This is a genomic window from Parafrankia colletiae (assembly GCF_001854655.1).
In the GTDB taxonomy this organism is placed as follows: domain Bacteria; phylum Actinomycetota; class Actinomycetes; order Frankiales; family Frankiaceae; genus Parafrankia; species Parafrankia colletiae.
Window position 1 is genome coordinate 115,343 of the sequence record NZ_MBLM01000163.1, and the last position, 115,343, is coordinate 230,685.

The window sequence follows — 115,343 nt, forward strand, 5'->3', positions numbered from 1 at the left end:
GGGCGACGGCACCGGAACTGTCCGCGGAGAAGGCCTTGTGGATGTCCGCGAGGACCTTCTCCATCGGGCCGCCACCGGACGGCACTACAGGCGGCAGGCCTGGATGCCGGAGACCAGGATGCCCCGGGCGCCCAGATCCCACAGGTCGTCCATGGTGCGGTTGACGTCGGCCTTCAGCACCATCGCGCGGACGGCGACCCAGCCCTCGCGCTGCAGCGGCGAGATCGTCGGCGACTCGTAGCCGGGCGTGACGTCGCAGGCCTTCTCCAGGACGGAGGAGGGCACGTCGTAGTCCATCATCACGTAGCGCCGGGCAACGAGAACACCCTGGACGCGGCGCAGCAGCCGCTCGTGCCCGGCCGACAGCTCGGCGCCCCGCTTCGCGATCATGATTGCCTCGGAGCGCAGGACCGACTCGCCGACGAGCTCGAGCCCGGCCGCGCGCAGCGTCCGCCCCGTCTCGACGACGTCGGCCACCGCGTCCGCGACGCCGAGCCGCACGGCGGTCTCCACCGCACCGTCCAGCGTGACGATCTGTGCCGAGAGGCCGCGACCGGCGAGGTCGGTGCGGACCAGACCGGGGAAGGACGTGGCGATGCGCAGGCCGTCGAGCTCCTTGACGTCGCTGCGCGACCCCGCCGGTGCGGCGTAGTGGAACGTGGACTGGCCGAACCCCAGCTGGACCAGCTCCTGCGCCGAGGTGTTGCTGTCGACCAGAAGGTCGCGGCCGGTGATCCCCAGGTCCAGACGACCGGTGCCGACGTACACGGCGATGTCACGCGGGCGGAGGAAGAAGAACTCGATGTCGTTCTCAAGATCCGCCACCACCAGCTCGGCGGACTCCCGCCGCGCCAGGTAACCGGCGTCGCACAGCAGCTGGCTGGACGGAGCCGCAAGCCCGCCCTTGTTCGGAACCGCGATACGCAGCATCATCACCACTCGCCAACGGTGCACATGGCACACGCGGCACCCGTGGCCGCGGAAAAACCGGACGTTCTCACAGGTGGGAGTATACGTCGTCCAGGGAAAGGCCCAGCGAAATCATCATCAGCTGGCTCCAGTACAGAAGCTGCGAGAGTTCCTCGGCGGCCCGGTCACGACCCTCGTGCTCGGCCGCCATCCAGGCCTCGGCGGCCTCCTCGACGAGCTTCTTGCCCAGATGATGCACGCCCTGGTCCAACGCGGCGACCGTACCCGAGCCGGGCGACCTGTCCTGCCATTTACGAGACAGCTCTACAAAGAGTTCGTCAAATGTTTTTCTTTCCCGGCCCTCGCCTCCCTCGGCGAGCGACGAGGCGGTAACGGACGCGACCCGATCGAACCGCTCCGGCCGCCCTTCVCCGCCGGTCACCGGCGGACGAGACGCATCGGACGCGTCGGAGAAGGCCATGTCCGCATGCTACCCGCAGCGGCCCGGCCCACAGCCCCCGCTGATCACCGTTGCGCATGGGGCGACCGGAGGACGACACCCCCTGGGCCTCCTGGGCGATGGTGTCCCATCCCCACCAATGGTTCACTCATTACTTGTGTCCCGGCCTGCGCTCGTCGCCACCGACCTGGACGGAACCCTGATCCGTAGTGACGGCACCGTCTCGGACCGAACCAGGGACGCCTTGCGCCGTGTTGAAGGCGCCGGCGCCACCGTCGTGTTCGTCACCGGCCGTCCCACCCGCGTCATGGCCGACATCGTGCGCCAGACGGCGGCGTCCGGCCTGGCCATCTGCGCCAACGGGGCGCTCGTCTACGACCTCGACACCTGCGTGCCGGTGCGGGAGACGATCCTGGAGTCCGCGGCCGCGGTGAAACTCGCGGGCGCGATCCGGGAAATGGTCCCAGGGGTCGCCTTTGCGGTGGAAAGCGGCATGCGGTTCGGGCGCGAACCCGATTTCAGCACCATGTGGCCCGATCCGGAGGAGATGGTCGCCAGCTTCCGCGAGCTCCTCGAATGCCTGCCCACGGCGAAGCTCCTGGTCCGCCGCGGCGGCGCGTCGATGGTCGACGTCTACGACACGATCGTCGAACTCGCCGGGACGGAGGCGGCGGTGACGATGTCGAGCGCCGACCTGATCGAGATCGCCGGGCCGGGAGTGTCGAAGGCGGTGGCTCTGGCCAGGCTCGCGGAGGACCTCGGAATCCGGCCGGCGCAGGTCGTCGCGTTCGGGGACATGCCGAACGACCTGCCCATGTTCGCGTGGGCCGGACATGCGGTGGCGGTCTCGAACGCCCACCCGGACGTCCTCGCCGCCGCCCACGAGATCACCTCGTCGAATGACGAGGACGGCGTCGCGCTCGTCCTGGAGCGCCTCTTCCCCTGACACTCCCCTGACGCGCTCATCGGGGCCGGGCGAGGTCCGCATACAGGATCTTGTACTCGGCGAGGATCGGTTCCAGGTCGGACTCGGAGTTCGCCACGAAGTAGTCGTGTACCCGACGATAGAAGTCCACCGTGCGTCGCTCACGCACCATCGTCGCCTCGACCGACTCGAGCAGGACCATCCGGTCGTCCAGCAGGGTGAAACCATGGGCCGGCGGAAATCGCAGCTCGACCGTCCGCGGCACCACCCGCACCATGACATTGTCGAGCTCTGCGACCTTCTCGATACGGTCGATCTGCGCCAGCATGTACGCCGGCAGCGCAAAACGATTACTCAGTACGGACTCCATGATGACGAAGTCAAATGTCCGCTGGGGTTCGTACAGCCGTTCCTGTCGCTGCGCCCGCAGCGACACCGTGGCCGCGGTGCGGGTGTTCCACTCCTCCTCGCTGGYGTCTTCCGCATGCTGGATCGCGAGATAACCGCTCACGAGGCGGCGGGTGTACTCACTGATCTGTAAGAGACCGGGCACGGCCACCGGCTCGTAGCTGCGCAGCTCCCTCGCCCGCCCCTCCTCGGCGAAGTAGTCGAGCTGACCGACTGCGCCGGTCCGGCGCCTCCCGCCCCGTCGGCCGACGGACGCCTGCAGCCGCTCCGCGTCCGTGACCAGCTCGCGATACGCGCTTTCGGACATGCCCAACGCCCTGGCGATGCGTTCGACGTCCGCCGGGGTCGGCGTGAGCTGGCCGCGCTCCAGCTTGGAGATCTTCGCCTGGCTCATATCGACCTTGGCGCCGAGGGCCTCCCCGGTCAGCCCGCGTTCCCGCCGCAGGGTACCCAGGGCCTGGCCGATGCTGACCGCCGACGGGCCATCCTCACGGACGTCCTCGTCGTGACCATGTGACAGGCCGGGCACGTTGTCCATCGCTGATACCTCGGTACGGTCCGTGCATCGARTCAGCTACCGGCCGGGTGGGCGAGGCCGTCGGTGGCCGCACCCCCTGTTGACAGGCGGCTAACCGTCGGCAGGCAGCTTCCGCATGGCGGCAACGAGCAGCTGAAGGGGAATCCGCACCAGAGTCTCACCTTCCGGCACCTCGCCGGCTCCGCGCTGATCCGGGACTATGTAACCCTGCACAACCAGGTCGGTACCCTCGGTGGTGTATACCGTCGGGCATCCCGACCCGTGGCAGGCCATGCCGACCAACGGGGTGAGCTCCATTGCTCCGTGACTCCTGACTGTCAGCTCGATGAACCGCCGGCCGCCACGGATGTTAGCCCGAATCAGGGGCATTATGCGGGCAGCCAGCCGAATTACTCGGGACTAGGGCCCGTAGGCGACCGAATATAGTCGCGGCATCAGGCGCCCGACAGCAGGGCAGGCCGCGACACGACGACAATGAAACACGTTCCGTGATCGCGGCAGGATCATTTTGTAACGAACACCAGGAACCAGGTCAGGACGACGAGGCGACCAAACCCGCCGGGAGGGTCGCACCGCGACTCCCGCACGATCTCCGCTCGCCGCCTCAGCCACGAGATCCACCATCGCTCTCGACACAGGCAACGGGCCGCGGAAATGTGATGTATGACACATTTTGCGAACACGGCGGGTTCGCGCGAAGGGTCTGCCCGGTCACAGCGCGTCGAGGTGGCGCACCGCCTCCAGCAAAAGCTCCCGCGGGATCACGACGAGGGCCTCCCCCGGCGAGAGACGGGCGGCGGCCGGCGGCCGGTCCACGTGATCACCCTGAACCACGATCGAACCCGAGTCGCTCAGGAAGACGGCCGGGCATCCATTGGTGTTGCAGCTGACGGTCAGGGGCGTCAGGCGCATCGCGGTGACCTCTTTTCTGTTTTCCCGACCACCGGCCGGTCVCAGACAGGCGCCACCGGGCTCCAGCGAACAGCAGCGCCGTTCTCGCGTGGGGGAGTCAGGGCGAGTAGACCATAAAGTCACCCGCGCCGCCCCCGAATACAGATATGCAAAAGATTCACCGATTACGATGAATCAAATGCGCCAAACAAAAGATGTCATACACAAAGAGTGATCATACGACATCCGAGCGTAGTCGAATATCGACTTTAGACGTGATCCGGCAAAGATCAAGGATTATTCGCCCAAAAGACCTTGTGATTCAGGTCGGCAGGAGTGAYGATTCGCAGACCCCTGGCGAAACTACCAGGGCGTTCCACAGATCCTCCCGCACCCTAGGAGGTGCATCGGATGACGGACACGGGGGCGCGGCAGTCCGCGAGACGACGCTGCATGGAGCCGCGGGGGGCGTCCCGCGCACCGACCTCTCCACCCATGCCGGGTCGCATCGGACCGGGTCACGCAAAGCCCCCAGAGGATGACATAGCGGGCTACCCGCTGGCGCTGGTCCACCAGGTCACATCCCTCGACAAACCGTGCGGGGGAGAACAGGAATGAACGTGCTCGCCTTCAACGGGCCGCACCCCGTCCTCTCGGTCGGAGTAGCGGTTCTCCTCGGTGTGGCGCTCACCGTGCTCACCGCCCGACTCCGGAAGTTCCGCGCCGCCTTCCTCTTCGTTGTGGTCACCCTGCTCCTTGCCGGCGCGGCCGGCGTCGGAGAGCTCGCCGCCCGCGAACCCGTCGGGGCAGCGACGGGCGGCAGCGCCGCCCCGCTGGGCGTCCCGCCGGAGCATCTCGCCGAGCGGGCTCCGGGCGATGATCTCGACGGTGGCTCTCTCGTGCTGACGGTGCTGGGCGTGGTACTCGTTCTGCTCGGCACCGCGGTCTGGGCGCTGTGGGCCCGCCGGTACGAACGGCGGAGCGCCGGGCCGGCCGCGGGCGGCGGCGGCACCCGGACCCGACCGGACCCGACCGCCGCGCGCTGGACCCACACACCACTGCCCACGCCGCGCCGCCAGGTCGATGACCAGCCCACGATCATCACGGTTCTCGACGACGTGGCGACCTATGCCGGGCCGGCCGACGACGACGGCTGGCCGGACGCGTTCGACCCGCAGGAAGGCCGGGAGGGCGAGGCGCTCGTCGTCCTCCCCCACGGTTCCCGACGGTCCTGGGACGAGCCGATTCTCGAGAACCTGAACGCGCGCATCGGCCGGGTCACGCGCCTCTACCTGAGCGCCGTCAGGCATCGGCCCGGACGTCCCGCCAAGGTCGACATGCTGGCGCCGGACACCCGTCACTTCGTTTGCGCACTAACAAACATGTTGGATCTCTTCGGCGGGCGGGAGCCGGCCACGCGCATGGAGACCCTGGTGGCAGCCGTCCGCGAGGCCGAAGACCGGTGGGCGGTCGTGGGGGTCCGGGCCGACCGGCCAGCGTCCAGCCAGCCGGCATCGCGCGCCGCTGCCGACGACACCGGCACCGACCGCGACGCCGGCAGTGGTAGCGGCACCGCGGACCAGGACCGGGAGCGCCCCCGCGCGCCAGTGGCGAAACACCGCGTGCGGATCCCGCCGCGGCCACCGGTTCCTCCGTCTCCCGACCTGGGCGACGACGGCCCGCATCCCCGCCCGGCCCGCCGCCAGCCCGGCGAGCACCCGCCCGGCCGGCCTCGCCTGCGGAGCTGATCCGGCGACGCGCCACCGTGCGTGGATGCACGCCGCGGCGCGGTTGATCCGCGGGCAGGCGAGGATAGGGACATGGCGACTTCCGTTCCCGGTCATCCGGCCGCACCGCCCCTGCCGCCGCACGACATCGACGAGGAGTTCCGCGCGCTTCCCACCGCGACTCTCACGGACGCCGCACTGCAGACCGCACGCGACCTCGGTGCCAGCCACGCCGACATTCGCGTCGAGCGGCTCAAGGAGTCCGGGCTGTCCTTCCGCGACGCCGGGCTGGAGAGCCGCTCTGACGGCGTCACCGCGGGCTTCGCCGTCCGGGTCGTGCACGGCGGGACCTGGGGGTTCGCTGCCGGGGTCGACCTGACGGCGGACGAGGCCGTCCGGGTGGCCCGTGAGGCGGTGGCCATGGCGAAGGTGGCCGCGCCGCTCAACTCCGAGCCGGTGGAACTGGCCGGCGAACCCGTTCACACCGGCGCCACCTGGGTCTCCGCCTATGCCGCGGACCCGTTCATGATCGACCCGCGGGAGCAGGTCGATCGGGTCGGCGGCCTGTGCCGGACGCTGTACGCAGCCCAGGACGTCGACCACGTGGACGGTCGGTTCGAGGCCGTCATGGAGAACAAGTACTACGCCGATCTCGCCGGCACCGACACCAGCCAGCAGCGGGTCCGGGTGCTCTGCCAGATCGAGGCGACGCGGGTCGACCCGGCGGGCGGCTTCGAGACGATGCGCACCATCGCCCCGCCGGTCGGCCGCGGCTGGGAGTGGATGGTCGGCGGACCCGCCGCGGGCTGCTGGGACTGGGAGTCCGAGATCGACCTGATCCCGTCGTTGCTGGCCGAGAAGGCGAAGGCGTCCTCGGTCGAGCCGGGCCGCTACGACCTGGTCATCGACCCGTCGAACCTGTGGCTGACGATCCACGAGTCCGTCGGGCACGCCACCGAGCTCGACCGCGCGCTCGGCTACGAGGCCGCGTACGCCGGGACGTCCTTCGCCACCCTCGACCAGCTCGGCTCGCTGCGCTACGGCTCCCCGGCCATGACGGTGACCGGCGACCGGACCGCCCCCCACGGCCTCGCCACCATCGGCTACGACGACGAGGGGGTACGGACCGGCCAGTGGGACATCGTCCGGAACGGGGTCCTCGTCGGCTACCAGCTCGACCGGCGGATGGCCGCCCAGAACGCGGCCGTGCTCGGGGTGGACCGGTCGAACGGCTGCGCGTTCGCGGACTCCCCCGGCCATGTGCCGATCCAGCGGATGGCGAACGTATCGCTGCTGCCCGCGCCCGGCGGCCCGTCCACCGAGGAGCTGATCAGTCGGGTGGACCACGGGATCTACGTCGTCGGTGACCGGAGCTGGTCGATCGACATGCAGCGGTACAACTTCCAGTTCACCGGGCAGCGCTTCTACGAGATCCGCAAGGGACAGCTCGTCGGCCAGCTCCGCKACCTGGCCTACCAGGCGACCACCACCGACTTCTGGGGCTCGCTGGAGGCTGTCGGCGGCCCGCAGACCTACGTGCTGGGCGGGGCGTTCAACTGCGGCAAGGGCCAGCCCGGCCAGGTCGCCGCGGTCAGCCACGGCTGTCCCTCGGCCCTGTTCCGCAGTGTCAACATCCTGAACACCCGCCGTGAGGGCGGGCGATGAGCGGAGGTTTCCCGGTGACGAGGACGGCTCGCGGGATCCGGGCTTCGCACGAGATCGTCGAGCGGGCGCTGGAGCTCTCCCGCGCGGACGGGGCGGTCGTCATCGCCAGCGAGACGAGCACGGTCAACCTGCGGTGGGCCAACAACACCCTCACCACGAACGGCGCCGCGCGCGACCGCTCGGTGACGGTGATCAGCATCGTCGGGCGTTCCTTCGGCGTGCGCACCACCTCCACCGTGGACGGGCCGGGCGCCGCCCGGGTGGCTGGTGACACCGGTGGCTCCGGTGGCTCCGGTGGGCCCGCGGCCGGTGACGCGGGTGCGGCCGGTGACCTGGCCGGGCTGGAGGCGCTGGTCCGGGCCTCGGAGGCCGCCGCCCGCGAATCGGACGACGCCGAGGACTACAGCGACCTGCTCCCCCCGACTGCCGCGGCCCTGGCCTCCAGGTCCTTCACCGACCCCGCCGAGCGGACCAGCAGCGCGGTGTTCACGGCGTTCGCGCGTGACCTGGCCAAGATCTTCGAGTCGGCGCGGGCGGAGAACCGCCGCCTGTTCGGCTTCGCCGAGCACGACCTCACCACCACCTGGCTCGGCACCTCGACCGGGCTGCGCCTGCGGCACAGCCAGCCCACCGGCTCGGTGGAGTGGAACGCCAAGAGCAGCGCTCCCGGCGGCTCCGTGTGGCACGGCCAGTCCACCCACGACTTCACCGACGTGGACGTCGCCGCGACCGACGCGCAGCTGCGGGCCCGGCTCGCCTGGTGCAACCGGTCCCTGGACCTTCCGGCCGGCCGGTACGAGACGCTGCTGCCACCGTCCGCCGTCGCGGATCTCATGGTCAACCTGTACTGGTCGGCCGCCGGGCGGGACGCGGCCGAGGGGCGCACCGTGTTCAGCCGGGCCGGCGGCGGGACGCGGGTGGGCGAGTCGATCGGCCCGGCCGGCCTGCGGTTGTGGAGCGACCCGGGCGCCGCGGATCTGGCCACCACGCCGTTCGTCACCGCCACCGGTGCCTCCGCCACCTCGAGCGTCTTCGACAACGGCCTGCCGTTGGGGCCGACCGACTGGATCCTTGACGGACGTCTCAACGCACTGGTGCAGACCCGTGCGTCCGCCCGCACCACCGGCCCGAGCGCCGACGGCAGCGCCAGCCCAGGCGGGGCGGGCGGGAGCGCGGCGGTGACTCCGTTCGTCAACAACCTGCTGCTCGACGGCGGCGGTACCGCCAGCCTCGAGGACATGATCGCCTCGACCGGACGCGGCCTGCTCCTGACCTGCCTGTGGTACATCCGCGAGGTGGACCCGGAGGTGCTCCTGCTCACCGGCCTCACCCGGGACGGCGTCTTCCTGGTCGAGAACGGCGAGGTCGTCGGCGCGGTGAACAACTTCCGGTTCAACGAGTCCCCGGTCGACCTGCTGGGGCGCGCGGCGCAGATCAGTGCCACCGAACGGACGCTGCCCCGCGAGTGGGCCGACTGGTTCACCCTGGCCCGCATGCCCGCGCTGCGGATCCCGGACTTCAACATGAGCTCGGTGAGCCCGGCGAGCTGAACCGGGTGTCGCGGGCCGGTCGCCGCCGGCCCGCGACACCCGCCCCGGGGCTGGGACGCCTGGCCGGAGGCGCGCCCGGCTACCTGCCTACAGGTAGGTGCCGCCGAAGGGCTCTCCGCTGTTCGCCGGCTGCTGCCCGCTCGGGAGCGCGCGGCGGCGCATCTCCTCGAGCTGTGCGCGTGCCGCCATCTGCTGCGCGAACAGTGCGGTCTGCAGCCCGTGGAAAAGCCCCTCGAGCCAGCCGACCAGCTGCGCCTGCGCGATCCGCAGTTCCCCGTCGGACGGGGTGGCGTTCTCGTCGAACGGCAGCGAGAGCCGGGCGAGCTCCTCGCGCAGCTCCGGCGCGAGCCCGTCCGAGAGCTCGATGATCGAACTCTGATGGATCTGGCGGAGCCGGTTGCGGCTGGCATCGTCGAGCGGTGCTGCCCGCACCTCGTCCAACAACTGCTTGATCATGGTGCCGATGCGCATCACCTTGTCGGGCTGGGACACCATGTCAGCGAAGGGGTTCTTGACCTCTCCCGAGCTCTCGGCGTCCGCGCCGGCTTCCGTGGCGGGTGCGATCGGTGCACCGACCGCGCCGCGAACCTCCTGCAGCGCGCCGTCCGGGCCGACAACGACGATGCGGGGTTTCGGTTGGTCTGTCATGCCGTCCATCCTGCCCTTCTGATCGCACGAGTCCACCGGCGTGGCCTGGCCGTCGCACGGCGCCGGGGCGGACACCAGCTCAGCCGCCGACCTCCAGGATGACCTTGCCCACGTGGCCGAGGCCTTCCACCAGCCGGTGAGCCTCGACGACATTCGAGATGGGCAGGACACAGTCGATCACCGGCTGGATGCGCCCCTGCGCAACGGCCGGCCAGAACTTCTCACGGACACCCGCCACGATCCGCGCCTTCTGCTCCGCCGGGCGGGCCCGCAGGGAAAGCGCRTGCACGCTGGCCCGCTTGGGCAGCAGCGCCGACAGGTTCAGGGTGCCCTTGGTTCCGCCCTGCAGCCCGATCACGACGAGGCGGCCGTCCGCGGCGAGCAGCGAGACGTTGCGCTCCAGGTAGGACGCCCCCATGTTGTCCAGGATGACGTCCGCCCCGTGTCCGTCAGTGGCCTCCCGGACACGGTCGACGAAGTCCTCGTCACGATAGGAGACCGTGATGTCGGCGCCCAGCTCCCGGCAGCGTGCCAGCTTCTCCGGGCTGCMCGCGGTCGTCGCGATCACAGCGGCGGGTCGCAGCGCCCGCACGGCCTGGATCGCGAACGTCCCGATGCCGGACGCGCCGCCGTGGACCAGGAAGACCTCGCCGTCCGCCAGAGCGGCCCGCTCGAAGACCGTCGAGTACACGGTGCAGGCCACCTCCGGAAGGCCGGCGGCGTGCAGAAGGCTCACTCCCCCGGGCACGGGGAGCAGCTGCCCGGCCGGCACGGTGACCTGGCTCGCATACCCGCCGCCGGCGAGCAGGGCGCACACCTCGTCGCCCGGGGCGTACTCCGTGACGCCGCTGCCCACCGCACGGACCCGACCCGAGCACTCCAGGCCGATGGTGTCGCTGACGCCCGGCGGTGGCGGGTAGAAGCCCTGGCGCTGCAGCAGATCGGCACGGTTCACCGCAGTGGCCACGACGTCGAGTGTGACCTCGCCGGGACCGGGCGCCGGCAGGTCCGGCACCTCCGCCCAGCTCATGACGTCAGGGCCACCGGGCGCGCTCACCGTCACCGCATGCACGAGTGCCACTGTACGGCGAGCCCGGCCCCGCACTCCGTCGGGCGCGGGCACCCGGCCACGCTCCGTCAGACGGGTTCGGGCTCCGTCAGACGGGTTCGGGTTCCGGCTCAGGGCGTTCGGGCGCCGGCGGCGTGAACGGCGACGGCTCGTGCGGCGCCGGGGGCAGATCAGGGCTGTCGGGAAGCAGCGGGCCGGGATCATCGGGGATCGGTGCGTCCGGATCGAGGGGGGGCGGATCGGAGCGGCGCGGGGACGCACCCGCCGCGGACGTGGCTGCCTCGGACGGTGCCCCTGGGGCAGGCCCCGGAGCGGCGGGGGCCGCGCCGGCCAACGCCGCGGGGGCCGCCGGCCTCGTGGCGGGCCGCGCCTGACCCGACGCCGGTCCCCGCGTCGGGTCAGGCGACGTTGCTTCAGTCAGTGGGGGCATAGGACTCGCCTACCCCGGATCCCCGGGCGGGGAACATCGCCGCGGTTGGCCGGCTGCCGGGCCGCCGCTTCCGTGCCACGCCGCACGCGCGGCGCCGGCCGGCGCCGCCGTGCCTCAGCCCCGCCGTGCCTCAGCGCCGTGCCTCAGCCCCGCCGTGCACCTGACGCCGAGCCCCTGGGCGTCCGGGCCGTCATGCTTGGGTCCGATTGTCCGGGAACCAGACAGCGGCTTCAGATCGATGCGATTTAGTCCCGTTGTACCCCTTTCGCAATACTTCTGACACGGAGTACCGTCCAGTGTGCGGTGATGCGACGCCCGTTGACCCGGCCTCGGCCGTGTCTGTCGGGGAGCGCGTTTCCGCCGCCGGACCACCGTGACACACGAGATCACCGAAACCAGCCGGGGGAGTGTGCCGGGTGAGCGTGGACAGCGGCACCAAAATTGATGCCCATCCCGCCCGACTGGGAACAGGCAGTCCTTACTCCTCGCTTCTGGATCCGGACTCCTCGTTTCTGGATCCGGTGTTGGAGGACCAACTGGCGCAGGGCCGGCCCATGGCAGAAGACCGAGGAGCCGCCGAGTTCCAGGACTTCTTCGCCAGCCACCATCGGGAACTTGCCCGGTTCGCCTACCTGCTGACCGGCGACCACGACGTCGCCGACGACCTGACCGCCGACGCGTTGACGGCCGCGTGGTCCCGATGGGACAGGGTCAGCGCGGCGGACAGTCCTATCGCCTATGTACGGCGCATCGTCGCGAATCTCGCGACCAGCAGGCTGCGTCGGGTGATCCGGGAGCGGCGCGGCATGACCATGCTCGGCATGCTCGCCGACAGCTCCGGGCACGCGACCGACGGCGGCGACCTGACCGCCGCCGTCGACCTGCGGGCCGCGTTGATGGCGCTGCCCGTGCGGAAGCGGGCCTGCGTGGTCCTGCGCTATGCCTTCGACCTGTCCGAGGCGGAGACCGCCCGGGTCCTGGGCATCTCCACCGGCACCGTCAAGAGCCAGACGTCCAAGGCGGTGGTCGAGCTCGAGCGCCTGCTCGGCACCTGTCCGGACCTGGTTCCGCCCGACATTCCGGCGGGGGCGACCCGCCGACGGGAACAGGCCGCGCCGCCAGCCCACAAACCGGGCACACGCCGCGCCGTCGCTTCACGTTCACGACGGCGTCCCGCCGGAGCGGGTGACCCCGCGGCCGCTACCCGGTCCGCGCTGCACCGGCTTCGGGACGGCGAGGCACACGGCCGGCTCCGTGGCAGTGAGAGCTGAGGGCACTCGGGCAGCTGTCTGCCCGCGACCGCGCCGCTCCCGGCCAGGTCGCCGGCATCGGCGCTGGGAGGTCGGCGCATGAGTGGGCGGGCACGGCCACGCAGGGACGCCCGAAGCTCCCAGAAGTCGCATAATGGGCCTGCCATGATCCGGAGTCGTTGGAGCAGACGCTCACCAGGCCGCGGGGCGGCGGGAGACGATCACCGCGGCACGCCGCCATCCGCCGACGATTTCACCGGCCCGCTGCGGGCGCTGCTGGCCGAGGAACAGGCGAATCACACTCCGGACACGGAACGGATCCGTGCCCGCCTGCTGGCCGCCGGCGTCCCCACCACGCCGGTCGGCGGCCTCGCGCCCCGTTCCGTCCCCGCCACGAGCCGTTCAGGGATCGCTGTCCCTGTCGACACAGCGCCGGATGACGTCACCCGTGGCCGTCGCGCCCTACGGAGACGGCGCCCCACCGGCCGCCGCCCCCAGCGCGCGCGCGTGCCACTGCTCGTCGGTGCCAGCACCGCCGCCCTGGCTGCGCTGCTCCTGCTCAACGGCATGCTCAGCGGTGGCGGCACTGACCTCGGCACCGTGACGGCGGCCTCGCATCCGGCAACCGCGCGGGGCCCGGAGCCGCCGGACAGCTCCCTCCGCCCGGACGGCGCGGAGCCAGCGCCGGACCAGGCCGACGGCTCGTCGTCCCCGTCGCAGAGCCCGCCCGGCCCGACAGCGGGCGGAAGCACCGCCGACAGTCCGCCGCCTCCCGGCACCCACGCCGGCCCCGGGCCGTCCGGAGCACCCGGCAGCGGTGGGCCGACTCCCCAGGACGGGCCGCCCGCCGGCTCGGGCCCAGATGCCGGCCCAGATGCCGGACCAGATGCCGGACCAGATGCCGGACCGGAGCGCGGTGACGGGTCAGGTTCGGGCAGGGGCGAGCCCGGCGGTCACGGCTGGGCACGCGACCAGGACGGGCGCGGATCCGGCAACGAGGCCGAGGATGGCCCCCGCGGCAGGCGATACGGCGACCGCGGCGGCCAGGGCCCGGCCGCCGTCAGCCCGGACCGCGGCGACGGGCGGCACGAACCCGGCCCCAGCAGTGCCTCGGCCCGGCCGTTCGGGCGCACCGACCAGATCAACCTGCCGACCGCCGGCTGCCTCGACTGGGTCCTCTTCGACGAGGGCGGGGTGCAGACCCGCGCGGCGGCACCCCGGGCACGGATCGGGACGTCCCGCATCTCAGCCGGCGCCGGAGCCGGCGGCTTCTCGAACCCCTTCTCCTGGACAGGCGGTCAACCCGTCGCCTCGGGCTCCAGGGACAACGACCGCCTCATCACGTCACGTGTCGGCCTGGAGGTGGACCGGACGTCCGAGCCTCGCCACCTCGACATCTACCTGGGCTCGGCGGCCGGGAGTGTCACCGTGGTCGTCGGCGAGGGGCGGGACGCCGCGTTCCACCGGGTGGCACTGAGCGGTCGACACGGCGCCGCCGATGCCGTGGTGTCCGTGCAGCTCCCCCGGGCAGACGGCCCGACGTCCGTCACGATCGTCGGCAGCGAACCGCTCACCCTCGCCGCAGCCGTCCTTTACTGAGACCGGGCCACGGCGCCAACCACGCCACCGCGTCCACCACCCCGCGGCGCCGGTCACCCCACCGTCCCCGCACCGCACCGCACCGCACCGCACCGCACCGCACCGCACCGCACCGCACCGCACCGCACCGCACCGCACCGAAACCATCAGGAACACCATTCCGGACGATCAATCAACTCCCGAACGACAACGACAAAAAAACTCGGGATTGGCGGCAACCTGGACGGGGTGCCGGGCGACTGGACATATGAACGCACCGCCGTACACCGCGCCAGGTTGCGGTGGTCGTTCCGGCCCGCCCGACCCCGCTAACCCCCCCCAGCCGGGCGGGCGGGCCGAACCAAGCACCGCAGCCCCGCCGGGCTCACGCCCGCACCGGGTGGCGAGATCGCACACCTCACACTTCCACCGGCAACGGTGTCCTTCTGTGTGCCGTCGCGACGCCCCACAGCCGGTGGGAGGGCTGCCCTCCCCGTTCACGGACCCTCCCACCCCTTTCTGCCAGCCCCCGGAAACGCGCGCTGCCGGCACTTCGACGTCCGAACGGCGCCGCCGCGGGATCATGGATGTCCACCACGTCCGGATCGCCGGCCTACCCCCTCACGCAACCCGCCAGGTACCGTCAGCTCCGTGCGCAGGATCCTGTTCCGCCCATCGTGGCTCGCCCGCCATGCCCTCGCGCTCGGCCTGGTGCTGCTCTTCATGCGCATGGGCATCTGGCAGTGGACCAAGGGCGAATCCGAACACGGCAGCCTGCAGAACCTCTTCTACGGGGTCGAGTGGCCGATCTTCGCGGCGTTCGTCGTCTACTGGTGGTGGCGGATGGTCTCCGAGGATCTCCGCCCGCGCGATCCCGACGACACCGGGCCCCAGTGGGGCCAGGGCGGGCGCATCGCGCCGGAGGCCCCCGTCATGATCAGCGTTCCGGACGACGCGCCGGAAACCGACGAGGACCGCGAGCTCGCGGCCTACAACCGGTATCTCGCCTCGCTCTACGAGCGCGACGCCGCGGCCTCGGGCAACGACCCCGGGAACGACAGCCGGAACGACACCAAGGGGGCCCACCGGTGACGGCATCCTCCAGCGCCGCCGCGAGCTCCAGGTCGGCACCCGCAGCCGTCCGCGCCTCTCTGCTGCGCTACCGGATCATCGCCTACGTGGTCGGCGTCGTGCTGATCGCGCTGGTGGTCGTGGGCATGCCGCTCAAGTACCTGGCGGACGAGCCGTCCGTGGTGTCGACGATCGGCCCGTTCCACGGCCTGCTCTACATGATCTATCTGGCGGCGACGTTCGACCTGGCGACCCGCTGCGGCTTCCCGCCCAAGCGCACCATCCTGGTCATGCTCGCCGGAACGATCCCCTTTCTGTCCTTCGTCGCGGAGCGGAAGGTGGCGGCGATCGTGCGCGCCAGCCTGGGCACGGCTCCCACCGCCCCCGGTACGGGCCAGGGGCGACCCGGGCACTAGACGCGCCGGGGTCACCGTCGTGGTGCTGGAACCGCTGCGCGCCGGTGGGCCCACCCGGTGGCCGCCTTCCCGGCCTCGCGCCGGGATCAGCTCCGCGGGCCGCTGAACTCCGCGGCGGGCGGCCGGCGCAGCCTGGTGGCAACTGTGACGGGCAGCGTCTCGCCGGCCGCGAGCCGGCGTGGGCGGCCGGTTCCCAGGGGGCCCGCCGCGAGCACCTGGGCCTGCTCCACGCCGAAGGCGAAGTATCTGCCGTCGGACCAGATCACCAGGTCGTCGGCGCGTCGTCCACCTCGGCTGACGATCAGCCGCCGCCGGGCCGGTTCCCAGACGATCGCCAGCAGGTGCTCGCCCAGCGTGCCGAGCGCACGGTGCCCGGCGGCCCGGTAGGCCCGCAGGAGCGCGGCTGCGGCCCGCGCGTTGCGGTCTTCTGCCCCGTCCTCCGCCCGCGCCCGCCAGGCGTCCTCGACGGCACCGAGCTGGCCCATGTCCCGGACCTGGCCGGCGTCGTCTGCGACGTCGTGCGGGTGGTCAGGACGGATGTCGTTGCCCGGATGGATGTCGTTGCCCGGATGGCTCGACGGCACCGGGCGCCGTGACTGCACGGGGCGCAGCGCCGTCACCGATCCCGCCCCCAGCCGCCCCGCCTCGGACCGGCGCGCGGAACCGACTGCCTCGATCGGGCCGGTGACACGGACGACTCCGGCCGGCTGACCCGTCCCGCGTGGCCGGACCGGTCGGTCGAGCCGGCCCACGTGGAGCGGATGACCCGTGCGGGTGCCTGCGTGGCCGTCGCCGGCCCGACTGACGGAGACCACCCGCCCACCTGTGCCGTGGTCGGCGATCACGATGACCAGCCCGGACGGCTCCACCAGCACGGGAGGCATCGGCTCGGTCGCGTCGTTGGCAGCCGCCACGACACCGAACGACCCGTCAAGGTGCACCTGGCGCGCCGCGGGCAGCCCGATCGAGGACGCCGCGAGCATCCCGGTCAGCTCGGAGCGGCGGACATCCGCCCCGTCCAGCCGCAGCAGCCCGCACACGGTCATGCCGTCCTCCCGCCCCGAGCCCGCTGTCACGGAACGCACGAGCGCGTTCCCGCGCCGGACCGTAGCAGCTTGCGCACCCGATCACCGAGTGGTTGCGCTCAATGAGCGCAACGACCTCCGGGCACGGATCAGCGGCGTCCGCTCACGAGCGGCCGGGAGCCCTCGCTCAGGCGACGTTCCACTCTTCGCGCGCGGCTCCAGCTGGCGGCTCGGCCTGCACCTCCGCACCGTCCTGGGTACGCCGGCGCTGGTCGGGAATGCGCTTCGCCTTCCTGGGCGCGATCTCGGGTGCGGCCGGGCACTCGGCCAGATGGTCGTCGAAGCCCACCACGGTCGGCCAGACCTGGTGGCAGGCGCGGCAGTGAGCCGCGTCCAGCCCGGACCAGCGACAGTCGCAGCCGCCACAGCTCACCACGACCGGAAGGTCCCGGAACCGCGCAGGCTGACGCGAGGATTCGACAGGCAGTGGAAGAGCTTGCTGCGTGGACGGACCCGACCGGGCCGGYAGCGTCACCGAAACGGCACGTGGGGCGGTATTCGGYGCGAGCGGGGTCGGGATCGCGCGCCGACCGGCAGAGCGGCGGGGAGGCACCCGGCCATCCTGTCGTACACCGGCACAAGCGTCACGCAACCGGGCGTCGACTCTTCAGAGTTCTTCCTGGTTCCGCCCTTCCATAGCCCTTCCAGGTGGTCCGGCGACCCGCCTACCTGGTCTCTCACGGGCAGAAAGCCCTGCGCGGGGCCGCGCACCGGCCTGCGCGCGATGGCCACCTCCCGGCAGGCTCCGGCCTGATCGGGCGAACCCTGCCGGTCACGGGACCAGCCCCGGYCGCGCCGCGCCGACTCTCCCGCAGGCCACTCCCCCGCCCCACAGCCTGCGCCGTCTGTGGTTCGGGCATCCGAACGCGCGCTCACCGTGCTCACCGCGCTCACCAGCAGGACGACGGTCCAGGGCCTCAGGCCAACCGAACCCATTCAGGCAGTATCACCTGCCAGCCACGCACATCCGGCGCCCGCCATGAAAGGCGGGGATTCACGAAGGCGATGCCCGCCAGTTCGGATTTCCTGCGGAGAAGTACTGAAAACTCGAAACGCGGTTGAGGGAAAATGCGTTTCGGGCCCACATCGAACCAAAGACGGCGACCGGGCTTCCATGGTGACAGAGCCACAGATGCCATGAGGACAGGTGCCGGCGACCACCTGCCGGACCCGGGCCGGCGCCGCAGCCAGCTGGGCCCACCCCCAGGCCGCCCGGGGGCCAGAGCGGCCAGGGCGGCCGGGCCGGTCGCGACGGATCCGTGAGCCCCGGCGGCGCGCGCCGAGTCCGCTCGGACACCCGAGGTTCGAACCGGAGCGTGCTCGATCCCTCGCAATCCGCAGCAGTAAAGTCGGCGAAGCACCATAATTCAGTCAGACTGTCTGATCCGTGCGCTGGCAGCGCCCCCCCGGGCCCTCAGGGCCGGCAGATCCGCAGGCCTGACCTGCAGGCCCTGACCCCGGGACGTGTAGACGCCGAGCCGGGCCCAGGCGACGAAGCGCCAGAAGTCCCCGACGACGACCGAGAGGGCGGGACGTGACCGACATGCAGCCGAGGATCCGCTGGGACAGGCTGGTTGACCGGGTGGGTTCGACTGACCTGCGGACGGACGTCCCGCACTCCGCCCGGATGTACGACTTCTTCCTTGGCGGCAAGGACAACTTCCCACCCGACCGGGAAGCCGCCGAGCAGGCACTCAAGGCCTTTCCGGCCCTGCGGGTCGCCGCCCAGCAGAACCGGGCGTTCGTCCACCGCGCCACCCGGTTCCTCGTCGGCGAGGTGGGCCTGCGCCAGTTCCTGGACATCGGCACCGGGATCCCCACCTCGCCCAATCTGCACGAGGTGGCCCAGAGCATCGCCGCCGACACACGCGTGGTCTACGCGGACAACGACCCGATCGTTCTCGCCCACGCCCGCGCGCTGCTCGCCAGCAACCCCCAGGGCCGCACCGCCTACCTGGACGCCGACCTGCGCGAACCTGAGCGGATCCTCGGTTCGGCCGAGGTGCGGGGCACTCTGGACCTGGGCCGCCCGATCGCGCTGTCGCTGATCGCGATCCTGCATTTCTTCCCCGACCCGGCGGAGGTCGCCGATCTCCTGCGCCGCTACCTCGCCGCGATGCCCTCCGGCAGCTACCTCRCCCTCACCCACGCCACGGCGGACGCCGCCCCGCAGGAGGCCGGACGGCTCGTCGAGATCTACCGGCAGCGGGGCATTCCGCTCACGACGCGGACCCGGGCCGAGGTCGAAGGTTTCTTCGACGGACTGGAACTCGTCGAGCCGGGGGTACAGATCGTCCACCGCTGGCGTGCGGACGTCGCCCCGGACGGGCCCACAGACGCTCAGGTCAGCTGGTACGGGGGCATCGCCCGAATTCCGTGACCGCCCCCAGGCGGGCAGGTCCCTCACACCCCGCAGGAACGGGGGACGGCCGGTATGGGGCCGCTGGCCCAGCCCAGGCCAGGCCAGGTCAGCAGCCACATCCGGCCGGTCACACCCCCCGACTGGGGCGTTTGGACGCCCCGCCCGCCGGACCCGAGGTCAGAAGCTGCCGCCGCTGGGCCGCCGGTCGTCCGTGCCGCTCGGCCACGCGTCGGCCGCGGCACCCGTGGATGACGACGGCGAGCCCAGCCCGGCGGGGCCACCGGCATCCGGCCGCGGCACGTCACCGCGCCACGCTCCGGTCTCCTGACCGCGGTGCTCGATGAAGGACTTGAACCGCTTCAGGTCCCCCTTCACCCGGCGCTCGTCCGCGCCCACGACGGCACCCGCCTTCTCGGCGAGACCCGCCGGCTCCCAGTCCATCTGGACCGTCACCCGGGTCTGGTCGTCCGCCAGGCGGTGGAATGTGACCGCACCCGAGTGCTGGGGGCCCTCGGTGCTCTTCCAGGCGACCCGCTCGTCCGGGTGCTGCTCGGTGATGGTCGCGTCGAACTCCCGCTCGGCGCCGGCCACCCGGACCTTCCAGTGCGTGTGCGTGTCGTCGAACTGCTGGACCGACTCCACGCCCTCCATGAAGTTCGGGAAGGACTCGAACTGCGTCCACTGGTTATAGGCGGCCCGGATCGGAACAGCTACGTCGATCGACTCCTGCACCGTGCTCGTCATGGCATCTCCCATCGGTTCCGGGGTCGGACCTGACCCGTCATCCCCGATGGCCCGGCACTAAACACACACTGCCGCAACGGGCTTCGAGCGTCCGCCACCATCGTCGAAGCGGATCGTGCCGAGGCGAAGCGCCGGCCGCCCGGCCGGCCACGGAACCGCCGACAGTGTGGCGATCATGGAAATGTCGACGCCCGGCGCCTGCCGCAGATGATCATCAGCTTTGGGGTCCTCGGAGGCCGGACTCTCGCCCGCCAGGACCCACCTCATTCGCGCCGACGGTTCCAACGTTCTTTGTGGACCCGCGGACCAGCCCCCCGGGGCAGCCCCGAAAAGCACGAAGCCCTGAACCCAGGATCGCAGGTTCAGTGCTATGTCGATGTCCTGAGACATCACAAAGCGGAGGGCGTGGGATTCGAACCCACGAAGAGGATCACTCCCCTTAGCGGTTTTCAAGACCGCCGCCATCGGCCACTAGGCGAGCCCTCCTGACCTGCGGTTACTTCGTCAGGCTACGTCCGGCTCGCCGGAGTCTGCCCGCCATGTGCCCGCCGGGTGCGCATCCAGGATCTCACAGCCCGCTCCGGCGCTGTCCGTGACGTCACCCGTGGGCCCTGGATCGGCCGGCGGGCGGTAGCCCGTCAGTGCGTCCGTGGTCCGATCGTCGCCGAACCGTCCCGCTCGTCCACACAGTTCGCGTACACCCCGCAACAGGACGTCGACGCTGCGCCTGGCCCGGCGGGCGACCTCCGTCGCCGGAACGCCGGCATTCAGCCACAGCGACACGGCCGCGTGCTGCAGGTCCGTACTGCCGCCGCGCGAGCGGGGTGTCGCCTGAGTCGGTCTTGCACCGTCGGCCGTACAGGCACTGGCCGAAAGAGATGGTTCAGGCCAGAGCCGCAGCGGTGCCCGAGCCGCCGTCCGAGACAGCGACGGCGCCTGTCTCGGACGGTTGTCTCAGAGGCTTTTGTGGTACCGGACCAGGGGCAGTGCCGTGAAGCCGGCGCTTTCGTAGGTAGCTCGCGCGGGTGCATGGCCCGGGTCGCCTCCGGTGGCGACCACGGCAACGCCGCACCCGGATCTTCGGATGTGATCAACGGCTTGCGTCATCAAGGCATTCCCGATGCCCTTCCGTTGATGACGCGGGTCGACGCCGATTATCTCAATCTCACCACTGCTCGACTCCAGATCAATGATGACAGCGACGAAACCGACGGGGTGTCCGTCGACGTCCGCGACCCAGACTCTGGCCTTACCCCCCAGACAGACCCCGCGCACAAACTCGGCATGAGACATGAGCCAGTCCGGATAAACCTGGAGAAATACGGCACGTCCGAGTACCTGCTCGACCGACGCGAACACCGGGCCCCATGCATCCACCGAGAACGCAACCACCTCGTCCACGTCTGCGGTGATCAGCGGCCGTATCACCAGATCCACAGACTCGGTCTGCCTGGCGCGGTGGTTCAGTCAATCGATTTTCCTTGTCCTATAACGTCACGCAAGCCGAACCTTCGATGGTTGACGGCGAAACGGCGCCCAGGCCCGACCCCCGGCCGGCTGCGCGCACCATCGATGATCGCTCAGTCCGTGGGTCGACCAGGTCGCGGGTCCAGCGCTGACGGCCGGGCTGACGGCCCAGTTGACAGCCACAGCAGCGGACGGCCACGGACGCTGGCGGACATCAGCGGATGGTGCGCACCAGGTCAGTTCCCGAGGCCAGGAGGGCCACACGCCGGCGGGGCCGGTGGCGATTGGATTGCCGCTGTGCGGCGGAGGGCACGCCGAGATGGTGACCAGAAGCGACGTCCCGCACAACACGAACCGGTCGGACGCCGCGGCGTCCGACGGCGACGGCCGGACTGTCCCGGAGGTCGACGACGCGACCGCGGTTGCCACCGGCAAGCTGAGCGAGGCTCTGGAGTGGGTGGAACGGGCCCGCGGTGCGCTGTACTCGTTCCATCATCTTTCCGGGCGTGCCGACATCATTCTGGGCGAGGCACTCGACGCACTGCGTGAGGCCGGCCACGAGCGTGTTGCCGCCGAGGTCCGGAAGGAGCTGCACGGGCGCAATGTCCTGGACGGCAGGTGGACCTTCCAGATCGTCGAGGAATACGACGCGCTGTACTACCGGCCCTTCGTGACGGCGGAGGAGCGGGTGCGCGGTCAGCTCGTCGGCGGGCACCGGCATGTTCACGAGGCTCGGATGAAGGCGGACGAGCGCACCGGGGCCGGCCGTGACTGCTGGGGGTCCGGCGCCTGACCCCCTGTGGGTCCCGGGCCGCCGGAGGACCACAGGCCGTCCACGTCATCGCCGGCGGGCCGTTCGAGTGCGAGCGCGGCGGCCGTCATCATCGGCTCGATGCCCCGCAGGATGTCGATGTAGGCCGCGCGGGCGGCGAGCGCGATGCCGGCGATCGTCTCCGGCCTCGGGCCGGTCCCGGGGCCCGTGCTCCCGGACCTCGCGGCCCCGGGCCCCGTGTCGGTGCCACCCGCGTCAGTGCTTCGCAGCAGGGCCAGACCCGCCGGGCCGCCCCTGCCCGGGGTCAGGTCGGGGGCCGGTGGTCGGCCGGCGGTGCCGAGGGCGTCCGCGAAACGGCGGTACCAGAAGCACAGGCCTTCGATGTCCTGGGAGAGGGCGGCGCGGGCTGCCGGGAAGGCAGCACCGAACGCGGTGCTCCTGTCGATCTCCGGCAGGTCGGCGGGCCAGGGGACGTCCCCCTGTCGCAGCAGCTGGGCCGTGCGGCGAATGCGCTGGGCGCCGGCGACGATCATCATCAGGGCGTCGATGTCGAACCGCTCCGGCGGGTCCTCGACGAGGAAGTGCCGCACGGCGTCGTCGAGGAGACGCCCGGCGCGGACGGCGCTGCGGGCGACGCGGGCCGCCTCGTCCGGCGTCCGGCCGGGTTGCCGCTGTTCGTGGGGCAGGTTGGAGGCGGCGAGCACGAGGGAATGCACGGCGCTCAGGTACGCGGCCTGGGCCCGGGTCCGCAGGACGGCGACCGCGCCACGGGGCCACAGCAGCGCACCGGCCGCAACGCTGACGGCGAACCCGATGATCACATCCTCGATCCGGACGATCCCGATCCGCCATCCCTCCGGCTCCACGATGTTGAACAGCAGGATCACCGTGACCGTGAAGCCGGCCTGCCCGAGCGCGAAGGCGCCCAGCCGACGCGCGTAGCTCCCGAGGAAGACAGCAGGCGGGAGCAACGCCCACAGGCCTGCGGTCGTGTCGCCGGCGACGATGACGACAAGGCCGCCCGCCGCAATGCCGATCACGGTGCCCGCCAGCGCCCGCAGGGCGGCCGAGGTGGTCGCCATCGCGTTGGTGCGCAGCACGGACAGGGTCCCCAGGACCACCCAGAACGCGTGGTCGACACCGATCACCTGGGCGATGACCACCGCGAGCGCGATCCCCAGGGCCTTTCGCACACTGTTGCGGAACCACACCGAACGGGTGCTGGCGTAGCCGACGGCGAGATCGGTCGCCACGCTTCCTCGCTCCCGGGCCCAGCTCCGCAGCCGGGCCAGCTCCGTCGCGGGCAGGCTGCCAGGCACCCGGCCTGGACGGCGGCTGGGAGCGGTGGCCTTCAGAACGTTCAGGGCCAGGTCACGGGTGCCCCGAGCCAGCCGGCGAAGGCGGAACGCCTCCGCGGCTGCGAGCGCCGGGGGGCTGTGCCCACGCACGCCGGCCGCAGCGGACGCCCCCGGCTCGCCGGGATGGTCGGCGCAGGGAGCCCGCGCCGGGGACGCGGGGACGTCCTGGCTCCTGAGGTATCGCAGGAGTGCCACGCGCATGGCCCGTTCGGACCGTTCCAGCCGGGCCATCCCGAGGCGGTCGTCGGTCTGGCGGGCGTCACCGGGCCGGGGCCCGTCCCGGGATCTGTGCCGGAGTCCGTGCCGGTGGTACCGCGAGGGCTCGATCCTGGTCGCGACCGCGCGCAGCGTCGCCGCGACCGCGTCGTGGACCTCGGCGGCCTCGGCGGGAAAGCAGGTCCGAGCGGTCCGGTCCCGCTCGGGCCAGGGCAACGCGAACGGGAGCAGCCAGTTGAGGTCGATGAAGACGTAGCCGAGTGCCGCGGCCCGTCCGCCTAGCCCGGTCGGGCGGTGGGCCGTCGCGGCGAACTCCCGCCGCAGCCGCAGCAGTTCCGTCCAGACCCGCGCCGTCTCGTCAGCGTCGGTGTCCGCGCCGGCGTGCTCCCGGCTGGCGGCAGGCTCCCGGCTGGCGGCAGGCTCCCGGCTGGCGGCGGGCGGCCAGGTCACACCGTCGGCGAGGGCCCGGGAGGCGGCGGCGATGTTGGCACGCAGCCGGTCGGGTGGGCGGCGCGGCCACAGCACCAGCACGGCGACGATCGACCCTGCGGCGCCGAGCCCCCACCCGGCCAGGCGTTCCGGGATCGCCGTGAGCGGGCCGGGCGTCATCACTGACAGCACGAACGCGAGCAGAGCGGAGCGGCCCGCAACCGCGACATAGGGGTTGAGAACACCGGCGAACATGACGACGAAGGAAACAACCGCCGAGGCAACGGCCGCCAGCACCAGTGCCTGCGAGCAGAGTGTGCCCAGCACGATCAGCAGCGCACCGCTCGCCGTGAGCATCAGGTAGGCGCGCAACCGTTCCCGCCCGGTGCCTTCGAAGTCGACGAACTCGAGCAGCGCGATGACACCGAACCAGGCGAAAAGGCACATCCGCACGTTGCCGACGAGCCCGATGGCACCCACCAGGACGACGGGCGCCACGATCGCGACCCGGGCCGCCGAAGTGAGGCAGAAGTGCCCGGGGTCACGGGAACCGAGCCGCCGCAACCACCGCCACTGTCGCCGTCGCATCGAGGTAGGCGCTACCCGGCTGGGAGCTCACGATGCGCGCCCCGCCGGTTCGCTCGCCCCGGACGAATGGTCCGGCCCCACCRGGGCGAGCGTTCGGGCGCGTGGATCAGACCTGGGTGCGGCGGCCGCCGCTCAGGCGTCCCGGCGCTTCGCGGCGACGAGACCGGCCGCCAGCAGAACCAGGCAGACCACCGCGAAGTAGACCAACGATCCCCAGGGGCCGAAGGGCAGCCCTTCGATGACGGGCGGGCCGTCGCTGACCTCCGACTGGCCCGCGACGATGAAGTTGTTACCGACGATGAAGGGCAGCCAGTCCTGGATGTGATCCCCGATCCGGGGGATGACGGGCAGCAGGCTCTCGGCGAGGAACAGGTACACCAGCATGATCACGACTGCGCCGGCCGTGTGCCTGATCAGCAGGGCCAGGCCGATCGCGAAGACCGCGGCGAGCAGGTAGATCAGCCCGACACCGAAGACGTTGCGGTACTCCTGGCTGGTGTCCAGCGCGAGCGGAGCGTCCGGCTGGATCACCTTCGCGAGAGCCCAGGACGCGATCGCGGTGATCTCCCCGACGATGCCGGCGAGCCCGGCGACGACCACGGTCTTCGCCAGCAGCGCGGGGGTGCGGCCGGGGACGGCGAGGAACGTCGACCGGATAGTCCCGAACCGGTACTCGGTGGTGACGGCCAGCGCCGCCATCACCATCATCACGACCAGCCCGAAGTTGTAGGCGAACTGGGTGGTCGCCGGCGTGAGGCTGTCCAGGTCGTCCGATGTGGTCGCCGCACTGAAGATGGCGGTGAGGCCGACGGTCAGCGCCACCGCGATGATCATGCACCACCACGGCGAGCGGGTGGAGAAGAGCTTGATCCGCTCGACAGTCAGCAGCGTCATGGCTTACCCGCCCTCCGGGCCTCGGCCCCGGGCTGCGGGGCAGGTGGGGCGGGTGCCCCGGCCGGGCCTCCGGAAGCCCCAGGGGTGACTGGACCCGGCGGCACCGGGCCGGTGCCGGAACCGGGCGGTGGCACGGCACCCGGCGGCGGGAAGGCCGCCGATGGCCCGCCCGGACCACCCGGACCGCCTGGCACGCCGGGCGCAGGACCGGCCGCGGTGTGGCCGCCGGCCTGGTACTCGACGTCCCCACCGGTCATCTGGATGAAAGCCTGTTCCAGGGAGCCGCGGGACTCGGTGAGCTCGTGCAGCACCAGGCCGACCGTGCCCGCCAGCTCGCCGACCTGCTCCGTGGAGGTGCCCCGGACGATCAGCGCCGCCGGGGAGTCCTCGGTGGCCGGAGCCTCCTGAACTGCCAGGCCCTGCCCGGTCAGCACGCCGTAGAGACGGGCCAGCTCAGGCCCGCGCACTCGCACCGAGGAGTCGGAGGCCGACTCGATGAAGCTCTTGGTGCTGGTCTGGGCGATGAGCCGACCGCGGCCGATGACGATGAGTTCCTGCGCCGTCAGCGCCATCTCGGAAAGCAGATGACTGGAAACGAACACCGTGCGGCCCTCGTGCGCCAGCCGATGCATGAACTGGCGGATCCAGAGAATGCCCTCCGGGTCGAGACCGTTCACGGGCTCGTCAAAGAGAAGGACTCCGGGGTCGCCCAGCAGCGCGACCGCGATGCCCAGGCGCTGGGCCATACCGAGCGAATAGCCCCCGGCCCGGCGTCCGGCGACGCCGGTGAGGCCGACGATCTCCAGCACCTCGTCGACCCGCTTCGCCGGAATGCGGTTGGACGCCGCCATCCAGCGCAGGTGCGACCGCGCCGAGCGATTTGGGTGCACCCATTTCGCCTCCAGCAGCGCGCCCACCTCACGCAGCGGCTCCTTGAGATCCGCGTAGCGGCGGCCGCCGATGCGGACGTCGCCGGCCGAGGGGTGGTCGAGCCCGAGAATCATCCGCATTGTCGTCGACTTCCCGGCGCCGTTGGGGCCGAGAAAACCGGTCACCTTGCCGGGCTGAACACTGAATGTCAGGGCGTTGACCGCTGTGGTCCGCCCGTAGCGCTTCGTCAGCCCGCGTGCCTCGATCATCACGCTCCTCTCATGATCCGAGTCGGGCTCCGGCGGCCCCGTCTGCCCGCCGCCGCTGACCAGATGGTTGCATCGCCAGCCGACACTTCCGGAGCATGGGGGTCACCGAAAGACATGTGGCCTGTCGGGAGCCCGACAGGCCACATGTTTCCGGTCGCCGCCTGAACAAATCCCGTCCAGTACACACGGGACGGAACTCGTTGGCCATCGGGCTGTCCCCCGAGGCCAGGGTACGGTCAGCCGGAATATCGCTCGGACGCGCCGAGGCGCCCACTGGCATGATCTGGCCGGCGGCCGGGCACGGGGCCCGGGCCCGCAGGCGGCTGAGCTCGGTTCGGAGAGGAGCGGGGCCCGGCGCAGGCGCCGAGCCGCACCGCCTCAGCCAGCTGCCCCGGAAGGCGCCCCCGCCACGGCGGCCGGCCTCAGGTCGAGGCCCGTGGCCAGCGCGCGCCACTGCTCGCGCGGCAGGTCCCTGCCCCCGGTGAGGAGCTGCACGGCCACGTGGTTGGCGCCGGCGGCGCGGTGCTCGTCGAGCCGTGCCCGGACGGTGTCCATGTCGCCCCACGCGACCAGCGCGTCGACCAGGCGATCGCTGCCGCCCGCCGCGAGGTCAGCGTCGGTGAAGCCGAGCCGGCGCAGGTTGTTCGTGTAGTGCGGCAGGTCGAGGTACGGCGAGAGAGCGGCCCGGGCGATCCCACGGGCACGGTCGGAGTCCGCCTCGAGGACGACCTTCTGCTCGGGAGCGAGAAAGGCGCCCGGCCCGAGGATCTCCCGGGCGCGCCCGGTGTGCTCCGGAGTGACGAGGTAGGGGTGCGCACCGGCGGAACGCCGTGCGGCCAGCCCGAGCATGCGCGGCCCGAGGGCGGCCAGCACCCGGGCGGACTGCGGGATACCGACCGCGTCGAGCGCATCCAGGTAGGAGACGACGGCGTTCAGCGGATTGCGGTAGCGCCGACCGGTCATGGCCTCGACCGTGCGCGCGTGCCCCGCGCCGATGCCGAGCAGCAGGCGCCCGGGGTGCGCCTTCTCGAGCATGCCGTAGGTGTCTGCCAACAGGTCGACCGGCTCGGTCCAGATGTTGAGGATCCCGGTGCCGACGCACAGGTGCTCGGTGGCTTCCAGCACCGCTGCCGGCAGCTCGAGGTCTGCCGTGGCGCCGCCCAGCCAGACCATGCCGTAGCCCAGCTCCGCGAGCTCCTGAGCGGTGTCGCGGCGCTCAGCCGTGCCGTGTGGCCACTGCCCGGCGGACATCCAGAGCCCGGTCCTGGCGACATTCATGGTCACTCGTGATCCCTTCTCGCTGGTCACATCGTCGTCATCGACGCCGCGATCCGATCGGGTCGTCCTTACCCGATGCCGCGCTCCTCCTCACGTCTCGGTGTGGTCCTGCTGGATGTGCCATCGGCGTCGAGCGATGGACATCGGGGACATCTGTTCCGTTGATGTGACGAGTCGGCTGGCACCCGGATCGCCGCCGCCGGAGTTCGGGGGACCGGAACGGGTGCCTCCGGAAACCGGCGGGGGGTCGCCCGGGAGCCGGTGTAGCGCCACAGCAGCGGCTCGGRTGAGATGGGCCCTGTGACGACCATAGCCAGCAGAGGGGACAATCGTCACCGTCAGCACGGACCGAGTGACCCCCGCGCGACGGTCGACCGGCCGGTGCCGGGTGGCAGCCACCCAGGTAGCGGCGTTGGCGCGGCCCGCCCGGGTGCCGTTCCGCACGTACCCCGACGACCGGCCCGAACGGGCCGGTCAGGCATCTCACCGATCACCGCGAGGCCCCTGGACATCCCGCGCCTGTAACGGAGCCCGTCGCGTGCCAGAGCGTGCAGGGGTGCGCCAGGGCCCCTCGGGCGCTCCGCTCCCGCCGGCTGTCAACAGGGCGTCCACAGACGGCCGGTGAGCGGCACGTGGCCTGATCGTCGGGCGCATGCCTTTCCACCAGGCGTTTCGCGGTACGACGAGCCTGCGGTCACCCGCGGAACCGGTGTGGACGTCCACAGCTCTCCACACGCTTTCCACAAGTTATCCACAGGCTGTGGTGAACTCGGATGGCGGGGCCGGCAAATTCGGCGATACGGGACGTCCGCGCGCCACCGGAGGGGCCCGGCGGTGCGCGGAAGGGGTACTCGGCCCCCCCCCCCGGCGGATGCGGGGGGCCACGTCCTCAGGCGGGGATCTGCAGGTCGGGAACGGCGATGGTCTGCGACGCGGCGGCCTCCGGGCGAAGGTCGTCGAGGTCCAGCGGATGCGCGGGCGGCCCGGCCACGACCACCCGGGAGGTCACCGTGAGGTCCGGGCCCACATGGAGCAGTTCGCCACTGGCCATGAGACGCCAGCGCGGGTCCTCGTCCATGCGCTCGCTCTCCACCACCACCGCCGGCCGGGTCGTCAGGTCGAGCGAGCGGACCCGGATCTCGCTGAACGGGCTGGCGTGGTCGAGGTGGCGCTGGTTGCGCCCGCCCGGTGCCCGCTGGAGCACGTGTAGCCCGTTCGTGTCCGGGTATCGCAACGCCCACAGGTCGTGTCGGGTCGCCAGCACCATGTTGATCGAGTAGAGCGGGAGGTGTTCGGCGATCCAGTTCGCGGCGGCGGCGATGCCCTCGCCGACGTCACCGTCCCGGGCTGCGATCTCCCTCGTGATCAGGGCGAAGTACCGCTCCGAGTCGGTGTCGCCCGCCACGCCCGCGCGGGCCTGACCGAGTTCGGCGTCCAGTTTGTCCAGGCCCTCGATCACGCCGTTGTGCGCGAAGATCCGCCCGTCCTGCAGGAACGGATGGGTGTTGCGGTCGTCCACCCGCCCCGTCGAGGCGTGCCGGACATGCGCGACGAACGTCGAGGAGACCACCTGCTGGCCTTCACGCGCGAACGCGGTGTCGGCGCGGGAGTGAATCGCCTGCCGAGCCACCCGCGGAGTGCCGTCCGCCTCGAAAGCGCCGAAGCCGGCACCGTCCGGCGGACGACGGGTCTGCGCCCGCGGGTTGTCCGGCGCGTCGAGCAGCCAGAAGGTCGCCTCGATCCGCTCGGGGCCGCTGCTCATGGCGAACAGATGGCACATACAAGACCTCCCCGCGCCCCGGTGCGTACCGCGAGCGCTGATCAACCGGCCACATGGCCACAGCCACCAGAATCCGCTGGCGCACAGGAACCTACGGGCCGGGAAGCCCGCCCGCCCGAAATCCGGCACGCCGCCCGGAACCTGCCCAGGATCGCGCCTGTCACGCCGGGACCGAGCACCCTGCCGACCACCAGCGGGCCACCCCGTACCCGCACCCCGGCCCCCGGGTTCCGCCCGACCGGCAGCCGATCGGACCCGTGCCGAGTCCACGGGCGGGTCAGCCACCCCGCCACAGGGCCCTCAGCCAGCCAGTATCCGCCTGCTCCGCCCGCGCCCCCGGACGCGCGCAGGACGCGGGCCGGACGCGGGCCGGACGCGCCGGGTTTGCGCCGTGCCGGCGGAGAACCCTTGCGGACAGAATCCGTCCGCCAACCCGGGCACACTGATGGGCATGCTGGAGACCTCCGCCCGGCTGCTCCGGTTACTCTCGCTGCTGCAGACCCAGCGCGACTGGTCGGGCCCCGACCTCGCCGAGCGCCTCGGCGTCACCCCCCGCACCGTCCGGCGAGACGTCGAGAAGCTGCGCGGCCTGGGCTATCCGGTGCATGCCGCCTCCGGCGTCGCCGGCGGGTACCGCCTCGGCGCGGGTGCACGGCTCCCTCCCCTGCTCCTCGACGATGACGAGGCGGTCGCCGTGGCTGTGAGCCTGCGCACGGCCACAGCCGGCTCGGTCGAAGGCATCGCGGAGTCGTCCGTCCGTGCTCTGAGCAAGTTGGAGCAGGTGCTGCCGGCCAGACTGCGGCACCGGGTACAGGCCCTGCACTCCGTCACCGTGCCTCTGCACGGCACCAACCCCTCGGCGGTCGACCCGGAGGTGCTGATGGCCGTCGCCACCGCCTGCCGCGAGCACCAGGTTCTGCGGTTCGACTACCGTGACCACGACGGCGCGCGGACGTCCCGCCGCACCGAGCCGCACACCCTCGTCCACACCGGCTGGCGCTGGTATCTCGTCGCCTGGGACCTCACCCGCGACGACTGGCGCAACTTCCGGCTCGACCGGATCTCACCGAAGACCCCGACAGGCCCGGCCTTCCCGCCGCGGGAGCCACCGACGGACGACATCAGGGCCTACGCCTCGTGGTCCGTGTCGACCGCGGGCTACCGCTTCCAGGCGCAGGTGCGCTTCCACGCGGCCGCCGAGGTGATCGCCCGCTCCACCACACCCTCCGCCATGACCGTCGAACCGGTGGACGACGAGACCTGCCTGGTCCGGACCGGCTCCAACTCGCTGGACTCGCTGGCCCTCTACCTGTCCCTCCTCGGCGTGGACTTCGAGGTGCTCGAGCCGCCGGAACTGGTCGAACACGTCCGGGTACTGGCCGGCCGGCTGGACCGGGCCAGCCGGCCGCGGGCCCTTCCCGACCAGCCAATATGATGGAAAACGGACATCGGCGATCCGTACGCCGGTCATCCCGTACAGCCATGATCGGTTCCCACCGTGACGATCGTGACGATCGTGGCGGCGCGCAGGCGGCGCCCGGAGGGCACGATGAGCAGCACGCTACCCACGACGGCCGGTCCGGACCGGCGACCACCGCTCCCTGACCCGCTGTCGTCCGGCTGGCCCGCGGGGTCCGCGCCGGGCCACGGCACCCCCGCAGCCGGAGCCGTCACCACCGCACCCTGGGACGCGATCTTCACTCCGCTCGCCACCACCGACCCATACGAGATCAGCGGCTACCCGATCCAGGCACGCATCGGTGAGGGCGGCATGGGCGCCGTCTACCTCTCGCGCACTCCCGGTGGACGTCCGCTGGCGGTCAAGGTCGTGCGCCCGGAGTTCGCCACCGACCCCGACTTCCGCGCGCGTTTCGCCAAGGAGGTCGCGATCGCGCAGCGGGTTCAGGGCCCGTACACGGTGCCGGTCATCGACGCGGACGCCGCTGCCGCGCGCCCGTGGATCGCGACCGCCTACGTACCCGCCCCATCCCTCGCGATCGCCGTGGCCCGCACCGGTGCGCTGCCTGCACCGAGCGTCCTGCTGCTCATCGCCGGCATCGCCGAAGCGCTCGAGTCCATCCACCGTGCCGGTGTCGTCCACCGCGATCTGAAGCCCGGGAACGTCATCCTCGCCCCGGACGGCCCACGCGTCATCGACTTCGGGGTCGCCCGCGCCATCGACGCCGCCACCGCCGCGATGACCCAGACCGGGGCCCGCCTGGGCACCCCGRCCTTCATGGCGCCCGAGCAGGTCCAGGGCCGGCAGCTGGACCAGCCGGGCGATGTGTTCGCGCTCGGCGCCACCGCCTACTTCGCCCTCACCGGACGTCCCCCGTTCGGAGTGGACGCGGCGGTGTTCCACCGCATCGAGCACCAGCAGCCCGACTGGGACGGCTGCCCGGACGATCTGCGCGACATCCTGGCGCGGTGCATGGCGAAGGACCCAGACGCGCGCCCGACCCCCGCCGAGCTGATCACACTCTGCGGCTCCACCAGCCCCGTCGGACGTCTCACCGCCGGCACCGGCCAGCACCCCGACAGCGGCTGGCTGCCACCCACCGTCGCCGCGGAGATCACTCGCTACCGGCTCGCACCGGTACCAGCCTCCCATCCCCCGAACGGGGGACCGCCGGAACCGCCGACCTATGTTCCTGGCGCGGCGTCCGTGGGCCCGGCGGGGCCGACAGACGCCCCGCGCGGCGGCCCACACGGCCCACCCGGCTCACCCCCCGGGTCGTACCGCGGCCACGGCGGCACCCGCCGGCCATCGTTCCTCGGCGCCGTGGGCGCGGTCGCCTTCATCGTGGTGTGCGCACTCGCCGCGATCCTGCTCACCCGCTCCGGCGCTCCGTCCCCGTCAGCCCCCATGGAAGCCTCGGCCGGCGCACCCGGCCCGGCCCCGGCGACGGCGTTGCCAGGGCCCGTGGACCCGAATGGCGGCGGAACCGGCGCCGGCGCGGCTGCACCCGGACCCGCGTTCCCCGGCACCGCCCCGGGTCAGGTCGCCCTACCGCTGCCAGGCCCGGGGTCCGTCAACGCGCCAGGCAGTGGAGCCGGCACGGCGCAGAACCAGCCCGGCGCAGCACCGCCCGCCACCCCCGCACCAGCCTCGCGGACGCCCTCCCCCGCCCCGCGTACCAGCGCCGCGGCGCCGAACCCGGCCGCGACGCCAAGCGCCGCGGCGACCAGCTGCCCGGCCAGCCCGAGCCACACCTACAACGGCGACGGCTACGGCGTCCTCGTCGAGGACACCGCGCTGCGCACCGGGCCGTACGCCGCCTGCGGTACCGTCTCGAAGCTCGCCAAGGGGCTGAAGGTCTGGCTGCACTGCAGTGTGGTCAACAAGCACGACAACGTGTGGTGGTGGGCCCGGCTGGACGGCACGTCCACCGCCGGCTGGATCTACAGTGGCAGCCTCAGGCTGAGCTACGTCGATGACAGCGGCGACGGCCGGATCCGCACCTACAGCTGCAACGGCAGGTACGTCGACCACTGACCCGGACCCGTGGCATGAGACGGCGCATCTCGGGCAGGTGAGCGGACGAGATCGCCAGCCGGTAAGGAGCAGCGCCCATGATCCAGCCGCCCGCCTTCCACAACGCGATCAGTGCCATCAGCTACCCGATGGCCATCGTGACAACCGCTGTGGACGGCGAGCGCAGCGGCTGCCTCATCGGCTTCCATACCCAGTGCAGCATCAATCCGCCGCGCTACCTGGTGTGCATCTCGCACAGCAACCACACCTTCGGCCTGGCCCGGCGGGCCACCCACCTGGCCCTGCACCTGCTGGATGCCTCCGACCGGGCCCTCGCGGAACTGTTCGGCGAGAGAACCGGCGACGACTTCGACAAGTTCGCCCACTGCGCCTGGTCACCGGGACCGTTCGGAATGCCGATCCTCGCGGCCCCACCCGCCTGGTTCGCCGGCCCCGTCGTGACAATGACGGACGTCGGCGACCATTCCGCGTTCGTCATCAGCCCCACCGGCAGCGAGTACGACGGACATCTCAACCAGCTGAGCTTCCAGGAAATCCGCGACATGGTCCCAGGACATCCAGCCTGAACCATTGCCAGCCACCCGCCCGACGCCCAGGCCCGCCCCCGCCACAGCGAGACACATCGGACACCGAAGCCCGACCAGCACCCACCCCACGGGGACCACACCCCAAAAAACCCATAAACCCCGCGCCCCGAACGCCGCGGGGGGCTCGGCCCCCCGGCCAACATGGCGAAACGACCTTGGTCAGACCCCGTCTGACACACTTCACCCCGAGTTGAGCGGGCGACGGGAATCGAACCCGCGTTGCAAGCTTGGGAAGCTCGTGTTCTGCCTCTGAACTACGCCCGCGTGGTGCAACCGCATCCTACTGGACGTCGACGTCGGGGGGCTGCCCGGCACCCCAGAATTTTCGTCAGGACTGGCCGTGCGGGCACCTGACCTGGTCACGCGCCCGGGTGCGGGTCGGTGGCGCGTTGGGTGGCGGCGTGGGTGGCTTCGGCCCGGGTGGTCTCGGCATGGCTGGTGTTCGCGTGCGACAGGTGGGGCAGGTCGGGACGGCCGATCGAGATGCCGTTCGCCTGGTGCAGGAAGCGCAGGGGCTCGCGGCCGGCGGGCTGACGGGGCCGTTCCCGCGCGGGGAGCGGGGGGATGTCCAGTTTGCACGGCTCGTCGGGCCCGATCCGGACCTGTTCGCCGTGGTGCAGGATGGAGATCGCGTCACCTTCGACCACGGTGTAGGTGGCGGAGGAGTCCAGGACCTCGACGTGCAGCCGGCGGGAGCGGACCCGCAGCCGGAACGCGAGACGGGTGAGGCCTTCGGGGAGCCGGGGGGTGAACGAGAGCAGCCGGCCGTTGTCCCGCAGCCCGCCGAAGCCTTCGACGAGTGCGATCCAGCTGCCGGCGAGGGAGGCGACGTGGAGGCCGTCGCCCGTGTTGTGCTCGATGTCCTTCAGGTCCATGAAGGCGGCTTCCCGCAGGTAGTCGTGTGCGAGCGCCATGTGCCCGCATTCGGCGGCCATCACGGCCTGGCAGCAGGCCGACAGCGAGGAGTCCCGGACGGTGAGTCCTTCGTAGTAGGCGAAGTTGCGGGCCTTCTGCTCGGCGGTGAAGGCGTCGCCGCGACGCTGCATCGCGAGTACCAGGTCAGCCTGTTTGACGACCTGCTTGCGGTACAGGTCGAAATAGGGATAGTTCAGCAGCAGGGGGTACTGCTCCGGCCTGGTGTTCTCGAAATCCCACACCTGGTGCTCGGTGAAGCCCTCTGACTGCGGATGGACGCCGAGGCGTTCGTCGTAGGGAATGAACATGTCATCGGCGGCGTCCCGCCAGTTCGCGGCGGTCTCCGCGTCGACTCCGAAGGCCCGCGCGCGGTCGGGGTGGCGTCGCACGGCGTCGGCCGCCCCGATGAGGTTCCGCTGGGCCATCAGGTTCGTGTAGACGTTGTTGTCGGCGAGCGCGGAGTACTCGTCGGGCCCGGTGACCCCATCGATGCGAAAGCGCCCGGAGAGGTCGTGATGGCCGATGGAGCGCCAAAGTCTCGCCGTCTCGATCAGGATCTCCAGCCCGAACTCGAGCTCGAACTGCTCGTCCTCGGTGGCCCACAGATATCTGATGACGGCGTCGGCGATATCTGCGTTGACGTGGTAGGCGGCGGTTCCCGCAGGCCAGTATCCGGAGCATTCCTCGCCGTGGATGGTCCGCCAGGGGAAGGCGGCGCCGTCCAGGTTGAGCAGCTGTGCGCGTTCGCGGGCGAGGGGAAGAATGGAGTGCCGCCAGCGCAGCGCGTCGGCGGCGGCCGCGGGGGCGGTGTAGGTGAGGACCGGCAGGACGTAGCTCTCGGTATCCCAGAAGGCGTGGCCGTCGTAGCCCGGGCCGGTGAGGCCCTTCGCCGGGATGGCCCTGCGTTCGGCCCGCGCGCCGGCCTGCAGAACATGGAAGAGCGCGAAGCGGGCGGCCTGCTGCACCTCGGCATCGCCGTCGACCTCGACGTCCGCGCCGCGCCAGAACTCCGCCAGGTAGTCCCGCTGTTCGGCGACGAGCCCTTCCCAGCCGGTCTGGCGGGCGGCGACCAGAGCGGCGACGGCCTGGTCGCGCAGCGCGGGCAGCGAACGCTGCTCGGACCAGCCATAGGCGAGAAACTTGACCATGCGCAGTTTCTCGCCGGGTGCCAGGACGGCGGTGGCGGTGACCTGCCCGGCGTCGGGCTCGCTTTCCGAGCTGATGCCGAGCGAGCGTGGGCCGTCGAAGATGTGGTCCATCGCGGCGGCTACCCGGATATCGCTGTGCCGCGTGCGGTGGACCAGTTCGACCATGGCGTCGCGGGCCCGGTGCCGTTCGGAGACGAGCGGCGATTCGAGCACGGCGGCGGCGCGCGGATCACCCCGGCGGGCGGGGAGCTGCTCGTTGGCGACGAGCTCGGACTGCATCACGACCCGGGCGGAGGCGTCGACCGGTTCGATCTCGTACAGGATCGCCGCGGCGGAGCGCTGGGAGAAGGACACCAGCCGCTGGCTGTGAATTCTGATCCGCTGGCCGGCCGGAGAGACCCAGTCGACATCCCGGCACACCACCCCGGCCCGGAAGTCGACGGTTCTGGTGTGCGCGAGCAGGTCCCCGTAGCGGACGTCGAACGGCTCGTCGTCCACCAACAGCCGAATGATCTTTCCGTTCGTCACGTTGATCACGGTCTGCCCGGACTCGGGATAGCCGTAACCCGCCTCCGCGTACGGAAGCGGGCGCAGTTCGTGGACGGAGTTGAGGTAGGTACCGGGAAGCCCGTGCGGGTCGCCTTCGTCCAGGTTCCCGCGCAGACCCACATGCCCGTTCGAGAGCGCGAACAGGGATTCGGAGCGGGACAGGGCGTCGATGTCGAGACCGTGTTCGGTCAGTGACCAGGCCTCGATGGGGTAGMCCGGCCTGCCGATCACACGGCCCTCCCGGCCGTCACCGTTCCGGAGGGCCCCGACGGGCTGGAGAGCTGCCCGCCGAGCAGCTCCGCGAGATCCGTGACCACGATGTCGGCCCCGTTGTGCCGCAGGGCCTCCGCGTGGCCGATCCGGTCGACGCCGACCACACAGCCGAAGCCGCCGGCCCGGCCTGCCTGCACGCCCGCCACAGCATCCTCGAAGACCGCGGCGGCGGAGGCCGGGACGTCCAGCGCCGCCGCCCCGGCCAGGAAGGTGTCAGGGGCGGGCTTGCCCGCGAGGCCCTGCTCCAGGGCGGTCTGGCCGTCGACGCGGACCGGCAGGAAGTGCTCGATCCCGGCAGCCCGCAGCACCTGGGCGCAGTTCGCGCTGGACGACACCACCGCCCGCGGAACGCCGGCGCGGTCCAGTTCCTCCAGGTACCGCACCGACCCGGCGAACACCTCGACGCCGTCCTCGTCGATCTTCCTCTGGAGCAGGATGTTCTTCCTGGTCGCGAGCGCGTTGACAGTCATCGCGGACGGCGGGTCGCCCGGCGCGCCGACCGGGATGTGGATCCCGCGCGAGTCCAGGAACGTGCGGACGCCGTCGGCCCGCGGCCGACCGTCGACCTGCTCGGGATAGTCGGTGTCGATGTCGAACGGGACGAACGGGTCACCGGAGCGGCTGGCCCAGTTCTCCAGGAAGTCGTCGAACATCTCCTTCCAGGCGGCGGCGTGCACGGCCGCGGTGCGCGTCAGGACACCGTCGAGATCGAACAGGCATGCCCTGATGTGATCCGGTAGCCCCAGCATCAGTCCCCATCCTGGATCGTCCTGCGCCGCCGAGGCCGTCACGCCACCGAGGCGTTCACGCCACCRCCGAGAAGAGCGTTCCGGGGTGGCGACCTCGCGCGGGTTTCGAGCCTCTCCTACCCAAAGGACCGGCGCTCGCACACACAGGAGTCCGATGGCGGCCCGGCTACCGCACGTTTCGCCTGGGTGGTCAGGCTCTGCGGTAGCGTCCGTGGCGTGCTGTTGTCAGACCGGGATATCCGAGCCGAGATCACGACGGGCCGCGTCCGGCTGGATCCCTACGACGAGCGTCTGATCCAGCCGTCCAGCGTCGACCTGCGGCTGGACCGCGCGTTCCGGGTCTTCCAGAACCACCGCTACAGCCACATCGACCCCGCCATCGAGCAGGAGGACCTCACCGAGCTCGTGGCACCCGACGGGGACGAGCCGTTCGTCCTGCACCCCGGCGAGTTCGTGCTCGGGTCGACGTTGGAGGTCATCACCCTGCCCGACGATCTCGCCGGGCGCCTCGAAGGGAAGTCGAGCCTGGGCCGGCTCGGCCTCCTGACCCACTCGACGGCGGGCTTCATCGACCCGGGCTTCTCCGGGCACGTCACGCTGGAGCTGTCCAACGTGGCGACACTACCGATCAAGCTCTGGCCCGGAATGAAGATCGGCCAGCTGTGCCTGTTCCGGCTGTCGACGCCGGCCGAGCATCCTTACGGCTCGGCGATCTACGGTTCTCGCTACCAGGGTCAGCGCGGGCCCACACCGTCCCGGGCCTACCGCGACTTCACCCGGACGACGGTTCCCGAGCTCTCCGACACGGCCCGCGCCACCTGACCCAGCCGGCGGAAACCGGCAGCTGGCAGGCCCGGCCACCGGACAGGCGCCAGCGCCGGCATCAGCGCCAGCACCGGGCGGGCACCGCCGGCCGGCCCGGCACTCCACACGCGGACGGGGCACGGCCAGCGGCCGTGCCCCGTCCGTTCCGTCCAGTCCGGTCCGGAGTTCAGACCCTCCGGTCCCGGTTCACACTCCGTCCGCCGGGGACCCGGCGATCGCCGGCGTCCCCTCCGCCGCGGGCGGCGCGACCAGCGACCGGGCGAGCAGCTGCGAGACGTCGAGCACCTCGACGCTCTCCTTGGCCTCGCCCGCGAGCTTCTTCTCGGTGACGGCGTCGGAGAGCATCACGATGCAGAACGGGCAGGCCGTCGAGACCACATCGGGGTCGAGGCCGAGGGCCTCCTCCATGCGGTCGACGTTGACCCGCTTGCCGATCTTCTCCTCCATCCACATCCGCGCGCCGCCGGCGCCGCAGCAGAAGCCGCGGTCCTTGCAGCGGTGCATCTCCTGCCCGCGGATGCCCGGGATGGCCTCGAGGATCTCCCGCGGCGGGGTGTAGACCTTGTTGTGCCGACCGAGGAAGCACGGGTCGTGGTAGGTCACCGAGGAGTCGATCGGGGTGATCGGGACGAGCTTGCGCTCCTCCACCAGCTTGCCGAGCAGCTGCGTGTGGTGGACGACCTCATAGGTGCCGCCGAGTGCCGAGTACTCCCGCGCGAGGCTGTTGAAGCAGTGCGGGCAGGTCGCGACGATCTTCTTGACGCCGGTCTCGTTCAGCAGCTCGATGTTGGCCTTGGCCATCTCCTGGTAGAGGTACTCGTTACCGAGGCGGCGGGCCGGGTCGCCGGTGCAGGACTCCTGGCTGCCGAGAACGGCGAACTCGACGCCGGCGGTGTGCAGCAGCTCGGCGAACGAGCGGGCGACCTTCTTGGCCCGGTCCTCGATGGCGCCGGCGCAGCCGACCCAGTAGAGGTACTCGACCTCGTCCGGGATCTGCTCGCCCTCGTCGAGGATGCGGACCTCGAACGGCAGGCCCTCGGTCCACTCGGTACGCGACCGCGGCGAGACACCCCACGGGTTGCCGTTGTTCTCCAGGTTGCGCAGCATGACGCCGGCCTCGGACGGGAACGCCGACTCGATCATCACCTGGTAGCGGCGCATGTCGACGATGTGGTCGACATGCTCGATGTCCACCGGGCACTGCTCCACGCAGGCCCCGCAGTTGGTGCACGACCACAGGACGTCGGGGTCGATGACCCCGCCCTCCTCCTCCGTCCCGACGAGCGGCCGGTCGGCCTGGGGCTGACCGGGCTCGGGCACCCGGCCGAAGCCGGACTCGGGCACGTGGTGCACCGCGTGCTTGGAGGACGCGTCCTCGGAGACGCCGGTGACCGCCTTCGACGCCTCCTCACCCTCCTCGGCGCCCTTGGCTCCGAGGAGGTAGGGGGCCTTCGCGAAGAGGTGGTCCCGCAGGTCCATGATCAGAAGCTTGGGCGACAGCGGCTTGCCGGTGTTCCAGGCCGGGCACTGGCTCTGGCACCGCCCGCACTCGGTGCAGGTGGCGAAGTCGAGCATGGCCTTCCAGGAGAAGTCCTCGACCTTGCCGACGCCGACGATGGGCTCTTCCTCCTCCATCAGCTTCTCGATGTCCGGAGTCGTGCCCAGCGGGCCCAGGGCGACCGGCTCACGCTTGAGGATCACGTTGAGCGGAGCGAGGCCGATGTGCAGGTGCTTGGAGTAGACCACCAGCACCAGGAAGCCCATGATGATCGCGATGTTCACCAGCAGGAAGATCGTCTCGATGATCTCGTTGGTGTGCTCCGAGAAGACATCGAGCGGGAGGCTGACCAGCCAGGAGGCGAAGGCCCACTTGGTGTCGCCCTGCGGGTGGGTACCGGCGTTGAACTGCGCACCACGCATGATCAACAAGGTCACGATGACCAGCGTGATCATCCCGAGGATGACCCACGCCGGGCCGATGTGGGAGCCGTAGAAGCGGGACTTGCGCTCCAGCCGGGCCGGCGCGTTGCGCAACCGGATGATCGTGAAGGTGAGCAGGCCGGCGAGGACCGCCACGGCGAAGAAGTCCTCAAGGAACCCGATGATCGCCCAGTCCCCGAACAGCGGGATGTGGAAGTCATGGTCGAACAGGGCGCCGTAGGCCTCGACGATCGTGAGCCCGAGGATGGTGAATCCCCAGAAGGTGAAGAAGTGAGCCAGGCCGGGCACCGACCACTTGAGCAGCTTGYGCTGGCCGCCGACCTCGCTGATCTCCGTCCAGATCCTGGTCGGCAGATCGTCGAGACGCCCCTCGGCAGGCTGGCCGGATCTGATCAGTCTGGTCAGCCAGAAGACGCGGCGGCCGGCCACCGCGAGAGCGATCAGCGTGATCGCTCCACCGATCGCGATTCTCACAGGTCCTCCATCAGTCCGTGCTATCCCGTGCTGCGCTTCTCTCGTGCTGTCCGGCGGTTCGGCCAGCCTTCCCGTACTCGCGGGTAACTTACCGGCCCGGGCAGACATACACCAACGGCCACCGCCGTAGAGCGCTCCGCGACCAGCTCACCCTGCACAGCTGTCGCTCACCCTGCACGGCTGGCGCCGGACGCACCCTGAAGAGCAAGCCTTGCCGCGACGGTGTTAGCGGCGACTAGCGGAGTGACCAGAGACACGTCCGGATCACCTGACGCACTCCACCACACCATGCGCGCACCCGCCGCGGCGCTTCCCGACATGCCCCGGAACCGGTGACCGGGCCCGCTCGACGTCGCCACACGCGACCCCTTCGCCTGCCCGGCGCCCGCCTCGACGCCTCCGTCGCCTCCGTCGCCTCCGACCCTGCCACGCCGTGGTCCGAGCGTCGCGAGATCGGGCACCAATTGGGCCGATCTTGCCCCGCGCACTACGGAGCCTGCTACTTTGAGTGGTAGACAACCATCGGAATCACAACTTTCCGCACTGTCTGCACCCGTCCAGCACTGTCYACTCCCGTCCCACCCGTTCCCGTCCGGCCGCACGACGAACCTCCGCCGGGACCACCGAACGACCACGTGGGACGTCCACGTCGACCCGGCCGGTCGACCTGGCCGTAGCGCCAACCCGACGATCCGAGCAGGAGGGCGTGGATGGCGGTTCGGCCGACGGCCCGGTGGCTCGCGCAGCAACGACGTGCCGACGATCTGGGCCCGCCTGTCGTGGATCATCCCGAGTGTCGATGTCAACTCTTGTGATGATCCCGGGTGTCGCTCACCATGGGTGCGTGCCCAGTCCGGGCCGTCGCAGCCCTCCGCTGTGCGGGTCCGGGCACGCGGCGCGGCCGGCCGGCGACAGCGCCGCCACCGGAACGGCCGGTGCGTTCCTGGGGACGGGCCCCGACGACGTTGACGACCCTGCGATCCATGGTGGGCACGATGGCGACTAGCACCAGGCCTGCGACGAGCCGGGCCGGGCGGCCGGGCTTCTCTCAGCACACTGAGTATCTCCGGGCACGCGAGCACCAGGCAATGGTGCGGCGGGACCGCATCTCCCGCGAGGTTCCCCGTGCCGCCATCCGCGCCGCTGTCGTCGGCCTGGGCCTCGGCCTGGTCATCGGCTTCGGGCTGGGGATGCCGGGCCTCGGGATCACCGTCTTCGTGGCCCTGCTCGTGATCTGGCCGGGCGGTGTGGCCGTGGGCGCCTTCGGGGCGTCGCCGGATGTCGAGACGCTGCGCGAGGCGGCCGAGGCCGAACGCAAGACGGCCCGGGCGATCGCCCGGCTGCGCCGACACGGGTACTCCATCATGCACGACCGGGCCGTCCCCTACTCGCAGGTCACGATCGGGCACCTGCTGGTCGGGCCCGGCGGGGTCATGATCCTCGGCAGCGACACCAACAAGGGCGTCGTCCGCTACAGCAAGGGCGGCGCCGTCGTGGACGGCGAATCCCTCAAGCCCGTGATCGACAAGGCCGCCTGGCTCGGCGGCGAGGTTCGCAACCAGGTTCGTGCCGCCCTGCCCGCGCTGACGATCCCGACCTTCCCGATCCTCGTCATGGTCGAGGCCAGCGTCCTGTGGAAGGACGGCGCGGTCGACGGGGTGACCGTCATCAACGTCAAGGACGTGGTCAACTACGTCCGGAACCGGCCGGGCCGCCTCAACCCCGGCCAGGTCCAGCAGGTCATCTCCGCCGCACAGCGGCTCTTTCCGCCGTTCTCCTCGAACCGCCTCGCCGAGCACGTCGTGGTCGACCGGGACCAGTGGCTCACGCTCATGGACGCCCTGCGCAGCATCCGGGAGAGCGGCGGCGACGCATCCGGCATGCTCGAGCGGTTGGCGCAGATCGAAGCCGATCTCGCCCGGCAGGCCGACCTCATCGACCGTGCCGGCCTGCCGACCTCCCGCTCCGCCGACATCGCCGGAGCCGCGCCTGCCGGGGCCGGCGCGGGTGTCGCCCACGACCTCGTCGACCTTGCCGACACAGCCGCGCCGGGTATCGGCGCGCCGGCCCAGGGAGCGCCTGGGAGCCGGCCGGCCGGCGGTCTTCGCGGCCGCATCCTGGCCTCGGTGCGCCCCGAGCGGGGCGGGAGCTCGATCGGGGCGACCGGCGGCCGGCCCTACCCCGAGAAGCGCCTGACCGGCGGCGACCAGCAGGCCCCCCGCCCCGAGGGCGACGGCAGCGGCCCCATGGAGCCAGGTTCCGGCCGGTAGCTTTCACCGGCCCCCCGGGATCATCCTGCGGTGCGCCGGGCGGGCACCGGCAGGACAGCGTCTTCTGGGCGTCGCCCCCGACGCGTGTCCGACTCCGCCGGGCGCCTGGACCTCTGGTGCCCGGCTCCGGCAACAGCGCGGCGAGTCCGCGAGTCCGCGAGTCCGCGAGTCCGCGAGTCCGCGAGGATGATCGCTTGCCGTTCCGGGTCGCCTACACCGAACCGGTTTCGGCGGCCGGCCACGCCCGCCCAGTTCCTTCAGGCGACATCCACATCACGTAAAGTGACAGATTGGGCGACTGGCGAAGGCAGCCTGCCAGACAGAGAACATTTGAGTGGACAAGACTCAGGTTCGACGGGCTATCCTGGGTTCGTTCATCCTGAGCGGACCATACTCAAGTCAATTCCGGGCGCTCGACTCCGGGTGCCCGGTCCGGGCGCCAGAGGCGTGCGGCCGAGCACGGCCATCGGGCACAGGGAGTCGAGCGCACCTCGGAGCCTCGGCACCGGGCCCGGTCGACGGGCTCATACCAACCAGGGAGCGTCCCGCCGGTCTCCACCAGGCGGGCCTGCATGATCGAGAGGCATACAGACATGGCACGAGCGGTCGGTATCGACCTCGGCACCACGAACTCCGTCGTGAGCGTGCTAGAGGGTGGAGAGCCCACGGTGATCGCCAACGCCGAGGGTTCCCGGACGACTCCGTCTGTCGTCGCCTTCGCGAAGAACGGCGAGGTGCTCGTCGGCGAGGTCGCCAAGCGGCAGGCCGTGACGAACGTGGAGCGGACCATCCGGTCGGTGAAGCGCCACATGGGCACCGACTGGAAGATGAAGGTGGACTCGAAGGAGTTCACCCCCCAGGAGATCAGCGCCCGCATCCTGCAGAAGCTCAAGCGGGACGCGGAGGCGTACCTGGGCGAGTCGGTGTCCGACGCGGTCATCACCGTCCCCGCCTACTTCGACGACGCCCAGCGCCAGGCGACGACCGAGGCCGGCACCATCGCCGGCCTGAACGTCCTGCGTATCGTCAACGAGCCGACCGCCGCCGCCCTGGCCTACGGACTGGACAAGGGCGAGAAGGAGCAGACCATCCTGGTCTTCGACCTCGGTGGCGGCACGTTCGACGTGTCCCTGCTGGAGATCGGCGACGGCGTGGTCGAGGTCAAGTCGACCTCCGGTGACACCAAGCTCGGCGGTGACGACTGGGACCAGCGGATCACCGACCACCTGATCAAGACCTTCAACGGCCAGCACGGCGTCGACCTCGGCAAGGACAAGATGGCGCTGCAGCGCCTGCGCGAGGCGGCGGAGAAGGCCAAGATCGAGCTGTCGCAGTCGTCCCAGACGTCGATCAACCTGCCGTACATCACCGCGTCCGCCGAGGGCCCGCTGCACCTGGACGTCTCGCTGACCCGCGCGGAGCTCCAGCGGATGACGCAGGACCTCATCGACCGCTGCAAGGGCCCGTTCCAGCAGGCGGTCAAGGACGCCGGCGTCAAGATCAGCGATGTCGACCACGTGGTGCTCGTCGGTGGCTCCACCCGGATGCCCGCAGTCGTGGATCTCGTCCGTGACCTGACCGGCGGCAAGGAGCCGAACAAGGGCGTCAACCCCGACGAGGTCGTCGCCGTCGGCGCGTCCCTGCAGGCCGGTGTCCTCAAGGGCGAGGTCAAGGACGTCCTGCTGCTCGACGTCACTCCGCTGTCCCTGGGCATCGAGACCAAGGGCGGCATCATGACCAAGCTGATCGAGCGGAACACGACGATCCCGACGAAGCGTTCGGAGATCTTCACCACCGCCGAGGACAGCCAGCCCTCCGTGCAGATCCAGGTCTTCCAGGGCGAGCGCGAGATGGCGGCCTACAACAAGAAGCTCGGCATGTTCGAGCTGACCGGTCTGCCGCCGGCTCCCCGCGGCATGCCGCAGATCGAGGTCACCTTCGACATCGACGCCAACGGCATCGTCCACGTCTCCGCCAAGGACCTGGGCACCGGCAAGGAGCAGTCGATGACGATCACCGGCGGCTCGGCGCTGCCGAAGGACGACATCAACCGCATGGTGCAGGATGCCGAGCAGTACGCCGAGGAGGACCGCACGCGTCGCGAGGAGGCCGAGACCCGCAACCGGGCCGAGTCGCTCGTGTACTCGACGGAGCGCTTCCTCGCCGAGAACGGTGACAAGATCGACGCCACCGTGAAGTCGGACGTCGAGGAGAAGCTGGGCACGCTGCGGGGCGCGGTCGGTGGCACCGACACCGCCGCCATCCGCGAGGCCGCGGACGAGCTCACCAAGGCCAGCCAGGCCATGGGCGAGTCGATGTACGCGCAGGCCGCGAGTGCCCCGGGCGCCCCGGGCGGTGCCCCTGGCGCGTCCTCGACCGATGACGATGTGGTGGACGCCGAGATCGTCGACGAGGAGGACAAGAAGTGACGTCCCCCCACGACGAGCACCGACTGGACGACAGTCGGGCCGGCGGGGACGCCGGCCCGGAGGAGCCCATCGTCAGGGACCGGAGGCGCATCGATCCGGAGACCGGGCAGGTCCGCGCCGGTGCCGAGCCGAGCCCGGCCGGATCGGGCTCCGGCCCGGCCGGGTCGGGCCCAGCCGGGTCGGAGCCGGCCGGTGGCGAGACCGACTCCGAGCTCGTCGCGTCGCTGCGGCGTCAGCTCGGTGAGCGGACCGCCGACCTGCAGCGGCTGAAGGCGGAGTTCGACAACTACCGGCGCCGGGCGGCCCGGGAACGGGACGCCGCGGGCGACCAGGCCGTCTCCAAACTGCTCACCGGACTGCTGGGCGTTCTGGACGACATCGGCCGCGCGCGGGACCACGGCGACCTCGAAGGGCCGTTCAAGGCGATCGCCGAGTCCCTCGAGGCGGCGCTGGAGTCGACCGGCCTGGAGCGGTTCGGCACGCCGGGCGAGCTGTTCGACCCGCACCTGCACCACGCGCTGCTGCACTCGTACCGGTCGGACGTCAGCGAGACGACCTGCGTGGAGATCTTCCGCTCGGGTTACCGGCGCGGCAACGCGGTGCTGCGGGCCGCGCAGGTCGCGGTCGCGGAGCCCACTGAGGACGGCGGCGACGGGCCGGACATCGGGCTCGATGGGACCACATCGGGCACTCTTGGTGATACCGGGCACGTCGGGGCACACCCGGACGAGGGTCAGCCGGCCGGCGGCGCGTCTCCCGGAAGGGAGAACACTCCCCTCCCGGACGACACCGGCAGCGTTCCAGGGCCGGACCGCGGGGGCCCGACCGTCAGCGCCGACTGAAGAGATGGCCAACTGAACCATGCCGATGGACCGCTCGCGTGCCGCCCGCCCGGTGTTCCGCACCGGCCGGGCCGGCCCGTCCCGATCTGACCGGCGGCCGGGTGGCTCTGTCCGCCCGGATGCTTCCGATACCCGCGTGCCGGGTTCGTTCATGACGGAAGGAGGGGCGCCGTGAGTGTTCGCGACATGGTTGAGAAGGACTACTACGCCGCTCTCGGCGTCCCCAAGGACGCGTCCGCGGCCGACATCAAGAAGGCGTACCGCCGGCTCGCGCGGGAGCTGCATCCTGACAAGAACCCCGGGGATCTCAAGGCGGAGGCACGGTTCAAGGAGGTCTCCGAGGCCTACGACGTGCTCTCCGACGAAACCCGGCGGCGCGAGTACGACGAGGCCCGCGCGCTGTTCGCCTCGGGCGCGTATCCGGGTGCCGGCGGCGGGCGCGGTGGCATGGGCGGCTTCGGCCAGCCGGGCGGCTACGGCCCGACGTCGGGTATCAACCTCGACGACCTGCTCAACGGCAGCGGCGGGGCCGGCTTCGGCGGGATCTTCGACAACCTCTTCCAGCGGTCGTCGCCCGGCCGCGCGCCCCGTCGCGGCACCGACATCGCGGCGGAGGTGACGATCCCGTTCGAGAAGTCGCTGACCGGGCTCGAGGCGACGGTGCGGCTGCCGGGCGCCGCCACCTGCACCACCTGCGGCGGCACCGCCGCGCGGCCCGGAACCTCGCCGCGGACCTGCCCGGTCTGCCGTGGACTCGGCGTGATCTCCCGATCCCAGGGCGGTTTCGCGTTGTCCGAGCCCTGCCGGGACTGCCTGGGCAAGGGCAGCCTCATCGACCATCCCTGCGCCGACTGCCACGGCACCGGCCGCCGGGAGCGCGAGCAGCGCATCCGCATCCCCGCGGGCGTCAGCGACGGGCAGCGGCTGCGGGTCCGCGGACGCGGCTCGCCCGGGGAGCGCGGCGGCGCCGCCGGTGACCTCGAGGTCACCGTGCACGTCCAGAGCCACCCCGTCTTCGGACGGGAAGGCCACAACCTGACCATCAGCCTGCCGGTGACCATCACGGAGGCGGCTCTCGGTGCCTCCGTGAAGGTGCCGACGATCGACGGCACCCCGCTGACGGTCAAGGTCCCGGCCGGCACCTCGAGCGGCCGCCGCCTGCGCGCCCGGGGGCGCGGTGTCCCGCGCCCCGGCGGGGAGAGCGGCGATCTCATCGTCACGCTCGAGGTCACGGTGCCCAAACCGTCGGAGCTCTCGCCGAAGGCGCGCACCGCGCTCCAGGAGTTCGCGCGGGCGCATCCCGAGGACCCCCGTGAAGCCCTGATAGCCCAGATGGAGGGACGGGCATGAACGCGCGCCCGAACCGTACGTCCGATCCGCCCCAGACTCCGGGCCGCGCCGGGAGTCGCTCCCGGCCGGGAACCGGCGGGCTGGCCGGCGGCCAGCCCACTCCAGCCGGCACACCAGCCTCCTCCCATCCCACGCACGAACCGGCGCCCGGCTACTACCAGCCCCCGGGCCCCGCGGCCGGACCCGCTCACGACGATGACGCGCCGGTCTACGTGATCTCCATCGCGGCGCAGCTCGCCGGCATGCACCCGCAGACACTGCGGTCCTATGACCGGCTCGGGCTGGTGACCCCCGGCCGCACCGCCGGCCGTGGACGCCGCTACTCGGCGCGTGACGTGGCACTGCTCCGCGAGGTCCAGCGCCTCTCCCAGGAGGAGGGCGTCAACCTGGAGGGCATCCGGCAGATCCTGCGCCTCGGTGCCCAGGTCGTCGCGCTGCAGGCCCAGGTCCGCCAGCTCGCCGAGGAGCTGGCCACCGCCCGCGCCGAGGCCGACCGTCGCGTCGCCGAGGCACATGCCAGCCACCGCCGTGATCTCGTCCCCATCGAGCGCGGCGCGGTCGTGGTCTGGCGGCCCGGTCACCGCCGCTGACGCCGGGTCCGGCCGGGCGCGGGCCCCGCACCTGTCCGCGCCCACCTCCCTCGCTCCCCTGCCCGACCCCGCCCGCCTCGCCCACTCGTTCACCTCGCCCGCCTCGCCCGCCTCGTCTACTCGCCCACCTCGCCCGCCGCCGGCGGGCCGCCCGGCGGACGCGAGCCCGAGAAGTCCGACAAGTTGAGCGGGAATGACTCAGGTATGCTGAGTGTCGTTACCGGAGGAGGCGGTGCCGTCCGGCGCCGTCCGACACAGAACCCATCATGCGGAGCCGACAGCTTCGGCACCGCCTGACACCGGATCGCTCCGAGACACTGGGATCGCCATGAACGCTGACCGTCTCACCGCCCGCTCGCAGGAGGCGCTGTCCTCCGCGATCAGCCGCGCCACCGGCGACGGATCTCCGCTCGTCGACCCTCTGCACCTGCTGGCCGCTCTGCTGGAAGCACACGACGGGGTCGGCGCGGCCCTGCTCGACGCGGTGGGCGCCGAGGCGCAGTCGGTGCGCTCACGCGCGGAGGCGGCGGTCGGCAGGCTTCCCCGTGCGGCCGGCGCGAACGTCGCCCCACCCCAGCTGTCCCGCCAGCTCGTCGCCGTCCTCAACAACGCCGAGCGGCAGGCGGGGCGGCTCGGCGACGAGTACATCTCGGTCGAGCACCTCGTCGTGGCCCTCGCCGAAGAGGGCGGCGAGGCGGCCCGCATCCTCGCCGAGGCAGGGGCGACCCCGGACGCGCTGCGCGGCGCGTTCGAGCGGGTCCGCGGTGGCGCCCGCCGGGTGACCAGCCGTGATCCCGAGGGGGCCTACCGGGCGCTGGAGAAGTACTCCGTCGATCTCACCGCCCGCGCCCGCGAGGGCAAGCTCGACCCGGTCATCGGGCGTGACACCGAGATCCGCCGGGTCGTGCAGGTGCTGTCCCGCCGCACGAAGAACAACCCGGTCCTCATCGGCGAGCCCGGTGTCGGCAAGACCGCCATCGTCGAGGGCCTCGCGCTGCGCGTCGCCGCCGGCGACGTGCCGGAGTCGCTGCGCGGCCGGCGGATCGTCTCGCTCGACCTCGGTTCCATGGTCGCCGGCTCGAAGCTGCGCGGAGAGTTCGAGGAGCGGCTGACCTCGGTGCTCACCGAGATCCGCGAGGCCGAGGGCCAGATCATCACGTTCATCGACGAGCTGCACACCGTGGTGGGCGCCGGCGCGGCCGAGGGCGCGATGGATGCGGGCAACATGCTCAAGCCGATGCTGGCCCGCGGCGAGCTCCGCATGATCGGCGCGACGACGCTCGACGAGTACCGCAGCCGGATCGAGAAGGACCCGGCGCTGGAGCGCCGCTTCCAGCCGGTCATGGTCGGCGAGCCGTCGGTGGAGGACACCATCGGCATCCTGCGCGGTCTCAAGGAGCGTTACGAGGTCCACCACGGGGTTCGGATCACCGACTCGGCGCTGGTCGCCGCGGCCACCCTCTCCGACCGGTACGTGACAGCCCGCTTCCTGCCCGACAAGGCGATCGACCTGGTCGACGAGGCCGCCTCCCGGCTGCGGATGGAGATCGACAGCCGGCCCGTCGCCGTCGATGAGCTGGAGCGCGCGGTCCGCCGGCTCGAGATCGAGGACATGGCGCTGTCCAAGGAGAACGACGACGCCTCCCGGCAGCGGCGCGAACGCCTGCAGCGGGAGCTGGCGGAGAAGCGCGAGGAGCTTGCCGCGCTGACAGCCCGCTGGCAGCGGGAGAAGAACTCCATCTCCGAGGTCCAGAAGATCAAGGAAGAGCTGGAGAACGCCCGGCGCGCGGCCGAGATGGCGGAGCGCGACCTCGACCTGGCCAAGGCCGGGGAGCTGCGTTACGGCACGATCCCGACGCTGGAGAAGCGCCTCGCCGAGGCCACCGGCGCGCTCGCCGGCTCCGACTCGCCCGGCGGCGCGATGCTCAGCGAGGAGGTCGGCCCCGACGACGTCGCGGAGGTCGTCGCGTCCTGGACGGGCATTCCCGCCGGCCGCATGCTCGAGGGGGAGACCGCCAAGCTCCTGCGGATGGAGGAGGAGCTGCACCGCCGGGTCATCGGTCAGGACGACGCCGTGCGCACCGTGTCGGACGCGGTCCGCCGCGCGCGGGCCGGCATCGCCGATCCGGACCGGCCGACCGGGTCGTTCCTGTTCCTCGGGCCGACCGGCGTCGGCAAGACCGAGCTGGCCAAGGCACTGGCCGACTTCCTGTTCGACGACGAGCGTGCGGTCGTGCGGATCGACATGAGCGAGTACGCGGAGAAGCACTCGGTCGCACGGTTGATCGGCGCTCCGCCCGGCTACATCGGCTTCGAGTCCGGCGGCCAGCTCACCGAGGCGATCCGGCGGCGCCCCTACAACGTGATCCTGCTCGACGAGGTCGAGAAGGCCCATCCGGATGTCTTCGACGTGCTGCTCGCCGTCCTCGATGACGGGCGGCTGACCGACGGCCAGGGCCGCACGGTGGACTTCCGCAACACGATCCTGATCCTCACGTCGAACCTCGGGTCGTCCTACATCGCCGACCCGACGCTCCCGCCGCAGGTCCGGCACGACTCGGTCATGGTCGCGGTGCGCGACGCCTTCAAGCCGGAGTTCCTGAACCGGCTGGACGACGTCCTCGTCTTCGAACAGCTCGGGCGGGAGGACCTGACCCGCATCGTCGACATCCAGATCGACCGGCTGCGCGGGCGTCTCGCGGATCGCCGCATCGCGCTCGAGGTGACCGACGCCGCGAAGGGCTGGCTGGCTGACGCGGGCTACGACCCGGTGTACGGAGCGCGGCCGCTGCGCCGGCTGGTCCAGACCTCGATCGGCGACCAGCTCGCCCGCAAGCTGCTCGCCGGGGAGATCCGGGACGGTGACGAGGTCGTCGTCGACGTTGACCAGCAGCGGTCCGGGCTGGCCGTGGCGGCCCCCGTCCGCGCGCAGGCCATCTGACCGCCCCGAACCGGTCATACAGTCGGCGCATGGTGCGGACGGGTCCGGTTCTGTCAGTCTCCGCCGAGGTCGAGGCCGCCCTGGCCGCCGGCGGGCCGGTGGTCGCGCTCGAGTCGACGCTGATCGCGCACGGCCTGCCGCGCCCCCGCAACCGCGGGTTCGCGGCGGAGTTGGAGGGGATGCTGCGCTCCCGCGGCGTCACCCCCGCCACTGTCGCCGTGATCGAGGGAGTTCCCACGGTCGGGCTGGACGAGGCCGGGCTCGCCCGCATCGCCGACGATCCCGCGGTGGCCAAGGCGTCCGTCCGCGACCTGCCCGCCGCCGTCGCGCTGGGCCGCACCTGCGCCACGACGGTCGCGGCCACCTCCGTCCTGGCAGCCCGCGCCGGCATCCGGGTGTTCGCGACCGGTGGCCTCGGCGGGGTGCACCGCGGCGCCGCCGAGACCTTCGACGAGTCCGCCGACCTGCCGACGCTGGCCACCACGCCGATGACCGTTGTCAGCGCGGGGGTCAAGTCCATCCTGGATGTCGACGCGACCCTCGAGCGCCTGGAGACGCTCGGGGTCACCCTGCTCGGCTGGCGGACCGCCGACTTCCCCGGTTTCTATCTCCCGACCACCGGCCGCCGGCTGGACTGGACGGTCCGGGATGCCCGGGAGGTGGCGGACGCCATGGCGACCCGGGACGGTCTCGGCCTGACGTCCGCGATCGTCGTCGCGAACCCGGTGCCGGCCGGGCAGGCCCTCGACCCGGCCGTGCACGACGAGGTGCTACGGACCGCGCTGCGCCGCGCCGACGAGCAGGGCCTGCGCGGCAAGGCCGTCACACCGTTTCTGCTGGCGACCTTCCACACCGAGACGGGTGGCGCGAGCCTCGAGGTCAACCTGGCCGTCGTACGCAACAACGCGGCGGTGGCGGCGGAGATCGCGACCGCGTGGGCGGCCCGCTGAGACGTCCGCACGCCGTCCGCCGTCATGCGCTGTCATCCGCCGGTCACTGGATCTGCAACTTGCCGGAGATCTGGTCCGCGATCCGCTGCAGGTGCTCCTGCGACGGCAGGTTGTCGACGTTGGAGTAGTTCACCGAGACCTCGACGCGCCCCTTGACGAAGAACAGGTTGTCCAGGACCAGGCCGACGGTCTCCCCGCCTGCCGTCACTCCCATGCTGATCCGCAGCAGGCCCTGGGCTCCGGCCGGTGGCGGGGGCGTCTCCGCGGCGACGATCTCGACCGTGGTGCCGCTGCTCGCGCTGGCGTCGAACTCGGCCTGCAGCGCCTGACCGAAGCACTCCCCGAACCGGGGGTTGGTCAGAATCTGCAGGTCAGCCGCGGCCTTCTCCGGAGAGACGATCTGGGCTGAGGAGGAGATCGAGATCAGGCTGTCGGCGTCGTTGGTGAAGTCGGGGCCGTCGGCGGAATCCTGGTCCTCGTCATCCAGCTGCTCGGCTGGCACTCCGAGGCAGCGGGCCACCTCGACCATGGAGATGTCGTCCGAGTTGGACTGCGGGTCCGCGGGGGACGCGGTGAACCCGGCGGTGATCGGGCCCTCGGTGAGCACGTAGTCCTCGGCGTTCAACGTGGCCTCGGTCGGCGACGGCGAGGGAGCGGGCGGGGACGCGGCCGAGGTCGGTGCACCCGCCCGGCCGCCGGCGGTCGAGGTGGCCCCGCCACTCTGGCAGGACGCTACGGCCAGGGTCGCCGCTGCGAGCACCAGCCCGCACCGCCCCGCGACCCGGCGCCCCCGTCGCGACGGCGCGCCGGTRCCGCCCCGGCCGGATTCCGCCGTGACCTGCCGGACCGCGTCCCGCTCGTCCACAGTTCCACCCCCAGATAATGGCGGCACGATTCTCCGCGCCGCATCGGAAAGCATTCGCCATGGCAGCGTTCCGCCACCATCGGATCCTCGTCCACAATGCCGGAAGAATGCGACGAGCACCCGCCCGATCCGATGTCTTTGTTGGGACAGCAACCGAGGGGCCGGAGCGCTCGGTACCGCCCTTGACAGGACTGATACCTTCCACCGCACTCGGCATGTCGGGCGCACGCCGCTATCGTCCCGATACGGATCGTCATGCCAGGTGTCTATTCGCTGCCCGCCGCGTGAGATCAGCCGGCGCGGCGCGCGCGTGACGCTCCGAGCTGGCAGCATCGGCGTAGAGCCGGCAGGTGGATGAGGGAGGGCGCAGCATGGACCAGCCGCGCCTCGGCGGTGCCGCGGAGCCAGCCGGTGCCGCGGAGCCAGCCGGTGCGGCGCCGCCCGCCGGATCAGGGCACGCCCCGGGCCCGGGGCACCCGGTACGGCGGTCGCGTTCAGYGCGCCTCGTGCCCTGCCTGATCGTCCTGTGCTGGTTGGCGGTCGGCGTGGCGGTCAGCCCGCTCGCCTTCCAGCTCACGGACGCCCAGACGAACGACGCCTCGGCCTTCCTACCGGAGGATGCCGAGTCGACCCGCCTGCTGGAGGCGCAGCGGACCCTGCCCGGCGGCGACGCCGTGCCCGCGGTGATCATCCTGGCGCGGGCGGACGGTCTCACTCCGGACGACCTGAAGGTCGCCGAGGCACTGCGGGCCGATCTCGGCGAGTTCGCGGCGAACACCATTCCGCCCGCGGTGCCCTCGGGTGACGGCAAGGCCGTGGTGCTCACGGTTCCGCTGCCGCAGTCGACGGACGCCGAACAGTTCACCGATGATATCGCTCGTATACGGAACATCAGCGACAACGCGGCCGCGACCGAACCGGGACTCGATTCCGCCGTCACGGGTCCGGCTGGCCTGGTGGCCGACACCTACGATGTTTTCGCGGAAATCGAGAACGCGCTGCTGATCACGACCGCATCCATTGTGGCCGTGATTCTGCTGCTGGTTTACCGCAGCCCTTTCCTCTGGATTGTGCCACTGCTCTCGGTCGGCATCGCGGACCAGGCCGCTGCCGGCCTGATCTACCTGCTCGCCCGGCACGCCGATCTCACGGTCAACGGCCAGAGCGCGGGCATGCTGCGGGTCCTCGTCTTCGGTGCCGGAACCGACTACGCGCTCCTGCTCATCGCCCGTTACCAGGAGGAGCTCACCAGGTACGCCGAGCCCGCCGCGGCCATGCGGGTCGCACTGCGCCGGGCCGGACCGGCGATCCTGGCCTCCGCCGGCACAGTGATCATCGGAATGCTGTGCCTGCTGCTCGGTGAGCTGAACTCGCACCGCGGGCTCGGCCCGGTCTGCGCGATCGGCATCGTCGTCGCGCTGGTAACGATGCTCACGCTGCTTCCGGCCGCGATGGTGATCGGCGGTCGGCGGCTGTTCTGGCCGTTCGTGCCGCGGCTGGGCCACTACGAGCAGGCGGAGGAGACCGGCAGCGGCACCTGGGCCCGCGCCGGCGCCGCCATCGCGCGCTACCCGCGGGTCATCTGGGTCACCACGACGGTCGCGCTGGGCGCGCTGGTGCTCGGCATGCTCGTCCTGCCCGGCGTCCTGCGCCAGGACGAGGCCTTCCGTGACCAGGTGGAATCGGTCGAGGGTCAGCATCTCGCCGAGCAGAGCTTCCCACCGGGCGTCACGGCTCCGACGTTCGTCGTCACGAACGCCACGCAGGCCGACGCGGTGGCCGCCACCGTGCGCGCCGTCCCGGGTGTGGCCGCGGCGGCGGAGAGCGGCCGGACGGCCGACCTGGTCCAGTTCCTGGTGATCCTGGAGGCACCGCCGGACAGCTCGGACTCCTTCCGTACGGTCGAAGCTCTCCGTGACGCGGTCCACGCGGTTCCCGGCGCCGGAGCGCTCGTCGGCGGTAACACCGCCGTGAACCTCGACGTTCGCGACGCCGCGGTACGCGACCGCGAGGTGATCATTCCCGTGGTGCTCGTCGTGGTGCTGCTGATTCTCGCGCTGCTACTGCGCGCGATCGTGGCGCCGCTACTCCTCATGGCCACCGTCGTGCTGTCGTTCTTCGCGGCGCTGGGCGCGAGCGCACTGATCTACCGCTTCGTCTTCGGCTTCCCCGGCGTCGATCCGGCGCTGCCGCTCGTCGGGTTCATCTTCCTGGTGGCGCTCGGCGTCGACTACAACATCTTCCTGATGACACGCGTCCGCGAGGAGGCGGGCCGGATCGGGCACGGCGCCGGTGTGCAGCGCGGGCTTGCGGTGACCGGCGGCGTGATCACCTCGGCCGGGGTGGTACTGGCCGCCACCTTCGCGGTGCTGCTCATCTTCCCCCTCGTCCAGCTCGCCGAGGTCGGGTTCCTGGTGGCCTTCGGGGTACTCCTGGACACCTTGGTCGTCCGCTCGATCCTGGTGCCGGCGCTCGCGCTGGACGTCGGACCGGCCGTGTGGTGGCCCAGCCATCCCACAGCCTCGGCGGACCGGGCGCTGGCGCTGCGGGCAGCCCAGGCGGCGCCGGCCAGGCCCGTCCCGCTCGATGACGCTGCCGCGGCAGCCGAACTCGACCAGCCCGGAATTGCGCCGTCCGGCGCCTTCGCCGACTTCGGCACCGACACCATCGAACACGCCTACGAGATGTCCCGCCTGCAGATGCTTGACGAGGAGCAGGCCAACGGCCCCGAGGCCGCGGAAACCGCGCGCACCACCGAACCACCCGATACCGCCGATACCGCCGATACGTCCGGCAGCCGAAAGCAGGACGCCTCCCCCGCCGGTTCGGCAGGGGACCCGCGCACAGATCCGTCGCGCTGATCGGCCGCGGCTGATCAGCCGCGATGCTCCGCGCACCGCCGAAACCTTCGGGGAATCCCGGCTTAAGCACTTATGGTTGCCAGATGGGCCCTGCGCCGCTCGACCTACCGGACACGGTGTCGATGCCGGACCTGTGGCGCGTCCCGCCGCAGGCCTGGCGGGGGCTGTCCCCGCAGCTGCGGCGGCTGCGGCGGCTGTTGCTCGCGGCCGGCGCGCTGCCCGCGGCCGCGCTTGCCGCGCTTGTCGGCAGCACCTTCCTGGGCCCACCCGGGCTGCTCGTCGCGTTCGCACCGCTCGGCGCCGCGGTCTGGGCCTGGCACGCGATCGGCCGGGCGTGGGATGCCTGGCGGTACGCCGAACGCGACGACGACCTGCTGGTTCAGCACGGCGTCCTGGTTCGCCGACTCGCCGTGGTCCCCTACGGCCGGATGCAGCTGGTCGACGTCACAGCCGGACCGTTGGCGCGGCGCTTCGGCGTCGCGCAGGTGCGCCTGCACACCGCCGCCGCCACCACCGACGTGGTCATTCCAGGCCTCGCACCGGACGAGGCGGCCCGGCTGCGGGACGCACTGGCCGAGCGCGGCCGTGACCGGGCGGTCGGGCTTTGACCTCGGCGGGCTCGGAGCCGGCTGACGAGTATCACCATCTCCATCCGCTGACGCCCCTGCTGCGGGGTTGGCTGCTGGTGGGGGCCGTCGCCGCCAGCGTGCTCAGGAACTTCGTCGAGGAGATCTCCGCCCGCGGCGTCCTGATCACTCTGCTTCTTCTGCTGCCCACCGCGTCCGCCTACGGCTACTGTGCCTGGCGGTTCACCCGTTACCGTGTCAACGCCGAGAGCATCCGGCTGGAGACCGGCCTGCTGTTCAAACGTTTCCGGGACGTCCGCCTCGACCGCATCCAGGCGGTCGAGATCGCGCAGCCGCTGCTGGCCCGGGCCGCCGGGCTCGCGGTCCTCCGCCTGGACCTCGGCGGCGCGCACGACGGGGACGAGGAGTCAGGCACCAGCCTCAGCTACCTCTCACTGGAGCGTGCACGGACCCTGCGGGCGGAGCTGCTCGCCCGCGCCGCGGGTGTCGCGCCCGACATCGGCGAGGCACCCGAGCGGCCGCTCACCGTGGTGCCGCCGGGCCGCCTCGCCGCCTCGATCGCACTGTCCCCCGCGCCGTGGCTGGCGCTCGCCGCAGCCTTCGTTCTCATCACCCCGGCCCTGCTCACCGGGACGTTCGCCGGCTTCGTCGCGGTGACACCGGCGCTGGTCGGAGTCTGGCGTACGTCGTTCCGCCGGTTCGCCAGCGGCTACCACTTCACCGTGTCGGAGTCGCCGGACGGCCTACGAGTCCGCGGCGGGCTGCTGAACCGCGCCCATCACACCGTCCCGCACGGCCGGGTACAGGCGATCCGCCTGCGTTCGTCCCCGCTGTGGCGGTGGCCCGGCTGGGTCGAGGTACAGATCAACGTCGCCGGGGAGGCGCGGAGCATGCTGCTGCCCGTAGCGCCGCGCGCGCAGGCTGTCGCGCTGATAGAGCGCCTGCTTCCGAAGGTCGATCTTGGCGCGGTGGCGATGCTGCCGCCACCCGGCCGGGCCCGGCTGCTGGCTCCGCTGCGCTGGCATCACATCCGCTGCGGCGCTGACGACCAGGTCTTCGTCACCCAGTCCGGCCGCCTGTGGCAACGGACCGAGATCGTCCCGCACCTCAAGGTGCAGAGCATCCAGGTCGTCCAGCAGCCGCTCCACCGCGTGTTGCGGCTCGCGGACGTCCACCTGGACTGCACAGGTGGGCCGGTACGGATCCGGGCGGGGCTGCGGGACGTCCAGGAGGCCTACCGGATCGCCGCCGGGCAGGCGGAGCGCTCCCGGCTCGGCCCCCACGCCACCCTGACCGCGCGGACCGACCGGTCGGACGATCCGCCGCCCGCCCAGACGGAGTACGACTCACCACTCGCCGCGGTCTGCGCCCCGGAGTACGGGCCGGCGGGCTAGTGCCGGTCACGGCACTGGCGCCGGTCACGGCACTGGCGCCGGTCACGGCACTGGCGCCGGTCACGGCGCCAGCCCCATCCGCAGGTCAGCCGAAGGTGGGGAACTCCGGGCCGAAGACGGCGCCCCAGAGGCTCACGGCCTCCTCGTGGTTCCCGGCGCGTTCGGCCGCCACCGCCCGCTCCGCGTAGATCCGCGCCTGCCGGACGCCCGCCCCCAGGTCCTGGAGGTCGTCCGGGCGCAGGTAGCTGGACAGGTCGCCGCGGATGTCCGACGGATCGCCGACGGCGAGACCCACCTCGTCCATGTAGCGGAACACCTCGGCGACGCCCTGGCGGGTGTTGAGCCCGCGGCCGGCGAGCACCTGCCCGGCGAGCGCCTCGATGTGGAAGGAGCGCAGGTGGCTTCCGCAGACCCGGTTCCACGCCTTCAGCAGCCGCACCGCGGAGATCACCCGGGGACCGAGGTCCATGGTCCAGCTGGCGTGCCGCTCGGGCCTGGTGGGCAGCCAGCCCCCGATCCGGTCCGGGATGACGTAGCCGGCGCGCGGATGGTCGAAGGCGGGCACGAGGTGGACGTCCGGAGCGGCGTCGTACACGATGCGCAGAGCCTGACCGCGGGTGCCGATCGTCTGCACCCGGTCACCGCCGATGGCGTTGCGGACGCAGACGAGCAGGTCCCGGGAATCCCACCGGAAGCGCTTCCACGCGCTGTTCGCGGCGCTGAAGACCACGAAGATGTCCACCTCGTCGAGCGGGCGGATCATCGTGTCGCGCCCGGCCGAGCCGATGGTGGCGACGCCGACCAGCGGCAGCGCGCAGCGCGGCGGGAAGATCGACCGCAGCGCCCGCTCGGCCTCGGCCCGCCGGCCGTCGATCACCGCGCGGTCGTCCTCGCTGAGCCGGACCAGATCGTCCAGCTTGGCGAAGGCGCGCGCCGTGGTGCCGACGAGCAGCGGGCCGGTCACCGGACCGGTCACCGGATTGATCGGCGACGCACCGGTGACGGCCGGGCCCGGCGGCGGCGCGGCCGCCTGCTCGTCGACGGGGAAGAGGGTGTTGGGCTTCCCGGGCGCCGAGCCGGCCGGCCGCCGCCAGTGCGGCGGAATGATCAGATGGTCGTAGGTGACCTCGCTCGACAGAGTTCCAGCGGGAACTCCTTGACGGGCATCCACGCTCATCGTGCCGACCTCCCAGGGACGCGGGTGACGCAATCGTGCGGGTACCCCTGCCAGACCACGACGTGCCCCCCACGACGTCGTTGATGCCGTTGGCCGGAGTCGGCGGGCCGACTACCGGTTGCGACATCGACTCCTATGGTGCCCCAGGACGTCACGTTCTGAACAGGGGGCTGTTGTATCGGCGTGTCCGGCCGGGCCCTGGCGTCCACAAAACCACAGAGAAACCCTGTCGGATTCCCGACACCCCGAGCCCAGGAGGGTTCTCAGGGATACCACCCCTGGGGGGTGAGACGGAAGCGTTGACCAGCTCTTATGGCACGTTTGGGGGATACGGGCGCCCACCCGCCCGCACCGACCCGCCGCGCCAGCCCTGGCAACCCACCCGGCAAGGGGCCCGCGACCGAGGAGGCCGGTCCGCCCGCGCCATCGCCAAAGCTTACGTTGCGTTACGGATCACCGGGAGAACAACCCTGCCACGACAGGGCCACCCCGAACGGTCAGGCGGGCGGACGGATCCACAGCCGACGGCGTTCGGTGAGCAGGACGCCGGTCGGTACGAAGGCGGTCGACTGCGCGAGCCGCTTTCCCACCACATCCCCAACTCGGACCCGTGTGCCGACGATCGCCCCACGCGATTCCAGCCAGCCCGCCAGGGCACGAACGGCCTCGCTGGCATAGCCGTCACGCCGATAGGTGTGGCTCACCCGCACCCCGATCGCGGCCCGGGCGCCGTGGGCGTCCGCCGCCAACAGCCCCAGAGCCGCGCCGTCCGTGTTGCGCAGCACCCAGGTCAGGATGCCCCGGCCCGCGCCCACCCGGCGACGCAGCTCTCTGCGCACGCCGGTGGGATCGATGGCGGCGGAGTCCGACGGCCCGGCCGCGGCGGAGTCGAGCGCGCCGCCGAACAGCTCGCCCGCGGCCATCCGGACCGGCTGGCCGCGACCGGCCGCGACCATGGCCTGCGCCAGCTCCTCGGCGACGAAACCGGAGTTCCAGACAGTCAGGGGAAGTGCGCGCATCCGCGCCGTCGTGAGGGTGGGACCCTCACCCACGACGCGTGGGTTCCGTGACGCCGAGCAGCCCACGGTCGCGCAGCCAGGCGCCAGTGCGGCGCATGCCCTCGTCGAGATCCACCCGGGCCTGCCATCCGACGAGCTCGGTGATCCGCCGGCCGGAGACGGCACTGGCCCTGGTCAGATCCTGGATCGTCAGCGGGCCGAGATCCACCCGGATCCGCGGGTCCACATGGGAGGCCAACGCCGCGCCGAGGCCCCGCAGCACACCGGGGCGGCGGGCTGGAGACGCGGGCCGGCGGCTCGGCAGGCGGTCCACCGCATCGACGACCTCGCACAGCCGGGCGGGGACGGATCTCGGCGGCCTGACCTCGGCCAGCGCGGCGTAGCGGCCGAAGAACTCGGCGGCTGTCGAGGAGCCCGGGCCCGTCACATGCAGCACCTGGCCGGCCACGACGTCGGTGGGCGCGGCGGCGACAGCGGTCACCGCTGCCACCACGTCATCGACGTGGACGGGACTGAGCTGGCCGCGCCCGCCGTCGACGAGGACGAAGCGGCCGGCGCGCATGAGCAGCACAGGCCACAGCGTCCAACGCCCGGCGCGCGGGCCATAGGCGTCCGCGATCCGCAGCACTGTGACCGGCGCGCCGTGGGCCGCCGCCGCGCTGGCGGTCTGTTCTGCGGCCGCGATCGCGTCGGCGCGGGGCTCGCCGGTCAGGCCGATCGGCGCGGACTCGTCCGCCAGCGGCGGTGCGTCGTCGCCGAGCGCGCTCACGCAGGACAGGTGGATGACCCGCCGGACACCGGCGCGCTGCGCGGCGTCCAGCACCGTCGCGGTACCGCCGAGCAGCACCCTGCGCATCTGGGCGGCGGTGACCCTGCTCGGCGGTGTCGGACGCCCCGCCCGGACCGGGGTCAGTTCGCCCACGCCGCCCATACCGACCGCTGCGGTGTGGATGAGCAGGTCAGCGCCGTCGAGGGCCTTCTCCCAGTCGCCGGAGGTGGTGACATCGGCCAGGGTGATTCCGGGGCCGCGCCGGACGTCGAGTGCGACGACCTCGTCGCCGCGCCGGCGGAGCTCATGCGCCACAGCGCCGCCGAGGAATCCGGCCGCGCCGGTGACCACCGACCGAGCCAATAGCCCTCCCACCCGCTGCCCGACCACCCGGCTGGTCCGCGCTCCGCGCGCGCCGGTGGCCGGGACCCGACACACCAGTCCGTTCCGGACCAGACAATACGTGATCTACTGGTACCCACCCGGCCGGAGCGGGAGTACCAGGCAGCGGCCGTGGTCCGGTGCCGCGGCGCCGGAGCGGCTACGGCGTGCCGAAGTCCTGTACCCAGTAGGTGCCGTAGTCGCCACCGCTCGCCCGCCCTACCCCCACCTGAGTGAGCTCGCAGTTCAGGATGTTAGCGCGGTGCCCCGGGCTGGCCATCCAGTCCGCCACCACGGATGCCGGGGCCCGCTGCCCGGCCGCGAGATTCTCGGCGGCTACCGAGAAGGAGTACCCGGCCGCGGCGATCCGGTCAAACGGCGACCGACCGTTCCGTGCCGTGTGATCGAAGTAGTTGCCGGCAGCCATGTCCTCGCTGTGGGCCTGTGCGGCTGCACTCAGCCGGACGTCGATCGCCAGCGGCGGGCAGCCGGCCGCGGCGCGCTGGGCGTTGGTCCGCTCGACCAGCTCCGCGATGAGCGCCGTGTGCTCCTGCCCGGTCCCGCCGGCAGACTCGACAGGACGTTCGGCGGACGGCGCGGACGGCGCGGACGGCGCGGGAGCCACCGGAGCCGGCTCGGCCGGGGCGGTTTCCGGACGCGACGTGACTGCGCCGGTATCGGTCTCCGCCGCGCTGGCGCCGTTCACCGGTGCCGGTGCCGCTTCCGGAACCGGGGCTGGCGCCGGTCGCGGGTCCACCGGCGGCGCGCTGGTCGGCCCTGGACGATCCTGGTCTGGACCGTCTGCCTCGGGACCGTCTACCTCGGGACCGCCCGGATCGGGACCACCTGGATCTGGATCCGCGCCAGGTGATGCGGCGCCGTCCGGATCCGAGTGCGGAGCGCTGGGGCCGGAACCGCCCGGCTCCGCATCGGAGCCGCCCGGTTCGGGCGGTACTGCTGCAGGTCGGGCCGCGTCGGCGGGGGCTGCCTCGGAGGGGACAGTCAGCCCAGGTGCGGCTTCGGGTCGGATCGGCCCGGTACCGACCGCTCCGGAGGGCGCCGGCGCCGGGGCCGGGGCCGGGCGGCCGCCGAGCTCGGCGGGTTCCGCGGAACCACGCGCCCGCGGCGGTGTGGTTGTTGACGGCGGCGGGCCGGCCGCGGCATGCGCGTCAGCTCCGGGTGGGTTGGCGATCGGTACCCGCACGGCCCGCGGCGCGTCGGGGACGGCGGGGGCGGCCCGCCGGTTCCTGGAAGCCGGTGTGGGGCTCAGGTTCCCGCCGGCGGCGGAACCGCCCGGCCGTGGGCCGGCCTCCGGTGGGAACGGCCCGCCCGTTCCCACGAGGACCGGCGGGGACTCCAGAAAGGCCACGCTTCGAGCGGGGCCACCGACGCCGGCCGCGGCCACCAGCCCCAGCAGCGCCACCGTCATGACCGCGCATCCGCCGGCAGCGCGGCGCTGCCGGGCACGGCTGGACCAGCGGACCGCACGGAACGGCCGTAACCGTCGCGAAGGTCGGGACGAGCCGGGCGCCCGGGGACGCTCAGGAGATGCTGACCGCATTCCGCCTTCTGTGTGATCGGCAGCCTGGCCGCTCGCCCGCCTGGTGGGCTCGGCGATCAGTAACCGTACGGATCGCCGCCGCCAGGACGAGCGACACCCACCCAGCAGAAAAGCCACCCGGACCCACCATGTCAACCGGCACTCGTTCCGCCTGTGCCCTCGGCGCCCCGCAGCCGCGCCACCCGGCGCCGGAGCAGTTCGCCGGCCACGCCGGCCAGGACGGAGACCACGATGACCACGATTCCGATCCACAACGCCGCGTCGCGCAGGCCCGGCACGGAAGACGCCGCGTAGCCGAGCAGGACGAGGCCGGTGCCCCACACCAGCGCCCCGGTGACCACGGCCACCCCGAAGCGGTGCCGGGGCATCGACACAGCGCCTGCCAGCACCGGGGCGAAGGTCCGGGCCCAGGGGACGAAGCGCGCGGCGACGAGGGTGGCGGCACCGAAGCGGCGGTAGAAGTTCTCGGTCCGGGCCAGCGCGGTGGTGTGCCGGCGCTCCAGGTAGGGCCGACCGAGCCGATGGCCTGTGATGTATCCCACAATGGCGCCGAGGGTGGCGGCCACCGGTACACCGATCGCGATCACGACGATCGACACGTTCGCGGCCGGGTCGGCCGCCAGCAGACCTGCTGCGAACAGCACGGTGTCACCGGGAAGCCAGAAGCCGACCAGGACCCCGCTCTCGACGAATATCACCGCGAAGAGGATTGCGTACAGGGTCATCCCAGACAGGCTCTCGATGTCCACAGACCCCAGTCTGCCGGCCGGCGGCGACCCCGAGCCGACATCCGAGCAGCATCCGGCGATGTCGCGTGGAACCACACCCGTCCGAGCCGGGTGACGACATACCCTTCGGCCAACACCTGCCGTCGGCACGCGTCGGGCGCGACCGGTCTCCGGGTATCCGGGGCCCGGTGGCGGGTTCGGCGGCGCGTCCGGTGTCACGGCCCACGGTGGCTTCGCGTCACCTGGCGGCCGGGCGCCCCTACACCTTTCGAGGAGCTCCACCGATGCCCATCGCCAGCCCAGACGTCTACGCCGAGATGCTCAGCCGGGCGAAGTCGAACGCCTATGCCTACCCCGCCATCAACGTGACATCCTCACAGACCCTCAATGCCGCGCTGCGGGGCTTCGCCGAAGCCGGCAGTGACGGAATCGTCCAGGTATCGACCGGCGGCGCCGAATTCCTCTCGGGAACCACCATCAAAAACATGGTGCTCGGGRCCGAGGCTCTCGCCGAGTACGCGCATCATGTCGCCAAGGCGTACCCCGTGAACATCGCTCTGCACACGGATCACTGCCCTGCGGACAAGCTGGACACTTATATCCGCCCACTCATCGCCATCTCTCGGGAACGCGTGTCGCAGGGACGCGACCCGCTGTTTCAGTCCCACATGTGGGACGGCTCCGCGGTGGAGCTGGAGGAAAATCTCAAAATTGCGGACGAGCTGCTCGCCGACTGTCGCGCCGCGCGTATCGTCCTCGAGGTCGAAATCGGTGTCGTGGGTGGCGAGGAGGACGGCGTCGTCGGCGCGATCGACGAGAAGCTCTACACCACCCCCGGTGACATGTTCCGCACCGCGGAGGTGCTCGGCACCGGGGAGAAGGGAAGCTACATGCTGGCCGCGACGTTCGGCAACGTCCACGGCGTGTACAAGCCCGGAAACGTCAAGCTCCGCCCCTCGATCCTCCGGGAGGGCCAGGAACACGTTGCGGGGAAGCTCGGACTCGCGGCCGACGCCAAGCCGTTCAACCTCGTCTTCCACGGCGGAAGCGGATCAGATCTCTCGGAGATCCGCGAGACGCTCGACTACGGCGTCATCAAGATGAACGTGGACACAGACACCCAGTACGCCTTCACCCGGCCCATTGCGGACCACATGTTCCGTAACTACGACGGCGTCCTGAAGGTGGACGGCGAGGTCGGGGTCAAGAAGGCCTACGACCCGCGCACCTACGGGAAGGCCGCCGAGGCCGCGATGGCCGCCCGCGTGGCCCAGGCCTGTGAGGACCTCCGCTCGACCGGCCGCTCGATCGGGGTCTGACCCGCAGACCGGACGAGGGTCCGCTTTCGTTCTCCCGGGGGCGCTCGTGTCCCCCGGGAGTATCCCTCCCGCGGTGGCGCATCTCTGGCGCACTGCACGACGCCCCACCTCTCCACCTCTCCACCTCTTCCTCTTCACCTCTTCACTGCGCATCGGCGCTCCCGGTGATGTGGGCAGCCGGGCGGTCCGCCGCCCGGGCCGGTCACCCGAGCAGTGTGACGACACATCCGCACGGCTGATGCCGTGCGCCGATGACCATCCTCACCGCCCGGTCCGCCGGGGTGGAGGAGCGGACAGGCGGTCCGCCGGCGGCATCCCAGGAAAGATCGTGCGCCGCTCCGGCGCACCACTCCCCCGCATAACCGCCCGGGGCACCATCAAGGGCACAGTGGCCCGCCCGTCCGTGCGCCTGATGCCGGCGGAGCGTCGTCCGGCCGGACCGGCCTCAAGTAGGCCGGACCAGCACTGAGACAGCGGCCGCGGTCGGTAGGCCGGGTGCCTGCGCCCCCCCCCCCCCGCGAACGGGCCGTGGCCGCGCTGTGTCCTCTTCTCCAGAAGTAGCCCCGCCGTGTCCGAGCTCCCGTGCGGTCGTACCGCAGGTCCCATCCGTCCCATTACGACCCTCCGAGATCAAAGAGACACAGAGAGGCACCAACCGGGTTGAGGGCGTGTGGTTTCACAGGACCACACAGAGGCCCAACAAGATCCATAAGGCCGGAGTGGGAGTGTCACTCGGCGCGCCCCGTGGACACCCAGCACTCCGGACATCGCGACGGAAGATACACTTGAGTTAACACATAGTTACAGTTGCGTATCTCACACCACGCGACACGCGAGGCACCATCAGCACGAAGATATGGATTCTTWGACTCGCTGCTGACAGCGCGATGCCGGCCGGATAGCGTCGGCGCATATTCCGGTCGATTGACCACAGCACAGGCATTGCCCGCGATCTTTCGCGAGCGTGATCAGCAGTCTCTAATCGCCCGCCCCGGAGCGTCAGCCAAGTTAATGAGCGCGCCTGCGCGCGCGATACCAGGGGCCTCAGCTGATCTCAAGGAGGCTCGCCGCAGTGTGCTCTTCTTCACGTAGGACATTCAATGCTTGTCGTCGGGCCGGACAGCGTGGTTATGGTCTTCGCCGTGCCCGGAGACAGGCCGGGCACCCGACGGGTGGCACGCCGAATCCCTGCCCCCAACCGCCGGAAACAGAAACCCGATGGCAGGAGCGGGGGAACCAAATCCCGGGCGCCGATGTCAGGCGTCCTTGGGGTGAAGCCGCGAAGCTGACGACACCGATGAAGAAAATTCTTCCTCGCTGCCGAAGGCACAGGATTTCCGGAGTTCCTGGCACGCGGCCGGGCTTGTTCCCTGCCCGAACCCGACAGCTCACCTCGCAGGCGTGGGGAAGGAAAACTCACGCATGTCCGACGCACGTACCAGTGGCCGACAACGCCGCAGCAGTACCCGCAGCCGGGCCCGCACTTTCGTCCCCGTAACCGCTCTTGTAGCGGCGGTCGGAGGCACAATCGCCATCAGCCAACCCGCGAGCGCCGCGACGACCTGGGAAGGACTGCGGCAATGCGAGTCCGGCGGCAACTACACGACGAACACCGGTAACGGCTACTATGGCGCTTACCAGTTCTCCCCCAGCACCTGGAGCAGCCTGGGCTACTCGGGGCTCCCACACACGGCTCCGCCCGCCGTGCAGGACRAGGCAGCACTGAAGCTCGCGCTTCGCTCCGGGTTCGGCCAGTGGCCGGTCTGCGGCAGCGGAATGAGCGGCAGCCAGCTCCTTCCCGGCTCGTCGTCGTCAGGCGCGGGCAGCCAGGCCTCCCGCGTGGCGGAGCGCACCTCCCTGGTCGCACAGCCCGCCACCGCGGGTGTTCCGGCTCTGGGGCGGAACTACGCCCCGTCCGTTCACAACCAGGTCAGCGACGAGGTCAGGACCTGGCAGAGCAAAATGAACTCGCTCGGATACCCGCTCACGGTTGACGGTTGTTACGGGCCTCTGTCCGCGGCCGCGGCGCGCGACTTCCAGGCAGCACGTGGCCTCATCGCTGACGGGATCCTCGGTCCCCAGACCTGGGCGGCCACCTTCGGCTGACGCCCCCCGTCCCACGCAGCGGACCGTCCGGTCACCTGCCCGCGCCCGCCTACCGGCGAACACCGGCGCGCTGGATGACTGCCGCCGGACACGTTGCGCCATTCCGCGAAGGCCTCCAGTTCTCCCCGCCAGGCTCTGCCAACCGACCGGGGAACCAGGTTGGACGACGCGCATCCCGTGCGAGCACAGATCACCTCCGGGCCCGGCGCCTTCCCTGCCGGCCTGCCTCAGGCCGAGCCCACGCGCCGACTTCCCCGCCCCGGTCCGGACAGACCCTGTTCCGGGCAGCCCGAGAGCCCTGGATGCAACCGCACTCGCACCTGCCAATCGCGGCCGCCCCGTCACCACGCGGCCGCTGACCGGTCTCCCCTGATGTGCGACGGACCGACCGCCCGGCGTTGACCCCGCCGCAGGCGGCGGAACGCGACGCGGACCGCCCCAACGATCCGCGTGTCGCAGCACCGGGCGGCTCCCGCCACAACAAGATCATTACGGTGGCGGGGGCCTTACCACCATCTCGGGCCGTGGGTGCCGGTCACAACGATGCGGCGGTTCCCCCCGCGGTCCTTCTCCACGACCGCCGCCGCCCCGCCCGTCGCCGCGCCGAGCCACGCCAACAGCACCGGTCCTGGCCAGACCGCCGCCGCCACACGCCGGTGACCCCGGCGGGCGAGCGTGGCTCGGCGCGATCCCCCGGCAGTCCCGCCCCGTGCCCCCGGGCGCTCACACCTCCTTCACGATCACCCCGGCACCAGCCCGCCGCTGTCCCGACCAGCCCGACGAGCTCACGCCCAGCTCGACGGGTTCGCACCCAGYTCGACGGGACATCCACAACGACCGCATCCGGCCGGTTCGGGCCGGACGGGACCCGCCGCGCAGCGCCCGTCGCGGTAGCGGTAACGTCGTCGGGATCAGGCGTGATGACCGCCTCATCCTTCTGTAGGGGATAACAACCCCTTCGGGTGGCTCTCATGTGGTCCTTCCTGATACCTCACAACCACCCGGATTTGCGCCGCCCAGGTAGATCTCGCTACAGTTCCGCCCACTCGCCTCCCCCGGGGCGAGGTCGCGTGGACGGACGCCGAGTCCTGCCCCCGTCCACCCGGCCGGAACGAGAGCGGACGACACAAGGGCAGGAGCGGGGGACCCACATCCGGACGTGCACCACTCGTCCTAGGGGTTAAGCCACCGCCACAGGTACTAGAGCCGGAACGCACCTGTCCGAGGAGACGGGCTCCGGGCACCCTGGGCGGCGACCGGGCAGCTTCCAGCCCGAACCCGACAGCTCACCCCGCAGGCGACGGGAAGGACACCTGATGCGGTCGCACGATCGTGATCCCGTCCGTTCGAACGGCCGCGGCGGCAGACACCGCGCCGTGCAGCCACCCTCGGCGGCCACTCGCGCGCTGCGGACCACCGGAGCCGTCACGGCACTGGTCGGCACCGGGCTTGCCGTCACCGCGGCCCCGGCCGGGGCGGCCACCGCCGAGGACTTCAGCCGGCTGCGCCAGTGCGAGTCAAGTGGCAACTACGCCATCAACACGGGCAACGGCTTCTACGGGGCCTACCAGTTCGACCAGCGCACCTGGTCGGGGCTCGGCTACCCCGGCCGGCCGGATCAGGCACCGCCCGCGATGCAGGACGAGGCGGCCTACAAGCTCTACAACAGCCGTGGCTGGTCGCCATGGCCAGGCTGCACCAGCAAGCTCGGCCTCACCCGCAACGGCCCGGSACCGGCGTCCTCGGGTGGCGGGGGCGATGTCATCGCCCAGGCGCTGACACCTGTCGAGCCGCCCATGACCCTTGACCGCGCACGGTCCGAGGTCGGCAGCAGCTTCGGCGGCGAGGCGCTCAACGTCGGTATGGGCGACGAGGTCCGCGCCGACGCCTTCGTGTGGCAGGCGGAGATGCGCGAGCGCAGGTTCGTCCTGACCGTCGACGGCAAGTTCGGCCCGGAGTCGCAGGGCATCGCCGCCCTGTACTCGTACCTGACGAGAGTCAGCGACGGCCAGGCCGGTGTGGTCGGGCAGAACCTCTGGGGCGCGACAGTCAACGGCTGACCGGCGACGGGCCCGCCATGGCGGGCCCTCCCCCGGGCCTCATGCCTGTCTGGCAGGTCGCGATATGCCTGTCTGGCACGAGGCCCTCCCGCTTCGTCCCCAGAACTGACCAGAACTGATCCAGCGCGGCTCCGCCGGGCCGCACCGCCCGGCGACGGTGACGGGCGGGCGTCCGGCAGGATGGTGCCCATGACGACACCGCCCGCAAACCCGAACCTGTTGTCGGGCCCGCCGCCCACGCTGCTGCCGTCGGACGCGACGGTGGCCGAGGCGGTCGCCTCGGGTGCCGCCGCGGAGACCATCGCCGCCCGCTTTCCCGCTGCGAGCATCGGCTGGGCGCTCCTCGCCGAGGAGGCGATCCGGGACGGTCGGCCGGTGGCGGCGTACGCCTACGCGCGAACCGGCTATCACCGGGGCCTCGACCAGCTGCGGCGCTCCGGTTGGAAGGGGCATGGGCCCGTCCCGTGGTCTCATGAGCCGAACCGTGGGTTCCTGCGCGCGCTCGCCGCGCTGTCCCGCGCCGCCGCGGAGATCGACGAGACGGACGAGGCCGCCCGGTGCCGGCAGTTCCTCGGTGACAGCGACCCGGCAGCTGTGCGTGAACTCGGCCTCGCATAGTCACCGGCGAGGCACCTGACGTGGTCGGCTGGCCCGGCTCTCTTCCGGACGGGCCCCGACGGGCCGATATCCCTAGTAACCTCGCCCGGTGCCCGCTCTAGTCCTCATCGGCGCCCAGTGGGGTGACGAGGGAAAAGGAAAGGCGACCGACCTGCTGGGCGGCGCCGTCGACTACGTCGTCCGCTACCAGGGCGGCAACAACGCCGGCCACACCGTCGTGATCGGTACGGAGAGCTACGCTCTGCACCTGATCCCGTCCGGTGTGCTCCGCACGGACTGCGTGCCCGTGATCGGGAACGGTGTCGTCATCGACCCCGGCGTGCTGCTCGCCGAGATGGACGGGCTACAGGCCCGGGGGGTCGATGTCACCCGGCTTCTGATCAGCGCCGACGCGCATCTGATCATGCCGCATCATCGCGCGCTGGACCGGGTCACCGAGCGGTACCTGGGCAAGGCACGGATCGGCACGACCGGCCGCGGCATCGGACCGGCCTACGGCGACAAGGTGGCCCGTACCGGCATCCGTGTCCAGGATCTACTCGACCCGGGCATCTTCCGACAGAAGCTGGAACTCGCGCTGCGGGAGAAGAACCAGGTCCTGACGAAGGTCTACAACCGGCGCCGGATCGAGGTCGACGATGTCGTCGAGGAGTACGCCGCCTACGCGCGGCGGCTGACTCCGCACATCGCCGACACCGGTCTGCTGCTCGACACCGCCCTGCGCGACGGCAAGGTCGTCCTGCTCGAAGGCTCCCAGGGCACTCTCCTGGACGTTGACCATGGCACGTATCCCTTCGTGACCTCCTCGAACCCGACGGCCGGCTACGCAGCGACCGGCGCGGGGATCGGCCCGACCCGCATCAGCCGGGTCGTCGGGATCATCAAGGCCTACACCACGCGGGTGGGGTCCGGCCCGTTCCCGACCGAACTGGACGACAAGGTCGGCGAGGAGCTGCGCCGCATCGGCGGTGAGTTCGGGGTGACCACCGGGCGCGCCCGCCGCACCGGCTGGTTCGATGCGGTGATCGCCCGGTACGCGGTGCGGGTCAACGGCCTCACCGACCTCTTCCTCACCAAGCTCGACGTGCTCTCGGGCTTCGACACCGTGCCGGTCTGCGTCGGCTATGAGATCAACGGCCGGCGCACCAACGAGATGCCGATGACCCAGACGGACTTCCACCACGCGAAGCCGATCTACGAAGAACTGCCCGGCTGGCACGAGGACATCTCGCAGGTCACCGACTTCGACGATCTTCCGGAGGCCGCGCGGGCCTACGTGTCGACGATCGAGGAGATGGCGGGCGCCCCGGTGTCGGCCGTCGGCGTCGGCCCGGGCCGCACGCAGACCCTGGTGATCAACGAGCTCATCTGACACGAGGGCTCCGCRCCAGGCGCTGTTCCCCCACCCAGCTTGCACTACGGAGAGCTACGGTCGACGCTTGCATCGTCACAGTGGGCGACGACCGGGGGTGATACCGATGGCGGGGCTTCCACCACGTGCCTCCTGGGATGACGAGGGCGCCGACACCATCGACAACGCGTCGGTCCCGTCGGCGGAACTCGACACGACCGCCCCGAACGCGCCGACCACGCCGACCGCGCCGCGCCAGCCGAGCCCCGCGCGCTGGTCGCCGACGGTCCGGCCGGGCAGCCCGTTGCGACGCGGGATCGACCCGGCCACCTGGCCGGTCGGGTTCTCCCCCACCGGGGAGGCGCTCCCGGAGACGCTGACCGACGTCCTGCTGCGCGGCAGCCATGCGATCCGCAGCTCGAAGCGCGCCGAGGCCCTGCGACTGGAGCGGGCCGCGGCGATCGCCGATCATGTCGAAGCTCAGATCCTGGACTTTCTGACGTTCTGCGCGACGGAGGATCTGGTTCCTCCGGTCATCGTCCGCACGAACGGACGCCGCCCGGACCGGGCCTGGGAGAGCGACCTGGCGGCCGGTCTCCCAGGACGGTCCCACGGGCTCGCCGCCACCGAGGAGGCCGGCCTCGACCAGGAAGACGGCCAGGAGCATGACCAGGACGAAGACCAGGACGCCGATGATCGCGCTCCCGGCGACGACGGTCCCGCCGGGGCCCAGGACGCGACACGACGGCCGCCAACGGCCCACCCTCGGGTACCGCGGACGGGAACGCCGTCCGGRCACCGGCGGCGGCTGCGCCGGGAGCGGCTGCAGGCCTGGCCGCTCCTCTACTGGCGGTGTGAGAGCTTCCCCGCGCCTGGCCGGTCCCTGCACCTGTTCGTCGAGCCCGGCGGGCGCACCTTCGAGGGCCGGGACGACCCGGCCCCGCTGACCGTGCTCGGCCGGGAGGTCCGGGTGTGGCAGGTCGACGCCCCCGCGATCGTCGCGGGCATGGCCGAGGTGGATGCCCGGCGCTGCGCACTGCACCTGGTGCACGGGATGGCCCACATGCTGTGGCAGGCGGGGGTCGGCCTGTAAGCCTGGTGGAGCGTGGACGTCCGATGCCGACGGCGGCGTGACCGTGGTCTCGTGTTGCGCCAGCGCAAGCGGCCGTTGCCGAGGCCGGCCGGGGCCCGGGAGACTCGTGGGGCACCGCCGACCGCGCAGTCCCGCGCACAACGGCAAAGGATGATCAACGTGCACGCTAACCTGGACCCCGTGACCTCCTCCTTGTCCCTGCCTGTCCGCACCGGCCGATGAAGCTCCTCGTCGTCGGTTCCGGCGGGCGGGAGCACGCGCTGTGCCGCGCGCTCGCCCGGGACCCGTCGGTGGACGCGATCGTCTGCGCCCCGGGCAACGCCGGCACCGCCCAGATCGCCGAGCCACGCCCGGTGCAGGTGGAGGATCCCGACGCGGTGGCCGGGCTGGCCGAGGCCGTCCAGGCCGACCTGACCATCGTCGGCCCGGAGATCCCGCTGGTCGCCGGCGCAGCGGACGAGATCCGGGCCCGAGGCATGGCGGTCTTCGGCCCATCCGCCGCGGCCGCGCGGCTGGAGGGCAGCAAGGCCTTCGCGAAGGAGGTCATGCGCGCCGCGGGCGTCCCGACCGCCGACTCCCGGGATCACAACGAGATCTCCTCGGCGCTGGCCGATCTCGACACGTTCGGCCCGCCCTACGTCGTCAAGTACGACGGCCTGGCGGCGGGCAAGGGCGTCACGGTCACGACCGACCGGGATGCGGCGGTCGAGGCTGTCCGAGCCAGCCTGCGCGGCCCGGAGGACCGGGTGGTCCTGGAGGAGTACCTCGACGGGCCCGAGGTGTCGCTGTTCGCGATCGTGACCTCCGCAGGCACCGTCGTGCCGCTGCTCCCCGCCCAGGACCACAAGCGGGTCGGTGACGGCGACACCGGGCCGAACACCGGCGGGATGGGCGCGTACACCCCGCTGCCGTGGGCGCCGCCGGGCCTGACGGCTGAGGTGGTCTCGACCGTGGTCCAACCGACCGTGGACGAGATGGCCAGGCGCGGGACGCCGTTCAGCGGGCTTCTCTACGTCGGGCTGGCCCTGACATCCCGTGGCCTTCGTGTGGTCGAGTTCAACGTCCGGTTCGGCGATCCCGAGGTGCAGGCCATCCTGGCCCTGCTGAACACGCCGCTGACAGAGGTGCTGTCCGGCCGCCGAGCTCCGGTGTGGCGCTCCGGCGCGGCGATCACCGTCGTGGTCGCCGCCGCCGGGTACCCGGCGAAGCCGCGGCTCGGTGATCCGATCCGTGGTCTCACCGCGGCCGGCGCGCTGACCGGGGTCGACATCCTGCACGCCGGGACCCGCCACGACGAGCAGGGGCAGGTCGTGACCGCGGGCGGCAGGGTGCTGTCAGTCACGGCCATCGGCTCGAACCTCGAATCCGCGCGAGGATCGGCCTACGAGGCCATCAGCCGCATCTCGCTCGACGGTGCCCACTACCGCACCGATATCGGGGATCCGTCCCGAATGCAGCACCGCAGCACCCGCACAGCCGGCAGGACGTCAGAGGAGTGAGYGTGTCACAGGGCAGGTCGTCGCAGGGCAACGGATCGCGCACCGGTTCCGCCGGGCCACGGGTGGCGATCGTCTACGGCTCGCCGTCGGACACTCAGACCATGAGCAAGGCCGGCGCCACGCTGGAGCGGTTCGGCATCACCTACGAGGAGGTCTCCCTCTCGGCACACCGTGCCCCCCGCACCCTGGCGGAGTACGTCGGCCAGCTGCGCACGCGCGAGATCTCCGTGGTGATCGCGGGCGCCGGGCTCGCCGCGGCGCTGCCCGGGGCCGTCGCCGCGATGACCACGCTTCCGGTCATCGGCGTCCCGATCTCCGGCGGGGCGCTGGACGGCATGGACTCGATGCTGGCGATCGCCCAGATGCCACCCGGGGTGCCGGTGGCGACCGTCGGGCTGAACAACTCGACGAACGCGGCCATCCTGGCGATCCAGATCCTCGCGCTCGGCGACCCCGACCTCGGCCTGAAGCTGGCGACCTTCAAGGACGAGTTCGAGCAGGCCGCGGCCGACTCGCTCGCCGACATCGCGGCAGCCCGCGCATGATCGGTCGTTACACGCTGCCCGACATGGGCCGGGTGTGGTCCGAGGCGAACAAGTACGAGCTGTGGTGCAGGGTCGAGGTCCTCGTCATGGAGGCGCACGCGGCGGCCGGGCGCATCCCGGCCGACTCGCTCGACCCGGTGCGTGCCGCGCCGGCGCCGACGCCCGAAACGGTCGCCGAGATCGAGGCCGTCACCCAGCATGACGTGATCGCCTTCCTGACGGCCTGGGCCGACCAGACCGAGCCCCGGTCGGCCGCCGCCTACGTGCACTTCGGCATGACCTCGTCGGACCTGCTCGACACCGCGCTCGCCTGTCAGCTCGTCGAGGCCACCGACCTGCTGCTCGCCCGCGCCGACCGCCTCGTCGCCGCGCTGCGCGACCTCGGCCTGGCGCACCGGGCGACCCTCCGGGTCGGGCGCACCCACGGCATCCACGGCGAGCCCACCGTGTTCGGGCACCGCGTCGCCGATCTCGCCTTCGGCATGGCGCGCTGCCGTGACCGGCTGCGCGCGGCGCGGGCGGACGTCGGCGTCGCGAAGATCTCCGGGGCCGTCGGTACCTACTCCAACATCGACACCGACGTGGAGAGCTACGTCGCGGAGAAGCTGGGGCTCATCCCTGCGCCCGTCGCGACCCAGGTCGTGCTGCGGGACGGGATCGCCTCCTGGGTGGCGGCCCTCGCCGGCCTCGCGACCGTCTGCGAGGCGATCGCGCTGGAGGTCCGGCACGGGCAGCGCACGGAGGTCCGCGAGCTCTCGGAACCGTTCGGGTCGGGCCAGAAGGGCTCGTCGGCGATGCCGCACAAGAAGAACCCGATCATGTCGGAGCGCATCGCCGGAATCGCCCGTATCATCCGCGCCCAGTACGTGCCCGTCCTGGAGGGTGTCGCGCTCTGGCACGAGCGGGACATCTCACACTCGTCGACGGAGCGGATCGCGCTGCCGGACGCGGCCTGCGGCGTCGACTACCTGCTGCACCTGACCACCCGCCTGGTCGACGGCCTCGTCGTCGACGCGGCGCGGATGCGCGCGAACCTGGATGCCACCGGTGGGCTGGTCTACACCTCCGCCGTGCTGCTGGAGCTGGTCGAGACCGGACTGTCCCGCGAGGACGCCTACGCCGTCACCCAGGCGGCGGCGATGGAGACGTGGCGGACCGGCGTGCCGTTCCGCGAGACGCTGCGCAAGCACGCCGGTGACCGCGGCCTGCCGCTCGACGAGCCCCGCCTCGACGAGGTCAGCCGTCCGGAGCGCTACGTCGAGCGGCTCGCCCCCGTCTTCGACCGGCTCGCCGCGCTGAGCTGAGGCACGGTGGTCCGGTCGCCGCTGTGGTCCGCGGTGGTCCGGCCCCGTGGCCTGCGGCCTGACGGTACGGTCAGGACATGCCGCTGACACATGAGGAGTTCGCCGGGCTGACGCATCTCGGCTCCGGGAAGGTACGGGAGCTGTTCGCCGTCGGGGACGACGCGGTGCTGCTCGTCGCGAGCGACCGCATCTCGGCGTTCGACGTGGTGCTGCCCACCGAGATCCCCGACAAGGGTGCCGTGCTCACCGGGCTGTCCCTGTGGTGGTTCGACCAGCTCAGYGACCTCGTGCCGAGCCATGTGATCAGTTCGAGTGTGGACGAGTACCCCGCGGAGCTCGCGCCGTACGCCGAGCAGCTCCGCGGGCGCTCGATGCTGTGCCGGCGCCTCGACATGGTCCTGATCGAGTGCGTCGCCCGCGGCTATCTCACCGGCAGCGGACTGAAGGACTACCGCCGCACCGGCGCGGTCAGCGGGCACCCGCTTCCCGCCGGCCTGGAGGACGGGAGCAAGCTCCCGGCGACGATCTACACGCCGTCGACGAAGGCGCCGATCGGCGAGCACGACGAGAACATCAGCCGGGACGACGCCGCCGACCGGGTCGGCGGGGAGCTCGCGGCCGAGCTCGAACGTCTCACCCTGCAGATCTTCGGGCGGGCCAGCGACCTGGCGGCCGAGCGCGGGATCCTGCTCGCCGACACGAAGTTCGAGTTCGGCCATGACAAGGACGGAGTGCTGCGGCTCGCCGACGAGGTGCTGACCCCCGACTCGTCCCGGTTCTGGCCCGCCGACACCTGGGTGCCCGGCGGCGCGCAGCCGTCCTTTGACAAGCAGTTCATCCGCGACTACCTGGTCAACACCGGGTGGGACCGCAACCCGCCGGCGCCGGAACTGCCCGACGACATCGTCGAGTCGACCCGCGCGCGTTACGTCGAGGCCTACGAGCGGCTGACCGGGATCTCGTTCAAGGACTATCTCTCCACCGCCTGACCCTGCCGCGGGGCGGACGGCCGCACGTGCTGGGGACAGCCCCACCCCGGCTCCGGCGGCTCCCCGTACCCGCAACCCGGTAGTGAGCTCCAATGACGTTGAACGCATGGAACGAGATCGTCGTTCCATGCGCTCGAGACCTCCGACGGCACCGTCGTCGCGCCACTCGTCCACCCCACGCGGACCCGAGTCCTCCCCCGGCAGTCCGGCGGGATCCGGGTCGGCCCGCCATGCCACCCACCTGGCCGCCCGGGCGGCCAGGTGGAGCGTGCGCCACCGGCGGCTGGCGATCAGCGGCTGGCTGCTCGGCGTGGTCCTCCTGACGGTGCTCGGCTCGCTGGTGGGGACACACACGCTCAAGGACAGCGACTACAGCGTCGGCGAGGACGGGCGGGCCCAGCGCACCCTCGCCGACCACGGCTTCGCGACGCCCGCCAGCGAGAGTGTGCTGATCCAGCGGCCGCAGCCGGCCGCGGACCGGGCGGCGGTGCTCGCCGACGCCGGCCTGCGGGCCGCCATCGGCGACGTCTCGGCCCGGATCACCGCCACCGGTGAGGTGGACGGGCTGCGGGCGCCGATCCCGCTGCCCGACGCCGAGGCGGATCCCAACCTCGTCTCCACCGACCTGCGCTCGGTCCTCGTCACCTTCGAGATGCGCGGCGACGAGGAGACCGCGRCGGACCGGATCGAGCCGGTCCTCGCCGCGGTCGACGCCGCAGCCCAGGAGCATCCGGGCCTGCTTGTCGAGCAGGTCGGGGAGGCAAGTGCCGACAAGGCACTCGGAGACACCGTCGGCAAGGACTTCAAGCGCGCGGAGCTGCTCGCGATCCCGCTGACCCTGGGCATTCTGCTGGCGGTCTTCGGTGCCGTCGTCGCCGCACTGATCCCGGTCGCGCTCGCACTGACCGCCTTCGTCGCGGCACTGGGCGTGGTCGCCTTCACCAGCCGGCTGCTGCCGACGGACGAGACGGCGACGTCCGTCATGCTGCTCATCGGCCTCGCGGTCGGCGTCGACTACGCGCTGTTCTACGTCCGCCGCGAGCGGGAGGAGCGGGCCGCCGGGCGCAGCCCGCGGGAGGCACTGGAGATCGCAGCGGACACCTCCGGGCACGCGGTCCTGGTCTCCGGCCTGACCGTCGCCGTGTCCATGGCCGGCCTGCTGATCACCGGCCTGAGCGTGTTCAGCGGGATCGCCGGCGGCACCGTGGTCGTGGTCCTGATCGCGGTCCTCGGCTCGCTGACCGTGCTGCCGGCCGTCCTGTCCGCGCTGGGCGACCGGGTCGAACTGCTGCGGCTGCCGTGGCACCGGCGTCCCGAGCAGCGCGGACGCCGGGCCCGGGCCCGGGCGCACGCCCAGGCCCAGGAGCCGGCCCGCCCGGGGATCATGGGCCGTCTGCTGCGCCACCCCGGGCCGGTCGCCGTGGTCACCGGTGGACTCCTGATCGCACTCGCCGTCCCCGCGCTCGGGCTGCGGACCAGCGAGCCGGGCATGGACGACCTGCCGGACGACCTGCCGATCATGCAGTCCTACGCCCGGGTGCAGGACGCCTTCCCGGGCGAGCAGACAGCGGCGGTGGTCGTGGTCTCGGCCGCCGACGTGCGCTCGCCGGACGTGTCCGCGGCCCTCGACGGCCTGCGGCGGCTGGCGGTCGACAGCGGCGTGATGTTCGAGCCGGTCACGACCGAGATCAGCGCGGACGGCGAGGTCGCGAAGGTCGCGATCCCGATCGCCGGCAGCGGGACGGACGAGGAGTCCCAGCAGGCGCTCACGCGGCTGCGCACGGAGATCATCCCGGCGTCGATCGGCACCCTGTCCACCGTGACGGCGGACGTCACCGGGTGGACCGCCGGCTCGGTCGACTTCAACAAGCAGCTCAACGGACGGACGCCGCTGGTGATCGGGTTCGTCCTGGTGCTGGCCTTCCTCCTGCTGCTGGCCGCCTTCCGCAGCGCGATCGTCGCCGCGGCCGCCGTCGCGCTGAACCTGCTGTCGGTCGCCGCCGCCTACGGGCTGCTCGTGGTGGTCTTCCAGCATCACTGGGCGGACGGGCTGCTCGGCTACACCTCGACCGGCGCCATCACCAACTGGCTGCCGCTGATGCTCTTCGTGATCCTCTTCGGCCTGTCCATGGACTACCAGGTCTTCGTGCTCAGCCGGGTCCGCGAGGCCTACGACGCGGGCCTGCCGATGCGCGAGGCGGTGCTTGCCGGCGTCCGCCGCAGTGCCGGTGTGGTGACCAGCGCAGCCGTGATCATGGTGGCTGTGTTCAGCATCTTCGCCACGCTGTCGCAGGTCAGCATGAAACAGCTCGGTGTCGGTCTCGGCGCGGCGATCCTGCTGGACGCGACCGTGATCCGAGTGATCCTGATGCCCGCCGTGCTGACCCTGATCGGCGACCGGGCGTGGCCCCGCAAGGCCGGCATCGGTGGTCCCGGTGGTCCCGGCGACGCCGAGCGCACCGCAGACACCGCAGAGGACACCGCGACGACGGAGCTGCTGGCGGCCACGGACCGCCGCTGACCGGGACGCGCGGGCCGCGCCGTCCCGAGGCCGCGCCCCACCCGCCGAAACGGGTGGGGCGCGGCCTCGTCATGTCCCCTCCGATCGGGGCGGGAAGAAAGACAGGCAGGTCACAGAGGGGTTCTGAGGACGTTGCGGGCGAGCTACAGTGTCCGCGACGTCCGGTACCCCATCCGAGGACTGGAACTGACCCCATGCCTGTTCACATGCCTGCACAGACCCCTGTCGCCTCCACCCTCGTCGTCCGCACCCGCGCCGAGCTGGCGGCAGCGCTGGGTGGCCCCGCCCGCGGCGTCCGCGGCGTCGTCATGACGATGGGTGCCCTCCACCGCGGTCACGCCACCCTGATCAGGGAGGCCCGCCGACGCGCCGACCAGGTGATTGTCACGATCTTCGTCAACCCGCTGCAGTTCGGGCCGGGCGAGGATCTCGACCGCTACCCCCGCACGTTCGACGCCGATCTCGACGTGTGCAGGCGGGAGGGCGCGGACATCGTCTACGCGCCGAGCGCGGTCCACGACCCGGCGCCCCTGGTCACTCTGAGCGCCGGGCCGCTCGGTGGCATCCTGGAGGGGGCATCCCGGCCCGGCCACTTCGACGGGATGCTGACCCTGGTGGGAACGTTGTTCCACCTGGTCCGCCCGGACGTGGCCTTCTTCGGCCGCAAGGACGCCCAGCAGCTCGTCTGCATCCGCCGGATGGTCGCCGACCTGGCCTTCCCGCTGGAGGTCGTGGGCGTGCCGACCGTGCGTGACGACGACGGCCTGGCACTGTCCAGCCGCAACGCCTACCTCGACGCCGGTCAGCGGCGCAGCGCACTCGCGCTGGTCCGGTCCCTCACCGCGGGCGCCGCACGCGCGACGGAGGGCCCGACGGCCGTCCTCGCCGCGGCCCGCGAGGTACTGGCCATGGAAGCCGGTGTCGACCTGGACTACCTGACGCTGGCGAATCCGTCCGATCTGGGCCCGGTGGCGGAGGGGCCGGCGCTGCTGCTGGTCGCCGCCCGGGTCGGCACCACCCGTCTCATCGACAACATCGATCTGGTGCTGGCCGGGGCCTCCCGGCCGGCCGCGGTCTTCGCACACGACGGTTACCAGGGGGTCTGACCGGTGTTTCGAACCATGCTCACCTCCAAGATCCACCGAGCGACGGTCACCCAGGCGGACCTGAACTACGTGGGCTCCGTCACGATCGACGCCGACCTGATGGAGGCCGCCGACCTGCTGCCCGGCGAGCAGGTCACCATCGTCGACATCAACAACGGGGCCCGGCTGGAGACCTACGCGATCACCGGACCGGCCGGCAGCGGCGTCATCGGGATCAACGGGGCCGCCGCGCGACTGGTGCACCCCGGCGACCTCGTGATCATCATCTCCTACGGGATCATGGACGACGCCGAGGCCCGCCGGCACACCCCTCGGGTCCTTTTCGTCGACGCCGAGAACCGGATCATCGGGYAGGGCGGCGACCCCGCCGAGGCACTGCCGGACGACCCGTCCAGCCTGCGCGGTGACCTCCTGGACACTGCCGGGCTCGTCGGCCAGGGGATGGCGTAGCGCAGTGCGTGCCCTCCCGCACCGGCTCGGCGCCCCCCGCCCGGGCTGGACCCGGGACGCCGACGTCGTGGTCATCGGGTCGGGGATCGCCGGTCTCACCGCGGTCCTGCGCATCCGGGCGGCCAGCCCGTGGCGCCGCGTCCTGCTGGTCACCAAGGCCCTGCTGGACGCCGGGTCGACCCGCTGGGCCCAGGGTGGCATAGCCGCGGCCCTGGGCGCGGAGGACTCGCCAGCCGAGCACCTGCGTGACACCCTGGTCGCCGGTGTCGGCCTGTGTGACCCGGCGGCGGTCGAGATCCTGGTCACCGAGGGCCCGCCGCGGGTGCGCGAGCTCGCCGCCCTCGGCGCCCGGTTCGACCGTGATCCCGACGGGGCGTTCTCTCTCACGCGCGAGGGTGGGCACCTGCGGGACCGGGTCGCGCACGCCGGCGGTGACGCGACCGGCCTGGAGGTCGAGCGGGCGCTGATCGCCGCTGTCCGCGCCGACCCGTCCATCGAGGTGCTGGAGCACGCGCTCGTCCTGGACCTGCTCACCGACCAGTCCGGCCGGGCCGTCGGCGCGACGCTGCACGTGCTCGGCGAGGGCAGTCAGGACGGTGTCGGCGCCGTCACGGCCCGCGCGGTGGTCCTGGCCACCGGCGGCATGGGGCAGATCTTCGCGTCGACGACCAACCCGGCGGTCTCCACCGGCGACGGGGTCGCACTTGCCCTGCGGGCCGGTGCCGTCGTCACCGACCTCGAGTTCGTCCAGTTCCATCCGACGGCGCTCTGGCTGCCCGAGGCGGGCCCCGGGCAGCAGCCGTTGGTCAGCGAGGCCATGCGGGGTGAGGGCGCGCTGCTGGTGGACGCGGCCGGACGGCGGGTGATGGCGGGCGTCCACCCGCTGGCCGACCTCGCGCCGCGGGACGTCGTCGCCAAGCAGATGTCGCGGGTGATGGCCGAACAGGGCGTCGACCACCTCTACCTGGACGCTCGGCACCTGGGGGTCGAGACCCTGCTGCGCCGGTTCCCGACCATCACGGCGCGCTGCCGGGACGCCGGCGTCGACCCGGTGACCAGCCCGATCCCGGTCGCCCCGGCGGCGCACTACGCCAGCGGCGGGGTCCGGACGGACATGTGGGGCCGCACCAGCGTCCCCGGGCTGTACGCCTGCGGGGAGGTCGCCTGCACCGGGGTGCACGGCGCCAACCGCCTCGCGTCGAACAGCCTGCTCGAGGGCCTCGTCTTCGCCGCCCGGATCGCCGGGCACATCGCCGGCAGCGGCGGCGCCGACGGCGTGGGTGGGCCCGGTGATCCGGAGGCTCCCCTGCCGGCGGGCGTCGCGGTCGGCGCGCGCGGCTCAGGCCTGACGGACCCGACGGAGCGGGCGGACCTGACCCGTGCCATGACGGACGGCGCCGGCGTCCTGCGCAGCGCCCAGAGCCTGCGGGCGACCGCGAAGATGCTCGCCGGCCTCGGTGACCTGCGGGTCAGCGGCGCCACCGTCAAGGCCGGTCCCCAGGCCTGGGAGATGACGAACCTGCGTACCGTGGCGGCCGCGCTGGTCGCCGCGGCGGCGCTGCGCACCGAGACCCGCGGCTGCCACTGGCGCGAGGACTTCGCCGACCGCGACGACGAGAACTGGAACGGACACGTGCTGACCAGGCTGGACCCGGAGGGGGAACTGATCGTTACCTACGAGGCGCAGCCGGCCGCCCAGGTCGGGCCCGCGTGAGCGTCGCGCACGTGCCCGCCGGACGCCCGGCGGCCGCCCAGCGGCTCACCGGGGCCGTGCTCACCGGTCTGCAGTCCGCGGGACTGGCTGAGTCCGTGGTCCTCGATGTGATCCATCGAGCGCTGACCGAGGATCTTCCGGAATCGGGAACCGGCTGGGCGGTGGACGCGACGTCCGCGGCGACCGTGGATGCCGCGCTGACCAGCCATGGTTCGGTCGTGTCCCGTGCCCACGGCGTGGTCGCCGGCGTGCCGGTCGCGGCAGCGGTGTTCGAGACCCTGCTCGGCGACGCCGTCACCGTTCTTCCGGTGACCGCCGACGGTGACCGGGTCGCCCCCGGTACCGAGGTCCTCCGGGTCAGTGGCCCGGTGCGTGGTCTGCTCACCGCCGAACGGACCGCACTGAACCTGCTCTGCCACCTCTCCGGGGTGGCCACGGCGACCAGGCGCTGGGTGGACGCGGTCGCCGGCACCGGCGCCGCCGTCCGGGACACCCGCAAGACCCTCCCCGGCCTGCGGGCGCTGGAGAAGTACGCGGTGCGCTGCGGCGGCGGGCGCAACCACCGGATGTCGCTGACGGACGCCGCGCTGGTCAAGGACAACCACGTGATCGCGGCCGGCGGCGTCGCGGCGGCCTTCGCCGCGGTACGGGCCCACTTCGCGGACCTGCCGGTCGAGGTCGAGTGCGACACCGTCGAGCAGGTCGCCGAGGCGGTGGGCGCCGGGGCCGACCTGATCCTCTGTGACAACATGTCGCTGGATGATCTGCGCGCGTCGGTGGCCATCGCCCACCCGGCCGGCGTCCTGCTGGAGGCGAGTGGTGGCCTGACACTCGACGTCGCCGCGGCGGTGGCCTCGACCGGGGTGAACTACCTGGCGGTCGGCGCGCTCACCCATTCGGCACCCGCGCTGGACCTCGGCTTCGACCTCGCGGTGACCACCGCCTCCTAGCACGCACGGCGCGCGCAGGATCCCCCGCCCGCAGAAGATGGAGCCAGGACGGCCGACTGATGCTGTTGACGATCGACGTAGGCAACACGAACACCGTCCTGGGTGTGTTCGACGGTCACCGGCTCGCCAGTTCGTGGCGCATCCGCACTGATCCGCAGGCCACCTCGGACGAGCTGGGCTTCCTCTATGCCGGTCTGCTCGGCGGCCACCAGATCGATGGTGTCTCCGTGTGCTCCACCGTGCCCGCCGCGCTGCGCGAGATCCGCCGGATGGTGAGCCGTGCCTACCAGGACATCCCGACCGTCGTGGTCGAGCCGGGAACGCGGACCGGTGTGCCGATCCTCATCGACAACCCGAAGGAGGCGGGYGCCGACCGGATCATGAACACCCTGGCCGCGCACCACCTCTACGGTGGCCCGGCGATCGTGGTCGACTTCGGGACATCCACGAACCTCGATGTGGTCTCCGAGCGGGGGGAGTTCCTCGGCGGCGCACTGGCGCCCGGCATCGAGATCGCGCTGGACTCGCTGGCCTCCCGGGCCGCCCAGCTCCGGAAGGTCGAGCTCACCACCCCGCGGTCCGTCATCGGCAAGAGCACCGTCGAGGCGCTCCAGTCAGGCATGATCTACGGTGCCGCGGGGCAGGTGGATGCGCTGGTCCGGCGGATCCGGGCCGAGCTGGGCACGCCGGCCACCGCGATCGCCACCGGCGGCCTGGCTTCCCTCGTGCTCAAGGAAAGCGAGACACTCGACAACCACGAGCCGCATCTGACCCTGATCGGGCTGCGGCTGGTCTTCGAGAAGAACACCGATCCCCGCTGAGGCCGACAGGCATCACTCGTTCCGTTCTCGGCAGGCCCGGCACACCGGGCGTTCCGACCGTGGTCCCCAAGTTGTCACCCTCGAAACGGGCCAGAATTGCGTCGCGGAGAGGCGGGCCGGGTTAGCCTTTCCTCCATGCGGGACAGAGCGTGGGCGATCTCACGATTCATCGGCCCACGCGGGCGACGTATGGCAGGGCCAGCCCGGACCTCCCGGTCCGGCGGCGGCAGCGCGGAACACACGGCGCCGTTCCCGAACATGCCCTTCCTGCGTACGCCCGTCACCTGGGTCGCGTTCACGGCCGCAGCGGCCATGTTCCTCCTCGTCGGAGCACCGGCCACGTCAGCGGGGGCGGCACCCACGACGCCGGGCCGGCTGACGGTCGCCGCGCTCGGCGACTCCTACTCGTCCGGGGAGGGGACGCCCCCGTTCGACCTCGCCATCGCGAGCTGCCGGCGCAGCGCCGGAGCCTGGCCGAGACTGYTGGCAACGCTGGATCCACCGGTCACCACAGTCCTGCACGCCGCCTGCGGCGGGGCGACGACACGGAACCTGACCTCCTCCCAGCGGGACAACCCGCCACAGCTCGACCAGCTGCGCGGCCTGGCAACGGCGCCCGACGTGGTCACGATCACCATCGGCGGGAACGACGCCGGATTCAGTCGGGTCGTCCTGAGCTGCGTGGCATGGAAGTGTTTCTGGAGCGGTGACGACAAGCGCAAGCGGAAGTACCTTCAGGACGAGCTTCCGGGCATTCTTGTCACCACTTACAAAGAAGTCAGGAAAGCCGCGCCGAACGCCCGGATCCTGGTCGTCGGATATCCCGACATCTTCCCGCGGTCGCAGCGCGACAACACCTGCCGCTGGCTTGACAGCGGCGAGCGCAGGCAGCTCGTCAGCCTCAACAACACGCTCAACCGGACGATTCGCAAAGCAGCTCGCGAGGCCGGGGTCGAGTTCGTCTCCACCAACCGCTCGCTACGCGATCACGAAATGTGTACGGATGACTCGTGGGTCAACCCGGTCGGGCTTTTCGGCGCGGGGCGGGACCTCAGCGCACACCCCACCCAGGCAGGTCAGGAAGCCATAGCCCGGACGGTTCACGAGGCGATCGTCGACGACCGCCGCTGACGTCGGCGGCCAGCAGGCCAGCCGGAGTCCGCCGGTCAGCCGGAGTCCGCCGGTCAGCCGGAAGCGGCCGTCGGGGTGCCGAGCCTTCGGAGCACCCGTTCGCTGTCGGTGGTATCCCAGCCACCAGCCTGGTCGGGACCCCGCGGCGACCAGCGGTCCAGCAGCTGGACGCCAGCCCCGCGCAGGGTCCGRCAGGACGTCTCGTAGGCGGGGTGCGCCGCCTGCGCCGCGGCGAGGCAGGGCGCGGCAACGATGGGCAGCCGCAGGCCGAGGGCCTCGGTCAGCAGACCCAGGGCCAGGGTGTCCGCGATACCGGCAGCCCACTTGTTGATCGTGTTGAAGGTCGCCGGAACGACCGCGAAGGCGTCCGGCGGCGGCAGCACATCCGGCTGGCCGGGACGTTTGTAGTCGGTCCTCACCGGGTGCCCGGTCAGTTCGGCGAGCACCGGCAGATCGAGCCACCCGCCGGCACGGGCCGTGGTGATGACGCAGACGTCCCATCCGGCCTGCTGCGCCTCGGTCACGAAGCCGGCGGCGGCGAGAGCTGGCGATGCGGCGCACACGACGTGGTACAGCACCGGCTGCGCAGTGGTCATACGCCCAGTCTGGACCGGGTGGCCCCGTTTGGAGACAACCTGCCACGGAGCGGAAGAGCGGCATCACTCAGCACGCCAGGGTAAGGTAAACCTCACTTGGTGATCTCGTCATGTTGTGCCCACTCGGCACGCTCGGTTCGGATGCTGGACGCACCGCCGGCGGCAGGGTCTGTGCGAGGCCACCAGGCAGTGCGCGGAAGCCGGGCGGGTCCCGACGGCAGGGGCGGCGCCAGACTTCCACCCCACTCCCGCTCATGCTCGCAGGATTGTGACCTTCTTCAAATACCGAGCCTGCCGAGCTCGAAGACGCAGGCCAACGGCCTGTCGCCGGGCAGCAAGCGCCCGGGGGCCGGCACGCTCGGCCGAGGTCGGGTTGACTAGGCAGATGAAGTTAGGCTTACCTAACAACTATGTCTCCCGTGTCATGCCGCCGGCCACGCCCCACGCCGACGGACGCCTCCCTGGCTCCGGCCTCGTCTTCACTGGCCGCCGCCGGGACCCGGATCTCGCCGCAGGCGCCCGCTCGCAGCGGGGCGCCCACGCGCACGGCCGTCCGCACCGCCGCGGCCAGCACGAGACCCGTGACATGAACCCGTCATCCCACCTGGCCGTCGACCCGGCGGACCTGGCTGCAGCCGGCATCACCGGCGTCACCTCCGCCACGAACCTCGCCAGCGCGGCAGGCCTCGCCGTCGCGGCCGGTGCGGCGAGCCTGGCCGGCCTCGACGCGACGCTGCAGGCGGTGGGCCCCGCACTCGATCACCGCTGGGCGATCGTCGGGCCACCGCCATCACCCGATGGCTGGATCCGGGCCTCCGACCTGCTCGACCCCGAACGCCTGGACGAGGCTCTCGCCGTGGTGCGCGAACACCACCAGGCCACCCCGGAGGTCGCGGTCAGCTACTTCACCGCCTGGTACGCCGCGACCATCGTCGGCCCGGCGATCGCCACCTTCGTCCTGACACGCCGGATCCCCGACCTCGACCCCGCCGAGATCTGGGTGCACCGCCACGAAGGGGGATGGTTCGACGCCACCGCCTTCCATCGCCCCCGCATGACCCTCCTGCCGGAGGACCCGGCGGTTGCCGGGTGTGCGCCGGAGGCGACCCCGGTCGAGGTCGTGGCGGTCGCGGCGGATCTGGAGGCGCTGCGCGCGCAGCTCGTGGAGGAGATCATCGGCCACCTGGAGCCGATCATCGCCAGCCTGCGCAAGCGCGCGCGGCTCGGGCTGGCTGCGCTGTGGGGCGCGGTGGCCGCCCAGTGCGGCCGCACCTTTCTTCTCACGGAGCGGGTGAGCCGCGATCCGCACCTGGGCCGCCTTGAGGCGGACGCCTTCTTCGCCGCCGCGGCGCCCACCCTGCGGGCCCGGCCGACCTGGCAGCAGTTCATCCACCGCGGCCGGTGCTACACGGGCATGCGGCGCGGCTCCTGCTGCCTGGCGCACCGGGTCACCGAGGAGTTCTGCACCGCATGTCCCTTTGTGGCCGCGCCGGAACGCGAGAGCCGGCTGCGGGAGTGGATCGACAGCCAGGGACCGGGCGGGCTGGCCGTCTGAGACCGCCTCCGGCCGGGCAGGGGAGCCCTGGGGAGCGGCAGCGTCCCAGAAGAAGCCGCAGGAGGAACAAGCGGAATCGAGGTGGCCGTGATGCGTTGATCATCAGCCAGGAGTGGCACGCGACATGCGACGCGGCGGAACGCGACGACCACAGCAGACCACGTGTGACCTGAATCACTCCAACCGCCCGACGACATCAGTTACTGTCGGTAGTGCCGGCCTCGAGCCGGCCGGCGGCTGGACCCTGTTCACTCCGTTCCCGCCGCCAGCACGGAGCACCGCGGCTCCGAGCGCGAATCTGATCATCATCGCCCGTCGAGGCCCCACAGCGGAGTTGTCGGGGTCGACATGTCCGTTCCGCTCTTGGCGGAACCACGTGACGGAATCATGCCTGGTCGGCCACGGTTGCCATGAACGTCTCCGCTGGTCGGCCGGCGATCCGGCCGCAGAGCTGTCTCCGACGAAGGGGGCGGTTCCGGCGGGTAGGTTTCTGTTCGATGCGTGAGGACATGCCTCGGCGGAGCTAGCATGCGGATACCGGCTGTCGTGTGGTCGGTCGCAGCTCGAAGGAGCGCACATGTTCGAGAGGTTCACCGACCGGGCACGTCGGGTCGTCGTCCTGGCTCAGGAAGAAGCCAGGATGCTCAACCACAACTACATCGGGACCGAGCACATCCTGCTCGGCCTGATCCACGAGGGCGAGGGCGTCGCCGCTAAGGCCCTCGAGTCGCTCGGGATCTCGCTCGAGGGTGTGCGGTCGCAGGTCGAAGAGATCATCGGCCAGGGTCAGCAGGCGCCGAGCGGGCACATCCCGTTCACGCCGCGAGCCAAGAAGGTCCTTGAGCTCTCGCTGCGCGAGGCCCTCCAGCTCGGTCACAACTACATCGGCACCGAGCACATCCTGCTCGGCCTCATCCGCGAGGGCGAGGGCGTCGCCGCCCAGGTGCTGGTCAAGCTCGGAGCGGACCTCAACCGGGTCCGCCAGCAGGTCATCCAGCTCCTGTCCGGCTACCAGGGCAAGGGCGACCCGGCGACCGCYGGCGCCCCGGCCGAGGGCACGCCGTCGACCTCGCTGGTCCTCGACCAGTTCGGCCGCAACCTCACCGCGGCCGCTCGTGAGTCCAAGCTCGACCCGGTCATCGGGCGCGAGAAGGAGATCGAGCGCGTCATGCAGGTGCTGTCGCGCCGGACGAAGAACAACCCGGTCCTCATCGGCGAGCCCGGCGTCGGCAAGACCGCCGTCGTCGAGGGGCTCGCGCAGGCGATCGTCAAGGGCGAGGTCCCGGAGACCCTGAAGGACAAGCAGCTCTACACCCTCGACCTCGGCGCTCTGGTCGCCGGGTCCCGCTACCGCGGTGACTTCGAGGAGCGGCTGAAGAAGGTCCTGAAGGAGATCCGCACCCGCGGCGACATCATCCTGTTCATCGACGAGCTGCACACGCTCGTCGGTGCGGGTGCCGCCGAGGGCGCGATCGACGCCGCCTCCATCCTGAAGCCGATGCTGGCGCGCGGTGAGCTGCAGACGATCGGCGCGACCACCCTGGACGAGTACCGCAAGCACCTGGAGAAGGACGCGGCGCTCGAGCGGCGCTTCCAGCCCATCCAGGTCGCGGAGCCGTCGGTGGCGCACACGATCGAGATCCTCAAGGGCCTGCGCGACCGGTACGAGGCGCACCACCGCGTCTCGATCACCGACGCCGCCCTGGTCGCCGCGGCCTCCCTGGCCGACCGCTACATCTCCGACCGGTTCCTGCCGGACAAGGCGATCGACCTGATCGACGAGGCCGGCTCCCGGATGCGCATCCGCCGGATGACCGCTCCGCCGGACCTGCGTGAGTTCGACGAGCGCATCGCGAACGTCCGGCGCGACAAGGAGTCCGCGATCGACGCGCAGGACTTCGAGAAGGCCGCGTCGCTGCGCGACAAGGAGAAGACCCTGCTGGCCGAGAAGGCCAAGCGGGAGAAGGAGTGGAAGGCCGGCGACATGGACGTCGTCGCCGAGGTCGGCGACGAGGAGATCGCGGAGGTCCTCGCGATCTGGACCGGCATCCCGGTCTTCAAGCTCACCGAGGAGGAGACCGCGCGTCTGCTCCGCATGGAGGACGAGCTCCACCGTCGGGTCATCGGCCAGGAGCAGGCCATCAAGGCCGTCTCCCAGGCGATCCGGCGTACCCGCGCCGGTCTGAAGGACCCGAAGCGCCCCGGTGGCTCGTTCATCTTCGCCGGCCCGTCCGGTGTCGGTAAGACCGAGCTGTCGAAGACGCTGGCGGAGTTCCTCTTCGGTGACGAGGACGCGCTCATCCAGCTCGACATGTCCGAGTACATGGAGAAGCACACCGTCTCGCGGCTGGTGGGCTCCCCGCCCGGCTACGTCGGGTRCGAGGAGGGCGGCCAGCTCACCGAGCGGGTGCGGCGCAAGCCGTTCTCCGTGGTCCTCTTCGACGAGGTCGAGAAGGCCCACCCGGACGTGTTCAACACCCTCCTGCAGATCCTGGAGGACGGTCGTCTGACCGACTCCCAGGGCCGGCTGGTCGACTTCAAGAACACCGTCCTGATCATGACGTCGAACCTGGGCACCCGGGACATCTCCAAGGGCCCCGGCATCGGCTTCGCCACCGGTCAGGGCGCGGTGGACTACGAGCGGATGAAGGCCAAGGTCCAGGACGAGCTCAAGCAGCACTTCCGGCCTGAGTTCCTGAACCGGATCGACGACATCATCGTCTTCCACCAGCTCTCCGAGGCCGAGATCGTCCAGATCGTGGACCTCATGCTGGCCCGGGTCGACAGCCAGCTGAAGAACAAGGACATGGCGCTGGAGCTCACTCCGGCGGCCAAGGTCCTGCTCGCCAAGCGCGGCTACGACCCGGTGCTGGGCGCCCGTCCGCTGCGCCGGACGATCCAGCGGGAGATCGAGGACGTCCTGTCCGAGAAGATCCTCTACGGGACGCTGCGTCCCGGCGAGATCGTCGTCGGCGACGTCGAGGGCGAAGGCGAGGAGGCGAAGTTCGTCTTCCGCGGCGAGCCGAAGCCGAACTCGGTGCCGGACGCTCCCCCGATCGACCTGGCCAAGTCCAGCGAATGATGTGACCGAAGGGCGGTTGCGCGACCCGCGTGACCGCCCTTCGGCATGTCCGTCGCGCCGCTGCCTCCGGAAGTCATGCCTCGACACCACGACGAAGATCTGCCCAGTTCCCCGACTCCGCCCGGTTCCGGTCCGAGCGCCGAGCACGGTGTGCACCTCACCTTCGGTGCGGACCCGGCCACCTCGATGGTCGTCTCGTGGATCACCCTGGCGCCGGTCCGGCAGCCTCAGGTCCACGTCCGCGGCACCCACCCAGACGCCCCGGCGGGCTCGTCCGCCGGGGCCGTCACGCGCCGCTACACCGACTCGACCACACAGCGTGAGATCTTCGCGCATCACGCGCTGCTGGACGGTCTACAGCCGGACACCGAGTACCGGTACGAGCTGTCCTTCCGGGCAGGCCGGGCCCGCACCGCGACCGGCGCCACCTTTCGCACCGCGCCGCGGGGGCGGGCCGCGTTCACCTTCACCTGCTTCGGGGATCACGGCACGGACCGGCCCTCCGACCCGCACGGGACCGCGGCCTCCGRCACCCTGGTGACCGGGCTCGAACGACTCGCACCGCTGTTCACCCTGGTGAACGGCGACCTGGCCTACTCGAACGTGCGGGACGTCCCACCGACCGCCTGGTCTGACTGGCTCGCGATGATCAGCCCCTCGGCCACCCGCCGCCCATGGATGCCGGCTCCGGGGAACCACGAGACCGAGCGCGGCAACGGCGCCCTCGGCCTGGCCGCCTACCAGACCTACTTCCGGCTGCCGGACAACGGCGCGGAACCGTACCTGAACGGCCTCTGGTACACCTTCGCCGTCGGCGGGGTGCGGTTCATCGTCCTCAGCGGCGACGATGTCTGCTACCAGGACGCCGGGCGGGTCTACCTGCACGGCTACAGCTCCGGGCGGCAGACCGCCTGGCTGGAGCAGGAGCTGAAGCAGGCCCGTGCCGACCGGGACGTCGACTGGGTGATCGTCGCCGTGCACCAGGCGGCCGTGTCCACCGCCGAGTTCCACAACGGCGCTGATCTGGGCCTGCGCGAGGAATGGCTGCCGCTGTTCGACCAGTACGGGGTCGATCTGGTGCTCAGTGGGCATGAGCACCACTACGAGCGGACCCATCCGCTACGCGGCGTTGTCACGGGGACGCCGACGCGCACCCCGCGGCCGGTACCGGGAGCGACGACCATCGTGGACGGAGAGACCACCATCGACACCTCGGCCGGTGGTGTCCACATGCTCGTGGGTACGGGCGGCTCGTCCACCCCGTCCGCGCATCAGCTGTTCGACCCGCCGGCCTGCCGGGTGACTGTCGGGGTGCGCGAGCCCGAGCCGGGCCAGCGGCATCATCCGGCGGTGCGGGTGACGGAGTCCGCGCCCTGGCTCGCGGCCCGGTTCCCGGAGCATCCCTATGCCTTCGCCGGCTTCGCCGTGGAGCCCGGATCCGACGGCGGGCCGACCCGGATCCGGGTGACGGTCTACGACTCGTCGACGACCGAACCCGTCCCGTTCGACACGTTCACCCTGGTGCGCCCCAGCGGCGACAGCGGCGGCGCCTGACCGGGGAGATCTGACCTTCCGGCGCCCCGGACATCTTCCCGACACCCGCGCCCTGCGACCCGACAAGCCGAAACGCCGCGTCTCTGGCGCCTGGTGGCCCCATGTCGGTGTCCTGACACGGATCCGATCGTCCCCAAGTTGACGCCTTTGATTATGTATGGGGACGGCTACCGACACGTCCTATAGCGTGATCGGGTTGGCGTGGCGGGGACGGAGGCCATGGGTAGCTCACTAGTACCGATCATGCTCATTGTGGTGCTGCTCGTGGGCGCCGTTGTCTTTGTGGTGCTCTCCAGTCGAGCCCCGCGCACCGGCTACGAGTCGGGGCGGCGGCGGACGCTGGAGACACGACGCGCCCGCCGGGGCGGCATTCCACTGCGGGACACTCCGCCCCCCGAACCGCCGGACGGCGCGGGACCGGACCTCACCGCCACTCCGGCCGCGCCTGTCGCCGCCGCCCCCGTGATCACGGTGGCGGACGGGGGCGAGCCCGGCGGCGGATCCGACGGCGACCCCGGTGCGGCCGGCCCGGCCTGGGGCGACGGTACCGGATGGGTCGACTGGGACGGTGCGGAGGCCACCCGGGTCACCAGTCTGAGCGACCCCGGGACCGACTCGCCCGACGTGACCGGAGCCACAACCGCGGGCGGGTATGCCGACACAGCCACCTCCGTGACAGACGGTGCCCCGGGGGCGGGTCACAATATCGGTGGCGCGTACCCAGCACGTGCCGGCACCGCCGCGGACCAGGCGGATACCCCGTACCACGGGGAGTACTTCGCCGCCGGAGCCCAGACCGGTGAATCCCATGCCAACGCACACAGCAGGGACACCCCTATGAACGACAGCCGGGACCCGGATGCCACCGGGTGGACCCCGCCGCCCAGTGGCCGTCCGCACCAGACCGAGGTGGACGACTCCGCCTACCGGTTGCCGATGGACGGCCAGGGCAGGCATCCGGCCGACGGCGCGTACCACCAGCCGGGCCTGAGCGGCTACAGCGGGCCGGCGTCCTACCCCGACCCCACGGCGGGTGAGACGCAGCGCGTCAGCGCCGGCCCGGACGGCCCGGACGCCCTCGGCCAGGCACCGACCTGGCCGGATCCGGCCTGGGGCGGTGCCGGCGCCACCGCTGGCGACGCGGCGGTCACGGTGGCGGATGCGGCCCTGTCGCCCGAGTCGGGAGCGGCCGGGATCGTGGCGCCCGAGCCGGCCCAGACCACCGCGCCCGCCCTGCGGCTCGCCGCCGCCGGCCGCACGCGGCGCGGTAAGCGCGGCGGTCCCAACGAGGACGCCTACGTGGTCTCCGACGGACTGCTCGCGGTCTCGGACGGGGTCGGAGGCGAGGCCGCCGGCCAGATCGCCTCCACCCTGACGGTCACCACCGTCGCCGGCTTCCGCCCCCAGTACGCCCGGGACCCCGCCGACGGGCTCCGGCAGGCTGTCGCACGCGCCAACCAGGTGGTGCGGGAGAAGCCCCGGGAGGAACCGGCCTGGCGGGGCATGGCGTGCACCCTCGACGTCGTCATCCTCGGCCGGCAGCAGTCCACCGGCGAGACGCTGTTCATCGCGCACGTGGGCGACAGCTCGGTGTGGCTGCAGCCGCAGAAGGGGCGCCCGCACCAGATCACCACCCCGCACGCGATCAAGAACGGCCCGCTGCTCAACGCGGTCGGCCTCGCGGACCACATCGAGGCCGACATCCTGCGCGAGCCGGTCCGGGCCGGCGACCGGGTCATCCTCGCCAGTGACGGCATCACCAAGGTGATGACCCCGGAGCAGCTGCTCGGGCTGATGACCGAGCTCGGTGCCGAGCCGCCGGAGCGGGCTGCCGACGCTCTCGTGGAGGCCGCGCTGCTGGCCGGCGCGCGTGACGACACCACGATCGTGGTCGCTGACGTGGTCTCCGAGCCCGCCGCGCGGTGACGGCTCGTTGGCCGGGGTGACCGGCGGGCTGGTCGGCCGGACGGGCCGGTGGCTGCGTCGCCACCTGCTCGGGCTGTTCGGGGTCCTCGGGCTGATCGCGATGGTGCTGAGCCTGATCGGCACCTATCAGCACTTCGCGGCGACGCCGGAGACCTTCACCTGGGCCAACGTGGTCTTCTTCGCATCCACCCTGTTCCTCGCGGACGGGACGATGTTCGAGGGCGGCGGGCAGTTCCCGCCCGCCCTGGAGGTGGCCCGCTTCCTCGCCCCGCTGGCGACCGCGGTCGGTGTCGCCGATGCCGTGAGCACCCTGTTCGCCCACCGGTTCGAGCGGTTCCGGGCCCGGCACGCGCGCCGGCACGTCGTCGTCTGCGGCAGCGGGCCGACCGCGTCCGCGCTGGTCGACAAGCTGGTCGGCAGCAACCGCGTGGTGCTGGTCGCCCAGGACGCCGGGCAGGAGTACCCGGACGCCGAGCGGCCCCCCAACCTGCTGCGGATCAACGGCGACCCGGTGGAGCGGATCGTTCTGCAGGGCGCCGGGATCGCGCGCGCCGACGTCGTCTACAGCTGTCTGGGCGACACGGCGTCCAACCTGGCGGTGACCCTCACCGCGCGGGGGGTGGTGCGGGGCGGACGTACCCGGTACCGCCGAACCGCGGACGCCCGGGTGGACAACCCCCTGCGCTGTCTGGCCCAGGTCGGCGACCTGTCACTGCTGCCGCACCTGCGGGCCCGCCGGATCGGGCTGGAGAACGACCCCGGCTTCCGGCTCGACTTCTTCGCGATCGAGGTGCTCGGCGCGCATGCCCTGCTCAACAGCAATGCGCCGGCGTGGGCCCGACCCAACCGGGCGCCCGATCTGCCCGCGCGGCCGCCGCATCTGGTCGTGCTGGGGATGTCCGGCCTGGGCCTGGCGCTCGTGATGGAGCTCGCCCGGCGGTGGCGGGATTCCAGCGCGCCCGGTGATCCGCTGCTGCGCATCGTGGTGTCGGGACGGGACGCCTCCGGGCACGCCGCCGCGATGCGCTCCCGCGAGCCGGCGCTGGCACAGGTCGAGCTGCTGGCCCACGACAGCGCGTCCGGGGAGCTGCCCACCGGTCTGATCCTCGCCCAGGACGGCCCGGGCGAGCCGCCGGAGTTCGTCTACGTGTGTCACCGTGACGAGGAGGAGGCGCTGCTGCGCGGGCTGGAGGTGCTGCGCGCTGTCGGCGCCACCGGCCTCGGCGAGCGCCGGACCAGGATCGTCGTGCGCACCGGGCGCCAGCGCAGCTTCGAGGACGTCTTCGGCTCCCGCAACCCACCCGTCGACGAGGACCCGCTGCCGCCGCTGGATGACAGCGGGTTGCTGGACAGCGTCCAGGGCGGGCTGCGTTTCTTCGCCGTGAACGATCAGGCACTGCCGCTCGACCCCGGCGCGAACGACCTCATCGAGCGGTTCGCCCAGATCATCCATGAGAAGTACCTGGCGAAGGAGCGGGCCGGCGGCGCGGCGATGGGCAGCCGGCGCAGCCTGCGCCCGTGGGAGGAGCTGGACCACGATCTCCAGGCGTCGAACCGGGCGCAGGCGATCGGCTACAGCGACGTCCTGCGGCGGCGGAACTGGATGCTGGTGCCGCTCGGCGAGCACGATCCGGAGTTCTCCTTCACCGCGGACGAGGTGGACCAGCTGGCGCGGGAGGAGCATCTGCGCTGGTGGCGGGAGCGGGAGAGCCGCGGAGTGCGGTACGGGCCGTTGGAGCTGGACGGCTCGGACCCGCGCCACCCCTCGCTCGTCGACTGGGAGAACCTCTCCCGGGACGACCGGTTACGCAGTGAGGCGGTCGTCCTCAACATGCCCGCCATCCTGGCCGCCGCCGGCCTGGGCATCGTGCGGATGACCCCGCGGCCGCCGGACCCCATCGCCTAAGCCATCAGTGCAGGCGCTGGTCGGCGGGGCAGTCGAGGGCGCTGGCGCGGGTCAGGCCGTCCACCGAGAGGCGGGCCGACAGCCGCACCGCGCCACTGGACTGGGTGAGGATGCCCGTCCACCCACCCGCTGCCCGGAACACGCAGGCATCACCTTCAGTAATCTGCCAGTACGGTGTGTAGTGCACCAGGATGGTGGCGACGCCGGGGTTCGCGAACGACACCGCGACCGAGCTGACGTCCAGCTCGGTGAGGGTCGCCGGGCCGCGGACGAGGCCGGGGGAATCCCGGACCAGCCACACCATCCAGTCAGCATYGCGCCAGGTGAGCTCCAGGTAGGGCAGCCCGGACCGCAGCAGCTCGGCCTCCGCGACACCGGCCGGGTCGAGCTCGACGTTCGGCAGGGCGACATACGTGACGCCGCGGGCGAGCAGCCATTCGTGGTAGGTCGCCGCCGACAGCGTTCCGTCGTAGAACAGGGCGTTGTACTTGCTGTCGAGCTGGCGCAGCCAGCCACGGATGATGGGAACCCGCGGCGGGACGTAGCGGGCCTCCCAGTGCGACCGGGTGAACGGGATCTCGACTCGCCCTCCCGGGACCGGACTGTCGTTGTCCAGGTAGTCGAGCAGCTCCGTGTAGTAGTCGGGCGAGGCGGACGGGTCGCCGTGGGTCACCAGTGCCCCGTGGATGGGACCGATCTGCCAGGCGATCAGGGGGATCGAGGCGAGCGCGAGCGCGCGCGGCCGGCTGGCCAGGAACACCGCCGCCGCCGGCCCGGCGAGCATCGTCGCCGGGCGGGTGATGTTGCCTCCGACCTGTGTCGGGACGAAGAAGAAGACGATCGCCGACGCCGCCCACAGCAGCAGGCCGTTGCGGACCGCCCGCTGCTCCCGGGGAACCAGGACGAGCCCCACCCCGATCAGCGTCAGCAGGGAGAGGAAGGTGACCGCCGGGAAGGGCTGGTAGCCCTCCTCCGGGAAGGCGAGCGCCACCGCGATCCCCGCGCCGGCTCCGAGGAACCCGACGAGCACCCGCCGCGGCAGCGTCCCGAGCAGTGCCAGCCCCACCATGAGGACGAATCCGGCGGCGAGCGGCGAGGCGAGGGATGACAGCACCGCGCCCGCCCACACCAGCCGCACCCGCCGCTCGCGCGCGCCCAGCAGTGCCAGCGCGCCGAACGCCATCCCGAGCGCGAACGGCATGCGGCCGACGACCAGGTTCGCCACCGTCGCGACCGCGAACCACACGAGCGCCAGATCGTGACCGCGCCGGGCACCGGGCCCGCGCAGCAGCCGGGTCACGACGACCGTCGACGCGATGCAGGCGAGCGCGCCGACGGTCTGGACACCCAGCAGGGCGCCCAGCGGGGGAAAGAGCACACTGTAGCCGGGTATGGTGTGGCCGCCGTACCAACCGTCGTCCCACAGGACCGCGCCGCCGTGCTCGAAGAGCCAGACCCGATACTCCTGGGCAGGGGTGTCCGGGCCGGTGACGCCGAGGCACACCGAAATCAGGCACAGCACCGCGGTGAGCAGCCAGGGCCGGCGCACGACCGCGGTTCCCAGGGCGGCGGCGCCCTCGGCCACCCGACTGCGGCGCCGAGGACCAACGGCGAGGCAGGAGGTCTGCGGGAGTGAGTCGCGGCGACGGCCGTTCTCGCCGGCGGTGGTTCCGAGCAACGGATCAGGCGTCGCGAGCAGACCCACCCGTCACCTCCCCGCCCTCCGCGGCCGGCCTGTCCGGCGCCACAACAGTCGACATCTTCACCGCGGGCACCGCGGGTGCGCGGACCGGCACGGACACGCCGCCTGGGCGTGGGACGTCATGGCTGATCGCAACCGGCACGATCGCCGCGAGCGCCGCCATGATCGGCGAGGCTCGGCTCGGCCCCCGGGATCCCCAGGCGAGCGACCCGTCATCCTGGTGGGGAATTCTCCCATCCACGCCGCCTTCGGACACCGACAGGGGCGTGCTTGCGGCCACAGCGGCCGTGGCTGTGATCCTTCTGTGCCTGAGCTGGCTGCTTCTCCTGGCCCGGGCGCTCCGCCACACGCTCCCCCCGCGCGAGGCCGCCATCGCCGCCCTCGCGTGGGCAACCCCGTTCGCGCTGGGACCGCCGCTGTTCAGCCGGGACGTCTATGCCTACGCCGCGCAGGGGGAACTCGCCCGACACGGACTGGACCCGGCCACCCACGGCGTCAGCGCCCTGCTCGCCCGCGGCCCGACCGGGGAGATCTTCGTCGCCGCCGTGGATCCGCGCTGGCGCGAGACCCACGCCCCCTACGGCGGGCTGGGCGTCGGCGTCGAGCGGCTGGCCGCAACCCTCGGCGACCTCTTCGGCGCCGGCCCGGCCGGGGCGATCGTGGTGCTACGTGTCGTCGCGGTGCTGTCGACCGTCGCTCTCGTCCTGCTCGCGCTGCGCCTCCTGCGCGCCCAGTGCCCGGCATACGGCGCGGGCAGCCGCCTCGCGGTGGTGCTCGTTCTCCTCGCCGCCAACCCGTTCGTGATCATTCACCTGGTCGGGGGCTCCCACCTGGACGCCCTCGCCGCGGCCCTGCTCGCCGGGGCGCTGGTGGCCGATCAGGCGCGGCGGGCCACGACGGACACCGGCCGGGCACGCGGCCTGGCGGCACTGGCCATGGTCCTCGCGTGCCTGGCCGGCAGCGTCAAGGCCACCGCTTTTCTCGGCGCCGGCTGGTTGCTCTTCGCCCATCTGCGGGACGCCCGGCGCGTCCGCACGGCAGCGGCAGCTCTCGGCACCGACCTGATCGCCGGTTCCGCGGCACTGCTGGCCGCCATGGCCGCGGGCGGTTTCGGACCGACCTGGATCAACGCCCTCGCCACCTCCGGCGCGCTGGAGACCGGCGTGGCTCCCGCGTCGATGCTCGCGACCGGGCTGGCCGCGTCGGCGGGACTGATCGGGCTGGACGTCGCCGACGGCACAGTGCTCGACGCGACCCGCGCCCTGACGCTGGCGCTGGCCGGCCTGATCGTCGTCTGGCTCGCGCTGCGGACCTGGCCGCACCCCCGCCCGCGCGACGGCCTGGCCGTCCTGGGATACGGCGGCATGGCCGTCGCGCTGGGATCACCGGTGGTCTATCCGTGGTATCTCGCACTGAGCGTGCCGTTCCTGGCCGTGCTCGTCGCGCTCGACCGGGCGGAGCCGCCGCCCCGGGCCGGACCCGTGGTCTGGCTGGTAGTCGTCACGTCGGTGTGGCTGTGTGCCGCCACGCTGTCCCCGCTCGCCGACACCTGGCGGCTGCTCGGGCGAGCCGGGCCGCTGCCGGTCGTCGCGCTCGCGGTTCTGCTGGGCGGGATGGCGCTGGCAGCGGCGGGCTGGCCACGCTGGTCCGGAGCGCGTACCAGGCGACGATGACCAGCAGGACGTTGCGCGCAAGCAGCAGCAGGCTGCCGACGACCCGGCCCTGAACCACATCGTTGTACCGCCAGGGATAGACGACCTGCGTCAGCACGGCGGCGACGGCGAGCAGCACCGCCGGGTCCATCGACAGGCCTCTTCCGTCCGGCCGGACCGGCGGAACCGGCCGGACCGGTTCCGCGGAACCGTCAGGGGTGAGGGCGATGCGGGCCGCGACCAGGACGAGCATCCAGATCAGGTACTGCGGGCTGAGTACGCGGGAGGTGACAGAAATGATCATCACCAGCGCCAGACCCCGGCCGGCGATGTCCGCGGCGGTGGGCTGACCGGCGTCCGGCCCGGGCCGCCGCGCCCACCAGAACAGCACCGCGACCAGGATCAGGATCATCTCGACCACCGAGCAGGCGGTCGCGACACCCCGGGCGGCGGTTCCGTCGAACTGCAGCGACCCGTGGGAGTACGCCGGCGCCTCCCCGGCCCCGAACATCCGGGCCACCACGAACGGTGTGGCCGACACTGCCTCGATCTGCAGGCCTCGTGCGCTCTGGGCGTCGAGAAATCCGAGGGCGCCCCGCCACCACCCGGCGAGCGCGAGGGCCACGGCCAGGCCCGCCACCACCGCGGCCGCGCCGGCCGCGATCCGCCCGCCCCGTGCCAGGACATCCCCGCGCCGGCCCGCCAGGCCACCACGGCCGAGCGAGACGAGCAACAGACCGGGCCACACCTTGACGGCCGCACCCAGCGCCACCCAGCCGCCGAAACGTCCGGGGCGGGCGTCGAGCGCCAGCAGGGCGGCGAGGGCGGCGGCGGCCGGCACCAGATCGAAGCGGGCCACAGTGACCGGCCCGAGGGCCAGCGTGGTGAGCAGCCAGTAGCGCGCCGCGCGATGGGAGCGGCGGGCGAGTGCCCAGGTCACGGCCGCGTCGACCGCGAGGATGAGCAGGAGGAACGAGACCTCGTAGGGGACGCCGAGCCACTCGCGAGGCGCTCCGGGGAGCGCGAGCAGGACCGCGGCACCCGGCGGGTACTGCCACTTCTCGTCGCCGGGGACGGCCCCGTCATGGACGAGGATGCGACCCCAGGCCCGGTAGAGATCCAGGTCGCCGCGCACGCTCTGCTGCGCCCCRAACACCTGGCCGTGCACCGCGAGGAGGAGCAGCAGGACGCGGCTCAGGATCCACCCGGCAAGCAGCGGCCTGTCCCCGTAACCGTCCCGTGCTCGGCGCATCCCTCGGAAAGTACCGGCCATGGCGACGACCGCGGCACCGGCGTGGGAAGGTCATAGCTATGCGAGTACGCTTCGCCACCTAGCGTCACCACTCCCTTTAGCTTCCCGACAGCCACGAGCCACTCCACGGCGTGACCGGCGCCGTGAGCGCGGAGCCCGACGGCGCGTTCCGCGCGTGCCGGGTGGTCCACGCGCCGCGGAGGTGCTCTGTGATCCTCGGTACCGGTTCCGCCTGGGACACGGCGTGCGTGCAGCTCGCCGATGYGGCCCACCACCTGGGCCTGGACGACGGCATGCACGACCTGTTGCGGACCCCGCGCAGATCGATCACCGTCTCCGTCCCCCTGCTGCGCGACGACGGCCAGCTCCTCGTGCTGTCCGGCTACCGGGTCCAGCACAACCTCGCCCGCGGGCCGGCCAAGGGCGGCCTGCGCTACCACCCGGCCTGCGACCTGGACGAGGTCAAGGCCCTCGCCATGTGGATGACCTGGAAGTGCGCGCTGATGGGGATTCCCTACGGCGGCGCCAAGGGCGGCATCGCGGTCGAGCCCGGCCTGCTCTCCCGGCAGGAGCGGGAGCGGATGACCCGCCGCTACGCCGCCGAGCTGGTGCCGCTGATCGGCCCGGACAAGGACATCCCCGCACCGGATGTCGGCACCGACGAACAGACCATGGCCTGGATCATGGACACCTACTCCACGCACACCGGTCACACCGCGCCCGGCGTGGTCACCGGCAAGCCACTGTCGATCGGCGGCTCCGCGGGCCGGGCCGGTGCGACCAGCCGGGGCGTCCAGCTCGCCGCCTTCGCCGCGCTCCGCGAACTGAACAAGGACCCGCGGGAGACGACGGTCGCCGTCCAGGGGTTCGGCAAGGTCGGCGCGCTCGCCGCCCAGTACCTGCACGACGCCGGCTGTCAGCTCGTCGCGGTGTCCGACGTCAAGGGGGGTGTCCACAACCGTGCCGGACTGAACCCGACCGCGCTGATCCGCCACGTCGCCCGCGGGGGCGACACGGTCGTCGGCTACCCGGGCACCGACACGATCACCAACACCGAGCTGCTCGAACTGGACGTGGACATGCTGGTCCCCGCCGCCATGGAAGGCGTGATCAACTCCGGGAACGCGGACCGGGTGCAGGCACCGCTGATCGTCGAGGGCGCGAACGGCCCGGTGACGGCGGAGGCCGACAAGGTCCTGGCCGGCAACGGCACCGTGATCGTGCCGGACATCCTCGCCAACGGCGGCGGGGTCGCGGTCTCCTACTTCGAGTGGGTGCAGGACATCCAGGCCTACTTCTGGTCCGAGGACCAGGTGAACGACCGGCTGCGCGAGCTGATGCAGCGCGCGTACCGGGAGGTCTCGGCGCTGGCCCGGGAGCGGCGGGTCAGCCTGCGTACCGCCGCGCACATCATCGGCGTCGCCCGCGTCGCCGAGGCGCATCGGACCCGGGGCCTCTATCCCTGAACTCCCCCGCCACCCGGGCGGCCAGCGCGAACAGGGCGTCCTCGTCGTCGGCCGGCGACGTCCGGTTGCGCCGCCGATGGCCGCAGCTCTCGCAGTGGTGGGTCAGAACGGTCTCCCGGGCCCGCAGCTCCACCGCCACCGGCCGCATCAGCCCCTGACAGACCGCCGCCCGGTCGCCCGGGTGGACGTCCACATGGCGTGACCACAGGCAGGACGGGCAGTGGTTGGTGTAGCCGTTGCCGCGGACCGCGCGTCCGCAGACGAGGCAGGCGAAGTTCTCGGGCGTGCGGGCGAACCGCCGGCCGGAGACGTCATCAGGCGGCTGCACCCGTCAACGGTATGGGGCCCACGGACTTTCGGGTGTACGGACTTTCGGGCGCGCGTGACCGACGCGCCGGGTGTGTCCGCGGGACGAACGGGGATGTCGGGCCCAGGGGGTGAAATAGTGGGCGGCGTGGACGCGGAGGGCCTGAGCGAGCGGGACGCCCGGGTGCTGGCCTTCGAGAAGCTGCGCTGGCAGCACCCGGGGGCCAAGGACGCCGCCATCCGCGCCGAGTTCGGCCTGTCGTCGACCCGTTACTACCAGCTCCTGCACGTTCTGATCGACTCACCAGCCGCGCTGGCCACGGACCCGATGCTCGTCCGCCGACTGCAGCGGCTGCGTGACGAACGCCGGCGCGCCCGCTCAGGCCCCCTGGACGGCGCCGGCGAACCCGGCCACGACGGTCCCGACGACGCCTGAGGAGAGCCCCGTGCCCAGTGGCTCCCACGACACCTTCCGGCACCGCGAAGGTGACCGCCTGCGCATGGCGGCTGCCACCGCCGTAGCCGTGCTGGCCGTACTGGCCGGCATCCTGCTGGTGAACCTGTTCAACGGCCCGCCCGACTCCGACCCGGACGACGCCGCCCCGGCCCCGCCTGCCGTGGGCACCCCGTCACGGCCGTCGACGCCGCCGCAGACCCCGTCGAGGAGCCCGACGCGGTCCCCGACGCCAACCGCCGTCCCGACGCCGCCGCCGTCACCCATGCCGCAGTCAGCTCCGGTGGAACCGCCGACCGCGGCCCCTCCGCCGGCGGCTCCGCGGGTCTTCGCCCCCGTCGTCGTGCTGAACAACTCCCGGCTCAAGGGCCTCGCCGACGACGCCGCCGACCGGGTGGAGGCGGCCGGCTTCCGGGTCGAACGGGTCGGAAACTACCTCTCCAGGTACAACGTTCCCGTATCGACCGTCTTCTACGATCCCGAGGACGCCGACGCCGCCCGCACCCTGCTGGAGACCGTTCCCGGGGTCGAGCGCATGGTGCCCCGCGAGGAAACGAGAATCATCGAGACGGACACGCTCATCCTGGTCATCACCCGGGACTTCCCGGCCGGCGACCAGCCCTGACGGCAGCCCACCAGCCACTCACCCCTCACGTGACCGGGGAAGGGACCGTGACCGAACCCTCGCCACCCGCCCGCGCCGGCTCTCCCGCCACCGTCGAGCCCACTCCGACCCCGCGCACCCCTGCCGGCGGCGCGGGCCTGGCCGCGCTGCTCACGGCCCCGGAGAAGGCTCTGGTCGCCCTCGACTACGACGGCACCCTCGCGCCGATCGTCTCCCGGCCCGGTGACGCGGTCCCCGCACCCGGCGCCATGGCGGCGCTGCGCCGGATCGCCCGCCGGGTCGGCACCCTGGCGATCATCACCGGCCGGCCGGTGGAGGCCGTCCTCGAACTCACCGAGGCCGAGCGGTTCACCGACCTGGACCGGCTGTTCGTCCTGGGCCAGTACGGCCTGCAACGGTGGGACGCCGAGACCGGGCAGACCGTCAGCCCCGAGCCGCTGCCCGGGGTCAACGCCCTGCGCGGCGCACTGGCCCAGGCCCTGGTCGACGCCCCCGCCGGGACGTCCGTCGAGGACAAAGGGCACGCCCTGGTCGTCCACGTGCGGCGCACCGCTGACCCGGACGCGGCACTTGCCGCGCTCGCACCCGCCCTCAGCCGACTCGCGCAGGAGCACGGGCTGGAGGCGGCGCCCGGCAAGCGGGTCCTGGAACTGCGCCCACCGGGGCATGACAAGGGCGGGGCGCTGCGCACGCTGGTAGCGCAGCGGCAGGCCCGGTCAGTGCTGGTGGCCGGTGACGACCTCGGCGACCTCCCGGCCTTCGATGCCGTCGACGAGCTGCGGGCCGGCGGCATCGGCGGGATCACCGTGTGCAGTGACAGCCCCGAGGTGCCGGAGGTGCTGCGTTCCCGCGCTGACCTGGTGGTCGGCGGGCCCGCCGGCATGGTCACGCTGCTGGAGGTCCTGGCCGACCGCATCGGGGCCTGATCTAGGGGCCCGAGCGGATCTCCGCGAGCTGTGCGCCGAACCAGGCGCGGGGCGGCAGCGCGCCGGCGACGGTGGCGAGCCGCCCGGCCCGGGCGCGCCGCTCGGCCGGGGCCATCGTCAGCCCCGCGTACATCGCGTCCGCGGTCGCGGTGACGTCGTACGGGTTCACCACGAGGGCGTCGGCGGCCATCTCCGAGCAGGCACCCGCCTCCCGGGAGAGGACGAGCACGGCGCCCTCGGCCGAGACGACCATCCCCTCCTTGGCGACCAGGTTCATCCCGTCCCGGATCGGGTTCACCACCAGCACGTCGGCGAGGGTCATGGCGGCCAGTGACCGCGGGAAGTCGTCGCTGATCTCCAGGTGCACCGGCAGCCAGGTGTCCGTGCCGAACTCGTCCTCGATCTCGGCGGCGAGCCGCTGCACGGCCGCCGTGTACTCGCGGTACTCCGGCAGGTCGTGCCGGGACGGATAGGCGCACACGAGGTGCATGACCCGCCCGTGCCACTCGGGGTGCGCGCGCAGGAACTCGCGGTAGGCGTCCAGCCCACGGACGATGTTCTTCGACAGCTCGGTGCGATCGACCCGGACCACCAGGCGGCAGTCCCCCGCCAGCTCCCGCAGCTCGGCCGCGCGGGCGCGGACGTCCGGATGGGAGGCGCGGTCCCGCAGCTCGGGGGCGTCCACGCCGAGTGGGTACAGGCTCGTCCGCACCGAACGGCCGCCGGCCGAGACGGTGTCACCCTCGATCTGGGCGCCGAGGATCTCCGCACAGCAGTCCCGGAACGCCGCCGCCCAGGCGGGGGCGAGGAAGCCGAGACGGTCGGCGCCGAGCATGCCCTGCAGGATGGCGGCGGCGACRCTGTCCGGCAGCATCCGGAAGTACTCCGGCGGCGACCACGGGGTGTGACTGAAGTGCGCGATGCGCAGATCCGGCCGGGTCTGGCGCAGCAGAGCCGGCACCAGTGTCAGGTGGTAGTCCTGCACGAGCACGCACGCCCCCGGAGCGGCCTGCTCGGCGAGCGCCTCGGCGAAGGCGCTGTTGTAGTGCTCGTAGGCGGCCCAGTCCCGCCGGAACGACGCGCCGAAACTCGGCTCCATCGACGGCGAGTGCAGCAGGTGCAGGACGAACCAGAGTGTCCGGTTCGCGACCGCGTTGTAGGCGCGGTCGAACAGCACCCGGTCCAGGTCGAGCATCTTCACCGACGCGCCACCGGTGTCAAAACCGACCTGGTCGAGGCGCCCACCCGGCGCCGAGCGGGCGGCCCGCCGGTCGGCCTCGCTGAGCGCCGTGCAGACCCACAGCAGCTCGCCGTCGCCGTCCGGGGTGTCCTGCACGACCTGGGCGAGGCCGCTGACCAGCCCACCGCCGCCGCGCCGCGCAAGCAGCTCGCCGTCGTCCCCGATGGCGAACGACACCGGCCCCCGGTTCGACGCGACCAGCAGTTCCGCCTGGGACGAACGCTCACCCCCCGGCGCCGCGAGCTCCCCGATGCCCGGCATGTGACGCACACAGCGGAGCGTAGGCCATCGGGTGCCGTGYTGTGGCGTCATCCGGTCAGGGAGCGGCGATGGCGCCGCGCACAGCGCTCGCCCAGCCGAGCCCGACCGAGCCGGCTTCCACCACCGCGTTGGTGTGCCCGGTGAGAAGCGCCGCGATGTCCGGATGGCGGATCGCGTTGGCCACCAGATGCATCCGACCCACCGAGCGGGCCATCTCCAGGTCGCTGGCCGAGTCGCCGATGGCGATCGCCTCGGTCGGGTCGAGCCCGCGCCGCTTGAGGTCGTAGGCCACGGCCTCGCCCTTGCTGACCCCGTCCGGCACCAGGTGGTACACGTGCGGGACCACGCCGAGATCGGGCATGTTCGCTGGAGCGATGAGACCGTTGTCACGCATGCTCAGCCACCCGAAGCCCGTCTCGGCGAGCCAGGCATCCACCTCGGCGACATCGATCCGACCACGGAGCATGACGTCGATCTCGCGGCCGGCGTGCCACGGTGTGTGCAGCTCCAGTCGACCTGGATGCAGCCCGATCAGCTCGTCGAGCAGGCTCTCGGGCACCTGCTCGTACGACTCCGGCATCGCGCCGCGCAGGATCTCGCTCTCGATCAGGCGTTCGCCGTTCCAGCCGATGATCGCGCCCATCTCACCGATGAACCCGTCCGCACCGAAGATGCCGGCGGCCTCCACCAGCTGCGGCCTGGTCCGCCCGGAGACCAGGACGAGCGCGATGCCCGCATCGAGCAGCTCCACGAGCGCGCGGGCCGGCTCCAGGGTCGTCGGGCCCCCTTCCGCTCGGAAGAAGCAGCCGCGCGGACCGACCATCGTTCCATCAAGATCGGTGTAGACGACACGTACTGTCACGCTACGGTCTCCCTGCGGTGGGTCCGACGGGTCACAGGCCTATAGGCAACAGCATGCGACAGCCGGCGGGCGCGCCGATGYGGGCCCGGCGGCGACAGGTTCGTGACAGCGATCCGACCGAATAAACTACGGTGCACGTCCGCCCACACGCGGACTACAGTACGGACAGACAACTTCATCTGGCTCATCCAGAGGGGCAGAGGGAACGGCCCAGCGAAGCCCCGGCAACCACCGACGCATCCCTGCGCGGCAGGTGCTAATTCCGACCCGGGGCGCACGCCGGCGCCCGGGAAAGATGAGGAGTTCCCGCATGACTCTCGCGCCCGAGCGCGCCTCTCTCCCGAGCGCGGAAGCCGCAAATCCTGCCGTCTCGCTCTCCTGTCGGCACTGCGGAGCCACCTACCCGCTGTCCCCCACCCATGTCTGCATCGAGTGTTTCGCCCCCCTCGAGATCGCCTACGACGAGGACCGGCTGCGTACGGTCACCCGGGAGTCGATCGAGGCCGGGCCGCGCAACCTGTGGCGCTATGTGGGCCTGCTGCCCGCCGGGCACGTCGCGGAGCGGCGGGTCTCCCTCGACGCCGGCTGGACGCCGCTGCGCCCGGCGCCGCGCCTCGCCGCCGCGCTGGGGATGCGCACCCTGTGGGTGAAGGACGACAGCGCGAACCCGACCCACTCCTTCAAGGACCGAGTCGTCTCGGTGGCGCTGACCGCCGCCCGCGAGCTGGGCTTCACCACCGTCGCCTGCGCCTCGACCGGCAACCTCGCCCAGTCCGTCGCCGCGCACGCGGCGTCCGCCGGGCTGCGGTCCGTCGTGCTCGTCCCGCACGACCTGGAGGCCGGCAAGACCGTGTCGACCGCCGTCTACGGCGGCGCCCTGGTCGCCATCAAGGGCAACTACGACGACGTGAACCGCCTGTGCAGCGAGCTCGCCGGCGAGTACGAGTGGGCCTTCGTGAACGTCAACGTCCGGCCGTTCTACGCCGAGGGTTCGAAGACCCTCGGCTACGAGGTGGCCGAGCAGCTCGGCTGGCGGCTCCCCGGCCAGGTCGTGATCCCGATCGCCTCCGGTTCGCTGCTCACCAAGGTCGACAAGGCCTTCGGGGAGCTCGGCCGGCTCGGCCTCGTCGAGCCCACCCCGTACAAGGTTTTCGGAGCCCAGGCCGCCGGCTGCAACCCGGTGGCGTCCGCCTTCGCCCGGGGCGTCGACACCGTCGCTCCGGTGAAGCCCTCGACGATCGCCAAGTCACTGTCGATCGGCAACCCGGCGGACGGCCCGTACGCCCTCGATGTGGCCCGCCGCACCGGCGGGGCCATCACCGACGTCACCGACGAGCAGATCGTCGACGGCATCCGTCTRCTCGCCCGCACCGAGGGGATCTTCGGCGAGACCGCGGGCGGCGTCACTGTCGCCTGCCTGCGCCGCCTGCTGGACGAGGGCCGCCTCGACCCTGATGTCGAGACCGTCATCTACAACACCGGCGACGGCCTCAAGACCCTCGACCCCCTGGTGTCCACCGGTGGCCCGACCGCGACGATCCCACCATCCCTCTCCGCCTTCGAGGCCGCCGGCCTCGGYGACGACTAGTCACTGCCTGGCCGATCATGCGGTGGGATTCGTCCCACGGTTGTGTCCGCGGTCGTCGGTGTCCGTTCGGTYCCCCCGGCCCCGCTTCGCGGGAGCGCGCTCCCCTACCGAGATCACGGCGGCAAAGACCGACGTCGCATGCAAGGAAAAGCGGACCTGGTCCAGGGTCGAGTCGGAAATCCAACGGGGGCTCACCTCTGAACACGGCGCTGATAACGGGGGGACGTCCGGCCTGCCCGGATCAGGCCTTACGCCCGGATCAACGCCCATAGGTGGGAAAGGCTCCTCCTGGCGAGACGTCGGCCGGACTTCGTCACCGCCACCAGGAGGCACCATGCGACGCTTACGGCAGGCCCTGGTCACCCTGGCGGTGGCGTCCACCGTCGGGCTCACCGCCTGCGGCGGCTCCGGCGACACCGCGACGCAGCCCGGCCGAACGCCCGCCACGGCCACGGCCACGAGCACAACTCGGCCCCCCAGCCCGAGCCCCGTCCCCGGCACGCCCACCGCTCTGCCCACCACGGCGACGGGTCCGTCCGCCCCGCCCACCACGGCGACGACCGGGTCGGGCGGGGCGGCGGGAACGACACGGCCCACCACGGCGAAGCCGACGACACCGGCCACGGGCGTGCCCGCGCGCCTGCTCGGCCGGGACTGGGAGCGCATCCCGACCGAGCGCCGAGTCGTCGCGCTGACGTTCGACGGCGGTGCCAGCGCGGATGGTGTGGACCCGATCCTGGCGACGCTCGACCGGGAGGGCGTACCGGCCACCTTTTTCCTCACCGGCCAGTTCGTGAAGACCTTCCCGGCCGCCGCGCGCGCCATCGCCGCCCGCGGCCACGTCATCGGCAGCCATTCGGTCACGCACCCCTATTTCACCGGGCTCGCTGACGCGGACCTGCGCGCCGAGCTGCTCGGCGCCCAGTCGACCATCCAGAGCGTCACCGGCGTCGACCCGCGTCCCTGGTTCCGCTTCCCGTACGGCGACCGTGACGCGCGCACGATCGGYGCGGTCAACGCACTCGGCTATGTGCCGGTCCGCTGGACGGTCGACACACTCGGCTGGAAGGGCACCTCGGGCGGCCAGAGCGCGCAGAGCGTCACCGACCGGGTTCTGGCCGCCGCGGGCAGCGGCGAGATCGTCCTCATGCACGTGGGCGCGCACCCGCAGGACCGCTCGACCCTGGACGCGGAGGCGCTGGGCGGGATCATCCGGGAACTGCGCGCCCGCGGCTACGGCTTCACAACAGTCAAGGCGATGTAGACGCGGCGAAGCAAGATCATACGAGTCGACCGGCGGGTGGCCTCGACCTCGATCCGCGATGTGTGCCCTGCCGGTTCGCGGGACGGTTCCGGGGTGTCCGCATCCCTGCCCCCAGCTCGCTCCGGGGCCGGCCCAGATCCGTGGATCAGTGGATCAGTGGTGTTCAGCCGGGATTCTCCCTTGAGCCACGCCTGATTCCCGCCCTGCTCCCAGCAGCCGGGGCGACCCCGGCGCCCCCGCGCCACGCCGGCCCACGGGGGGACACGAGCTTGCACTCTCCCATGCCGAGTGCTAAACAGGACCTGGCACTCTCGACATGGGAGTGCCAAGGGCTGAAACGACGAGGCTTCCTGGTCGTCCTCCCGCTCAGGCGGGGAGCCAGTCGGGCCGTCCGTCGCGGGCGTCGTTGTGGCCAGGCCATCGAACTGCCATCCCCCTGGGAGGACCCAGACACCATGCCGAAGATCATTGCCTTCGACGAGGAGGCACGGCGCRGCCTGGAGCGCGGCATGAACCAGYTGGCCGACGCTGTCAAGGTCACGCTCGGCCCCAAGGGTCGCAACGTTGTCCTGGAGAAGAAGTGGGGCGTCCCCACGATCACCAATGACGGCGTCAGCATCGCCAAGGAGATCGAGCTCGAGGACCCGTACGAGAAGATCGGCGCGGAACTCGTCAAGGAAGTAGCGAAGAAGACCAACGACGTCGCGGGTGACGGCACCACCACCGCGACGATCCTGGCCCAGGCGCTCGTGCGCGAGGGCCTGCGCAACGTCGCCGCCGGCGCGAACCCGATGGGCCTGAAGAAGGGCATCGAGGCCGCCGTCGAGAGTGTCTCCGAGGAGCTCTCCCGCGTCGCCAAGGACGTGGAGACCAAGGAGCAGATCGCCTCCACCGCCTCCATCTCGGCCGGGGACCCGGCCATCGGCAGCATGATCGCCGAGGCGATGGACAAGGTCGGCAAGGAAGGCGTCATCACCGTCGAGGAGAGCAACACCTTCGGCCTGGAGCTTGAGCTCACCGAGGGCATGCGCTTCGACAAGGGCTACATCTCGCCGTACTTCGTCACGGACACCGACCGCATGGAAGCTGTCCTCGACGACCCGTACATCCTGATCGCCAACAGCAAGATCGCGGCGGTCAAGGACCTGCTCCCGATCCTGGAGAAGGTCATGCAGGCCGGCAAGCCGCTGGCCATCATCTCCGAGGACGTCGAGGGCGAGGCCCTCGCGACCCTGGTCGTGAACAAGATCCGCGGCACCTTCAAGAGCACCGCGGTGAAGGCCCCCGGTTTCGGTGACCGCCGCAAGGCCATGCTCACCGACATCGCCGTGCTGACCGGCGGCCAGGTCATCTCCGAGGACGTCGGCCTCAAGCTCGAGGGCACCACCGTCGACCTGCTGGGCCGTGCCCGCAAGGTTGTCATCACCAAGGACGAGACCACCATCGTCGAGGGTGCCGGCGACGCGGACCAGATCGCGGGCCGGGTCAGCCAGATCCGTAACGAGATCGAGAAGTCCGACTCGGACTACGACCGCGAGAAGCTGCAGGAGCGGCTGGCGAAGCTCGCCGGCGGCGTCGCGGTCATCAAGGTCGGCGCGGCCACCGAGGTCGAGCTCAAGGAGAAGAAGCACCGCATCGAGGACGCCGTCTCGAACGCGAAGGCAGCGGTCGAGGAGGGCATCGTCGCCGGCGGCGGCGTCGCCCTGCTGCAGGCCGCCACCAGCGCCTTCGAGAAGCTGGACCTGACCGGCGACGAGGCGACCGGGGCGAACATCGTCCGTCTCGCGCTGGAGGCGCCGATCAAGCAGATCGCGTTCAACAGCGGTCTCGAGGGCGGCGTCGTGGTCGAGAAGGTGCGCAACCTTCCGACCGGGCACGGCCTGAACGCGGCCACCGGCGAGTACGTCGACATGGTCGCCACCGGGATCATCGACCCGGCGAAGGTCACCCGCTCGGCGCTGCAGAACGCCGCGTCGATCGCCGGCCTCTTCCTCACCACCGAGGCCGTCATCGCGGACAAGCCGGAGAAGAACCCGGCCCCGGCCATGCCGGGTGGCGGCGGCGAGATGGACTTCTGAGTCCAGCTTCCCCGCTCTGTGCGAGCAAGGGGCGGTCCCGGCTTCGGCCGGGACCGCCCCTTCCGCGTTTCTGGTCGGTCACCCGACCGCCGGGTGGGAGGTGCCACGGCGGCGGGTGACCATTCACGGGGCGCGCCGGGATGCGGGACGGAGCCGTCGCGACCCACGTATCGACCACGGGACAGCCACGAAACCCCTGATCGACGCACGTGAAGTTACCAGGCAGTAATAATGCTGACAAGAGACTTTGTCTCGCCGGCGGACTCCCCGTCTCGCACCGGCGGGTCAACGCCTCTGCCTTAGACAGTGGACGATGCAAGGAGCACGATGAACAACGTGGTACAAGCTCCCGCTCCGCTCCGGGCCCACCGCCCGACCCTCACGCTGCCGTCCCCGCCGGTCACGGTCGATGATCTACACACGACCACGTACGGAAACGCGCGGGTCGAGATCCTCGACGGGCTGTGCGTCGCCCGCCCGTGGCCGACCCCGCTGCGCGCCCGGGTGACGGACCGGCTGCGAGCGCTGCTCAGCGAGTCGGCGACGTCCGGCGCGCAGGTGTTCACCGGGCTGCAGGTGGAGTTGTCCCCGCGTTGCCTCGTCGTTCCGGACGTCGCTGTGGTCGCGGTCGGCGACCCGCAGCGGCGGCGGATCGCCGAGACGCCGTTCGCCGTGCTCGAGGTCGCCGACACCAGCACCCGGCGCTACGACCGGACGCTCAAGCTCGACCTGTACCGCGAGTTCCGGATCCCGGTCTGCTGGCTGGTGGACCCGGACGCCGCGACCATCGAGGCGTTCGAGCTGGTCGGCTCCGGCTACGTGCCGGCCGGCGTGGTGCGCGGCGACGAGGAGCTGACCGTCACCCGCCCCTTCCCGGTGACCGTGACACCGGCCGCCCTCATCGACCCTCCCGAGGACTGACCGGTCCCGACGGTCAGGCCAGGTCGTCGGCGTCGACGATGGTGTAGGCGTAGCCCTGCTCGGCGAGGAAACGCTGGCGGTGCGCCGCGTACTCCTGGTCGAGGGTGTCCCGCGAGACCACGGTGTAGAAGTGGGCGGAGCGGCCGTCCGCCTTGGGGCGCAGCACCCGGCCGAGGCGCTGGGCCTCCTCCTGCCGCGAACCGAAGGTGCCGCTGACCTGGATCGCCACCCCGGCCTCAGGCAGGTCGATCGACACGTTGGCCACCTTCGAGACCACCAGCGTCGTGATCTCCCCGGTACGGAAGGCCTCGAACAGGCGCTCGCGCTCCTTGTTCCGGGTGGATCCCTGGATGACCGGCGCGTCGAGCAGCCGCCCGAGCTCGTCGAGCTGGTCCAGATAGGCGCCGATGACCAGGACCCGGTCGTCCGCGTGCCGCTCGACGAGCCGGCGCACCACGTTGCTCTTGCTGTGTGCGGTGGAGCAGACCCGGTAGCGCTCCTCGGGTTCGGCGACGGCGTAGGTCATCCGCTCGTCGTCGGTGAGGGTGACCCGTACCTCGGTGCATTCCGCGGGTGCGATCCAGCCCTGTGCCTCGATCTCCCGCCACGGCGCGTCGTAGCGCTTCGGCCCGATCAGGGAGAACACGTCACCCTCCCGCCCGTCCTCGCGGATGAGGGTGGCGGTAAGGCCGAGCCGCCGGCGTGACTGGATGTCGGCTGTCATCCGGAACACCGGCGCGGGCAGCAGGTGCACCTCGTCGTAGACGATGAGACCCCAGTCCCGGGCGCTGAACAGCTCCAGGTGCAGGTACTCGCCCTTGCGGCGTGCCGTCATCACCTGGTAGGTCGCGATCGTGACCGGGCGGATCTCCTTGCGTTCGCCGGAGTACTCGCCGATCTCGTCCTCGGTGAGGGACGTCCGGCGCAGCAGCTCGGTGCGCCACTGGCGGCCGGCGACGGTGTTGGTGACCAGGATCAGCGTGGTGGCGCCGGCCCGGGCCATCGCCGCGGCGCCGACGACGGTCTTGCCCGCCCCGCTGGGCAGCACGACGACGCCCGAGCCGCCCTCCCAGAAGCCGGCGACCGCGCCCTTCTGGTAGTCGCGCATGGACCAGCCGTCCTGGCGCAGCTCGATCGGGTGCTTCTCCCCGTCGACGTAGCCGGCGAGGTCCTCGGCGGGCCAGCCGACCTTGAGCAGGGCCTGCTTGAGTCGCCCCCGTTCGGACGGGTGGACGGCGATCGTGTCGTCGTCGAGCCGCGTGCCGAGCATCGGCGCGACCCGTTTCGACCGGGTGACCTCGGTGAGGACCGCGCGGTCGAACGCACGCATCACAAGGCCGTGCACCGGGTCCTGTTCCAGTCGCAGCCGGCCGTAGCGGTCCATGGTGTCGGCGACGTCGACCAGCAGCGCGTTGGGCACGGCGTAGCGCGAGTAGCGGACGAGAGCGTCTACGACCTGCTCCGCGTCGTGGCCGGCGGCGCGCGCGTTCCACAGCGCGAGCGGCGTCACCCGGTAGGTGTGCACGTGCTCGGGGGACCGCTCCAGCTCGGCGAAGGGTGCGATCGCCGCGCGGGCCTGGCTGGCGAGCGGGTGATCGACCTCCAGCAGCAGGGTCTTGTCCGACTGGACGATCAGGGGGCCGTCCGGCAAGCCGCCACCGCCTTCCGCAATTCTGGTTCCGTTGCGCGACGCATCCGACGGTACAGCCGGCAGCGGCCGGTGCTCGACCCGCCGCTCAGGCGGGCTCGTCCGCGGTGGGGGGCACGATCCAGTCGCTGGCCTCGGGCACCGGTGGCGACTCGAACGATCCCTGGATCTCCGCGACCCGGGTGATCCGGTGCAGAGCGAAGCGGCGGGGGGCCGCGCTGCGCTCGTCCCAGGCTGTGAGCCAGCCGCCGTCCAGCTGGCTCGGCCGCACCACCCGGTCGCTGGGCGTCCCCTGCTGGTCGACGTAGCCGAGCAGGAGGCGCCGGCCGTCGCGCACCGCGCCCTGCAGGGTGACCAGGATGAGCGGGGCGGAGCGGACGGACGTGAGGTCCTCGCCCGCGGACTCCCGCGCCGCACGTGCGGCGCGCGTGATGTCATCACCCCGCCGGACCAGTCGGACGACGTCCAGCAGCTGCTCGGGGTTCCCGCGGCCGCCCGCGCCGCCGCTGGGACCGGCGCCGCCGGTGGGGATACGCGGTCGGGCGGGGGTCCGGTGCACCTCGGGGCGAGGTAGCACGATCCGCCCGTCCGGGGCCTCGGCGACGGGGGCGAAACCGGCGGCGCGCAGCCCCTCCAGCAGCTCCGCAACGGGCAACGAGGAGATCACGATCGTCGGGGCCACCCGGCGCATCGCCAGCGCCTGGGTGTGCCGGGAGGCGACCACCTCGGTGAGCAGCGCCACGTCGTCGCAGCGCAGGTAGGACGCGGCCGGCCCGGACCGCAGTCGGCCGTGCCGCCGGGCCGTGTCGTCGATCAGGTAAGTCAGGGTCTGCGGGACGCCGCCGCGCGCCAGCGAGCGGAGAAGATCGTGCAGGTCCTCGGCCGCACTGCCCGCGTCCATGGCGCGCCGCAGCGAGGCCTCGGTGAACCGGTAGACGGTGGCCGCGCCGGCCGACTCGATGTCGGCCATCCGGGCCAGCTCACCGGCCACCCGCGGCACCAGCGGGCCGGGGGCGACGGCGGTCAGGTCCGCCTGGATCAGCAGCTCCTCGACGGGTTCGGGCAGCAGCGGTTCCATCGCGTCCGCGAGCCGGCGGATCAGGCTCTCGCCGCCGCCGCCAGCCGCGCCCCGACCGGCGGCCAGGCGCCCGGGCGTGCTCGGCACGCCGCGACCGGTGAGGCCGAGCAGCTCCGCCTCGGCCATCGTCCCTTCGATCATGCTGTCAAGCAGCGCGCCGGTGCGGCGGGGCGTGTGCCAGGTGAGCCGCGCGCGGACGGAGTCCGCGGTCGGCGCGACCCCGTCCGGCGCGGCGGCGATCGCGCGCAGCACCTCGGCTCGCAGTTCCGGGACGCCGGGGCGCCGGGTGTCGAAGGACATCGCGGCGAGCTGACGCCCCCGCTCGTCCCGCCCCCCGACCAGCCAGGACGCCGACGGTGAGCGCAGCCAGCCCTCCGCGAGGACGGCCCAGCGCTCGGCCACCGACTCGGTGCACCAGCGGTCGTAGGCGTTGGTGGGCACGAACTGCACCTCGGTGCCCGGGGTGGCATCCACCAGCCCGGCAGCGGCGGCCGTCTCGATGACCA

Annotated in this window: 87 protein-coding genes, 2 tRNA genes, 2 pseudogenes and 2 riboswitches (2 of these 93 running past the window's edge); of the genes and pseudogenes, 55 read left to right on the top strand and 36 right to left on the bottom strand. The window is 71.7% G+C overall.

The features are described from left to right. From glsA to CC117_RS35525, 3 genes are all read right to left on the bottom strand, one after another. Positions 1-64, bottom strand: partial view of a glutaminase A gene (gene glsA / locus CC117_RS30400; protein WP_071091176.1) — the 5' end (the start) only. It extends 1,745 nt beyond the left edge of the window; 64 of the gene's 1,809 nt are visible here — the first part of the coding sequence; the start codon lies at positions 62-64; the stop codon falls past the left edge of the window. 20 nt (positions 65-84) lie between these two features. Continuing rightward, the gene (gene hisG, locus CC117_RS30405) at positions 85-930 is read right to left on the bottom strand and encodes an ATP phosphoribosyltransferase (RefSeq protein ID WP_026310855.1); all 846 of its coding nucleotides are present in this window, start codon (positions 928-930) and stop codon (positions 85-87) included. A gap of 67 nt (positions 931-997) precedes the next feature. Beyond that, positions 998-1,390: a phosphoribosyl-ATP diphosphatase gene (locus tag CC117_RS35525; RefSeq protein ID WP_018636204.1), complete on the bottom strand. Its 393-nt coding sequence runs from the start codon at positions 1,388-1,390 to the stop codon at positions 998-1,000. Between the two features lie 118 nt (positions 1,391-1,508). Here CC117_RS35525 and CC117_RS30415 point away from each other — a divergent pair, with 118 nt between their 5' ends. Then, positions 1,509-2,315 (top strand): Cof-type HAD-IIB family hydrolase, encoded by an 807-nt coding sequence (locus CC117_RS30415; protein WP_071090708.1) that lies wholly within the window; start codon positions 1,509-1,511, stop codon positions 2,313-2,315. Between the two features lie 16 nt (positions 2,316-2,331). Here CC117_RS30415 and CC117_RS30420 read toward each other — a convergent pair whose 3' ends face one another. Then, a complete protein-coding gene (locus tag CC117_RS30420; RefSeq protein WP_071090711.1) occupies positions 2,332-3,240 on the bottom strand; it encodes a helix-turn-helix domain-containing protein in 909 nt (302 codons plus the stop codon). A 711-nt stretch (positions 3,241-3,951) separates the two neighbouring features. After that, positions 3,952-4,152, bottom strand: coding sequence for a hypothetical protein (locus CC117_RS30430; protein ID WP_071090716.1), 201 nt, complete (start codon positions 4,150-4,152; stop codon positions 3,952-3,954). Positions 4,153-4,745: 593 nt separating this feature from the next. Between CC117_RS30430 and CC117_RS30435 the strand changes: the two genes are divergently transcribed. From CC117_RS30435 to CC117_RS30445, 3 genes are all read left to right on the top strand, one after another. Then, entirely contained in the window at positions 4,746-5,879 is a 1,134-nt protein-coding gene (locus tag CC117_RS30435; RefSeq protein ID WP_071090719.1) for a hypothetical protein, read from the top strand. 72 nt (positions 5,880-5,951) lie between these two features. After that, complete coding sequence (locus tag CC117_RS30440) at positions 5,952-7,523, top strand: TldD/PmbA family protein (RefSeq protein ID WP_071090723.1); 1,572 nt, start codon at positions 5,952-5,954, stop codon at positions 7,521-7,523. Next, a complete protein-coding gene (locus tag CC117_RS30445; protein WP_071090726.1) occupies positions 7,520-9,073 on the top strand; it encodes a metallopeptidase TldD-related protein in 1,554 nt (517 codons plus the stop codon). Before CC117_RS30440 ends, CC117_RS30445 begins: the two co-directional genes overlap by 4 nt. Before the next feature lie 87 nt (positions 9,074-9,160). Here CC117_RS30445 and CC117_RS30450 read toward each other — a convergent pair whose 3' ends face one another. Both CC117_RS30450 and CC117_RS30455 read right to left on the bottom strand, forming a co-directional pair. After that, positions 9,161-9,730, bottom strand: a complete 570-nt coding sequence (locus CC117_RS30450; RefSeq protein ID WP_084133062.1) for a bacterial proteasome activator family protein — start codon at positions 9,728-9,730, stop codon at positions 9,161-9,163. 70 nt (positions 9,731-9,800) lie between these two features. After that, the gene (locus CC117_RS30455; RefSeq protein WP_407673616.1) at positions 9,801-10,793 is read right to left on the bottom strand and encodes an NAD(P)H-quinone oxidoreductase; all 993 of its coding nucleotides are present in this window, start codon (positions 10,791-10,793) and stop codon (positions 9,801-9,803) included. Positions 10,794-11,774: 981 nt separating this feature from the next. On the opposite strand from CC117_RS30455, the gene CC117_RS30460 reads away from it, so the two are divergent. The 4 genes from CC117_RS30460 to CC117_RS30475 all read left to right on the top strand — a co-directional run bounded on the left by CC117_RS30460 (position 11,775) and on the right by CC117_RS30475 (position 15,535). After that, a complete protein-coding gene (locus tag CC117_RS30460; RefSeq protein WP_071090729.1) occupies positions 11,775-12,491 on the top strand; it encodes a SigE family RNA polymerase sigma factor in 717 nt (238 codons plus the stop codon). A 144-nt stretch (positions 12,492-12,635) separates the two neighbouring features. Further along, a complete protein-coding gene (locus CC117_RS37685; protein ID WP_071090734.1) occupies positions 12,636-14,069 on the top strand; it encodes a hypothetical protein in 1,434 nt (477 codons plus the stop codon). Between the two features lie 630 nt (positions 14,070-14,699). After that, positions 14,700-15,140, top strand: a complete 441-nt coding sequence (locus CC117_RS30470; protein WP_071090736.1) for a hypothetical protein — start codon at positions 14,700-14,702, stop codon at positions 15,138-15,140. Then, complete coding sequence (locus tag CC117_RS30475) at positions 15,137-15,535, top strand: DUF3817 domain-containing protein (protein ID WP_084133040.1); 399 nt, start codon at positions 15,137-15,139, stop codon at positions 15,533-15,535. The genes CC117_RS30470 and CC117_RS30475 overlap by 4 nt, the downstream gene beginning before the upstream one ends. An 86-nt stretch (positions 15,536-15,621) precedes the next feature. Here CC117_RS30475 and CC117_RS30480 read toward each other — a convergent pair whose 3' ends face one another. Both CC117_RS30480 and CC117_RS40925 read right to left on the bottom strand, forming a co-directional pair. Further along, entirely contained in the window at positions 15,622-16,620 is a 999-nt protein-coding gene (locus CC117_RS30480) for a hypothetical protein (protein WP_241830565.1), read from the bottom strand. Between the two features lie 127 nt (positions 16,621-16,747). Beyond that, positions 16,748-17,173, bottom strand: a complete 426-nt coding sequence (locus CC117_RS40925) for an FDXHR family putative zinc-binding protein (protein ID WP_456320358.1) — start codon at positions 17,171-17,173, stop codon at positions 16,748-16,750. Between the two features lie 990 nt (positions 17,174-18,163). Here CC117_RS40925 and CC117_RS30490 point away from each other — a divergent pair. Continuing rightward, a complete protein-coding gene (locus tag CC117_RS30490) occupies positions 18,164-19,000 on the top strand; it encodes an SAM-dependent methyltransferase (protein ID WP_071091189.1) in 837 nt (278 codons plus the stop codon). 159 nt (positions 19,001-19,159) lie between these two features. On the opposite strand, the gene CC117_RS30495 is transcribed toward CC117_RS30490, so the two are convergent. The 4 genes and pseudogenes from CC117_RS30495 to CC117_RS30510 form a co-directional block, all read right to left on the bottom strand. Then, a complete protein-coding gene (locus CC117_RS30495; RefSeq protein WP_241830567.1) occupies positions 19,160-19,726 on the bottom strand; it encodes an SRPBCC family protein in 567 nt (188 codons plus the stop codon). A 397-nt stretch (positions 19,727-20,123) separates the two neighbouring features. Then, a tRNA-Ser gene (locus CC117_RS30500) sits at positions 20,124-20,212 on the bottom strand. Positions 20,213-20,364: 152 nt separating this feature from the next. Beyond that, positions 20,365-20,552: pseudogene (locus tag CC117_RS40755) on the bottom strand (tyrosine-type recombinase/integrase); the annotation flags it as partial. A gap of 128 nt (positions 20,553-20,680) precedes the next feature. Beyond that, positions 20,681-21,163: a GNAT family N-acetyltransferase gene (locus CC117_RS30510; RefSeq protein WP_071090749.1), complete on the bottom strand. Its 483-nt coding sequence runs from the start codon at positions 21,161-21,163 to the stop codon at positions 20,681-20,683. Positions 21,164-21,512: 349 nt separating this feature from the next. On the opposite strand from CC117_RS30510, the gene CC117_RS30515 reads away from it, so the two are divergent. Continuing rightward, the gene (locus CC117_RS30515) at positions 21,513-21,986 is read left to right on the top strand and encodes a hypothetical protein (protein ID WP_198542042.1); all 474 of its coding nucleotides are present in this window, start codon (positions 21,513-21,515) and stop codon (positions 21,984-21,986) included. Here CC117_RS30515 and CC117_RS30520 read toward each other — a convergent pair. The 5 genes from CC117_RS30520 to CC117_RS30540 all read right to left on the bottom strand — a co-directional run bounded on the left by CC117_RS30520 (position 21,917) and on the right by CC117_RS30540 (position 29,647). Then, the gene (locus tag CC117_RS30520) at positions 21,917-24,466 is read right to left on the bottom strand and encodes an FUSC family protein (protein WP_241830568.1); all 2,550 of its coding nucleotides are present in this window, start codon (positions 24,464-24,466) and stop codon (positions 21,917-21,919) included. The two genes, CC117_RS30515 and CC117_RS30520, sit on opposite strands and share 70 nt — an antisense overlap. Before the next feature lie 222 nt (positions 24,467-24,688). Continuing rightward, positions 24,689-25,450, bottom strand: coding sequence for an ABC transporter permease (locus CC117_RS30525; RefSeq protein ID WP_071090755.1), 762 nt, complete (start codon positions 25,448-25,450; stop codon positions 24,689-24,691). Further along, the gene (locus CC117_RS30530; protein ID WP_071090757.1) at positions 25,447-26,589 is read right to left on the bottom strand and encodes an ABC transporter ATP-binding protein; all 1,143 of its coding nucleotides are present in this window, start codon (positions 26,587-26,589) and stop codon (positions 25,447-25,449) included. Before CC117_RS30530 ends, CC117_RS30525 begins: the two co-directional genes overlap by 4 nt. A 378-nt stretch (positions 26,590-26,967) precedes the next feature. Next, a complete protein-coding gene (locus tag CC117_RS30535; RefSeq protein ID WP_071090760.1) occupies positions 26,968-27,873 on the bottom strand; it encodes an LLM class F420-dependent oxidoreductase in 906 nt (301 codons plus the stop codon). 883 nt (positions 27,874-28,756) lie between these two features. Then, complete coding sequence (locus CC117_RS30540; protein ID WP_071090762.1) at positions 28,757-29,647, bottom strand: class II glutamine amidotransferase; 891 nt, start codon at positions 29,645-29,647, stop codon at positions 28,757-28,759. A gap of 451 nt (positions 29,648-30,098) precedes the next feature. Here CC117_RS30540 and CC117_RS30545 point away from each other — a divergent pair, with 451 nt between their 5' ends. The 3 genes from CC117_RS30545 to CC117_RS30555 all read left to right on the top strand — a co-directional run bounded on the left by CC117_RS30545 (position 30,099) and on the right by CC117_RS30555 (position 33,709). Continuing rightward, the gene (locus CC117_RS30545; protein ID WP_071091195.1) at positions 30,099-31,082 is read left to right on the top strand and encodes a helix-turn-helix transcriptional regulator; all 984 of its coding nucleotides are present in this window, start codon (positions 30,099-30,101) and stop codon (positions 31,080-31,082) included. 114 nt (positions 31,083-31,196) lie between these two features. Further along, the gene (locus CC117_RS30550; RefSeq protein ID WP_071091198.1) at positions 31,197-33,143 is read left to right on the top strand and encodes a serine/threonine-protein kinase; all 1,947 of its coding nucleotides are present in this window, start codon (positions 31,197-31,199) and stop codon (positions 33,141-33,143) included. Positions 33,144-33,220: 77 nt separating this feature from the next. Further along, positions 33,221-33,709, top strand: a complete 489-nt coding sequence (locus CC117_RS30555) for a flavin reductase family protein (protein ID WP_071090766.1) — start codon at positions 33,221-33,223, stop codon at positions 33,707-33,709. A gap of 214 nt (positions 33,710-33,923) precedes the next feature. Here the strand turns inward: CC117_RS30555 and CC117_RS30560 are convergent. From CC117_RS30560 to CC117_RS30570, 3 genes are all read right to left on the bottom strand, one after another. Next, positions 33,924-33,994, bottom strand: a tRNA-Gly gene (locus CC117_RS30560). Positions 33,995-34,089: 95 nt separating this feature from the next. Beyond that, complete coding sequence (locus tag CC117_RS30565; RefSeq protein WP_071090769.1) at positions 34,090-36,573, bottom strand: glycoside hydrolase family 65 protein; 2,484 nt, start codon at positions 36,571-36,573, stop codon at positions 34,090-34,092. Next, positions 36,570-37,364, bottom strand: coding sequence for an HAD family hydrolase (locus tag CC117_RS30570; RefSeq protein WP_071090772.1), 795 nt, complete (start codon positions 37,362-37,364; stop codon positions 36,570-36,572). The genes CC117_RS30565 and CC117_RS30570 overlap by 4 nt, the downstream gene beginning before the upstream one ends. 216 nt (positions 37,365-37,580) lie before the next feature. On the opposite strand from CC117_RS30570, the gene dcd reads away from it, so the two are divergent. Then, positions 37,581-38,186 (top strand): dCTP deaminase, encoded by a 606-nt coding sequence (gene dcd / locus CC117_RS30575; protein ID WP_071090775.1) that lies wholly within the window; start codon positions 37,581-37,583, stop codon positions 38,184-38,186. A gap of 189 nt (positions 38,187-38,375) precedes the next feature. Here dcd and CC117_RS30580 read toward each other — a convergent pair whose 3' ends face one another. After that, positions 38,376-40,604: a (Fe-S)-binding protein gene (locus CC117_RS30580; RefSeq protein WP_071090777.1), complete on the bottom strand. Its 2,229-nt coding sequence runs from the start codon at positions 40,602-40,604 to the stop codon at positions 38,376-38,378. Between the two features lie 1,088 nt (positions 40,605-41,692). Here CC117_RS30580 and CC117_RS30585 point away from each other — a divergent pair. The 7 genes from CC117_RS30585 (at position 41,693) to CC117_RS30615 (ending at position 51,976) form a co-directional block, all read left to right on the top strand. Continuing rightward, the gene (locus tag CC117_RS30585) at positions 41,693-42,874 is read left to right on the top strand and encodes a nuclease-related domain-containing protein (RefSeq protein ID WP_071090780.1); all 1,182 of its coding nucleotides are present in this window, start codon (positions 41,693-41,695) and stop codon (positions 42,872-42,874) included. Positions 42,875-43,467: 593 nt separating this feature from the next. Then, positions 43,468-45,303 (top strand): molecular chaperone DnaK, encoded by a 1,836-nt coding sequence (gene dnaK, locus CC117_RS30590; RefSeq protein WP_071090783.1) that lies wholly within the window; start codon positions 43,468-43,470, stop codon positions 45,301-45,303. Next, a complete protein-coding gene (gene grpE, locus CC117_RS30595; protein ID WP_071090786.1) occupies positions 45,300-46,145 on the top strand; it encodes a nucleotide exchange factor GrpE in 846 nt (281 codons plus the stop codon). Before dnaK ends, grpE begins: the two co-directional genes overlap by 4 nt. Positions 46,146-46,316: 171 nt before the next feature. Beyond that, positions 46,317-47,495 (top strand): molecular chaperone DnaJ, encoded by a 1,179-nt coding sequence (gene dnaJ, locus CC117_RS30600; protein ID WP_071090789.1) that lies wholly within the window; start codon positions 46,317-46,319, stop codon positions 47,493-47,495. Beyond that, positions 47,492-48,085 (top strand): heat shock protein transcriptional repressor HspR, encoded by a 594-nt coding sequence (locus CC117_RS39550; protein WP_071090792.1) that lies wholly within the window; start codon positions 47,492-47,494, stop codon positions 48,083-48,085. Before dnaJ ends, CC117_RS39550 begins: the two co-directional genes overlap by 4 nt. Before the next feature lie 328 nt (positions 48,086-48,413). Continuing rightward, a complete protein-coding gene (clpB, locus tag CC117_RS30610) occupies positions 48,414-51,026 on the top strand; it encodes an ATP-dependent chaperone ClpB (protein WP_071090796.1) in 2,613 nt (870 codons plus the stop codon). A 29-nt stretch (positions 51,027-51,055) separates the two neighbouring features. Beyond that, the gene (locus CC117_RS30615) at positions 51,056-51,976 is read left to right on the top strand and encodes a pseudouridine-5'-phosphate glycosidase (RefSeq protein WP_071090799.1); all 921 of its coding nucleotides are present in this window, start codon (positions 51,056-51,058) and stop codon (positions 51,974-51,976) included. Positions 51,977-52,019: 43 nt separating this feature from the next. On the opposite strand, the gene CC117_RS30620 is transcribed toward CC117_RS30615, so the two are convergent. Beyond that, complete coding sequence (locus tag CC117_RS30620; RefSeq protein ID WP_071090802.1) at positions 52,020-52,841, bottom strand: hypothetical protein; 822 nt, start codon at positions 52,839-52,841, stop codon at positions 52,020-52,022. A gap of 371 nt (positions 52,842-53,212) precedes the next feature. Between CC117_RS30620 and CC117_RS30625 the strand changes: the two genes are divergently transcribed. The 3 genes from CC117_RS30625 to CC117_RS30635 all read left to right on the top strand — a co-directional run bounded on the left by CC117_RS30625 (position 53,213) and on the right by CC117_RS30635 (position 57,683). Continuing rightward, a complete protein-coding gene (locus CC117_RS30625) occupies positions 53,213-55,702 on the top strand; it encodes an MMPL family transporter (RefSeq protein ID WP_071090804.1) in 2,490 nt (829 codons plus the stop codon). An 83-nt stretch (positions 55,703-55,785) separates the two neighbouring features. Then, the gene (locus CC117_RS30630) at positions 55,786-56,310 is read left to right on the top strand and encodes a PH domain-containing protein (protein WP_241830569.1); all 525 of its coding nucleotides are present in this window, start codon (positions 55,786-55,788) and stop codon (positions 56,308-56,310) included. Next, positions 56,307-57,683 carry a PH domain-containing protein gene (locus CC117_RS30635; protein WP_071090806.1) on the top strand — a complete coding sequence of 459 codons (1,377 nt, stop codon included), beginning with the start codon at positions 56,307-56,309 and terminating at the stop codon, positions 57,681-57,683. Before CC117_RS30630 ends, CC117_RS30635 begins: the two co-directional genes overlap by 4 nt. An 85-nt stretch (positions 57,684-57,768) precedes the next feature. Here the strand turns inward: CC117_RS30635 and CC117_RS30640 are convergent, their stop codons facing one another. The 5 genes from CC117_RS30640 to CC117_RS30660 form a co-directional block, all read right to left on the bottom strand. Beyond that, a complete protein-coding gene (locus CC117_RS30640; protein WP_071090807.1) occupies positions 57,769-58,860 on the bottom strand; it encodes a nucleotidyltransferase domain-containing protein in 1,092 nt (363 codons plus the stop codon). Positions 58,861-59,357: 497 nt separating this feature from the next. Further along, positions 59,358-59,912 (bottom strand): GNAT family N-acetyltransferase, encoded by a 555-nt coding sequence (locus CC117_RS30645; RefSeq protein WP_071090809.1) that lies wholly within the window; start codon positions 59,910-59,912, stop codon positions 59,358-59,360. Continuing rightward, complete coding sequence (locus tag CC117_RS30650; protein ID WP_071090812.1) at positions 59,905-61,011, bottom strand: NAD-dependent epimerase/dehydratase family protein; 1,107 nt, start codon at positions 61,009-61,011, stop codon at positions 59,905-59,907. Before CC117_RS30650 ends, CC117_RS30645 begins: the two co-directional genes overlap by 8 nt. A gap of 178 nt (positions 61,012-61,189) precedes the next feature. Beyond that, the gene (locus tag CC117_RS39555) at positions 61,190-61,654 is read right to left on the bottom strand and encodes a CAP domain-containing protein (RefSeq protein WP_241830570.1); all 465 of its coding nucleotides are present in this window, start codon (positions 61,652-61,654) and stop codon (positions 61,190-61,192) included. 1,067 nt (positions 61,655-62,721) lie between these two features. Continuing rightward, complete coding sequence (locus CC117_RS30660) at positions 62,722-63,315, bottom strand: DedA family protein (protein ID WP_241830571.1); 594 nt, start codon at positions 63,313-63,315, stop codon at positions 62,722-62,724. Between the two features lie 287 nt (positions 63,316-63,602). Here CC117_RS30660 and fbaA point away from each other — a divergent pair, with 287 nt between their 5' ends. The 17 genes from fbaA to CC117_RS30745 all read left to right on the top strand — a co-directional run bounded on the left by fbaA (position 63,603) and on the right by CC117_RS30745 (position 84,895). Next, positions 63,603-64,637: a class II fructose-bisphosphate aldolase gene (fbaA, locus tag CC117_RS30665; RefSeq protein WP_071090822.1), complete on the top strand. Its 1,035-nt coding sequence runs from the start codon at positions 63,603-63,605 to the stop codon at positions 64,635-64,637. A gap of 1,189 nt (positions 64,638-65,826) precedes the next feature. Beyond that, positions 65,827-66,054: riboswitch (cyclic di-AMP (ydaO/yuaA leader) on the top strand. A gap of 5 nt (positions 66,055-66,059) precedes the next feature. Next, on the top strand, positions 66,060-66,743 hold the full coding sequence (locus tag CC117_RS30670; protein ID WP_071090825.1) for a transglycosylase family protein: 684 nt from the start codon (positions 66,060-66,062) through the stop codon (positions 66,741-66,743). A gap of 1,316 nt (positions 66,744-68,059) precedes the next feature. Continuing rightward, positions 68,060-68,803: a transglycosylase family protein gene (locus tag CC117_RS30675; protein ID WP_071090828.1), complete on the top strand. Its 744-nt coding sequence runs from the start codon at positions 68,060-68,062 to the stop codon at positions 68,801-68,803. A 189-nt stretch (positions 68,804-68,992) separates the two neighbouring features. Continuing rightward, complete coding sequence (locus CC117_RS30680; RefSeq protein WP_071090829.1) at positions 68,993-69,421, top strand: DUF3151 domain-containing protein; 429 nt, start codon at positions 68,993-68,995, stop codon at positions 69,419-69,421. 88 nt (positions 69,422-69,509) lie between these two features. Then, a complete protein-coding gene (locus tag CC117_RS30685) occupies positions 69,510-70,793 on the top strand; it encodes an adenylosuccinate synthase (protein WP_071090832.1) in 1,284 nt (427 codons plus the stop codon). Between the two features lie 106 nt (positions 70,794-70,899). Then, positions 70,900-71,865, top strand: a complete 966-nt coding sequence (locus CC117_RS30690; protein WP_071090835.1) for a hypothetical protein — start codon at positions 70,900-70,902, stop codon at positions 71,863-71,865. A 218-nt stretch (positions 71,866-72,083) separates the two neighbouring features. Then, positions 72,084-73,364: a phosphoribosylamine--glycine ligase gene (purD, locus tag CC117_RS30695; protein ID WP_071090838.1), complete on the top strand. Its 1,281-nt coding sequence runs from the start codon at positions 72,084-72,086 to the stop codon at positions 73,362-73,364. After that, on the top strand, positions 73,361-73,909 hold the full coding sequence (gene purE / locus CC117_RS30700) for a 5-(carboxyamino)imidazole ribonucleotide mutase (RefSeq protein WP_071090841.1): 549 nt from the start codon (positions 73,361-73,363) through the stop codon (positions 73,907-73,909). Before purD ends, purE begins: the two co-directional genes overlap by 4 nt. Then, positions 73,906-75,213, top strand: coding sequence for an adenylosuccinate lyase (purB, locus tag CC117_RS30705; RefSeq protein WP_071090845.1), 1,308 nt, complete (start codon positions 73,906-73,908; stop codon positions 75,211-75,213). The genes purE and purB overlap by 4 nt, the downstream gene beginning before the upstream one ends. A 77-nt stretch (positions 75,214-75,290) precedes the next feature. After that, on the top strand, positions 75,291-76,202 hold the full coding sequence (locus CC117_RS30710) for a phosphoribosylaminoimidazolesuccinocarboxamide synthase (RefSeq protein ID WP_071090848.1): 912 nt from the start codon (positions 75,291-75,293) through the stop codon (positions 76,200-76,202). Positions 76,203-76,329: 127 nt separating this feature from the next. Then, the gene (locus CC117_RS30715) at positions 76,330-78,723 is read left to right on the top strand and encodes an MMPL family transporter (protein ID WP_241830572.1); all 2,394 of its coding nucleotides are present in this window, start codon (positions 76,330-76,332) and stop codon (positions 78,721-78,723) included. Between the two features lie 206 nt (positions 78,724-78,929). After that, positions 78,930-79,829 (top strand): pantoate--beta-alanine ligase, encoded by a 900-nt coding sequence (panC, locus tag CC117_RS30720; RefSeq protein WP_071090855.1) that lies wholly within the window; start codon positions 78,930-78,932, stop codon positions 79,827-79,829. A 3-nt stretch (positions 79,830-79,832) separates the two neighbouring features. Next, positions 79,833-80,279: an aspartate 1-decarboxylase gene (gene panD, locus CC117_RS30725; RefSeq protein WP_071090858.1), complete on the top strand. Its 447-nt coding sequence runs from the start codon at positions 79,833-79,835 to the stop codon at positions 80,277-80,279. A gap of 4 nt (positions 80,280-80,283) precedes the next feature. After that, complete coding sequence (locus tag CC117_RS30730; RefSeq protein ID WP_071090861.1) at positions 80,284-81,993, top strand: L-aspartate oxidase; 1,710 nt, start codon at positions 80,284-80,286, stop codon at positions 81,991-81,993. Further along, positions 81,990-82,943: a carboxylating nicotinate-nucleotide diphosphorylase gene (gene nadC, locus CC117_RS30735; protein WP_071090864.1), complete on the top strand. Its 954-nt coding sequence runs from the start codon at positions 81,990-81,992 to the stop codon at positions 82,941-82,943. Before CC117_RS30730 ends, nadC begins: the two co-directional genes overlap by 4 nt. A gap of 59 nt (positions 82,944-83,002) precedes the next feature. Continuing rightward, positions 83,003-83,764, top strand: coding sequence for a type III pantothenate kinase (locus tag CC117_RS30740; RefSeq protein ID WP_018636275.1), 762 nt, complete (start codon positions 83,003-83,005; stop codon positions 83,762-83,764). Positions 83,765-83,899: 135 nt separating this feature from the next. Continuing rightward, on the top strand, positions 83,900-84,895 hold the full coding sequence (locus CC117_RS30745) for an SGNH/GDSL hydrolase family protein (protein WP_071090867.1): 996 nt from the start codon (positions 83,900-83,902) through the stop codon (positions 84,893-84,895). A 53-nt stretch (positions 84,896-84,948) separates the two neighbouring features. On the opposite strand, the gene CC117_RS30750 is transcribed toward CC117_RS30745, so the two are convergent. Continuing rightward, positions 84,949-85,491: a flavoprotein gene (locus CC117_RS30750; protein WP_071090870.1), complete on the bottom strand. Its 543-nt coding sequence runs from the start codon at positions 85,489-85,491 to the stop codon at positions 84,949-84,951. A gap of 385 nt (positions 85,492-85,876) precedes the next feature. Between CC117_RS30750 and CC117_RS30755 the strand changes: the two genes are divergently transcribed. The 5 genes from CC117_RS30755 to CC117_RS30775 all read left to right on the top strand — a co-directional run bounded on the left by CC117_RS30755 (position 85,877) and on the right by CC117_RS30775 (position 95,514). Beyond that, a complete protein-coding gene (locus CC117_RS30755; protein ID WP_241830573.1) occupies positions 85,877-87,046 on the top strand; it encodes a Fe-S oxidoreductase in 1,170 nt (389 codons plus the stop codon). Between the two features lie 577 nt (positions 87,047-87,623). After that, positions 87,624-90,128 (top strand): ATP-dependent Clp protease ATP-binding subunit, encoded by a 2,505-nt coding sequence (locus CC117_RS30760; protein WP_071090876.1) that lies wholly within the window; start codon positions 87,624-87,626, stop codon positions 90,126-90,128. 150 nt (positions 90,129-90,278) lie between these two features. Next, positions 90,279-91,682, top strand: a complete 1,404-nt coding sequence (locus CC117_RS30765) for a purple acid phosphatase family protein (RefSeq protein ID WP_321572655.1) — start codon at positions 90,279-90,281, stop codon at positions 91,680-91,682. 219 nt (positions 91,683-91,901) lie between these two features. Continuing rightward, positions 91,902-93,608 carry a PP2C family protein-serine/threonine phosphatase gene (locus CC117_RS30770; RefSeq protein WP_241830574.1) on the top strand — a complete coding sequence of 569 codons (1,707 nt, stop codon included), beginning with the start codon at positions 91,902-91,904 and terminating at the stop codon, positions 93,606-93,608. Between the two features lie 16 nt (positions 93,609-93,624). After that, positions 93,625-95,514 (top strand): NAD-binding protein, encoded by a 1,890-nt coding sequence (locus CC117_RS30775; RefSeq protein WP_071090884.1) that lies wholly within the window; start codon positions 93,625-93,627, stop codon positions 95,512-95,514. Positions 95,515-95,518: 4 nt separating this feature from the next. Here the strand turns inward: CC117_RS30775 and CC117_RS30780 are convergent, their stop codons facing one another. After that, on the bottom strand, positions 95,519-97,219 hold the full coding sequence (locus CC117_RS30780) for a hypothetical protein (RefSeq protein WP_071090887.1): 1,701 nt from the start codon (positions 97,217-97,219) through the stop codon (positions 95,519-95,521). A 263-nt stretch (positions 97,220-97,482) separates the two neighbouring features. Here CC117_RS30780 and mptB point away from each other — a divergent pair, with 263 nt between their 5' ends. Continuing rightward, complete coding sequence (mptB, locus tag CC117_RS38305; protein ID WP_241830575.1) at positions 97,483-98,889, top strand: polyprenol phosphomannose-dependent alpha 1,6 mannosyltransferase MptB; 1,407 nt, start codon at positions 97,483-97,485, stop codon at positions 98,887-98,889. Positions 98,890-99,292: 403 nt separating this feature from the next. On the opposite strand, the pseudogene CC117_RS39560 reads toward mptB, so the two are convergent. Continuing rightward, positions 99,293-100,141: pseudogene (locus CC117_RS39560) on the bottom strand (glycosyltransferase 87 family protein); the annotation flags it as partial. A gap of 188 nt (positions 100,142-100,329) precedes the next feature. Between CC117_RS39560 and CC117_RS30795 the strand changes: the two are divergent. Further along, positions 100,330-101,586 carry a Glu/Leu/Phe/Val family dehydrogenase gene (locus CC117_RS30795; RefSeq protein WP_071091203.1) on the top strand — a complete coding sequence of 419 codons (1,257 nt, stop codon included), beginning with the start codon at positions 100,330-100,332 and terminating at the stop codon, positions 101,584-101,586. Here the strand turns inward: CC117_RS30795 and CC117_RS30800 are convergent. Next, positions 101,531-101,914 (bottom strand): RNHCP domain-containing protein, encoded by a 384-nt coding sequence (locus CC117_RS30800; protein WP_071090896.1) that lies wholly within the window; start codon positions 101,912-101,914, stop codon positions 101,531-101,533. The genes CC117_RS30795 and CC117_RS30800 overlap by 56 nt on opposite strands. Before the next feature lie 126 nt (positions 101,915-102,040). Here CC117_RS30800 and CC117_RS30805 point away from each other — a divergent pair, with 126 nt between their 5' ends. From CC117_RS30805 to otsB, 3 genes are read left to right on the top strand one after another with little or no spacing between them, the layout of a single operon-like run. Next, complete coding sequence (locus tag CC117_RS30805; RefSeq protein WP_241830576.1) at positions 102,041-102,328, top strand: DUF3263 domain-containing protein; 288 nt, start codon at positions 102,041-102,043, stop codon at positions 102,326-102,328. A gap of 10 nt (positions 102,329-102,338) precedes the next feature. Then, the gene (locus tag CC117_RS30810; RefSeq protein WP_071090902.1) at positions 102,339-102,971 is read left to right on the top strand and encodes a LytR C-terminal domain-containing protein; all 633 of its coding nucleotides are present in this window, start codon (positions 102,339-102,341) and stop codon (positions 102,969-102,971) included. Between the two features lie 47 nt (positions 102,972-103,018). Next, positions 103,019-103,897: a trehalose-phosphatase gene (gene otsB, locus CC117_RS30815; protein WP_071091206.1), complete on the top strand. Its 879-nt coding sequence runs from the start codon at positions 103,019-103,021 to the stop codon at positions 103,895-103,897. Between the two features lies 1 nt (position 103,898). Here otsB and CC117_RS30820 read toward each other — a convergent pair whose 3' ends face one another. Together CC117_RS30820 and CC117_RS30825 are read right to left on the bottom strand one after the other, a co-directional pair. After that, complete coding sequence (locus tag CC117_RS30820) at positions 103,899-105,398, bottom strand: alpha,alpha-trehalose-phosphate synthase (UDP-forming) (protein ID WP_071090904.1); 1,500 nt, start codon at positions 105,396-105,398, stop codon at positions 103,899-103,901. Positions 105,399-105,453: 55 nt separating this feature from the next. Further along, positions 105,454-106,260, bottom strand: a complete 807-nt coding sequence (locus CC117_RS30825) for an HAD family hydrolase (RefSeq protein WP_071090907.1) — start codon at positions 106,258-106,260, stop codon at positions 105,454-105,456. 181 nt (positions 106,261-106,441) lie between these two features. Further along, positions 106,442-106,562: riboswitch (SAM riboswitch) on the top strand. Between the two features lie 8 nt (positions 106,563-106,570). Here CC117_RS30825 and thrC point away from each other — a divergent pair. The 4 genes from thrC (at position 106,571) to CC117_RS30845 (ending at position 112,111) form a co-directional block, all read left to right on the top strand. Further along, complete coding sequence (gene thrC, locus CC117_RS30830) at positions 106,571-107,848, top strand: threonine synthase (RefSeq protein WP_071090910.1); 1,278 nt, start codon at positions 106,571-106,573, stop codon at positions 107,846-107,848. A 334-nt stretch (positions 107,849-108,182) separates the two neighbouring features. Further along, complete coding sequence (locus CC117_RS30835; RefSeq protein WP_071090913.1) at positions 108,183-109,112, top strand: polysaccharide deacetylase family protein; 930 nt, start codon at positions 108,183-108,185, stop codon at positions 109,110-109,112. Between the two features lie 455 nt (positions 109,113-109,567). Then, positions 109,568-111,190 (top strand): chaperonin GroEL, encoded by a 1,623-nt coding sequence (gene groL, locus CC117_RS30840; protein WP_071090915.1) that lies wholly within the window; start codon positions 109,568-109,570, stop codon positions 111,188-111,190. Positions 111,191-111,517: 327 nt separating this feature from the next. Further along, a complete protein-coding gene (locus CC117_RS30845; protein ID WP_071090918.1) occupies positions 111,518-112,111 on the top strand; it encodes a Uma2 family endonuclease in 594 nt (197 codons plus the stop codon). Between the two features lie 13 nt (positions 112,112-112,124). On the opposite strand, the gene CC117_RS30850 is transcribed toward CC117_RS30845, so the two are convergent. Both CC117_RS30850 and CC117_RS30855 read right to left on the bottom strand, forming a co-directional pair. Continuing rightward, positions 112,125-113,762 (bottom strand): DNA repair helicase XPB, encoded by a 1,638-nt coding sequence (locus tag CC117_RS30850; RefSeq protein WP_071090921.1) that lies wholly within the window; start codon positions 113,760-113,762, stop codon positions 112,125-112,127. 85 nt (positions 113,763-113,847) lie between these two features. Then, a protein-coding gene (locus CC117_RS30855) for a helicase C-terminal domain-containing protein (protein WP_071090922.1) crosses the window boundary here: on the bottom strand, positions 113,848-115,343 show its 3' portion. 1,006 nt of this gene lie beyond the right edge of the window; 1,496 of the gene's 2,502 nt are visible here — the last part of the coding sequence; its start codon lies off the right edge, out of view; the stop codon is at positions 113,848-113,850.

Bases quoted from the DNA above. Each gene is read 5' to 3' on its own strand.
- CC117_RS30540 (WP_071090762.1), bottom strand. From the start codon at position 29,647: ATGTGCCATCTGTTCGCCATGAGCAGCGGCCCCGAGCGGATCGAGGCG.
- CC117_RS30585 (WP_071090780.1), top strand. From the start codon at position 41,693: ATGGTGCGGCGGGACCGCATCTCCCGCGAGGTTCCCCGTGCCGCCATC.
- CC117_RS30770 (WP_241830574.1), top strand. From the start codon at position 91,902: ATGGGTAGCTCACTAGTACCGATCATGCTCATTGTGGTGCTGCTCGTG.
- CC117_RS30640 (WP_071090807.1), bottom strand. From the start codon at position 58,860: ATGAGCGTGGATGCCCGTCAAGGAGTTCCCGCTGGAACTCTGTCGAGC.
- CC117_RS30660 (WP_241830571.1), bottom strand. From the start codon at position 63,315: ATGACCCTGTACGCAATCCTCTTCGCGGTGATATTCGTCGAGAGCGGG.
- CC117_RS30445 (WP_071090726.1), top strand. From the start codon at position 7,520: ATGAGCGGAGGTTTCCCGGTGACGAGGACGGCTCGCGGGATCCGGGCT.
- CC117_RS30615 (WP_071090799.1), top strand. From the start codon at position 51,056: ATGGTGCGGACGGGTCCGGTTCTGTCAGTCTCCGCCGAGGTCGAGGCC.
- CC117_RS30495 (WP_241830567.1), bottom strand. From the start codon at position 19,726: ATGACGAGCACGGTGCAGGAGTCGATCGACGTAGCTGTTCCGATCCGG.
- CC117_RS30525 (WP_071090755.1), bottom strand. From the start codon at position 25,450: ATGACGCTGCTGACTGTCGAGCGGATCAAGCTCTTCTCCACCCGCTCG.
- CC117_RS30680 (WP_071090829.1), top strand. From the start codon at position 68,993: ATGACGACACCGCCCGCAAACCCGAACCTGTTGTCGGGCCCGCCGCCC.
- CC117_RS37685 (WP_071090734.1), top strand. From the start codon at position 12,636: ATGATCCGGAGTCGTTGGAGCAGACGCTCACCAGGCCGCGGGGCGGCG.
- hisG (WP_026310855.1), bottom strand. From the start codon at position 930: ATGCTGCGTATCGCGGTTCCGAACAAGGGCGGGCTTGCGGCTCCGTCC.
- CC117_RS30570 (WP_071090772.1), bottom strand. From the start codon at position 37,364: ATGCTGGGGCTACCGGATCACATCAGGGCATGCCTGTTCGATCTCGAC.
- clpB (WP_071090796.1), top strand. From the start codon at position 48,414: ATGAACGCTGACCGTCTCACCGCCCGCTCGCAGGAGGCGCTGTCCTCC.
- CC117_RS30630 (WP_241830569.1), top strand. From the start codon at position 55,786: ATGGGCCCTGCGCCGCTCGACCTACCGGACACGGTGTCGATGCCGGAC.
- CC117_RS30450 (WP_084133062.1), bottom strand. From the start codon at position 9,730: ATGGACGGCATGACAGACCAACCGAAACCCCGCATCGTCGTTGTCGGC.
- CC117_RS30460 (WP_071090729.1), top strand. From the start codon at position 11,775: ATGGCAGAAGACCGAGGAGCCGCCGAGTTCCAGGACTTCTTCGCCAGC.
- purB (WP_071090845.1), top strand. From the start codon at position 73,906: ATGATCGGTCGTTACACGCTGCCCGACATGGGCCGGGTGTGGTCCGAG.
- CC117_RS30415 (WP_071090708.1), top strand. From the start codon at position 1,509: ATGGTTCACTCATTACTTGTGTCCCGGCCTGCGCTCGTCGCCACCGAC.
- CC117_RS30845 (WP_071090918.1), top strand. From the start codon at position 111,518: ATGAACAACGTGGTACAAGCTCCCGCTCCGCTCCGGGCCCACCGCCCG.
- CC117_RS30545 (WP_071091195.1), top strand. From the start codon at position 30,099: ATGCTGGAGACCTCCGCCCGGCTGCTCCGGTTACTCTCGCTGCTGCAG.
- panC (WP_071090855.1), top strand. From the start codon at position 78,930: ATGCCTGCACAGACCCCTGTCGCCTCCACCCTCGTCGTCCGCACCCGC.
- dnaK (WP_071090783.1), top strand. From the start codon at position 43,468: ATGGCACGAGCGGTCGGTATCGACCTCGGCACCACGAACTCCGTCGTG.
- CC117_RS30435 (WP_071090719.1), top strand. From the start codon at position 4,746: ATGAACGTGCTCGCCTTCAACGGGCCGCACCCCGTCCTCTCGGTCGGA.
- CC117_RS30430 (WP_071090716.1), bottom strand. From the start codon at position 4,152: ATGCGCCTGACGCCCCTGACCGTCAGCTGCAACACCAATGGATGCCCG.
- CC117_RS30555 (WP_071090766.1), top strand. From the start codon at position 33,221: ATGATCCAGCCGCCCGCCTTCCACAACGCGATCAGTGCCATCAGCTAC.
- CC117_RS39550 (WP_071090792.1), top strand. From the start codon at position 47,492: ATGAACGCGCGCCCGAACCGTACGTCCGATCCGCCCCAGACTCCGGGC.
- purD (WP_071090838.1), top strand. From the start codon at position 72,084: ATGAAGCTCCTCGTCGTCGGTTCCGGCGGGCGGGAGCACGCGCTGTGC.
- CC117_RS30530 (WP_071090757.1), bottom strand. From the start codon at position 26,589: ATGATCGAGGCACGCGGGCTGACGAAGCGCTACGGGCGGACCACAGCG.
- CC117_RS30755 (WP_241830573.1), top strand. From the start codon at position 85,877: ATGAAGTTAGGCTTACCTAACAACTATGTCTCCCGTGTCATGCCGCCG.
- CC117_RS30515 (WP_198542042.1), top strand. From the start codon at position 21,513: ATGGTGACCAGAAGCGACGTCCCGCACAACACGAACCGGTCGGACGCC.